This is a genomic window from Roseomonas aeriglobus (assembly GCA_016937575.1).
Classification (GTDB): domain Bacteria; phylum Pseudomonadota; class Alphaproteobacteria; order Sphingomonadales; family Sphingomonadaceae; genus Sphingomonas; species Sphingomonas aerigloba.
On the sequence record JAFHKN010000002.1, the window covers coordinates 3149702 to 3263942 of the forward strand.

Below are 114241 nucleotides of genomic sequence, written 5' to 3' on the forward strand. Positions count from 1 at the left end.
CGTTCGGCACGGCGCCCGTGATCGAGACGGCCGAATTCGGGTCGACTGCCTACACCGGCCGGATCGCGGCGCTGCATATCGACGGCAACCATGCCTATGACCTGGTGAAGGCCGACATCCTCGACTGGACGCCGCGCGTCCTGGCGGGCGGCTGGATCATCATCGACGATTATGTCTGGCCCTGGGGTGACGGGCCCAAACGCGCGGGTGACGAATTTTTGGCCGAGCATGGCACGAAGATCGACTGCTGTTTCGTGATGGGCACGGCCTTGTTCGTGCAGCTTGTCGAGGCGCTATAGGGCATTCTCGATCGCGGCGCAGACCCGCGCCACGTCCGATTCCGCCAGGTCGACCGAATAGGGCAGCCCCAGCGTCTCTTGCGCCAGCCGCTCGGTCACCGGCAGCGGCAGGCGTGGCAGGTCCTTGAAAGCGGTCTGCGTGTGGACGCCGCCGCCCCACCAGGCACGGGTGCCGATGCCCATGTCGTCCAGGCGGTCGGCGATCCGATCGCGGTCCATTCCAAAGAACCGCGCGACGCATACGCTGCCCCGCCAGTGCGTCCCGAAACCGGGCTGAAGGTCGATCCGCACGCGTCGCGGCAGCTGCTGCCGATACTGTGCCGCGACCGCGGCGAAGGCGGCGATATCGAGCGGATAGCGGTCCATCGCCGCCAACCCGACGGCGGCATGATATTCGCTCATCTTGGCATTGGTTGCGGTGCTTTGCGCATCGCGGTTTCCGTGGAAGCCGAAATTGCTTCGCCGCTTGATCGCGAAGATCGTCTCGACGCGGCGACAGGCGACATAGCCGCCCTCACCTGCGCCCAGAATCTTTGTGGCGTGAAGGCTCACGACGACCGGGGCGTCACCGACGCGTACGCCGTCATGGCCGGCGGCGGCGTCGATGACGACAGGGATCCCCGTTTCGGCGGTGAAGCGGTCCCATGCCGCGGTGTCGATCGGTGACCCGAACGGTGCGACCGGCATCACCGCGACGACCCGGCCGTCGATCCGCGCCAGAGCATCGCGCGCGATCTCCGGCGTCAGCGCCCAGGATGCGTCGTCGACATCGACCAGAAACGGCGTCAGTCCCGCGGCGCTGACGGCATGCGCGGTCGCCACGAACGTCCACGCCGGCATCAGGCAATAGCCCGCTGCCTCACTCACCACCGTCTGCAGTGCCAGCGTCAGGCCCAGCGTAGCGTTGGTTACCGTCACGACGGTGTCCGGTGCAACGTGCAGCCGCTGCGCCAACCGCGCCTCGAGTTCGGTGACGAGCGGGCCGAAATTGGAATAGGTCCGGCTGTCGTCAATCCGCTGCAGATAGGGCAGCACCGCGTCGGCGGTGGGCAGGCGGGGGCGTGCGACAGGGAGAAACATGGGTGCGACGCTTGTCGCCGATATCCCGCCTCACGCCAAGGGCGCAGTCCGGGCCGGCGATCGGGTCCTCACCTGCGCCCGAATCCGTCAGGGCAGCAGCTGCGTGTTGTGGTGAATCTCAGCCGCCACCGTGTCGGCGGGTTCGCCCAGCAGCCGCGACAGGATGGAGGCGGATGCGCCCCGATGGTCGGGCAGAAAGCGCAAGTCCATCCCGGCCTCCGCAAATCGCCGCGCATCATAGAGCGATCGCCCGCCCGGCGAATTGACATAGGTGCGCGCGCCGAGCGCTCGGGCAACCGCGATCACGCGATCCTCGCCGGTCAGATGCGGGGGCAGGTCCATTGCCGACAGTCGCTCGACCCGCCACGGCAGCCCCAGCGCAGTGGCGGCGCGGCGCAGGAGCTCCTCGATATAGAGGCTCGGCCGCTGTGTCGTGTCCAGCAGCGCATCGATCAGCCCGGCCGGATCGGACGATCGATCGCGCAACTGCGGAAAGGCTGCGAACTGCGCGATCAGGCGTTCGCGCGCATCGGGCAGGAACGCCAGCTGGTCGATCGGCGTGTGCAACCCGGCCTTCGCCAGGGGCATGCGGATCCAGCGAAGATCGCCGTTCGCATCGGGCAGCCGGTTGCGGTGGACATAGCCTTCGCGTGGAAACTGCACCGAATCATAGATGACGAACGTATCGGCTGCGGCCAGCAGCCGGAAATAGCCGGCATAGGGAATGAAATAGGGCTGCATGATCGCGACCACAGGCCCTGCCGCGGCGCTGCCGCCGCTCCGGTGCGCGATCCGATCCCGTTCCTCGATCGTCACGCGGCGCCGCGTCGCGGCGCGCGATAGGCGAAGGCGGACAGTTCATACAGGCCATAGTCGGAGCGGAAAGCGATGTGTCGCGTGACGTCCGCCGTCAGGAACGAGGCGACCTCGTCGAAGCTCCAGTGGAACAGGTCGTCACGTTCCCAATCGACGTGACGGCTCATGACGTTGAACACGACGCCGATGCGCGCGGCGGCGAAGGCGGCGCGAATAAGTTTCTTGGCGAAGTCGATCATCGCATCGCGCGATAACGTGGTCTTCAGCGTCAGGACGCCGTTGATGATGACGTAATCCACGCTGAGCGGGGGCAGCGGATCGGCGATGACGTCCCGCACGTCGAACCGCGCATCGGGCCAGCGGTTTCGGGCGGCATCGACCATATGCTCCGAAAGGTCGATACCGTGATAGTCGATGGTGGGACGACCGGGCGTGCGGGCGATATGGTCGAGGATCAGCCCCGGCCCGCAACCGAGATCGAGGACGCTCGGCACCGCCGGGCCGGACGGCGGCACGTCGATGATCGACAGCATGACGTCGAATCGGACGGCGAGGTCGGCTGCGTTGGGCCAATCCACCCCGCGATGATCGGCACCAAACCTCGCCAGACATTTTTCATAATGGGCGATTAGCGATGTCAGATCCGGCGTCATCTCCGCATCTATCCAGAAACGCCGCCCGTTTTCCAACCCTGTCGGTAGTTCTCTCGACGGAGCGCCGATCCCGCGACGGTTGCGCAGCGAACCGCCCGCACCGAGAGCCGCGTCAGCGGCGGGTGCCGGACCTTCCGTCTGTGGGAGATACCGCGTCGGGAAAATGGTGCCCCACAGGAGACAAAGCTGGGCACTCGAATCATTGGGAAATTTCTGTTGCGCGTGCCTGAAAATCAGCATGCCCTGACTCGCCGCTTTGGGTATTTTCTAGCGATGATCAACAAGTCTTAAGCCTAGAAGGCGGCGGGCAGTAGAAGTTTATGCCGCCTCGACGACGACGCCGCTCAATCTTGCGCACCATCCCGATCGCGTCGAAATCAGTGACAAAAGGTATCAGTTTAATTCAACAACGGTCGCTTCGTAATTGTGCTTCACGTGATCGGCTTCGACCGTCGGATCAGCCAGCCGTGCGCTGGCCCACGCCCGCAATCCGCTTCGCGCCCTCGCACTAGTCACCCGCTTCACGAACACGAAAGCACTGGGGCGCTCGTCGCACGGCGGCACGCCAGCGCCGCGGTTGCGGCAGCGGGTTCCGATCATGCCAGCACCAACGATGCCGCCATCGCGTGTGTGGACCATAGCAGCCTTGTCCTCGCAGTTATGCGGGCGACAGGTCGCGATGAAGCGGTCGCCACCGGGTAGTATTCGCTCCTCCTCGACACCGCCGCTGATCCCGAGCGCGAACTGCCGCGCCAGCGTGTCGTCGAAGTAGATCGGCTGGCGGCGCTCGCCGAAGAAAGCCCGGATGGCCTGTTCGGATGGCGGATGAGCCGACCGGGTCGTAGTGCGGGCCATCGGCGCCGTGGTCGCCAACATGCCGCCCGCACAGCACGCGATTAAAAGCCTCAACCCGACCTTCATCGTAAAGCCTCCATCGCGGCCTTTCGCTCGTCCCGCTCGATCCACCATTGCAATGCGAAACTGATAGTCATCGCAACGACGAACAACGCCACTGTCCAGCCTTCCCGCACCAGCGGTGACAGCACGAACCCCGTCTCGAAGACTTTGAAGACCAGCCGTCCGGCGCACACGATCGCAACGATCCGGCTCCAGGCGAAGAGGCCATCGAGCAGGGTCAATTTTATCCCGGACCGGGCCGGGCGGATGAGCGCCCAGACGAGCACGACGACCGGGGCTGCGGCCGTGGCGGTTGTCCCCGCCGACTGGGATATGTTCGCGGCCGCCAGACGGCCGGCGATCAGCGGAATGGCGATCCAGACGGCCATGACCATCACCAATCGGGAAAGCATCACCCTGCCCGCAGCGTTGCCGATGAAGAAGCCCACCAACAGGGGCATCACACTGCCTCCGCCGGTCAGAATGCCGAGCGTCGAGCAGGTGGCGCCTTCGCATCGACGACCGCCCTCACCGTCTGCCGCCGCTGCCGATCGACGCCTTCGCCATATCGCAGCCAAAGCGACTGCGTCGGATAGGACACGGACAGGTTCGGCAACGATGCAGACGACATGATCGTACACTCAACATCGCCAGCCGTGCACCACCGCGGCTCATGCCCCGCCGGCTGAAGAGTGGCCTTGCCATATTTAGCGACGACTTGGGCGCGAAACGCTTCGGCCGGCTGTCCTTCCTGCGGCACACTTAGATAGACTACCGCGGCCAGCGAACCCGCCGGCCATTGCGCGAAGTCGATCGTCAGATACTCGCGGCCCGGGCCATGAGCCACGATCTTCGACACGCCCCTGGGCTTGATTCGCAGGAGACCGGCGCCCTTCAGACGAACGTTGACCTCCGATGCCACCTCCTGCTCGAAATCCTGTGTCTCGTCGGTGCGTTCGATCACATATCCAGCACGAGCCAATGCCGACCGCGCCTCTGCAGCGGACATACCCAACTTCACCCCGGCGACGTCCATCGTCGCTGGGCCCGTCCGTGGCAGATCTGGTCGCTCCATAGCGGCCGACGCCTGCACCGGACTTGTCGCCGCCGCGGTCAGCGCCATCAAAACGTGCATCACCATCGGATCCAGCCTCCCCGTTCGCGGGCGCCGCACCGGCGGCGTCGCTTCGTTGATCGAGGCGACGCCGGCCTTGGTGACCGGATGTTCGAAACTCGCCGTGGACGAGCGCACGGACCTTTAGCCGGGAGGCCTGGACATGCGTCCGTGCCACCCGGTCTCAAGGAGACCGGCGGTCTTGCGACCGATCCATCGGCGAGGTTTCGACGCCTCGGCCCACCTGCTGGTGGGCATGACGACGGTAGGACGGGCTTTCCGTGAAGCCAAGCCAAATCAGGTCGTCGGCTGGCTACACGCGGCATCAGAACTTTAACTTTTGGTGAGGTAGCTTGGCGGGGTCCATCGTCCGGTGGACCGGGGCGTCGAAACCCCGCCGATGGTAAAGAACGGCGCGCCTGCTGGCACGCCGGTCGTCGTCCGGCGCCAAAGTGCTGGGGCCTTTACGTCTGCGGAAGATCGCCGTCCTGCAACGGGGGGGCAAAACGTGAAGACGACCATCAATCTCAGGACAGCGACCGCCATCGCCACCGCCACCATGCTTGCCGCGTGTGGTGGCGGTGGCGGCGTCGCGTCGAACGGTTCGACGGCTCCCCCGGTCGCAGCGCCCGCCCCCACGCCAAGTCCTTCTCCGGCACCAGCCACTGCGCCATCGCCCGGCTACACGCCGACCGCCGAATACACGGCTTCGAAGCCGCTCGTCGGCATGAAGGCGCAGGCGGCCTATGGTAAGGGCCTGACCGGCAAAGGCGTGACCATCGCCGTCATCGACAGCGGCATCGATCTGACCAACCCCGAGTTCGCGGGCCGCATCTCCGCCGATAGCAAGTCGTTCGACGCGACCTATGCCCGCTGTGCCACATGTGCGCCCGAGACGATCTCCTTCGGGCTGCAGGACGTTCAGGGCCATGGCACGGGAACGGCGTCGGTGGCCGCGGCCGCCGCAAACGGCTCTGGTATTCAGGGCGTCGCGCCAGGCGCCACCATCCTTGCGCTGAAAGTCGCGGGTCCGAACCTCGACGCAGTCACGCCGACATCGACACTCACCGAGGGCGGTTTGAACGGGAGCGCCATTCCAGCCGCCCTGAACCATGGTGTCGACAAGGATGCTTTCGTCGTCACCATGTCGATCAATGGCAGCCTGGCTCCTGGCGCTGCGACCGAAGCCCGAAACGCGATGGACCGAGTTAGGACCAGCAACATGCTGGTTGTCGAATCCGTCCGCAACTTCAGCGGCGACAGTCATTCGGGCCAGATCAGCGAAAGCCTCGTCGGCACAAATCTCGCCAACAAGGACTGGTTCCTTTTCGGGATCCGCGTCAGTTCGAACCTTCAGGCTCATCCCGACAACGGCAGCCCCGGCGCTCTCGCAGACCGCACCCTCGCCGTCGTCGCGGACGGCGTAGAAGTGACCAGGATCGGCGGTGGCACAGAAATGGTGACCGGCAACAGCCTCGCTGCGCCGGCAATAGCGGGCGCAGCCGCGCTCCTCAAGGAATACTGGCCGCAGCTAGGGTCAGGACCCATTGATGTGGGAGGCGCGATCTGATTCAGGCTCCGTGAGGAGAGAGTGGATGAGCGACCTGTACTGGCTGACGGATGAGCAGATGGCGCGTCTGCAACCGTTCTTTCCCAAGAGCCATGGCAAGCCTCGGGTCGATGATCGGCGGGTGCTCAGCGGCATCATTTTCGTCAATCGCAACGGGCTACGCTGGTGTGATGCACCGAAGGACTATGGGCCGCACAAGACGCTCTACAATCGCTGGAAGCGGTGGAGCGAGAGGGGTATTTTCCTGCGAATGATGGAAGGTCTCGCGGCAGCGGAGGCCGTGCCGAAGACCGTCATGATCGACGCGACCTACCTGAAGGCACACCGCACGGCATCGAGTCTGCGGGTAAAAAAGGGGATCTCGGCCGTCTGATCGGCCGCACGAAAGGCGGCATGAACACCAAACTGCACGCCGTCAGCGATGCGGACGGGCGGCCCTTGAGCTTCTTCATGACCGCCGGGCAGGTCAGCGACTACACCGGCGCGGCAGCCTTGCTCGACGATCTGCCGAAAGCACAGTGGCTGCTTGGCGACCGTGGTTATGATGCCGATTGGTTCAGAGACGCCCTGGAAGCCAAAGGCATCCAGCCCTGCATCCCGGGCCGCAGATCGCGCAACGAGCCGGTCAGATACGACAAGCGCCGCTACCGGCGCCGCAGCCGCATCGAGATCATGTTCGGCCGTCTGAAGGATTGGCGCCGCGTCGCAACTCGCTACGACCGCTGCCCAACCGTCTTCTTCTCTGCCGTCGCCCTCGCGGCCACCGTCATCTTCTGGCTATGACCAATGAGTCCTGACCCTAGGCGGCAAGGAGATCAGCCGCATCCTGCTCGATACCGCGAAGGATCTGGGCGCGCCCGGCGTCGATCAGATTTACGGCGTCGGCCTGCTCGATCTGGAAAACGCCTTGAAGCCCAAGACCGCCTCGGTCCCAGATGCCGCGTACGCCGCCGCCTCGACCGCTGCCCGATCCCTGATTTTCTCCGGTGCTTTCGGGTCCAGCGACGGCGCGGCGCGCTGGGCCGGGTTCGCGGGGCAGACTGTGGCGATCGACCAATACGGCCGCGACTTTGCCGTCGATATCGGCGCTGCGGGCCATGCTCGTCCGGCGCAAGCCTTCTCGCTCTATGGCAAGTTGGCCGCGCCAACAACGGCGTGGGCACCCGTCCCGCTTAATCAAGCAGGAGTAATGACATGGAGCGATCGCAACGTCGGTCCATACGCCGACGCCGTGACCGGGCCGCGAGCTTTCGGCTTCAGGGCATCGGAGCATGTGGTCGTCAGCGGTCAGGTCGGCGGCGCCATTGAGACGAGCGGACTGGTTACGGGATCGCTGCTCCGACCGCTCGGCATCGCTACGTACGGATCGACCTTCGCCATCCAATCAGGTCGTTGGACGCTGGCTACCTCCCACGCGGCACAACAACGCCGCGGTGCAATTTCTCGTACACAACGCGCGGTGCTCACGACTCCCATCGGCGTGGCGCTGGGCGTCACGATCGCCCGCGAAAACGGGTCGGCGCTTGGGTTTACCGGTATTGGGGACTACGCGATCCGTGGAGCGGACAGCACATTCGCGTCGGTGAGCTGGAACGGCAAGCTCGCCGGGTTCCGGCTGACCGCAGAAGCGATTGCCGGACGCACGATCGTCGATGCCCGCATTGCTCGGCTCGCATTTGAGCCTATCCTCTCGACCGGTTTCCGGTTGCAAGCCGATCACCGGCTGCTGGCTGGATTTACCTCGTTAGGCCTCACGGCGCCTTTGCGTGTCGATCGCGCTCCCGTGTCGTTCACCGCCCCAAGTGGCTTCGATCTGTCGACGCTCGCACTCACCGACGTAGTTCGCCAATTCGACCTCGCCCCGAACGCGCACGAGCTCGACCTGGAGCTGGGCTGGGCCAAAGACGTGCACCAAACACGGGTGGCGGTAGGCGCTGCCTACGGCGCGAACGCCGGCAACCAGCGCGGCACAACCAACGCAGCAGCGTGGATGCGGCTATCCATCGCATTCTGATGCATCCGCATATCAGCGGTGGCTGTAACGGCCTTCCGCTTCAGCATTAAGGAACGCATTTTCTTCTGAAAATCAGGTATCGATCGCGTCAAAGCGACAAGCAACTATTCAGCCGCGCACATCGAACTTGCTATGCGAAGGTCAACAATATCATTCATACTCGGCTTAAATTTTGACGATGAGCTAGGGCTGGTAGAACTTACCAATGTTTAATCAGACTTAGATTCAGTCGTTTAAACATTACGAAGCGGCACTCGAAACCTGCCGCTCGTTCAGCGTTACCGCCGGCCGCTTACCCGTCCCCTCCTTACCTTGGCGACGACCCAGTCTGCGTCGTCAGGTGCGACATATCCGCCCACCGACTTCAGACATCTATTAATGTTGCTTAGAGAGCAAATGGATGCCCTTCTATCTTATCTTGAAACGGCGGGGTCTATGGGGAGAGCTCGAGAAGATCGGTTGCTACTGGTGGCTTACTGGACGAACCAACTACCAGCGGCCGGCCTGCTTCACGGGGACGTCGATACAGCGAAGACACATCTGATCGAAGCGGCCGAATGACGTCCCGCCGAGATGATCCTCCCCCTAGGGTCAGGACTCATTGGTCATAGCCAGAAGATGACGGTGGCCGCGAGGGCGACGGCAGAGAAGAAGACGGTTGGGCAGCGGTCGTAGCGAGTTGCGACGCGGCGCCAATCCTTCAGACGGCCGAACATGATCTCGATGCGGCTGCGGCGCCGGTAGCGGCGCTTGTCGTATCTGACCGGCTCGTTGCGCGATCTGCGGCCCGGGATGCAGGGCTGGATGCCTTTGGCTTCCAGGGCGTCTCTGAACCAATCGGCATCATAACCACGGTCGCCAAGCAGCCACTGTGCTTTCGGCAGATCGTCGAGCAAGGCTGCCGCGCCGGTGTAGTCGCTGACCTGCCCGGCGGTCATGAAGAAGCTCAAGGGCCGCCCGTCCGCATCGCTGACGGCGTGCAGTTTGGTGTTCATGCCGCCTTTCGTGCGGCCGATCAGACGGCCGAGATCCCCTTTTTTACCCGCAGACTCGATGCCGTGCGGTGTGCCTTCAGGTAGGTCGCGTCGATCATGACGGTCTTCGGCACGGCCTCCGCTGCCGCGAGACCTTCCATCATTCGCAGGAAAATACCCCTCTCGCTCCACCGCTTCCAGCGATTGTAGAGCGTCTTGTGCGGCCCATAGTCCTTCGGTGCATCACACCAGCGTAGCCCGTTGCGATTGACGAAAATGATGCCGCTGAGCACCCGCCGATCATCGACCCGAGGCTTGCCATGGCTCTTGGGAAAGAACGGTTGCAGACGCGCCATCTGCTCATCCGTCAGCCAGTACAGGTCGCTCATCCACTCTCTCCTCACGGAGCCTGAATCAGATCGCGCCTCCCACATCAATGGGTCCTGACCCTAACCAGCGTGCTGTTGTCACATGCCGTGATATCCAGCGGGCCGAGCGATACAAGTCTCAACGACCAACCGCTATTGTCATCGATGATAATAGCGGCTATTGAGGCTGGGACTGACCCGATCTCATCGGAGCGACCGAATGTCCGAAGACAGCAGAAGCCACTCGTGCGCCTTCGAGGTTGTGGCATCCGACATCGATCACATGGGCCACGTCAACAATACGGTTTACCTGCGCTGGGTTCAGGAGGCGGTGATCGCGTTCTGGCAGCAGGTTGCGCCGGCGGACGTCGTGCGCGCCACGGCCTGGGTCGCCGTTAAGCACGAGATAACGTACCGCTGCCCCGCATTTCTCGATCAGCGCGTCGAAGTCGTGACGGAGCCAGAGTGTGTGGTCGGCGCGAAGGGTCATTTTGCGGCGACTATTCGACGCGGTGAAACGATACTGGCCGAAGTCCGAAGCGTGTGGTGCAGCATCGACGCGACCTCGTTACGACCTATCCGTCTCGCCAAGGAACTAAGGGAACGCCTCTTTCCATCGGCAGGCGTGGAGCGCCGGGTCATCGCTTCTACTTAGCGTGGACGACGCATTCGCCGGCGGGCGGCCAGCTATTTTCCCCGCACCGACTGCCGCCTGCGTCCGGACGGCACAAACTAATTCCTTAGGCTGCTTCTCTGTCTCCCGGTGAAAAGCTTTCCGGATTCTGGATTGAGCTCGGGCATTTGAGATTTTAGGTATGACTTTAGTAGATTTTGGGTCGAAGCGTCGACGTCGGCAGCCAGACGAACTGCGTAGCGAGGCTATAGGGGCGGCGCGAGAAATATTACTTAAGGATGGACCTGCATCTATTACGCTTCAAAGCGTAGCCGCCGCGCTTGGAATGGCGCACGGCAGTATCACGCATCACTTTGGAACGGCCGCGAACCTTCAGGCCGCAGTCGCCGACGAGCTAATTGGGCAACTGCTGGCAGGGGTAAGAAGTGGCGCGTGTGCTCTGAAGACGGGCACGATCGACGAGGCCGACCTGGTCGATCTTGTTTTCGACGTATTTGAGGAGACAGGCGTCGGGAGGTTGATTGGGTGGCTCGCCGCCTACGACAGCCCGCTGCTGCAGCCGATGTTCGAACGCTTCGGCCGGCTTTCCGCGGAGATAGCTGGAGATCAGGTGGAAGGCTCGGCTTTTATGGAAGCCGAACTTCCGGTCATCATCGAAAACGTCGTGACGGCCGCGCTCAGTTCTGCGTTGATCGGCGCTGACCTTCTCAAAGCGCTCGATCTCGGATCTAGCCACACGCGGGAGAGGGTCGCCGTCAATCTGGCAGCGCAGCGGTCAAAGCGCTTCTCGAAATCATCCCGCTGATTTCTTTATATCAGACAGAAACCCGAATTATCGAAATTATAAAAGGAGAGGGCTCCAATGGGCAGTCCACGATTACTCGATACGGTTGCTGCTGAAGCCTATTCCTATCCGCTTCTGATCCGGCGACTTCTTCCTCAGCCGGCGTCAACCGGACACGAGATCGTCAGCGATGGACGCCGGTTCTCTTACCCTGAGTTCATCGTCCGCGTGCATCGTCTTGCGTCAGGTCTGCACCAGATTGGCGTTCGCGCCGGCGACACGGTCGCGGTGATGGATTGGGATAGCCACCGCTATCTGGAATGCTATTTCGCGATACCTATGCTGGGGGCGATCCTGCAGACCGTAAACGTGCGATTGGCGCCTGATACGATCGCTTTCACGCTGCGACAGAGCGGGGCCACCACTCTCCTCAATCACCGCGATTTCCAGCCGTTGGTGGATTCGCTGCTTCAAGCGTTGAATATCCCACGCGTTGTGACCTTCGGTGACGCGGCGACGTCCGACGAGTTCGAAGCATTGATCGAAAGCAGCGATCCGGATTTCGCGTTCGAGGATTTCGACGAGAACGCTATCGCGACCACCTTCCACACGACCGGTACCACCGGCGATCCGAAGCAGGTCTTCTTCTCACACCGCCAACTCGTGCTGCACACGCTGGCTGCCGCCACGACGATCGCCAACCAGCCCCCTGGGCAGAATGTTGTTCGTAGCGACGTCTACATGCCGATCACGCCCATGTTTCACGTTCACGCGTGGGGTATGCCGTTTGTCGCGACAATGCTCGGGATGAAGCAGGTCTATCCCGGCCGATATGATCCTGGCGTACTCATCGCGTTGAAGAACGCCGAGAAGGTGACCTACTCGCATTGTGTTCCGACGATTCTGCGCATGCTGATCGACGCAGCGCGTGCCGCCGACGTTTATCTCGGCCCGTGGACCATGATGATCGGTGGTTCGGCTCTGCCCGAAGCGCTGGCGGAAGAGGCGGAGCAGGTCGGCATCATGGCACTTGCCGGATATGGCATGTCTGAAACCGGCCCCGTCGTGACGCTTGCGCGAAGTCTGCCTGAAGATCCGGTCGCCGTTCGCTGCCGAGCCGGTATACCGCTCCCATTGGTCGATGTTGCTGTCGATCGTGAGCGTGCAGGTGAATTGACGCTTCGAGCACCCTGGCTGACGCAAGGCTATTCAAGACAGGAGGCGTCCGACGCGCTTTGGGAGGGCGGACGGCTGCACACCGGGGACATCGCCGAGATCGATCCAGACGGCGGTGTTCGCATCGTCGATCGGTTGAAGGACGTTATCAAGACCGGCGGGGAGTGGGTTTCGTCGTTGGAGGTCGAATCGCTTCTCATGGACGCCGTGGGCGTTGCCGAGGCGGCAGTCGTCGGTGTTCCCGATGCACGCTGGGGCGAACGGCCGATCGCCTTTGTCGTCTGCGTGCCCGGCTCCGATATCACGTCAGACAGCTTGCGAGAGCACGTCACTGCCCATGCGCAAACCGGCGCAATCTCGCGCTATGCCGTCCCGGACGTTGTTCATTTCTGCCCGGCGTTGCCGAAGACGAGCGTCGGCAAAATCGACAAAAAGGCGCTTCGCCAGAGCATTACGGAGCAAGCATGATCCGTTCGCGACTTTCGCTGAGCCGGCACCTTGTCGCGGCCGTCGCCTGCGGCATCGTTTCCACTGCGGCAGTGGGCCAATCAGCGAACCCGGCCGATCCGGTAAACCTGGATTTTGCCCAAGCGCAAACGCAATTGCTCGACCGGTCGGACGCGATCGTGGCATCTGACGCAAATGTCCGGAGCAAGGCGGCGCAAGAAGGAGCGACACGCACGCTTCATCGGCCGGACGTCGATTTCGAGGCTCAACTTCTGGAATATCAGAAGACGCTTTACCTGCCGCTCGGCTCGCTCGCGCCGGTCGCGGAGCGGTTTGGCATCAGCGATCCCTTGCGATTTCAGGTTCAGCGCAGAAGCACGCGCCCGATCGCGTCCGCGACCCTGCCGATCTACACCGGCGGACAAATCCGCGGTACGGAGGATGGCGCACGCGCACAGATGGCGCAGGCGGAAGCTGACCGAAACATCACGGTGAACGATCAGCTCGTGCAGCTCGTTCGCTATTACTTCGGCCAACAGCTTGCCGAGCGCGCTCTCGCCGTGCGGCGCGATGTTCTAGATGGGCTCGAGCGTCACGTCGCGGATGCGATCAAGCTCGAGCAAGCGCGATTCATCAGCCGCGCACAGCGCCTGCAGGCCGAGGTTGCGCGAGATGAGGCACGCGCGGAATATGAAAAGGCAATAGCCGACCTTGAAACGGCGAACGCGGCACTTGCCGGATTACTGCGCGAGTCCTCAGGGGTGCGACCGATCACCCCGCTATTTGTGATTTCACGGCCCTTACCGGCGGTCGGGACTTTCCAGTCCGCTGCAATGGCGAATCATCCACAACTGGCCCGACTGAGCGCACTCGAGGCGCAAGCTCAGGCCGGTGTTACGCTGCAGCAGGCAAAGCAGCGTCCGACCGTCTACGGTTTTGGCCAATATAACTTCGATCGGCGCAACACGCTGCTCACTGACCCCGACTGGGCGATCGGTGTCGGCTTGCGGTACAAGCTCGCGGGCGGTCTCGGCCGTCGCCAGGCAGTTGAGGCCGCCCGCGCCACGCAGGAGCAGGCGCGCGCCGGTGTTCGGGAAGGGCGGACGCAAATCGAAATCGGCGTGATGAAAGCGTGGAACGACGTCGAGGCCGCGCGGAAGCGGTATCTTCTCCTCGATACCTCTCTCACTTCATCTGCTGAAAATTTGCGGTTGCAGACGCTCTCCTATCGCGAGCAACAGTCGACCTCTCTCGACGTGATCGACGCACAGCTGTCTCTTGGACGCGTGCGCGTCCAGCGCGCGCAAGCAGCGAACGAATATGTCCAAGCACTCGCACAGCTCCTGAACATCAGTGGACAGATCGGCGATATGCCGCGGTATGTCGCTCAAGCCGACAAGGTGATTCCATGACCAACGCTATTGTCGACGACGATCCGGCGGAGACCCCGCCCCGCACCCGCCGAAAGGTGATGCCGGGCCTGATACTTCTCGCAGTTGCCATCGCGATCGGTGCGGGACTGTGGCTCAGCTACCGTCCGGCACCCGGCTTGATCCAGGGGATGGTCGACGCGCGGGAGATACGAATTACCAGCAAGGTTACGGGTCGCGTCGCCGCCTTCAACGTCGAGGAGGGACAGGCCGTTCAGGCTGGTCAGCTTCTCTACACGATCTCCAGCCCCGAAGTCGCAGCCAAGCAGCAGCAGGTTGGCGGCGTCCTCGAGGCTGCACAGGCGACGCAGGACAAGGCGGACGCCGGTGCGCGCCCGGAAGACATCCGGGCAGCGGAAGCACAATGGCGGCGCGCGCAGGCCGCTGCAAATTTGGCGCAGGACACCAGCGCGCGAACGCAGCGACTTTACGCACAGGGCGTGGTCGCCGGTCAGAAAGCGGATGAAGCCAGGACCAATGCCGTCGCGTCGACCGAAGCCGCAAAGGCGGCGCGCGCGCAATATGATCAGGCGCTTGCCGGCGCGCGACCGCAGGACAGAGCCGCGGCGGGCGGCCAAGTACGGCAGGCCCGCGGTGCCGTCGCGGAAGTACAGGCGGCGGCCGCGGAAACGCGGATTGTCGCACCCGCCGCGGGCGAGATTGGGAAGCGCCTGGCGCAGCCCGGCGAACTCGTTCCGCAGGGTTTTCCCGTCTTCATGCTGACGGACGTCGCGAACGCGTGGGTGACGCTCAACGTCCGAGAGGATCAGTTGAACGGCCTGCGGCGGGGACGACAACTGGTTGGCATGGTGCCGGCACTTGGTGAACGGCGCGTGACGTTTCGGGTCACGTACATGGCACCCGCGGGCGAGTTCGCGACGTGGCGGGCAACCCGGCAGTCGAGCGGGTTCGACGTGAAGAGCTTTGAGGTGCGCGTGATGCCGACACAGCGCGTCGACGGGCTCCGTCCCGGAATGACGGTCCTGTTCGACTGGCCCCAATGATGGTGTCCGCGTTGCTCGATGGTCTACGTCGGGAACTAACATTCCTTCGCGGTAGCTTTTGGGATCTATCACTCATCACGTGGATCCCGCTGGTCCTTCTTGGCACGGTTGCCATACAGATGTCTGCGGGTGTCATGCGCGACCTTCCGATCATCGTAATTGATCGCGACGGTGGAATAATTGCTCGCGAACTCACCCGTCGGCTGGATGCTGCACCCGGCTTGTCGGTTGCCGAAGAGGCCCCGAGCATGACAATCGCAGAAGACGGCGTGCGGTCACGCAAAGCCTTCGCGATCGTTCTGATTGATCGCGACACGACCAAGACCGTTCTGCAAGGCGGAACTGCCCAGGTCGTCGCCCTGTATAACGCCAGCTATTCGACACCGGCGGGTTCTGTGCTTCGAGATGTTGGTAGCGTGGTCCAGAGCTATGGCGCCGTTCTCGGTTTGGAAGAAAGCGCCGCCATACTCGGCCCAGCACGCGTTCGAAGGCCTCCCCTGTCGATCCGCTCGACGATCCTATTCAATCCGCAAGGAAGCTACGAACTGCAGCTGGTCGCGCTGATTCAACCCGCGGTTCTGCATCTTATCTTCATGAACGCGATCACCGGCGCCTTAGGGCGCGAGCTTCGCGACGGGTCGATCGGGTCGTGGATTGGGGAGCGTCCCGCCGGGTTTGCAGCTTGGGCCGTTTTTGGGAAATTGCTGCCCTATTTTTGCGTCTTCATGGCGTGGGGCGTAGCCGCGACAGCGTACATCGCGGGATTGAGAGGCTGGCCAATTGCAGGAAGCCCGTTGCTTATCTTCGTCGGCTACGCCGCGATGTATCTCGCCTACATCGGCGTCGCTGTCCTGTTCGTAGGTCTGACGCTAACGATGGGCACCGCATTATCTGCGGCCGGTCTTTATGCCGGTGCGTCATTCGCGTTCGCGGGGGCGGTCTTCCCGGTCGAATCGGCGTCCGCTTTTGCCCGCGTCTGGAGCGCCCTGCTACCTTACACATCCTTTGCCAAATTACTGTCCGAACAATGGGTGATGGGTTCGGCCGCCGGACAGTCGATGCGTCAGGTGTTGATCATGCTGATCTTCTTGGTCGTCGGGATCGCGGTGGGGCTCCCACGTTACGTCGCCGCAGCTAAGCGGCCGGCCACATGGGGTCGGCGATGATTAGGGACGGGTTCGTCGGGGTGTTCCGCGCCATTGCTGCTGATCGCGCGGCCCTGCTGTTGCTGGTCGGCTCGGCGATTCTCTATTCGTTCTTTTACCCCGCAGCCTATTCGGGCGAGGTAGTCACGAGGTTGCCGATCGTCGTCGTTGATCTCGACCATACGGGGTCAAGCCGTTCGCTGCTCGGTAAGTTGCCATCGCTTCAACAAGCCGCGCTCGTCGGAGGTCTCGGCTCCCCGCAGGAAGCGTTTGAGTGGATCAAGGAGCGCCGCGCGGACGCGGCCATCGTCATCCCCGAAGGCTACGAACGCCATATCCTCCGCGGAGGGCAGGGAACGATCGCGCTCTACGGAAACGGGGCCTACCTCCTTCGCAGCAGCACATCGCTCGGTAGCATTGCTTCCGCGATCGCCGTCGTCGGGCGCGAAGCCGGGCTGGATCAGGCGGTGGCGGCGGGTGCACCGGCGCCGGCGCCCCTTGCGCTCGTCCAGCGACCACTTTTCAACACGCGTGAAGGCTATGGCAGCACGGTTGTCCCCGGGGTCACGTTCCTGATCATTCACCAGACGCTGCTGATGGGGCTAGCCTTGCTCGCGGGAACGATAAGGGAGCAGCACGGACGCCGACGATTCAACCCTGGTGAACTGCTCGGGATCGCACTTGCCTTCCTTGTCATCGGGCTATGCGATGTTGCCTATTACACGGGGTTCGTCTTCTGGTTTCAGGATTATCCCCGGGCCCAAGCCAGCCCGATTACCCTGACCATCGCCGCGATCACCTTCGTCTCAGCCACCATCGCTGGCGCGCTTGCACTCGCTAGTTTCTTCAAGACCCGCGAGCGTCCTGTTCAGCTCTGGATCGTGACGTCATTGCCGATCTTCTTTTTGTCCGGACTTTCCTGGCCTGCCGAGGCGACCCCGGCGTGGCTCGCCTATGTTGCGCGACTCCTGCCGACGACCGCGGGAATTCATTTGATGGTTGGCATCAACCAGATGGGCGCCTCCCTGCGCCAGATGCACCTTGAGATTGCGAACCTTCTCGTTCTGACGCTGATATACGGCGCGATTGCCTACGCCCGATTTGTATCAGCGCGACAATCGATCGAGTGAAATCTTCTCGATCACCGAGATCGCAGCCTGTCTACAGCTGATTTTTGACTGGTCCTGATGCAAGGCGCCCCAGACATTCTTTGATAGGCGCAAAAACAAGCCTCTTAGTTCGGTTGTAAAGTCTTTACAGCGCGACTCAAGGACGGCGCATTGTCGCCGACATCACGACCCTCTGACGGCACCGCCGCTGCTTTTAAAAAGCGATCGACCCCTGCACCTTGATGTCCACGCATCAACAATTGCTCGTGCAGGAGTATGGAATATGACAAACGAACCGCAGCGCAGCCGGGCCGTCTTCTCGACTGAAGACTTCAGTCTCATGAAAGAGGCGGTCGCCAACTACGTCCGTCAGATCGCCGACGATCCGCGTTCGTCGAAGTTCTCCAACCTCTATCATCGGCTTGGCCGGCTCGGCTGATCTCGGCACCTCGAAATTAGGGGTTACGGGGTGGAATCCCCGTGCCGCCCAAACCCGTCTTCGTCATTAAGGATCGTCGCCCGTGACCTACCACGACAATATCGCATCCACCGCTCAACTGATCGCCGGCCATAACGGCACCTGGGACGGCATCGACGCAGAGGCGGTCGCGCGCATGCGGCTGCAGAACCGCTTCAACACGGGTCTCGACATCGCCAAGTACACCGCCGGCGTCATGCGTCGCGACATGGCGGCCTATGATGCCGATCCGGCCGCCTACACGCAGTCGCTGGGCTGCTGGCACGGTTTTATCGGGCAGCAGAAGCTCATCAGCATCAAGAAGCACTTCGGCACGACCAAGGGGCGCTATCTTTATCTTTCCGGCTGGATGGTCGCAGCGCTGCGCTCCGACTTCGGCCCCCTTCCCGACCAGTCGATGCACGAGAAGACGAGCGTGCCCGCGTTGATCGAAGAGCTCTACACCTTCCTCAAGCAGGCTGACGCGCGGGAATTGGGAATGATGTTTCGCGAACTCGACCGGGCGCGCGAAAGCCGCAACGAGATCGAGGCGCATCGTCTGATTCACGCCATCGACACTTATGAGACGCATGTCGTGCCGATCATCGCCGATATCGATGCGGGCTTCGGCAATGCCGAGGCGACGTACCTGCTCGCGAAGAAGATGATCGAGGCCGGCGCCTGCGCGCTGCAGATCGAGAATCAGGTCAGCGACGAGAAACAGTGCGGGCATCAGGATGGCAAGGTCACCGTGCCGCATGAGGACTTCCTCGCAAAGGTCCACGCCTGCCGCTACGCCTTTCTCGAACTGGGCGTCGACGACGGCATCATAGTGACGCGCACTGACTCGCTCGGCGCTGGCCTCACGAAGCAAATCGCCTTCTCGAGGGAGCCGGGCGACATCGGTGACCAGTACAACGCCTTCCTCGATTGCGAGGAAGTGACCGACCTAGCGAACCTGCGCGGCGACGTGGTAATCGAGCGCGACGGAAAGCTCGTCCGTCCGAAGCGGCTGCCGAGCAACCTGTTCCAGTTCCGCGAGGGCACGGGCGCGGACCGCTGCGTTCTCGACTGCATCACCAGCCTGCAGAGCGGCGCGGACCTGCTGTGGATCGAAACCGAGAAGCCGCACATCGAGCAGATCGCTGGAATGGTCGACCGGATCCGCGAGGTGGTTCCGAACGCGAAGCTCGTCTACAATAACTCGCCCAGTTTCAACTGGACGCTCAACTTTCGTCAGCAGGTCTACGACCGCTGGGTCGAAGAGGGGCGCGATGTCGGCGATTACGATCGTGCGCGACTGATGAGCGTCGACTATGACGAAACCGCGCTGGCGCTGGAGGCCGACGAGCGCATCCGGACCTTCCAGAAGGACGCCGCGGCGCGCGCCGGCATCTTCCACCATCTCATCACGCTGCCGACCTACCACACCGCCGCACTGTCGACCGACAATCTGGCAAAGGAGTATTTCGGCGAGGCGGGGATGCTCGGTTACGTCAAGGGCGTGCAGCGCGAGGAAATTCGCCAGGGCATAGCATGCGTCAAACATCAGAACATGTCCGGCTCGGACATCGGCGACGATCACAAGGAATATTTCGCCGGCGAGGCTGCGCTGAAGGCAGGCGGCGCCCACAATACGATGAATCAGTTCGCTGCCTGATCGAAAGTTCGGCGCCTTGCGGTCGGCTTCATGCTTGTCGCAGGGCGCCGAATCGCTGCTCCGATCACGGCGTATGTTTACAGAAACGACCCGTTCGCTCGCATAGGAACGATGAGCGGGTAGCCGATAGATTGCCGAGCTAGCAGTCCCGTCGCCGGCTGACGTTAGTCTTACGCGACATATCCAAGCCCAAAGTGGTCGCCTCCGGCGTCACGTGGAAAGACCGACTTTAAGTAACGAGTCGATCTCCGCATCCGGATGTAGCATGCCGCAGATCAATCCCAGAGTAATGTAAAGCACTTTATGCAAAGCCGAACGATTATTCCTGCCCAACGCCGAAGCTAGGAAATGGATGCGGATATCATCCAAGGGCGCGCACGAAAGCAAGTCTATTTGCACGGGCACCTGTCTGCAGTATCTTCGTCTTCATCCAGTTCGCTAACCGTCCGCGCAGCGGACCAATCGACGTTAGGCAGATGCACCGGATATCGACTTGATCTCCATGAAGTCGGCTAGGCCGAACTTGCCGCCTTCGCGACCATTGCCGCTCTGCTTGTAGCCGCCAAACGGCCCGCCGATGCCGCCCGACCAACTGTTGATTGTCACCATACCCGCCCGTAGCTGCCGCGCGACCCGGGCGCCCTCCACCGGATCGCCCGAGATGGTGGCAGAAAGGCCGAACCGCGTGTCATTGGCAAGTCTCACTGCTTCGGCCTCGTCTTCGTAGGCAGTGATCGTCGCTACGGGGCCAAACGTCTCTTCACGCCAGATCCGCATTTCGGGTGTAACGTCGGCGAAAACCGTTGGTCGGACATAATAGCCCGTGTGCCGTTCATTAGGGCGCCCCAGGCCACCGGTTAGCAGCGTGGCACCCTCGTCGATCGCGGATTGGATCAGATCCTGAATCCTGTCATATTGCGCCTTATTGACTACCGGGCCGATGTGGTGCCCCATCTCAGCGGGGTCCCCCTCTTCGACGGCCTCCATGATCTTAGTCACGAGGCTGGTCGCCTCGGCAAGCTGGCTCGTGTGAACAAGAAGGCGAGTGGGCGCGATGCAGCTTTGGCCGGTGTTGGCGACCACGCCCTGTAATGTCGGGGGAAGTACCTGCGCTAGGGTCAGGACCCATTGATGTGGGAGGCGCGATCTGATTCAGGCTCCGTGAGGAGAGAGTGGATGAGCGACCTGTACTGGCTGACGGATGAGCAGATGGCGCGTCTGCAACCGTTCTTTCCCAAGAGCCATGGCAAGCCTCGGGTCGATGATCGGCGGGTGCTCAGCGGCATCATTTTCGTCAATCGCAACGGGCTACGCTGGTGTGATGCACCGAAGGACTATGGGCCGCACAAGACGCTCTACAATCGCTGGAAGCGGTGGAGCGAGAGGGGTATTTTCCTGCGAATGATGGAAGGTCTCGCGGCAGCGGAGGCCGTGCCGAAGACCGTCATGATCGACGCGACCTACCTGAAGGCACACCGCACGGCATCGAGTCTGCGGGTAAAAAAGGGGATCTCGGCCGTCTGATCGGCCGCACGAAAGGCGGCATGAACACCAAACTGCACGCCGTCAGCGATGCGGACGGGCGGCCCTTGAGCTTCTTCATGACCGCCGGGCAGGTCAGCGACTACACCGGCGCGGCAGCCTTGCTCGACGATCTGCCGAAAGCACAGTGGCTGCTTGGCGACCGTGGTTATGATGCCGATTGGTTCAGAGACGCCCTGGAAGCCAAAGGCATCCAGCCCTGCATCCCGGGCCGCAGATCGCGCAACGAGCCGGTCAGATACGACAAGCGCCGCTACCGGCGCCGCAGCCGCATCGAGATCATGTTCGGCCGTCTGAAGGATTGGCGCCGCGTCGCAACTCGCTACGACCGCTGCCCAACCGTCTTCTTCTCTGCCGTCGCCCTCGCGGCCACCGTCATCTTCTGGCTATGACCAATGAGTCCTGACCCTAGCGGGCCCGGCTCGATCCAAGCGGTACCAAACTGATTTTTGGATTAGCGCTTCTTAAATTTATCTCGAAAACTCTTTGACTGATTGAGCTGGCTTTGCTGCAGCTTCTGCTGATGGCTGTGCGCAAAGCGGTCGATTGTCCCCATCCGTCGCTGAAGCTCAAACAGCATGGGTGGGTGCGTACCTCGCTTCGTCATGATAATCTCCTTATTGATTTGCTATGCTCCAACGGTGTTCGGCGGATCATCGAGACTGGTTGCTCCACGAAGGAGATCAACCATGCCCGATACAATACAGCAGAATGAAGATGACCGGCCCGAGGCCATCCGCGACTTGAGCGATGCTATGCCGGCCGCTGTCGACGCAGCGGAGCGAAAGAAGGCTATCCGCAAGTTGCGGCTTAGGTTCGGTCAGAAAATGTTGTGAAGACTGGATAGCAAGCGCCGGTCAAATGGCGCTTGCTATCCTCCAATCCCCGCTAGCCCTCTGCTTACTGCGGTGATCCTCAACCCGGAGGATCACATGAACGACGTTTCCCGCAGCCGCTTTACCGAAGCGCAGATCATTCAGATCGACCCGGCGCAGTGCGCACCGCACCCCGCAAACCGCCGCGATCTCGTAAACGCCGCCGAACACATCGACAAGCTTAAGGCTTCCATCGTCCAATCCGGCCAGCTCGTACCGGCCACGGTTTTGGCGGTCCGTGACGAGATGTACACGGTCTTCGGTGCCTGCCGCGCCGAAGCGATCCGCCAGCTGCGCGCCGAGGGACACGACATCCACCTGTCAGTGATTACCATCGACGGCGATCTGGACCTTGGCGCGCTGATGATTGCAGCCGAACAGACGAGTACCCGCGACTGGAGCCAGTGGGAACGTGCCGAGCTGTTCGATCGTCTTGCGGCCGACATGTCCAATGGCGAGATTGCCCGCCAGCTCGACCTCGCAAAAAGCACGGTTGGTCGGACCCGTAACGTCACCGCCCTGCCCGAACCGTTCCTCCTCCTCGTTGCGAACAAGCATGAAATTGAGGCGGAATCGGCTCGCCGCTTCAACGTCGCCTGGGCGACGCCGGAGCAAAAGCTGATCCTCGCGCGCCACCTCGCCGAGTTGCTGATTGTCGGCGAGAGGATCGATGCACACGTCCTGTTCGCGAGCTGCAGCGAAGCGCTCGCCCTCGCAGTGGAAGACGCGTCAGACAACGGCGAGGTCGTCGCCAGCGACACCGCGGAAGCTGTAAACGCTTCGCTTGCGCATCTGCACTCGGTGGTCCGCGAACAGCGAGCTGAAGCCGGAGATGACGGCGATAATGCCGACGTCGTTCACGACGATTTCGACACGTCGTCGGCCGAGGATCGCAACGACGCCAATCGTGCCGCGCGGGTGGAGCGCGCACTCGAAGGAGGCGTTCGCGTCGTCGAGATCGTTCTCGAAGACGAAGATCAGGTCATCGGCGAGGCCAAGCGGACCAGGTCGGGCGCGCTCATCGTAACGGTCGATGCCGTCGATCAGTATCCGGTCGACCAGGTCGGCGCGGCAATCACCACGGCGCTGGTGCGCCTCTTCGTCAACTGACGCGCCGCCCAGGGGGTTGCGGGCGCAACCCCCTGCCGTGCCGCTGCGGCACGAAACATCCGAAACCAGAAAGAGGAAGCGGGAGGAGTGGGTTTAAGTGTGGGCCGCGCGATAACGTATTTGTGATGCTGCGTTGCCGATCTCAAATGCTTGGGGCCCACACTTTCCAGCTTCGCCAGCAACAGGAAGCTGCGACATGGCCAATACGCGCTGGTACATTCAGAACCGAAGAGCGTCATCCGCCGACATCTCCTTCGCACTGGATGAGAAGCGCGCGGAGAAGAAAAAGCGCGCCAAAGTCTTGCGCGAACAGATGCAGGCACGCCTCAAGGCCGACGCCGACCATCGCGCGCTAGGCGTCGCGATCCGGCGCGCGGTTCGCGAACAGGAACGTCAGTATCGCAAGACGGTCCGCGCAATCGTGGAACCTCGTCCGCATCGCGAAGTCACGAAGCGTGACCGCCAGTTCGAAGCGATGCTGGCGCTGACCTTCACGCGCGCATCGGTAAAGCGTGGCGACGGATTCAGCAGCTTCCACTTCAAGGTCCGTTCGCGCGGATTCGGCGAACGTCGCCAGAACCGCGCCCATTTCTTCCGCAGCGGCGAAACCGTGAGTTGCCTGCGGTACATCATTCGCGCCGACGCTCGCGAAATCTCAGGCGGCGGGATCGTCAGCAACATCAGCGACGATCCGGAAATCCTGGCAGGGTTCTTCCAGTCGCTCGAGGATTTCGAGCGCAACGATCGCGCGAACGCGATGGTCTATATGTCGGCGGTCATCAGCCTGCCACATGAACTGACGTCGGCCGAGCGAGAACAGGTGCTGCGCGAGATCTGCGCCATCCTCGGCCATCACGACCTCCCTTATGTCGGCGTGCTTCACGCGCCCGACGCACAGGGTGACCAGCGCAACTTCCACGCACACCTGCTCTTCTCGATGCGACCAGTCGAGACGCTCGGCATGAACGTGTTCGCGTTTTCGGCCGAGAAACACAGCGACCTGAACGATGACAGTTTCATCACCGAGATGCGCGGGCAGATCGCACACATCTTCAATCGGGCCATGGAGCGGGCCGGGCACGCGCGGCGCTTTACGCCCCTGAGCAACGCGCAGCGCGGGTTACCGGCTATGTCGAAGTCGGACGGCAAGTCCTCGCCGGGCAAGAAGGCCATCGAGCGCAAGGAGCGTGATCTGGCGTCGATGAAGGCCGAGCAGGGTTTCAACGACAGGGTTCAGCCCATCCTTCAAAAATTGCTTGAGCTCTCGAAGCAGGTCGCCGCCTGGCCGGTTCGCGATTTTGCGGCCGAAGCCCGTCAGCGCATCGCGCAGCACCGATCTGCTGGGAAGACGTCAGTTCGCGCGGTAGCGAGTATCGCCAAGGGTCCTCGCCCCGCCCCAAAAGGCGCCCCGTCCCGAACCGCAACGCCCGTACCCGACTATCGACACGATCCTGCACGTGTCCGCATGATCGCCGACCTGGTGAGACACCTCGATGAACAGCGTCATCTGCCCCTGATCAAGGCGTCTGCTGCCGATGGCCAGTCACGTCCCTACTACCGGCTGGAATCCGTCGATCACTACGATCGACGCGAGCCTTTGTTCGCCGCCGTCGCACCGTTCGAAGATGACGACCAGATCCAGGCGGCTTTCGACCGCTCGCGCCAAAGGTCGATCCACGCCGCAGAGGCTGAGATTACGACACTACGTCCAAAACCGTTCGATCCTGGTCGGAATCTGACCCTGAAGGATTTCGGGGCCCAGGATGAGCATCTGCAACGCGCTGTGCTCCTGATGCGCGAAGATGCCGACTTTGCCGCCATGCTCGAACGCGCGCGCAAATACTGGATCGAGCGACGTGCCCGCGAACGTCGCGACGCCGAGATGGTAGCATCTGCGGCTATCCCGAGGTCTGCGCCAGAAGGAATTGACCCGGACGACCAGGGGTTGCGCCCGCAACCCCTGCAATTGCCCGAAACCGGTCGGGGCGGCCCCGACCGCTGAACGGTACCGGCACGCGGCGCGCGCCACGATCGATGATCGAGAGAAGTTGGGATCACGCCTGCGGCTGTGCCGAAAAGGTGAAATCCCCCTGCCCTCGTCGCGTCTGCAGCCGACAGCGACCGGGCCAGCAAGAAGACCAGATTGATGAATGAGAATTACGCCCGCCGCGTATCAGAAGCCGAAGTGATCGGCGCGAGCCTAACGCTCGTGAAGCACGCCGGCTGGGCCATCCACGAGAACGCCCAGGTGTCGTTGTCGCCCGACTTCTGGAACTACCTCTATCTGCCGGTTCCTGAACTGCTCCTCGTACCCAGCATCGATGTCAGCGAAGGCGCGCGTTTTCCGGTCACCCGCGCGGTGCGCGAAGCGCGCAGCGATGCGCTCATGATCTCGATCCGCAAGGGCCGTGCAGGCGAACGCCAGACCACCGCCAATCTGGCGGTATGGTCGTCGCGCGGCGTGGTCTGGTTCGGGCCGTTCTTGCCGTGGCTCAGTGACAAGGGCGTTTTGTGGCTCGTCCCTGAAGTCAGCTCGGCCAAGCACGCGCCGTCGTTTCTGCTCGGCGCGGGTCGCCTCGAGGCGGTGGCAGTGCCTTACGCCGACAATGATGCGCGCGTCCGCGGCCTTGCCGACGCACGCGCGCTCGTCGATCAGGCGCTGGAGGGCTGAGCATGGCGAAATGGATCAGCCCCGGCGCAGCGATGGACATGGTGTTCGACAATCCTGCGCACACCAGTTCTGACAGTGACTTCGGTTTCGCCATCTTGTGGGCGACCGACGGTGCGGGCGGCAAGCACTGCGCTGCGGATCTGGCATGCGCAAAGCTCCAACCGTGCAAGCCGACAGCAGCGTCGCCGGTGCCGGTTACCGCCGGCTGGGCGACGACTGCCCATGATCACCGCGTGGTGCTCGCACGGGGCGTACCGGACATGAGCGCTCGCGACCTGGTCATGAGCTATGACGCAGCCGATGCCGGGCAGAACCTGCTCGCGGTCGTGCAGACGCTGCGCTTCAATGCCGACCTGCCGCGTCACACCATGATGCACATGGCGTACATGTACACCGCTATGTGCCTCCAGCCGAAACGCCTGAGCAGCATCATCGTCCAGCACATGCCGGGGGATGCGCGGTCGATCCGGACACCGCATCTGCATGTCCTGACCCTCTGCCGGACGCACCGCCTGTCCGGGTTCGGTGAAGTGCATGCCGTGTTCGAGGACACGCCGGCCGACATGCACCGCGCGTTCGAAGCCGACTGGCACAGATTGCGCGACGCACTCGAAAAGATCGGTGCATGACACCGAGGGGCTGGCTGGGGATCACAGCCGGCCCCGACTTCGAAAGGGTGGCGGGAATAGTTGGGTGTCCACGGGACTGGAGAGAAAACCAGGATCGGATGGACGGACCCCAGCTCGGAACTCATCCCATGACCATCTTCGCCAACGAGACTACCGAATCCGTCAACGACGCGCTGCACCGCGTGGTGCCCATGGCCGCCAGTCAGCGGCCTGGAGTGGTCGCTGCGTTCGACCGGGGGGAGGCAGTCCATCACAGCATGGTACTGGTCTCGGTCGGCGATACCTTCGTCACGGCCTCGCCCGATCTCACGCCGGTCGATCTGGCCATGATCAAGAAGTACACGGCAGGGACGAACGTCACCGGCTGGATCATCGCCGAAGTCGGACCGGACCTATCCGTGCCCATGACCTTCGGAATCGCCACACGCCGTAATCGCCGGCTCGTGCTCAACTACGGCTATGTGCTTGCGGTGCTTCCCGGGCAGGACGGCGTGTTCATGGCCAGCGACGAGCGCCTGCCCTGCTACCGCTTGGTCGGTGGAAAGCTGACCGAGGTTAAGCGCCCCAGCCTGCCTTGCCCGAACTAGGCCAGCGCAAATCACGAGTGTCGCGGTAACCTCATCCTAACAAGCGGTCGGCAAAAGAAATTCCGACAGGCGTGTCGGAATTTTCTTCGGCGGCCGCTGTATGGATTGGAAGCTGCGTGCTCGAACGCCCCAAAGCCGCTGACATCCATGTCGAGCCGCTGGCCGCAGACGAGGTCGCGGCTCTCATTCGGCATTTTGAAGCTTCCGAATGGCAGCGATTAAAGCTGGCAGCTCGCCGGATGGGTCAGCGGGCCAACATGGATCCGGAAGACCTGTTGCAAGAGGCCTGCTACCGTGTGCTGCGCGGATCGCGAAAGATCGATCGCGGTCGCGATGCCATCTGGACGATGATCGGCGCAATGAAGAGCATCGCCTCCAACGAGATCGAGAAGCGCGAAGGCGTCCTGCGGCCACTTATCGTGCCGCCGGAGTTCCTAGCGTTGTTCGCCAGCGACGATCTCGGACCTGAATCGATTACGATATCTACCGTCGACAATGGCCGATTGCTTGCACAGGTACGCGCCGCCCTTGCCGGCGACCGCGCGCTTCTGGACCTCGTGGAGGCCCTTTGCGACGGACTGATTGGTCAGCGCCTGGAACAGGCGCTCGAAATCGATCATCGCGCGCTCGCCGCGCTGCGCACGCGACTGAAGCGCCGGCTTCGCGAATTGGCCGGACAATTCCGCGCGTCGGAGGGAAATGGATACGGATAGCGGCAGCAGGTCGCGCATCCCGAACCCGGCGATACGCGCGATATTAGGCAGGCATATCGACAGCTACCGCCGACGGATCGACGATGACGGTGCAATCGACCAGCACGGAAAAGACGACTTCGGCGATGATGCGTGCATTGTGCCGCGCCAGGTCGACGCTCTTGCCCGTCGGCTAGGCGGTGGCGGCATGTTTGCTGATCGCTGCGAAGGCGAGGCCGCGCTGTTCGACCGCCGCAGGACGAAACGCCGGTGGCGCCGCGCGGCGTTGCCGTTGCCACGCCGCACCCTCGACCCCGGCGATGCCCGTACCCATGAGCGTCGAAACAATCGACGCATGAACACGTCCCGAAAGAAGCGTCCGGCGCGGTCGTTTAGGACGTCGCTGACCGGCCCCGGATGGGCGGCGATCAATGGCGCGCCTGGGCCGGGAAGCTGTAGCGCCGGCTCGTGCAGAATCGCATTCGGGATCACGCTAGCGATGTCCGAAACGCCATGCCGCGCCATCGCCACAGCCCTGGCCGGTCGCGCCGAAAGGTTTGATGCGGAAGCGCTTGCGCCATGCGCGAACTCTAGGGTTACACAGCAGGACCGCGATAGGTGGTTTCTCAAAATTAAGCGCTATCGTTAGCTGCGTCGCCGTCCTTGCTTGCGACTTCGGCGGCTCAGCGCCCCATCTCCGCCATTCTGGTTCCGCTCGATCGATCCCGAAAGTTGCCGTTCGTTCAAGCCAGTTTGTCCGGGCAAGACTGCGAGTACGCTTTCGGGTGGCGATCGCTGCCGTTCGTCCTGCGTCCGTCGCTTGAACCGGACAAGTCGGGTTGGCAGAGGACAGAGCATAGGTATGACGGCAAGGATCCGCCGTGAAGTCTGATCCACCTAACGACTACCGATCCAACTTGCGGACAAAGTCCGTGACCTTGATATCGCGCCATCGTCGTCGAACGGGTTGTTCCGGCAGTTCGGAGTAATCGTCAACGAATCCCATGCCATCAAACTACGTGAGGACCCCTGCAATTCCATGCCCGCGGACCCGACCCCGGGACGTCAGCATCGCCCGTGCCTTGAAACGTTAGAGGCTACTCATATGAGCAGGTTGGCGATCCGGTTCAGGTCCCGACGTACCGCAACCCTAACTTACCATCTGCTTGCGTCCAGCATACCAGCGCAGGCCGATCTGCTCTGTCCCAGCGTACGGCAATTTGCTGGCCCACCTCGAACGCGTGCGTGCAATGCGCGCGTGCGCCAGTGTCGCTGACGTCCAGCAGATGCGCGCGATATTCGTTGCCGTTCGAAGTGATGATCGACACCTCAAACACTTTGGTTCGGACAGCGTCGCGGCGCTCAGTGGCGGAGGTCGGCATCAGAACACCTTCAGCAAGCGGAGGTTTAGGCGGGGGTCGTGACTATCGGTCTCGTAGCGTGGGCCGGACAGCGGCACCGCGACTTCGACATTGGCATCGATCGATGAACTGACGTCGGCCCTGACACCACCGCCGCCGGACACGAGTCCGCCACCACCGAACCCCCCGGCAAGGTTCGTCACCCGCCCGCCATCAACGAAACTGTAAAGTTGCGCCTTGCGGCCCAGGCCCAGGGGGTTGCGCCAGTCGTAGCGCAGCTCGGCGAGGCCCATATAGCCCTGGTCACCAGACCGTTCGCTATAGTCGTAGCCACGCAGGAAGGCGCTGCCGCCGATGCCGATCTCCTCGGCGACGAGTAGGGGGGCGCTCGAGATCTGTGCCTGGGTGGCGAGACGCAGGCTGACCCCGCCGCCCAGCGGCCGGGTCCAGTCCGCCCAGCCGAGTAGCGTCGTGAACGTGCCGTCGGCATCATCACGCGACGCCATCAGATCCCCGGCCCGCGTGGCGCCCAGGCCGTCCAACCCGCGCGAAAGCGTGAGCGTCCCGCGAAGAACACCGCGGGCGGCCTGCATGTTACCGTTCACACTAACCCGGACCGCGACGATGCGGTCACGCCGGCGCCGCTCGCCCGCGCGGAACTGTTCGACGTCGCGCACGCTCAGGCTGCCACCAAACCATAGGCTGGCGTTGCGACGACGGTGAAGAGGGTGAAGTAGGGAAAGGGTCGCCGACACGCTGTCGCCGGCAATGTCGAACGCATCGAGATAGGCGCCCGGGCGCGTCGACGACGCAGCGACAGCAACCGCGACTTCGGTACCGTCGCGGCTGACGCGCTTGCTGTATCCGGTACGCACATATTGCAGCTCGTCGGGTTCGAACGGTGTAGTCACATACGTGACCGTGAATGCGTCGTCGGATGCGAAGACGCCGTTGATGTCGGCATCGAGACGCAGCTGTTCGGGACCGATCGGCGCCGTACTGTCGTTCTCCAGCACGGCACGGATGCGCGATTGGGTCGCGTGGGTCTTTACGACCAGCGTCCCGCGCCCGTCCTCGCGGACGAAGGCGCTGCGCAGGATGGTGACGCCGTCGATATCGCCGGCGACCAGCAGGCGACGCTCGACCTCGTTCATGCGCGCCGGTTTCCCGATCAACGGCGCGAGCGCTGCGCGGACGGCGGAGTTGTCATCGCCGTCGATGCGCACCGCCTCCAGCACGCCCGGATCATAGCGAATTTTGAGAACACCGGCGGCAAGGCGTTGTGGCACGATCGACGCGGAAGCAAAGACATAGCCGCGACCGCGCGCGCGGCTGCCGATCTCCTCTGTCAGCCGGATCAGGTCGTCGGCGCCGAGCGACCGCCCGATGTAGCGCGCGACGATGTCGGAAAAGTCGCGTTCCGTCAGGCCCTGCAAGCCATCGAACGTAATGGCGCCGACATCGATCGCGCCACTTGCCGGCACTGCCGTCGCAGGTCCGGTCGCCTCGACGACGGGTGTCGGTTCGCGAACCTTTGCGGGCTTGGGAAGATTGTCGCGCTCGATCCGCGCCGGATCGACCCGATCGATTGCTGTCTGGGCAAGCGCGGGCGGCGCCATCGCGATGGCGCAAGCACTTGTCCAGACTCTGATGTGCATCAATTTTACGGCCTGCAGTATTCACGAAGTCCAAGCAGTAGCAGCCAAAGTGTTACAAAATGCTCAAATTTACGGAATTTAACCAAGAGTCAGAAGAGCGTGGAAATCTCTGGGTCCTATTGGCCACGATGAGTCAAAAGGGGATCCATTGATGTCCACGATCTTTCGCGCCGGCGTTGCAGTGCTATGCCTGCTGTCGAGCACATCGGCGCTGGCGCAGGCGCGGGTCTGGCAGCTGAGCGAAGCGAGCGGTCGGGTAACGGTAACCGACGCTCGCGGAACGCGGCCGGCCGAGCGTGGCATGACGATCGCGCCGGGGGCCACGGTCCAGACAGCTCCCGGCAGTCGTGCGGTAATGGTGCGCGGACCCGAGTTCGTGACCGTCTCGGCTAACAGCCGCATTCGCGTGCCAGAGGCGGCACAGCAGACCGGCCTGATCCAGATCCTACAGGAGTGGGGAACGGCGCTGTTCCGAATCGACAAGCAGCCGAACCCGCATTTCGGTGTGAAGACGCCGTATCTGGCCGCAGTCGTGAAGGGCACGACTTTTTCGGTTACCGTTTCCCGCGAAGGGGCGTCGATGCAGGTCGTCGAGGGCGCGGTCGAAGTTTCGACCGACGATGGCGGCGCACGTGAACTCATCCGACCGGGTTCGCTGGCGATGGTCACGGCGGCGGATCGATACCGATTGACGGTCCAAGGGGACAACGCGCACAGCGTCGATTCCCCCGCGCGATCGGCACCGCCGGCGGCGCAGCCCGCGGTGGATACCCCGCCGACACCCACGCCGCCGTCGGATACGCCGCCGCCTGGCACCAGCAATGGATCACCCGCACCGGCACCATCGACCGACGTTCCGGCGAACGACGTCGTCTCGACCGTGATCGTCGAGAAGCCGGTGGATTTGGGCAAGGTGACCAACGGCATGATCACCGGTCCCGCTCCCGTCCAGCTTGCGTCGATCGCGGTCTCGCCGGCGACGACCACGGTTGATGTGCGTCCCTTGCCCGCCGCTGATGCCGAAGCGAGGGCGCGTGCCGAACGCGAGGCGTCGGAGGCGGCTACCCGTGACGCGCAGGCGCGTGCCGCAGAAGCGCAACGACAGGCTGACGTCGCCGCGGAAGCTGCAGCACAAGCCGCACGGGAGAAGGTCGAGGCGGAGCAGCGTGCTGCCGAAGCAGCGGACCGTGCCGCTCGCGCCGAGGCTGCGGAACAGGCACGTGTTGCAGAAGCTCGTGCGCGTGACGAAGCAAAGGCTGTAGACGATGCCCGGCAGGCCGCCGAAGCGGCACAAAGGGCCGCCGAACAAAGTGCCAGGAACGACGCCAAGACGGCCGACGACAAGGCGAAGCACGACGCAAGCGCGGCGGACGATGCAAAGAAGGCTGCCGATGACGCAGCCAAGAATGCGGCCGAGGCCGACAAGAAGGCCGCCGACGAAGCCAAGAAGGCAGCCGACGAGGCCAGAAAGGCGCAGGACGCGCTCGACAAGGCAGCGGCCGACGCTGCAAAAAAGGCCGCGGACGACGCCAAGAAAGCCGCCGATGATGCGCACAAGGCGGCCGATGACGCGGCCAAGAATGCGGCCGAGGCGGACAAGAAGGCCGCCGACGAGGCCAAGAAGGCAGCCGACGAGGCCAGAAAGGCGCAAGACGCGCTCGACAAGGCGGCGGCCGATGCTGCAAAAAAGGCTGCGGACGACGCCAAGAAAGCCGCTGATGACGCGCGCAAGGCCGCCGATGACGCGGCCAAGAATGCGGCCGAGGCGGACAAGAAGGCCGCCGACGAGGCCAAGAAGGCAGCCGACGAGGTCAGAAAGGCGCAGGACGCGCTCGACAAGGCGGCGGCCGATGCTGCAAAAAAGGCCGCGGACGACGCCAAGAAAGCCGCTGATGACGCGCGCAAGGCCGCCGATGACGCGGCCAAGAATGCGACCGAGGCCGACAAGAAGGCCGCCGACGAGGCCAAGAAGGCAGCCGACGAGGTCAGAAAGGCGCAGGACGCGCTCGACAAGGCGGCGGCCGATGCTGCAAAAAAGGCCGCGGACGACGCCAAGAAAGCCGCTGATGACGCGCGCAAGGCCGCCGATGACGCGGCCAAGAATGCGACCGAGGCCGACAAGAAGGCCGCCGACGAAGCCAAGAAGGCAGCCGACGAGGCGAGGAAGGCGCAGGATGCTGTCGACAAGGCCGCTGCCGATGCCGCGAAAAAGGCTGCCGAGGACGCGAAGAAGGCACAGGATGCGCTAGACAAGGCAGCGGCCGACGCTGCAAAAAAGGCCGCGGACGACGCCAAGAAAGCCGCCGACGAGGCGCGCAAGGCCGCTGAGGATGCGGCGAAAAAATCGGTCGAGGCTGATAAGAAGGCTGCTGACGAGGCCAAGAAGGCGGCTGAGGAAGCGAAAAAGGCGCAGGACGCGCTGGACAAGTCGGCCGCCGACGCTGCAAAAAAGGCGGCCGAGGACGCGAAAAAGGCGGCTGATGACGCAGCGAAGGACGCGGCGGACACTGCGAAGAAGGCGGCGGACGCGGAAAAGAAGGCTGCCGAAGAGGCCAAGAAGGCCGCAGACGAAACTGCCAAGCTCGACGCAAAGGCGGCGGAGGATGCGAAGAAGGCTGCCGAGGAGCAGGCCAAACTCGACGCAAAGGCCGCAGAAGACGCGAAGAAAGCTGCCGAGGACGCCAAAAAGGCTGCAGACGACGCGGCCAAGAAAGCTGCGGAGGATGCCAAAAAGGCGGCGGACGAGGCGACCAAGGCTGCCGAGGATGTCGCCAAGAAGGCTGCAGAGGATGCGAAGAAGGCCGCCGACGAGGCCAAGAAGGCGGCGGACGATGCCGCCAAGAAGGCTGCCGACGAGGCCAAAAAGGCCGTCGAGGATCTTAAGAAGGGCGTGGGCATCTAACCTCGCCCCGCAATGCGGAGGGCCCTGCAATATCGTTCAAGCCGGGTGCTATCCTTGAGAAAACATTAGTCATTCTCCGGCAGGATGCCGCGATGGACCTTCGCTTCTCTGCCGCCGGAATTCGCAATCGCCTGTCCACGCGTCATGTGATGGTCGGCATCGTATCGGTGTCTTTGGCGCTCGCCGTGCTGTGCGGGGTGACCGGTAGTGGCATCGGTATAGAGCGAATGCTCTCGGCTTGGAGCGCCGCGCTACGCAGCCATCCGGCAAGCGGCGATCTGCACATCGTCGAAGTCGATGCGGCCAGTATCGCCGCGATCGATGATTGGCCATGGTCGCACGCGGAACATGCGAAGGTCGTCGATCGGCTGCGTGCAGCGGGCGCGAGCGTGATCGCCTTCGACATCGACTTTTCCTCACGCTCCAGCCGCACGGGCGACGCCGCCCTGGCCGCGGCGATCGATCGTGCGGCCGGGCGCGTCATCCTTCCGACGTTTCGGCAGCGGTCGAACAGCCGCGACGCAGCCGAGATCGATGCGCTCCCTGCTCCGGCGTTGCGGCAGAACGCCGCCCTGGCCGCCGTCAGTGTTCTGCCCGATCGCGATGGCGCCATCCGGGAGGCGCCGATCGGAACCGTCACGGATGGAATGCCGCGGCCGTCGCTGTCGGCGATGCTGGCGGGGCGGGCCGGTGCCGCCGGGGCATCCTTTCCGATCGATTATGCCATCGATCCGACGACGATCCCCCGGCACAGCTTCATCGACATCCGCGACGGGCGGTTCGACCCTGCCGCGGTTCGGGGCCGGCAATTCCTGGTCGGCGCGACCGCGATCGAACTGGGGGATCGCTATCCTATCCCAAATTACGGCGTCGTTCCCGGCGTCATCGTGCAAGCGCTTGCCGCGGAAACGCTCGCGCGCGGCGTACCGTACCGGATCGGTTGGCCCGTCGCTGTCGTCATCGCGCTGCTGCTCTCGGTGGGGATCGTCCGGGCGCGGCGCAGTTTCGACCTTGCCGTCGTTGGCGTGGCCTGCCCCATCATTCTCTTCCTGCTGGCGGTTGGTGTGCAGGCGGCGTTTGGCGCTGTCGTAGCACTGGTCCCCGCGCTGCTGCTGCTCGGCTGTACCCTCGTCGCGACCATCGCGTCGCGCTTGATCTTTGCCTGGCACGCCCGACGCTTGCACGACCCGGTGACCGGGCTGCCCAATCGCCAGGCGCTGGCCGCGCTCCTGCGGGGCACCGCGACGGGTGGCGTCGTCGTCGCGCGCATCGCCGATTTCGAGAAGTTGGCAAGCGGCCTGTCGACCGACGCCACCGGACAGGTCATGCTTCGTCTCGCCGACCGCATCCGACTGGTCAGCCAGGACGCGCAGATCTATCGCATCAACGACCGCATGTTGGCGTGGCCGGCGACGATCGCCATCGATCAGGCCGCAGACCGTTACGCGACCCTCCGCACCCTGATGCTGTCACCGATCGAGATCGGCGGACGCCGGATCGATGTCAGCCTGTCCATCGGTATCGCCGATAGCTGCGCCAAAGATTCCGAGCAGACGATCGCCAATGCCGCTCTTGCCGCCGAGCAGGCGCATGAGGCGCAGAGCGGATGGCACCTTCATACGGACGCGGAGGGTGAGGCTGTCGACCGCGACCTCTCGCTGCTGGGGGAACTGACCGAAGCTGTCGAGCGGGGTGAACTGACGGTTCACTATCAGCCTAAGCTCGATATCGCTTCCGGCCGCATTGCCAGCGTTGAGGCGCTGGTACGCTGGGACCATCCGACGCGAGGCTTCCTGCGCCCCGACCTGTTCATCCCGCTTGCCGAGCGCAACGACCGCATCGAGGGGCTGACGCTGGCCGTGATCGAGCAGACCATTGCCGATCTGAACGGTTGGGCGGCGCATGGGAACGCGCTGACCGCCGCGGTCAACCTGTCGGCGAAGCTGCTTAGCTCCGACAGCTTCAACGCCGATCTTATCGCGCTCTTGCATCGCACCGGCGTCGCGCCCGAACGACTGATCTTCGAGGTGACCGAATCCGCCGCGATGGTGGAGCCGGAAGCCGCCCAGGCGGCGCTCACGCGTTTCCGGGAAATGGGCGTCGCGGTCTCGATGGATGACTATGGCACGGGCCAGTCAACGCTGTCATATTTGAAGCGCTTGCCGCTCACCGAAGTGAAGATCGACCGGAGCTTCGTCCAATATGCCCATCAGAATCGTGGCGATGCAATCCTGGTCCGCTCGACCGTCGACCTCGCCCACGAATTGGGGCTGAAGGTCGTCGCGGAGGGCGTTGAAGACGAAGCCTGCCTCGCTTTTCTCTCCTCTATCAACTGCGACATGGCGCAAGGATATCTCATCAGTCGTCCTGTCGATGCGAACGAGATTACCGCAATGCTATCCAGCAAGGCAGCAAAAGTCGCGTGACGATAGTCGAATCCTAGGCAGACGATATGCCCAAACGATCGATCAAAGAAATCCTGTCTATACTGCTCCTCGGCGTGCTTTATCTCACGCTAGCTGCTGCCGCGATTAAGCTGACCCGCTTCGAAGGCGGGGTTGCCTTTATCTCTGTGGCAAACGCCGCGCTCCTTGCCCGATTGCTGACGCTGCGGCCTCCGCGCTGGATGCCGCATTTGGCGAGCTGCGCACTCGCTGGGATGGTCGCAACCGCCTGGGTCGGCCTCGGGGTTGTCGCGGCCATCCCGATGGCATGCGTGAACCTTTTTGAGGTAGTAGCGGCGGCGTTAATCCTTCGGCGCGTTAGCCCGAGCCCCAGCAAGACGGGGTCTCGGGCAAGCCTCCCTTGGTTTTTGTTCGCCGCAGGCGGGGCGGCTCCTGCGCTGAGTGCGTTCGGCGGCGCAGCAGTGGCGACGGTGCTTGGCGGTGACAGCTACTGGGGCAATTGGGCGCACTGGTACGCGGGCCATGCTTTGGGTGCGGTGACCTGCACCCCGATCGCCGTTTATTTCCTGCGCGGCGATGCCAAGGCTTGGGCTATGATGGCGAAGCCGGCGGCAGTAATTGAAGCGGCTGCGTTAATTCTGCTTGTCCCCCTTACCAGTGTGTTCGTGTTTGCGCAGGACGGATTTCCGCTATTGTTCCTGCCCATGCTTCCCATAATTTTGGCTACCTTTCGACTGGGTCGATTAGGCGCGGCCGCGTCTATCGTCTTGCTAACTGTGATCAGCGGATGGCTTACAATTGCTGGGCACGGACCCCTTGGTCTGTTGACCGGGCCAGTCGGCGAGCGAGTACAATTCTTTCAATTCTACTTAGCGTGCATAGTCCTCACGATACTTCCAATCAGCGCGGAACTCGCGCGCCGTAACGCACTCTATCGACGCTTGCACGAAAGCGAGGCGCGCTATCGGCTCCTCACCGAGAATTCGACCGACATCATCGTCAATCTCGATCTGAGCGGCCGCATACGGTTCGCTTCATCATCGATCCAACAGATTAACGGGTACACACCCAAAGGCGTGATCGGCCGTCGCGCTTCGCAGATGGTCCACCGGGAAGACCTGGGCGAGGTAATTAGAGCGCATGCAAGAGCTATCTCAGACCCAAATTGCACAGTCATCGCCGAATTCCGCGCTCGGGATTCGATTGGTAAGACGCGATGGTTCGAGACCCAGACCCGTGCAGTCATCGATGAGGCGGGCAGGGTAAACGGATTGGTGAGCGCGATCCGTGACGTCGACCACCGCAAATCAGTCGAGAGACGACTTCTTGCGGCGGCGATGACCGACCAGCTAACCGGCATTGCGAATCGGGGCGCGTTTGACGCGCAGCTCAATCTCGCAATTGAGCGCGCGGGACCAGATGGCTTTGGATGTGTCGCGTTGTTTGACCTCGATCATTTTAAGGCGGTGAACGATTGCTATGGTCATGCTGCGGGCGACGCGGTTCTTCGCGTCTTCGCGGATCTTGTGCGTGATCGGATGTGCGACAGGGACTTCGTCGCGCGCTTCGGCGGCGAGGAGTTCGCGGTCATTCTACCTGGTGCGACAGCCGAACAGGCCGAGTTGATCTGCGATCGGTTGCGCGTGGCTGTTGCCTCGGCCTCGATTTCGGTCGCGGGAGTCAGCATCCATGTTACCGTCAGCGGCGGTGTGGCTCGGTATGACAGAGCCGTCACAGCCGCAGGGGTTCTGGCCGCCGCCGACCGGGCGCTTTACGAGGCCAAGAAAGCGGGTCGGGATCGCTTGAGGCTAGCTGCCTAACAGGTTCAACCTACAACGGAGGTTCGAAGAAACTCGTCCCTCTGTAAACGTTGCGGATTCGCTCGGATTTTCCTTCGGATAACTCTCACGGATAAGCCCGTCCGCTTTCTAAAGTTTCAGCCATCCGACGGCATTGCAGAAATCGCGCTCTCGCCAAGAAACGGATGAACGTAAGCGGTTGTGTAGCTTGCAATTGAATTTTGTCGTTAACCCCCCGTTTACTCCATCCTGTAATAATTCGAGCACTTAAAGGACCGGGTTTATGCCAGGATGGTTTAGCGCAAGTCGTGTCTTTCGTGATGATCATCGTGCGGCAGTGTTGCCCATGATGGCGATAGGGCTTATCCCTGTCATCATTGCTCTCGGGTCAGCAATCGACATGGGGCGGATTTACGTTGCAAAATCGGCGCTACAGGCCGGGGTTGATGCTGCGGCCTTGGCAGGCGCTCGAGCCTACAACGTATCCGGCAGTCTGCCGACATCCCGCGAAAGTCAGGTCAACGCGTATTTCTTTGGGAACTTCCCGAACGGCACGATGGGTGCTCAAAACCTATCGCTGACACCGCGGTTTGAATCTGTAGCTAATCGCAATCAAACGACGGTCAAGGCGACAATAGATTTGCCAATGACGTTCATGCGCGCGTTTGGGTTCTCGCAGCAATCGATAGAGGCGATAGCGACCGCTGAAATACAGCCGCACCCGCTTGAGGTCATGATGGTGCTTGATAACACTGGCTCGCTCAGGGCGAACCTGCCTGCCGATGCAACCGGGGTGATCAAGACGCGCATTTCGGCCCTCAAGGACGCCTCGCGCAGCTTTCTCGACATCCTTTATCAGGGCGCCGAGTCGCGCGCCGACCTGGCGCTCGGTTTCGTGATGTACGATATCACCGTCAACGTCGGAAAGTTGCTGCCGTCGGGAATGGTGAAGCAAAAGGCAGCCTACAATGATCAGTATATGAACTCGTATGGCGGCATATGGCCCACACAGCCGCTGGCTTGGAAGGGATGTGTCTTCGGCGACACGACCGTGCGCGACCTGACCTCTACTGTAAGTTATGCCGACCCCGGCGCTTGGGACATCGTCCGCACGCTACCAGGTGAGAATGGACATCCGTCTATTGAGCCATATTTTATCCCGCCGTTCTACGTTCCTCGGATTGCTGCGAGCGCCGCCGATGCGGCAGCAAAATCTAACTCGACCGGTGATTTCTACAAATACTCGTCAGTAGAGCCTGGGTTCAACCTTTATCGGCTGCATGCGAGCTACGCCGACGCTATGCTGAATATGGACCTTTCTGGTGACAACTTTGCGTCGAATCCCTATCGGCGCTGGTTTTATCAATATTACCTCGGGCTCAATAACGGTGCTACGACGGCGGCTGACGACGTAATCACGACAACGAGTGGGGCCTACTACGATCCATCCACCATGACGTGGGATTTCAAAACGAACACCGGAACGCCATTTAAAGTAAATTACGATCGCATTCCGCGTTTAAGCGCGGATTGGCGCGACCCAACTGCTTACCGCATCAATCCCGACGGTGGATCCACGGACAACTCCAGTCAGAACAAGACTGAAACACCCTCCCCCAATTGGCAGTGTCCGGAAGAGGCCGAGCCGATCACCTACGGTCGATCGAAGAACTATTGGCTGAACGTAGTAAGTCAGAAAAACGCCGCGATCTATCCCGCCAACGGCACACTGCACCACGCAGGTTTGTTGTGGGGATATCGATTGCTGGTCCGCGATGACATTTTCAAGCGGGTCAACCCTGTCAACGAACGGGCAAAACGTGCCTTAGTGTTCATGACAGATGGCGAGACGGCCCTGGGTACGACGCAGAACGGATATACCGACCGCACCTGGACTTTTTACGGAAATTATGCGGATGCGCCGATTAGCGCAAACGCTGGTAACTTAATCAGTCAGTCGGAGCGGCGCTTTGCTAAAACCTGTGCGTCGTTGCAGGCTGAGGCTAACCCGCCGAAAGTTTATATCGTCGCGCTGACCACTACGGACGCCGGCACGCTATCGATGTTCGAGAAATGCGCGCCTAGCCACGTTTATCGGACGTCCGACGCGGCAACCTTAAAAGCAGCGTTTGACGACATCGCGTCCGAGCTCGTCGACCTGCACCTGGTCAAATAATCATGGCCACACTGTCTCAGTGCGAGCGTGGCGTGACAATCGTCGAGTTCGCCTTTCTGTCACCGATAATGTTATTTTTGATCTGTGGGGCGGTAGAGATCGGCCACCAGATATTTGCACGCCAAGTGCTTGAAGGGTCTGTGATGGAGGCCGCGCGCGCGGCGACGGCAACTCTTGAATCAAGTGAGGCTGAACGCATTGCGGTAGGGTCAGGACTCATTGGTCATAGCCAGAAGATGACGGTGGCCGCGAGGGCGACGGCAGAGAAGAAGACGGTTGGGCAGCGGTCGTAGCGAGTTGCGACGCGGCGCCAATCCTTCAGACGGCCGAACATGATCTCGATGCGGCTGCGGCGCCGGTAGCGGCGCTTGTCGTATCTGACCGGCTCGTTGCGCGATCTGCGGCCCGGGATGCAGGGCTGGATGCCTTTGGCTTCCAGGGCGTCTCTGAACCAATCGGCATCATAACCACGGTCGCCAAGCAGCCACTGTGCTTTCGGCAGATCGTCGAGCAAGGCTGCCGCGCCGGTGTAGTCGCTGACCTGCCCGGCGGTCATGAAGAAGCTCAAGGGCCGCCCGTCCGCATCGCTGACGGCGTGCAGTTTGGTGTTCATGCCGCCTTTCGTGCGGCCGATCAGACGGCCGAGATCCCCTTTTTTACCCGCAGACTCGATGCCGTGCGGTGTGCCTTCAGGTAGGTCGCGTCGATCATGACGGTCTTCGGCACGGCCTCCGCTGCCGCGAGACCTTCCATCATTCGCAGGAAAATACCCCTCTCGCTCCACCGCTTCCAGCGATTGTAGAGCGTCTTGTGCGGCCCATAGTCCTTCGGTGCATCACACCAGCGTAGCCCGTTGCGATTGACGAAAATGATGCCGCTGAGCACCCGCCGATCATCGACCCGAGGCTTGCCATGGCTCTTGGGAAAGAACGGTTGCAGACGCGCCATCTGCTCATCCGTCAGCCAGTACAGGTCGCTCATCCACTCTCTCCTCACGGAGCCTGAATCAGATCGCGCCTCCCACATCAATGGGTCCTGACCCTAATGAACGCACGGATCAAGCTCGACATGAAGCAGTTTCCCGCGCCGGCTGGGCGCGAGATTTCCATAGTGACGAAGGTCTATGCCGATTTTGCTTCAGTGACGCCGGAACTGTACACCGATAGCAACAAGAATGGCACATATGACTTGGGGGAGCCCTATGTTGACCGTAATAAGAACGGGCGCTGGGACGCCAGCGTGCCAAAGTCAGGAACGCTAGGCGGGCCGGGAGACGTTGTTAGCTACACTGTCACTTATCCCAAGCGTGTATTATTCGGTTTCGTCGGGGTGGTCACCGGCATGACAGACGGCGTCGTCCCACTGTCAGCGACTACTGTCGTGCGTAACGAGACGCTGAGGCGTAACTCATGATTATGAAACGACTACGCGACGACCGCCGTGGCGTCTCGTTCCTGGAATTTGGGCTTATCCTGCCGATCTTTTTAGGCTTCACGCTGACCGCGATCGAATTTGGAAACTTCGTCATGGCTACCAACCGGGTTCAACGCTTGGCCGCAATGTCGAGTGACCTGGTGGCGCAAAGCGGCAGTGGCGAGATCGGGGTCACCGAGGCGCAAATCTATGATTTGTTCAACGCGTTCGATCTTAGTGCAAAGCCCTATGATCTACGCAATTTCGGGCGCATCGTAATTACAGGGGTACAGGGAACTGATAACGACAACAACTCAATAGTCGAGAATCGGATTCTATGGCAGCGCTTCGACGGCGGCTATGCGACGATTGCGCCCCTTGTTGGCTGCAATCAGGCAAATGCACTTGCAACCTTGCCGAATGGGCGGACACTCAACCTAGACGAGGTAATGTTCCATGTCCAAATAAGCTACGAATACCAACCACTGTTTTCGATGCTACCATTTCGCATGGCGAGTCTTGACCCGGCAATCACTCGGGTTTCTATGTTCCGCGCGAGGTCTAAGGACTTCACGTCTCCGGTTCCCGACAACCGTTTCCCACCAAAGAAAAATTGCAGCAGCCCAACGGGGCTTTAGTAACCCGTTTATTGGCCTCTGCTGATGCCAGCAGTCTGTTCACGGGGTTGTTATCAACTTTCAAGCAGAGTGAGTGGCATTGCCCTTTGGAAGTTCCCTTTTTGGCGTCATGGGCTGAGGGCGAATTGGACAGCCCTTCGCATCCTTCCCGCGTATGCACCGCCAGAACAGGTAGCGCGAGCGCGACAACCTTCGCGCGGCCGACGCCAAACGATGGTCCCGTGCGTCGGCGCGATCTGGCGTACCGGCAAGTACCCCGCCGGTTGCGATAAAAAGCCTTAGGACTTCGCCGGAATAGCGTGTGCGGACATTTTAAGGCTGAGGCGGCTTTGCCGTTCGTGCCAACGCGGAGGCGATTTCGATCGGCACAACAAATTGTAGCCCGATCAGACCGTCCTTTGCCCAGCGGACTTGCGCACCCACTTCCGAGAGCGTGCCAATCCCGATAACGAGCGTCTCACCGACGCGGAACGTATCGCAGGCGTCGATGCATGCGCCCGCCGTGGAAAGATTGCGGACCCTGTGCATCGTCGTCGCGGCCCGCCCAAAGCGTTCCGCCGTGGCAGATAGGAACACGCTTTGACGGGGCATTCTAACTTGATGCACAGCTGTCGACATGCTGACCGTTTTTGCACGGAAAGGGTAAAGAAGCGGTGATAGCGGCGGACAGCGCTGCTGCGCGCCCGCACGACATCGCTCGACACGCAAGTTTCAAAGGTAGGCTAGCGCGTCGATGCGATCTGGCGGACGGTAAGGGTGCCGACCGAAGGGTCAAGCAAGAGAGATTTTTCTATTGCCTATTAAGGGCAGAACGATAGATTTAAATAACGCGATCGCTGATCGTTTCGGCTAACAACCCTTCCCGCTCCTTGCCCAAGCTGGGGTCAGGGGCCCGTTGTCTCGCCTGCGGATCGCAGTTCCGCATACTTTCGTGTGATCGTCGGGATGCTGTCGAGAACGAGCTGTGCCTTCCGTTGCTCTTCGTTGAGCGACTGTTGGAGGGCGCTCTGCCGCCGGCCAAAGTCACCAACTCAACGATCGCTAGCAGCGAAGTGTATACGGCGATCTCAGAATTCTCGAATGCGTAATTGGCAAGCGAGTTCTTGATGATCTCGTCAGGGGCAGGGATTTGGGCGAGAGCGGCGACGTTGCCTGTGAAACTCAAAACGGCGCCCTTCACCGTCGAAGGCGAGGTTTCGAAGTCGGCAATGTCAGCTTTTGAACACGTGCCGATTGGAAGCCGCTATTCCGGATACGGCCCATTTTCAGCCGTAGCCGCTTTACTATCCTCCAATCGCGATTTCCTCCCGGCGCATACGCTGCTGAATGGACCCGGAGACATCTGCGAGACACAGGTCAGGCGGCCTTGAAACGGCGGCGGCGCGGCTCGCACGCCGTCTTCAAGCCAGCGTTACGGCTCGAGAGGCACGTCAGGCGCATCTCGACGATCTGATCCGTGACGCGGAGACCTGGCTACACCGCCGCGCCGCGTGGAACGATCGGGATAAGGCGCTCTATCGGACCGGGGCGGCATTGGAGCCTTATGGCGGACACCGTCTCGACGACATCAAGCTGGGCGGTCTCGACGCGCTCGGCAGCCAGGGTGTGTTGCTTCTTGCGCAGACCGCCCTGCAGTATCCTGACCAGCCGCTCAGCCAGCTGATCGCGATCCTGTTCGAGTCCTCGCATGGCCCGTCGATCGCCGAGTGGGGCCGCTGGTCGCGCCTACACTGGCTCGCCGCCCTCCACGCAGAGGAAACCGCGGCGTTCCTGGAGACCGGAGCCGGCCGCGATCCCAAGGCTGCATGGCGGCGCAGAACGCCAACGCGGCGGCAGGTATTCCTCGCCGATGAAATGGCGCGGGCGCTTGGCATCGATCTGCCGGCGTTCGCTACCCGCGGCGAGGCGTTCGACTGGATCCACCGTGGAGGTGGCAATCCCCGCTATTGGGCGCTGCCGGCGCTGCCGGAGGTGCCGTCGTGACCGCCCGGATCGAGCCTGGCCCAGACGAGAAGGCCCTCGATGACATCGCGGCGCTGGCTGATCGTCTGAATGGCGCGATTCGAAAGCACGAAGCTCTAGTCGCAAAGTTCGATGACCTTGCCAGCGGCAGGCGCCCAAACGCGCCTGCTCTCAAAAAGATCGCCGCCGCAATCGCCGACGTCGACCGGCAGATTCACACCCTGTTCTCAGCGATCGACGACATCGCTGATGCCATCGCCCCGTCCGACCCACGTTCCTGACCAAAGGAGAAGACCGATGACGAAGAAGATCGACGAAAAGCAACGGAAAAACAAAGGAAAGAACAAACTTAGGCCGTCGCAATCGGCCGGAGCGGTGCTGGCGCCCAGCGGCATTAGGGTCAATCCGCTCGACACGTTCATGAAGCACGTCGAAGCCGCGATCGACGAGCACAACGGTCCCAACATCTGCTGGTACTGGCTGGAGACTCTGGCGCGCGACTTCGACACCATCATCCATGATGTTGGCGATGGCCAGCTGCGCTTTGACGGCATCCTGCGGGACACCGCGCATACCGACTGGTCGGAGGATGGATTGGCACGCCTGTGTGATATGGTCGCGATCCCTGCGATCGGGCTCGACGCCAGCGCTGCGCACGGTCCGGATGCGAATGAGATGGCCGCGTCATGGGCAATCATCCGTAAAGAGCATCCCCGTGCTGCCGAAGCACTGATGAGCGGCCGTCTGGGGACCGGCATCCGCATGGTGCTGGCCGAGGATTCTCAAGCAACCGCCGATCTGGCGAACGTCGTCGCGTTTCACGCCCTCGACAGCGCGCACCTCGCAGCGTTGGATGCCAGGGATCGCCTGCGCGATCCGCTGCAACTCGAAGTCGGGGACCTTTCGTCGAACAAAGTTCCTCGCAACGGCGCGCTTGCCAAACAGCTCGAGCAGGCATGGGACGATGCCACCTATGCCCGCCGGATCTTCCAGCTGTCGGGCAAGCGGGCCGACGCGACCGATACGGCGTGGGTCGAGGCCTTGGGGCTGCATGGCCGCGCTTTCGAGCTGCGGCTGGGACTCGACGCAAGCGATGAGGATCTTCTCGGCCTGCTCGCCATCCTCCTTGAAGAAGGCGAAGCGGCGACCGCTCATTTGCCCCAGCTGCTCGAACGCCATCGCACCAAGCAGTGGAGCCTGCAGGAGGTTCACCGCTGGCTGAAGACCCCGGCCATCCCGCTGCTGTGGAACAGCGTGGTGCGCGCGGCGCACGTTCACTCGGCGGTCCGCCACCAGGATATCGGGGATAGCACCTCGGGCGGGAGCAAGCGCGACGACGTGGTCTCCTATTTCAGCTGGGCCGAACAGATCGTCGTGGACACCAATCGGGGCTTTCCCCCGGCGGATCTGCTCCCGAGGAGCTTCACGCTGCCCGCCGAGCTGCCGCGCTTGCTGTGTCACCGACTGCGGATCGACGTGGTGCAGGACGAGGACGCGATCCCGCGCAAGTATGTGGCTGCGGCGGCCCGTGAGCGCGCACGCGGCAATACCGATCCGTGCTGGCAGGAGCCGTACACTTTCGGGAAGGTCATCGAGGGCCTGGTCCATGAGGACAAAAACCACGGCTCGCGGTTCCTGGTGGAAGCGTCGAAGGAGGGGAATGCAATCTTCGAAAAGGCGGCGAAGAATGCCAGCTGCCAGAAGAACCGCCGAATCCTCATAGAAGCGCAGGGTCGGCTGTGGTTCCGGCTGAGGCTGTGATTTCCTATCCTCCAATGCCGCCGATCCGGTTCGCCATTGTCACGTCATGGCGACCGGACGCGACATTCCCGAAGCAAAACGAGCGCCGGCCCGGCGAGTTCTTGCCTTGACGAACGCGCCCGACGTCTTCCCCGTGCTACCCGACGAGGCGGCCCTGATCCTGCTGCACCTCGGCCCGGACCTGACGTTGATCCTGAAGGGCAATCGATAGGCGCTGGTCAGGTTGACGGCGATCGACGATCGTCGCCATGGCAGAAAGGAAAACAGCCCATGAAACCCGCGCTCCGCGCCTATGGCTACGTCCGTGTCAGCGTCGATGAAGAGGGCGGCCAGAATGCCAGTATCGCCGCCCAAAGTGCCGCGATCCGCGCGCACGCCGAGCGTGAAGGCATCGAACTTGTCGCGATCTTCGAGGAACTGAACGTCTCGGGCCGCAAGCTCCAGCGCAAGCAGTTCGACCGGATGATCGCGCAGGCGACGGCGCCAGATCGACCCGTACAGATGGTGATCGTCTATGCGCTCAGCCGCTTTGCCAGGCGGCTGCTGACCCAGGTCGTGTCCGAGCACAAGCTGGCCGAGGCCGGTGTCAGTCTCCTCAGTCTGACCGAGAACTTTGGCAACGATTCGAACGGCAAGATGGTGCGATCGATGTTCGCCGTCATGAACGAGAAATACGCGCACGATGCGTCGGTCTTCACCACGCGGGATCGCCGCGGCAACGCGATCAGCGGCTATTGGAACGGCGGACCGGTTCCCTACGGATATGAATCGCGTGCGGTCGGCACGTTCGATCGCAAGGAGCGCAAGAAGCTCTTCATCCGCGAAAATGAAGCTCGCGTTGTCCGACTGATCTTCGATCTCGCCCATCAGGGTCTACATGGGCAGCCGATGGGTACGCGCGCGATTGCCGCCCATCTGAACGAGAACGGCTACACCATGCGTGGCCGGCCTTTCCACAACAGCAACATCGATGGAATCCTGAAGCGCGCTCATTATACCGGCGCCTATCTCCATCGCCCGGCCAATGCCCAGGCTTTGCCTACCGGCGACAGCGACCCTGTGCTGGTATCGTGCCCGCAGATCATCGAGCCGGACCTAATGGCGCAGGTCGCGGCCATTCGCGCCAAGTCGGCACCGCGTGTCCGTGCGCCGCGCACGACCAACTCGCCAGTCCTGTTGGGCGGTGTCGCGACCTGCGGTCATCCCGGCTGCGGTGCGGGTCTCGTCATTCGCAGCGGTAAGGCCGGTGCGTATCGCTATTACACCTGCAATGCCAAGGCGACCGCTGGCGCCAAAAGGTGTGCCAGCAAGCCCATCCGCGAGGAGGCGCTCGACCAGATCGTCCTCGATGGGCTGCTAAAGCGCGTGCTGGCGCCCGCGCGCCTTCGCGTTCTGCTGGCCGACGTGCTCGACCGGTCGAATGAAGCCGAAGAACGGCGCCGCGCGGATCACGATCGGGTGCGGCGTGAGCGTATCGCGGCAGAGGCTCGACTCAGCCGCTTGCTCGACCTCGTCGCCGAGGAGATCATGAGCCCGCGCGAGCCTGTGTTCGCTGCCAAGCTGGCCGAGGCTCGAGCATCGATCGCCGCGCTGTCCGAAACAGAGCGTAGCCTCGCGAAGCAGATCGGTCACAAAGCAGGGCGGATCGACGACGCCGCAATCAAGAAATTCGGTGAGCGCCTTCGCGCCGAAATCACCGGCGCCAATACCGAACTGCGGCGCGCTTACCTCAAGATCTTCGTGTCGGGAGTCGTCGTCAATGATAACGAGATCATCGTAGCCGGGTCCAGGGCTGCGCTCGAAGCCGGTGCCCATAAGGGCCAAACCGGCTCGCTCACGTCGGTGCCCAGTTTTGACCGGGAATGGTGCCCCGTGCACCACCCTATAGGGCACTCGGATTGCTGGGAGATTTTAGTTCAATTATGACGCACTCTATCTCCGACTTGACGTGCTCCCCTGAAACTCCGCCAGTCTTGACGTGCTCCCCGTTTTCAGGCCGCTGATAGGTTAGCTTCGGTGTCCTCGTGCCCGTGGCGCGGGCGGTTGGTAAACTCGGCGGGTGCCATGCCGCCGAGGCTGCTGTGCGGACGCACGGTGTTGTAGTCCGTCCGCCATGCCTCGATGATCCGTCTCGCCGCAGCCAGCGAGGGGAACAGGTGCTCGTTCAGGCATTCGTCGCGCAAGCGACCATTGAACGATTCCACAAAGCCGTTCTGCTGCGGCTTGCCCGGGGCGATGTAATGCCACTCGACGCCCGTGTCCTGGCACCAGGCCAAAACGGCATGACTGGTCAGTTCGGTTCCGTAGCACATTGGGAAGCGCTGGTTCGGGAGCCGCTATGGCCCTGATGAAGACAAGGCCGCGTAGCGGCCGCAGACTTCATCAGGGCAAGCCATGGCCGGTCAGCAGGTATCTAAAGTGAGGTTGTCGAGACAACACTTTGGAGGCCGACCGACCATGACCAAGCTCACCTCTACGCCTGCCGGCGCCGTGCTGGTAGCCATCGACATGTCCAAGAGCCGACAGGAGGTTCTCATCGAGCGACCGGAAGGCGGCCGGCGCCGGCGGATGACCGTCATGGCGACCAGGCAGGACTATGACGGCTTTGCCGAGCAACTCGCTGCTATCGGGCGCCCTATCATCGTCGGGTTCGAGGCGACGGGTAATTACCATCGTACGCTGGCGCACCGGCTGCTGACGGCAGGGTTCGAGCTGCGCCTCATCTCGTCGGTCGCGCTCGCCAGAACGCGCGAGGCGCTGCACAACGGCTGGGACAAGAACGACTCCAAGGACGCGCAGGTCATCCTGCACATGCTGCGGATCGGTGCGACGCAGCGCTACGTCGACCCGCTGGTGGCCGGAATCAACGACCTGCAGGAGCTCTCGAAGACTCACGAGACGATCTCAAGGATGAAGACGCAGACCTGGCATCGGATCCTGACCCACTACCTGCCGCTGTACTTCCCCGAGATCGCCCGCTTCGCAGGCAACAGCCGGTCCGACTGGTTCCTGGCGCTCATCGAGCGGTTTCCGACGCCGGCCACCATCACGGCGCTGGACCGCGAGGCGTTCTCGGCCGCGGCATGGCCGCTCATCGGCCGCAAGGTCTCCAAGGCACGCCTCATCAACGACATCTACGAGACGGCGTCCGCCTCGACGGCACTGCCGGTGCCGGAGAACTCAGCCGCCATCACCATGTTCCGCATGGTCATCGCGCAGGGCCGCAGCCTCATCCACCAGCGAGACGAGATCGAGCGGCTGGCCCATGCGCGGCTCGCCGATGACGTCGACTACCAGCTGCTGCGCAACATTCCGGGCATCGGTCCGATCAACGCGCTGACCATCCTGGCCGAGGCCGGTGATCTGCGGCGCTTCAACCATCATCGTCAGTTCCTGAAGTTCTGCGGTCTCGATCTCGCAACGTGTCAGTCAGGCACGTTCCGTGGCCGCACGAAGCTGTCCAAGTACGGCAATGCGCGCCTGCGCCGGACCTTCTGGATGGCTGCCCAGGTCGCCGCGCGTCAGCGCGACAACAGCTTCCGCGACAAGCTCGGACGATATGTCGCCGGGCACGCGGACGATGCCGACCGTCGCCGCAAGGCGATGACGGCGCTCACCGCCAAGATGGCGCGCGTGGCTCACGCCGTCATCAAGACGGGGACAGAGTACCGGCCGTTCCTCGAACGGTCGGATGCCAGGTGGAAGGACCCCTCTCTGCAAGTGCCGTGAGGGCGCTCGTCGAGCGACCCTGTAGATAATGTTCGGGCCTTCCACCTGGGTGCGTATCTCGTTTTAAGGATGGTGAGGACCACGGCCGCCTCGGCGCTGCTGGATCCTGTGTTTGCTATGGCAGGGAGCGATCCCGTTGACGGTGGGAGCCATCTGGCTCAGATTGCATGCCGCGCCGACGGTTGTCGGCGCATGGATATCTGCTGGCCAAAACCCGCCGCTGCTTCCCGACATAGGACGTTGTCGCTGACCACCATGCACGGCAGCCCGCGTCGCTCGGCAATGGCGGCGAGCTCGCGGACGACACGCCGACCTGACAACGAGGTGTCGACGATACACGCGAGGCACTCCCGGCTGTAATCGTCGATGACGTTGAGCATGCGGAACCGCCGGCCGCAGGCCAGTGCATCCGACACGAAGTCGAGAGACCAGCGCTGGTTGGGACCCTGCGGGATCGCCATCGGCGCCCGCGTGCCCAGCGCCCGTTTCCGGCCGCCACGCTTGCGCACCGTCAGCCGCTCCTCGCGATACAGCCGGTACACCTTCTTCAGGTTCATGCCCTTGCCTTCGCGCCTGAGCAGGACTGCCAACCGGCGATAGCCGAACCGGCGACGCTCGTTGGCAAGCTCGCGCATCCGCTCGCGGACAGCATCATCCTTTCCGCGAAGCGGCTCATATTGTCACGCCGACCGGTTGACCCCGACCAGCCTGCAGGCGCGACGCTCGGAGAAGCCGTGGTCGGTCATCAGCTTCTCCACCGCAGCGTAGCGATCCACAGACCGGGTCAGTTTTTTCCCAGCAGATCCTTCAGCGCCGACACGTCCAGCATCGACTCCGCCAGCAGCTTCTTCAGCCGCCGGTTCTCATCCTCCAGAGTGCGCAACCGCGCCGCTTCCGACACGGTCATACCACCGTATTTCGCCTTCCAGTTGTAGAAGGTCACATCGCTGATGCCATGCTTTCGGCACAGCTCGGCGGTCTTCACGCCAGCCTCGTGCTCACGCAGCACGCCTATGATCTGATCCTCGGTAAAACGGCCTCGCCGCATCGCTCGTCTCCATCTGACGAGCTAACTTATCGATGGCATGATTTCCGGGGAGCACGTCACCCCGACCTCAATCCCATCGAGCAGGTCTTCGCCAAACTCAAAACGCTGCTCCGCAAGGCCGACACCAGATCGGTCGAGGCAACACGGAGGCAGATTGGTTCACTACTCGAGGCCTTCCCACCTCACCAATGCACCAACTACCTCCGCAACAGCGGATACGATTCAGCTTAGACGAATCAAACTCTAGGAGAGGAGCGATATCCGCAGAACTTTGGTCCCGTGGGGTTACGCCGGAACCTCTATGTCACTCGCCAAGCCATCTGCCGATGACAGCGCGATCCAAAAGCGGAAGGTGCCGGGTTCGAACATGGGCGACCCGTCAGGGCCGATGATCGCCAGCTGCGCGCGATCGATCACGAAGTGGACCCGATCGGCCGCCCCCCCCCTCATCGTCAGCCGGCGATAGGCGACCAGTTTGCGGCGCGGTTGGGTGCGGGACGCGACCAGGTCGTGGACGTAAAGCTGAACCGTCGTCTCGCCGGTGCGGTTCGAGCGATTGTGTACCTCCGCACTGACGGCGATGGTCGCGCCGTCGATCGTCGCCCGCGTCGGCCCGGTCGCAAAGGTCGCGTAGCCGAGGCCGTGGCCGAACGGATAAAGGACGGTGTCCCGGGCGTCGCGCCAACCTGCGCGGCCATCCTGGGGTGCGGGCGGCGGCAGGAGCGGGCGGCCGACGCTCGGCCGGTCGTAGGACCAGGGCTGTTGCCCGGTCGCCCGCGGAAAGCTGACCGGCAGGCGACCGGTCGGTTCATGGATGCCGAACAGGATATCGGCGATCGCATGGCCGGCTTCGCTGCCGAGGAACCAGGTCGCGAGGATCGCCGGCGCGGCGGCGACGGCTCCGTCGAGCGCCAGGGCGCGTCCGTGCGTCAGCACGACGACGATCGGCTTGCCTGTCGCGGCGACGGCAGCGGCCAGCTCGCGCTGCGGCGCTGGGATCGTGATGTCGACGCGGCTGTTGCCTTCGCCCGACATGCTGGCTCCCTCGCCGATCGCCAGCACGACGATATCGGCGGCGCGGGCTGCGGCAACGGCTGCAGCGACGCCGTCGGCGACGGGCGCCTCGATGCCCGAACCCGCGACGACCTCGATCCGCGCATCGACGCCCATGCGCGTGCGGATGCCGGTCGCCAGGTCGATCGCGTTCGTGCCGGTCGAGGCGAACGACCATGGGCCGTTCACCTGGCTGCGGTCCGCGCCGAAGGGACCGATCAGCGCGATCCGCTGGCCGGTACGCGCCAGCGGAAGCAGCCCGCCGTCGTTCTTCAGCAGGACGATCGAGCGCCGCGCCGCCATGCGTGCCGCCGATCGGATCGCGGCGCTGCCGACCGTTCGGCGTTCGACACCGGCGTTAAGCGAGCGCATCGGATCGTCGAACAGGCCGAGCCGTTCCTTCAGTGTCAGGACCCGCGCGACCGCGTCGTCGACACGGGCCAGCGGGACGTCGCCCTTAGTGACCAGGTCCGGGAGCCAGCGTTCGTACAGGCCGCTCTGCATCGAGATATCGACTCCGGCCAAGATCGCGATCCGCGCCGCATCGCGGTCGTCGCGGGCATAGCCATGGGCGACGAGTTCGCGGTCGGCATCGTAATCGGACACGACCGGTCCGGCGAAGCCGAGCGTGTCGCGCAGCAACCCGGTCAGGACCCGGCGATCTCCGCTCAGCGGGACGCCGTTCAGCGTGCCGAACGCCGACATCGTACTAGCAGCACCAGCGGCAAAGGCAGCCGCGAACGGCGGCAGCTGAGTTTCGCGCAAGGTGGCGTCGGACAGCTCGATCGCGCCATATTCCATGCCGCCGGTGACCGCGCCGTAGCCGACGAAATGCTTGGGCGTGGCGGCGATCGTTTCGGGTCGCCGCAGGTCGCTGCCCTGGAACCCGCGCACGCGCGCCGCCGCATAATGGCAGGCAAGCAGCACGTCCTCCCCCGCCCCTTCGGCGACCCGCCCCCACCGCTGGTCGCGGGCCAGATCGACCATCGGCGCGAACGTCCAGTGCAGCCCGCTCGCCGCCGCTTCGCGCGCGATCATCCGCGCGCTTGCCTCGGCCAGCACGGGGTCGAACGCGCTCGCCTCGGCCAATGGAATCGGAAAGATCGTCGTATGGCCGTGCAGCACATCGGCAGCGAACGCCAGCGGGATGCGCAACCGGCTGTCGAGCGCCGCCGCCTGCGCGCGCCGCGCGCCGGCGACGCCCAGGCCGTTGAAGATCATGCCGACCTGCCCCGCCCGGATCGCCGCGAGTTGCGCGGCGGCGTCCTGCGGATTGACCACGGGATTGAACACCGCGCCGACGGGTCGGATCGCGTCACTGTAGCAGCTGAGCTGTCCCGCCTTCTCCGCCAGCGTCATCCGCGCGATCAGGCCGGCAACCCGCGTGGATGGCGCGGCACGCCCCACCGACACGAGCAGCGACACACCCAATGCCGCCGCGCCGCCGGCGATCAGTTGGCGGCGATCAACGCGCACCGGCAGGCGGGTTCACCGCGAGATAGACGGTGCTCCACAATTGTGCCGCGTTCGATTCGTCGGCGTCGCCGCTCGACGCCCCAAACGGCGCGACGCTGTAGCGACCGTTCCTGTAGTCCCACGACCACAGTTCCGACGTGCGAATCGCACCACCGCCACCGATCGCCCGCCACAACTCGCCTTGCGCGCGCTGCAACACAGTACGCGTGGCCGCCGGCAGATCGCGCCGCTCCAGCTGTCGTGCCAGACCGGCGGCGAGCACCGCCTGCTGCCACGACCAGACCACCGTGCCATGATAGGCGGTACGCCCGAACCGAGCCTGGGTCGACGCGTCGGCATAGGCCGGATTGGCGACCAGCAGACCGATTGGCGTCAGCAGCCCCGCCGGAAACGGGCGCAGCATGGCACCGACCGACCGGTCGAGCTCGCCTGCGCTCGGCAGGCCGAACAGCAGCGCGAATCCATCGTCGGAATGGAGCACCGGCACCGTCCGACCGTCTGCTGTGAGCGACAGCGCGTTGAACGCGAGCGGGCCGGTCGGCAGGGTCGCGAGTGCAGCGGCCGCATCGACGCCCGCGGTGCGGGCATAGGCGGCGACGCTGCGCCGTGCGGCATCGGCAGGGATCGTCGCAGTGAACAGCGGCGGCGCTTTCGCCATCCACACGCCAGCCTGGGCATCGGCCGCGGCCAGGCGCGCACGCTGTGCGGAATCGAGATAGCGATCGAGCAGACCGCTGCGCGCGAACCGCGCGATCGCCGTCAGCGAGGCGGGCACGAACACCGCATTCACGTCATAGGCATATTTGCCGCGCCCGAGCCCTTCCTCGCTGTCGCGCCATTGGCCGGTCAGCCGATCGCCCTTCAGACCGACCAGATTGGCGACACGCGGGTCGCGGGCGAAGGCGGCGGTGCGCTCGACGACCCAGGCGAAGTTGCGTGCCAGCGCGGCGCCATTGGTCGTCCCGCCGGCATTGCGCCGGGCGAGGAACGCCGCCGCCCGCGCCTGTCCGCCCGGTCGATCGAGTAGCCAGGCCCCCGCGACCGGCGGCAGCATGAAATCGTCGTCGACCATCGCATAGTCGTAGATCGGCGTATCGACCCGCCCGCGGCCTTCCTTGGCGTTGCGCAACACTGCGAACTCGCCGATGTCCTCCTCGTGCGCGACCTCGCCGTTGGGCGCCAGACGCGCGAGGACGGAGGCGATGCCATCCTCGACCGCGACCGGCTGGAGCACCGGCATCAGCAGCCGCAGCGACATCAGCGTGTCGCGCCCGAAATAAGTGTCGAACCGCCACGACCCGGCGAGGAACTTCTCTTCGTAGCTGAGGAAGGCGAGCGCGTTGCGCGTCTTCGCGTCGGGTGCGGCGGCGGCGGTCAGCAGGGTCGCGCCCTGCAGCGGCGTCAACGGTCGCTCTCCGGTCAGGCCGACGACCTTGAGCGTGATCCGCCCGTTCCTTCCGCTGCGCAGTTCGCGCGTATCGACTCGTGTGCCAGCCACCCCGGTCAGCGCGAGCCGGTAGCCCGCCGCACCGTCGAGCCGGTCGCGTGCCCAGACCAGCGTGTCGCCGTTCATCCGCGGCGACGTCAGCACTTCCGCCGGCGCGGTCTTCAGCAATTCGTAATCGCGCAGCACGCGGATCGACGACAGCACCGCCTGGCGGATACGCAGCGCCTTCGCACCGGTCGATACGGTCGTCTCGAACCCGTGTAGCGCACGCCCCCTGGCATCGCGCAGCGTCACCGGTCGTGGTGCGGTGACGATCGTCCAGGTGACGGGCGCGCTATCCTCGAACCACAGGCCGACACCGCTGTTTCCGGCGGGGAAGCCGGCGAGGATGCGGGGGTGCGCCCCCGATCGCAGCAACAGATGTGCGGCCGCCGGCCCCTGCCGGACGAAGGCGTTGATGTTGCGCCCCTCGTCGATGCGGAATTCAAGCATCGGCGCCGCCTGCGGCGCGGCCGCCGCCAGGGTCAGGGGGGCGAGCGTCGCGATCAGGGGCAGACGCATATCAGGCGTTCCCGAAACAAGACGGGCGGACACGGCCGAAACCATGCCCGCCCAGTGGGAGGAGTCTAGAAGTCGATACGAACGCTGGCCACCGCATTCCGCCCGAAGATCGGTCGGGCGAAATAAAAGTTGGAACCGGTGTTCTCGGTGAAGCCACCGCGCGGATTGCCTTCGGTCAGGCCGATCGCGTTGGTGATGTTCTCGACACTGATGTTCAGCTGGACGTTGGGCGCCACGTTGAACAGGACGCCGGCCGAGAACAGGTCGTACCCCGGCAGAACCAGCGAGTTGGAGATGTCGGCATAGATCTTCCCGATCCGCTTCCAGCTGCCATAGACTTCGCCCATGCCGTTCGGCAGGACAAACGACGGCGTGACGGTGACGTTGGTCGCCGGGGTGCGTTCGGGGCGATTGCCGTTGAACGTGTCGATGTTCTGGATGTCGCGCGCCGGCGGTGCCGATTCACGACCGTCGTCCAGATAGGCGCGATTGACCGACAGACGCGAGCGCTGGAGCACGCCGGTCGCCTGGATGCGGAACCAGTCGACCGGCCGCACGGTGATGTCGAATTCGCCGCCGTACACCTCGATATCCGAATCGGTCACGACGTTGCGACCGGTGACGACCAGGCTGGCACGGCTGAACGGATAATTCTTGAACCGGGTGTAGAAGCCCGCAAGCGTCGCCTGCAACCACGGCGCGCCGTAGCGAACGCCGGCCTCGGCGAACTCAAGCTCGGTCGGGTCGTTCTGCTCCTGCCCCTGGAAGCCTGTCGCGTAGCGGCCGTACACCGCGAAGCGATCGGTCACCAGGAAGTTGGCGCCCAGCGTGTAGGCCACCTTGTCCCAGGTCTTGGTCTGGGTGCCGAAAGTGCCGTCGAAGCCGCCCGAAATGTAATTGTTGGCGATAATGTTGTCGGCATCGACCAGCAGGTTGCCGTTCGCATCATAGGTACCCGACCCAGCGATCGGCGTACGCACCGTGTTGCCGAAACGGCGGTCGACGTTGAAATGCTCGTAGCGGATGCCGCCGTCGATGCGCAGACGGTCGTCGAACAGTTTCAGTTCGTCCTGGGCATAGGCCGAGATCGATTCGAACTTCAGATTGTTCGAACCCTCGCCCCAGGTGCCGTAGTTCAGCACACCGCGATCGGTCTGGTATCCGACGATCTGCCCCGCGGCATTCAGGGCAACGACGTCCAGCCGGCGCGCGTTGTCGCGGACATCTGTCAGGACGGTCGCCGTGCCGATCGAATCGTTGTAGCGGCTCGACTTGGTAAACAGCGCGCCGACCGTCAGCGAGTTCTTGTCGGTTTGCCAGCGCACGCCGGTATCGCTGTTGAACTCCTTCACGCTGGCGCGATTGTTGGCCGCGACATTCTCAGACACCAGGCCGTTGCCGTTCAGCGCATTTTGCGCGGCGGTCCCGTCGATGATCTGACCGGTGTCGACATAGCGGTAGGCAAGCCGGGTGGCGCCGGACGCGCGGAATCGTGCCAGCGCTGCGCGGGTCCCGTTGGCTCTGTCCGACGTGTCGGTTGCCGCAGGGTTCAACCGCTGACTACCCAGCTGCAGGGCATCGTTGTCATAGCTGAAGAATGCGTTGAAGTTCGTGCCGAACGACGTGTAGCGCCCCTTGGCGAAGAACGAGAATTGGTCGGACAGGTCCTTCGTCAGGTCATAGCCGAGAGTGTACGCCTTGGTCGCGACCCCGTCGCGCAGGTCGACGTCCTTTGTGCTCGATCCCGTCCGCGGCGACGTGAAATTGCGGAAGAACGACACGTCACGACCCGCCATCGTGCCGTCAAGCGCGCTGATGCCGGGGATCGACCGCGGCCTGCCCACACCCGTAACCGGCACCGGCAGGTAGAAGGTCGAGTGATCGTCGATGACCTTCGCCGACAGGATCAACTCGCCGCCGCTGGCGAACCGCTGGGCGATCGCACCGCGCCACTGAAAGCCGTGGTCGGCGGGGTAGCCCGTGTTTCTGAGTCCTTCGGAATAGCGATAGAACCCGCCGATCGAGATCGCGGTGTTCTCCGCGATCGGCTGGGTCATGAACGTCTCGAAGCGCGCCGTGCCATAGCTCGACGTACCGAGCTGGACCGACCCGGCGGCACGGTCGTAGTTCGGCTTCTTATTGATGAAGTTGATCGTCGCACCGGCACCGTTGACCGTCAGGATGCCCGACGAGCCGGACCGCACCGCCTCCAGCCGGTCGATGTAGACACCCTGCTTCAGCACCGTGTCGCTCAGCGCGTTGATGTAGAAGACGGGCAGACCGTCTTCCTGCAACTGCACGAACTGCTGCCCGCCGCCGGCGAGACCGCGGACCGAGAAATTGTTCGACGCCTCACCGCCCGACCCTTCGACGAAGATGCCGGGGATGAGCTCCAGCGCCTGCGCGGTCGAACGCGGCGCCTTGCGGTCGAGGTCCAGGCGATCGGCGACTGTGATCGCCGATGACGAGGTCAGCACGGTCGCGCCGCGCGTGCGGGTGCCGGTCACGACGATTTCGTTCAGCGGATCGGCCGCATCGGGCGTCGGGTTCACGCCGCGCTGGTTGCTGGCGTCGTCGGTCTGGGTGGTGCCGGTAGTGGCGGGCGCCGTCTGCGCGGCGGCCACGCTGGCCCACGCCAGAGCGCCGAGCGACGTGGCCAGACCGAGAGTGAAGGTGCGGGACATATCTGATCCTCTCCCCTGAGTGCTGATACTGCTGACGCCTTCGCTGGTCGGGCGCCTTGACGGTCACTGCTATGCGATCATGAAATGCATTTCAAGGTTGTTTGAGTCGAACCGCGTCCAGCCGTTGCACCGCTCTCACCAACCGCCTAGGCTGCTAGCGATGGCAGGGAAAGCGGGCACGACACGCGGCCGGTCGATGACGGTCAACATGGACGATATCGCGCGGTTGGCAGAGGTGTCGAAGCCGACGGTTAGTCGCGTGCTGAACGGCAGCCCGCTGGTGAGCGAGGCAACGCGTGAGCGGGTGCTGCAGGTCGCCCGCGCGCACGGCTATGCCGTCAACCGCAACGCACAGAAGCTGCGCCAGGCGCGAACCGAGACGATCGCAGTGATGCTCGATTTCGGGTCGCACCGCCACGGCCGCATCGCCGATCCGTTCGTGTTCGAACTGCTGGCGGGCGTGTCGGAGGCGCTGTCGGTCCGCAACCAGGACCTGCTGCTGTCGCCCCCCGGGCTGAGCGACGCGCAGGCGTGCATCGACCTAATCGCCGGGCGGGCGGCGGACGGTTTCATCTTCCTGGGCCAAGGCGGACGCGAACCGATGCTGCGCGACCTCTCCCGCAGCGCGACGCCGTTTGTCGTGTGGGGCGCGGTGAACCCGGAGAACAGCTATTGCGCCGTCGGCAGCGACAATCGCCTGGGCGGACGGCTGGCGGGCGACCTGTTCGTCACGCGCGGCGCGCGGCGCTGGCTGTTCGTCGGCAATGTCGAGCATGAGGAAATCCGCCTGCGCCACGAAGGGTTGCGGCAGGCGGGCGATGCCGCCGACGCCAGCATCGACCTGCTACTGGTCGAGCATATGGCCTATTCCGCGGTCTATGCCGGGGCCGCCGCCTGGCTGACGCGCCACCCCGCCCCAGATGCCGTCTTCGCCTTTTCGGACACCGCGGCGATGGCGGTCATCGCGGCGTTCCGCGACGCTGGGCTTAGCGCCCCCGACGATTATGCGCTGGTCGGATACAACAACATTCCCCCCGCCGCCGACTTCACACCGGCGATCACGACGATTGAGCAGGAGACGCATTTGGCGGGCGCGATCCTGGTCGAAAAGCTGATGCAGCAGATCGAAGGCAGCCGCGCGAAATCGACGATGCTGCCGACCCGGCTGATAGTCCGGGATACCTGAGGATCAGCCGAACGCGCGGTCGATGTCGATGGCGTCAGTCGTCGGATAGACCTGATCGGCGCCCGGCAAGTCGGTCGCCGCGCCAATGCCGATCGCGCGCATGCGCGCCGCCTTGATCGCGACGACCCCGGCTCCGGCATCCTCGAACCCGACGCATGCCTGCGGATCGATACCCAGGAAGCGTGCGCCATCGAGAAACAGGTCGGGCGCGGGTTTCGGCGCCAGCCGCGCGGGGTCGGCGACATGCGCGAAGACGTCTGCGATCCCCAGCCGTTCGAGCACGCGCGGCGCATTGCGACTGGCGGACGCCAACGTCGCAGGCATCCCGCGGGCGCGGACCGCGTCGAGCAGCCGCCGCGCGCCCGGCAACAGGTCCTGCGGCCCCATCGTCTCGACCGCGTCGAGATAGGCGACGTTCTTTCGCGTCGCCAACCGCTCCATCTCGTCCGGCGGCAGGTTCACGCCCCCGATCGCCAGGATCGCACGGAGCGAGCCCATGCGGTCGACGCCCTTCAGCGCCTCGTTCGCGCGTTCGCCGAATGGGATGCCAAGCTCGTCGGCGATCGCCTTCCAGGCGACGAAATGGAGCCTCGCGCTGTCGGCGAGGACGCCGTCCAGGTCGAAGACCGCGAGCTGGAATGGGCCATTCACATCGCGCGCTCGATCGTTTCGCCACATGCGATCGTTAGCGCCTCGTCACTGTGACGGAAGGCGACCGGCCCGCCGCTGTCGAGCGTGTATCGCACCCGCGTGTCCGACACCGTCACCTTCAGCGCGCTGCCGTGCCAGAGGATACCGAACGCGTAGCCGCCCAAGGCGGGCATTGCGATCGGCGCGAAGCCGAGGCCGTCGAGCACCGTCATCCCGGCGAACCCATAGACGAGTGCGCTCCACGCCCCGGCCAGTGCGGCCATGTGCAGCCCGTGCCCGCTGTTCGCGAACAGGTTGGACAGGTCGGTCATCACCGACCGGCGCCAATAGGCCAGCGCGCGATCGGCATCTCCGACCGACGCCGCCAGCATCGCGAACGGTGCGGCCGACAGGGTCGAATCGTGGACGGTGACCGCTTCATAGACGTCGAGCATCCGCGTCCGCGTGTCGCGATCGAACCGCCTCGGCAGGATCGCGGCCGCCAGCACCGCATCGGCCTGTTTGGCGACGCGGTGGCGGTAGATCGTCAGCGGGTGGTAATGGATCAGCAGCGGGTATTTGTCGGGCAGCGTCGCGGCAAACGGCCAGGGTTCGAGTGCGAAGAACCGGTCGTCCTGCGCGGGGATGTTGCGCTCCGCATCGAACGGTACCGCCATCGCATCGGCCGCTCGCCGCATCGCCGCCACTTCGTCCGCGGACAGATGTGCGCCGGCGACTGTCGCGGCGAAGCGCAGATGCTCGGCCGCCATCAGGTTGGTATAGAGGTTGTTGTCGACGATCGCCGAATATTCGTCCGGCCCGGTCACCCGGTTGATGACGAAGGCGTCGCCGCGGGCCGGATCGTGCCAGCCGATCTGCAGCCAGATGCGCGCGGTCTCCGCCAGCATCTCCGCCCCGCCCTCGTCGAAGATCGCGGTATCGCCGGTCGTCGCGACATAGAGGCGCAGCGCGTGCGCGATGTCGGCGTTGATGTGATATTGCGCCGATCCCGCCGGGAAGAAGGACGAACATTCGCGTCCGCCGATCGTGCGCCACGGGTACAGCGCGCCGCGCGTCTGCCCCATCGCCCGTGCATTGGCGCGCGCGTCGTCGAGGCCTGCGATCCGCCAACGCAGCATCGCCCGCGCAATGTCGGGCGCGACCAAGGCCAGGACGGGCAGCGCATAGCTGTCGGCATCCCAGAACACATGGCCTTCATAGCCTTCGCCCGTCTGCCCCTTCGCGGCGAGCGACGTGCGCCCGTCCCGTCCGGCCGCCTGTATGAGCTGGAACAGCGCATGTCGCATCGCGCGGGTGCCGCCGACCGTGTCGGGCAGGTCGATCCCCACGACGCGCCAGATCGCGTCGAACCACGCGCATTGTGCGGTACAGGCCGTATCGAAATCGATCGCGGTCACCGCGCGCGCGGTCGCGATCAGCGTGTCGGGCGACGCATCGCGGGCCGCGGCAATGCCTGCGACGACATCGATCTGCGCGATGCCGGCCGCCCCGATATCGATCGCGCCGCCGCCGGAGACGCAGACCGCGACCTGCCATCCGCTCACGGGCAGGCGATCGACGCGGTGGTGGTCGGCGGTCAGTAGCGCCTGCCACGGCGATCGGGCGAGTGCGGGACCGACGCGGGGGTCATACGGTGCGTCGGCGTCGGGCGCTTCGGGACCGGGCGGCGGCAGGATGTGCGGCACGACCGACAGCGGCGTTCCGACCGGCCCCTCCGCGCGGATCCGGGTAAACACCGCATCGCGGTCCATCGCCACCAGTCGGTCGAGCGTGACCCGCACCGCGCCCAGCGACGCCGACAGTCGGAGGCGTCCCGCAGCCATGTCTAGCTCGGCCTCGTCCCACGCCCGCAGCGGACGGCCGTCGACCAGGATTCTCAAACGCGTCGGATCGGCGGTCGCCAACCGCGTGTCGCTCGACCGGGCATAGCCGTGCGCTGCCTCGTGATAGGGGATCGGCTGTTCTTCGTAGACGCCGTTCAAATAGAGCGTCGGCTCGTCCCGCCCGCCAGGCCCCCGCAGGCCGATGAAGCCGTTGCCAAGCGACAGCAGCGGAGGCGTCTGCTCGAACGCGAGGGCCGCCGCATCCGCCGTCAGCCGCCAGCTGTCGCCACCATAGGGCGAGGCGTCCGGGTCCGGTACCGGCAGCGGCCGTGCCTCCATCATTACCCCTCCCTCGCGCGACGTTGCTTTGAAATCCGTTTCATAATAGCTGATGCGAGAGGCGCAACCCGGCAAACGCGATGTGCCGAGCTTGGGAGGGGAGTGTCTGGTGACGCACGCACGGCTGAAGCTCGCACTGTTCCTGACCTACGCGGTGTTCGCGATCCTGCTGAACAGCGTCGGCACGGTCATACTGCAATCGATCGCGCATTTCGGCGTCGACAAGGTCGCGGCCAGCACGCTGGAGGCGTTCAAGGACCTGCCGATCGCGGTGGTCAGCTTCCTGGTCGCATCGTTCCTGCCGTGCATCGGCCTGCGCCGCGGAATGATCGCCGGGCTCGCATTGGTGTCGGTAGCCTGTCTGGCGATGCCGATGCTCGACAGCTTCGCGGCGACCCGGCTGCTGTTCCTGGCGACCGGCGTGTCGTTCGCGCTGGTCAAGGTCGCGACATACTCGTTCGTCGGCCTGCTGACCGATACCCCACACGCGCATGCCGCCCTGCTCAACGCGATCGAAGGCGTGTTCATGCTCGGCGTGCTGGCGGGCTACTGGCTGTTCGCGCTGTTCATCGACCCCGCCGACCCCGCCGGGGCGGGCTGGCTTCGCGTCTATTGGTGGCTGGCCGGCATCGCGGGTGCGGCGATCCTGCTGCTGCTGACCGTCCGCTTCGACGAGCGCGCCGCGTTCGCCGCCGATGACGCCGACGCCCGACCCGCGACACCGTCCGGCGAGTTCGTCGCCATGCTCCGGCTCGTCGCGACGCCGCTGATCCTGGTCTTCGTCGCCAGCGCCTTCCTCTACGTCCTGGTCGAACAGGGCGTCGGCACGTGGTTGCCAACGATCAACCGCGAAGTGCTCGGCCTGTCCGCGCCGATGAGTGTGCAGGCGGCGTCGATCTTCGCCGCGGGCCTGGCGGCGGGACGCCTGGGTGCGGGCGTCGTTGTCCGTCGGACGGGCTGGCAGGCGCTGCTGATCGGATGCCTCGTCGCGATGGCGATGCTGCTGGTCCTGGTCCTCCCGCTGGCGGAGGCAGAAGGGGGCCGGACCGTGACGAGCTGGGCCGATGCGCCGCCGGTCGCGTATTTGCTACCGCTGATCGGGCTGTGCATGGCGCCGATCTATCCCACACTCAATTCGGCAATCCTGTCGGCGATGCCGAAGCGAACGCAGGCGTCGGTCGTGGGGCTGATCGTCGTCTTCTCCGCGCTCGGCGGCACGACCGGGTCGTTCATCGTCGGGCGGGTCTTCGCCGCGGTCGGCGGCATCCAGGCGATCTACGCCATGCTGGTGCCGATCGCGGCGTTGCTGGTTCTCGTCGGCCTGCTGGGCCGGCTGCGCACACGCGATCAGGACACCGACAGCCGCTCCAGCCACGCCGTGTGATCGGGTAGCGATGCCGCCAGCGCCGCCGCCTCGCGCGCGGCGCGGGTCATCGCCGCTGACACTTCGGCATCGCTCGCGGCATTGGCGATCGGATGCCAGCCGCGGGGCGCGATCCCCTGCCCGTGCAGCACCTGCGTCCAGGCGACCGGGCTGAACAGTTCCTCGTCGAACCGGATCACGCGGCCGCCCGATCGATACAGGTCCAGGCGGGCGGCGAGCGTATCCGGCAGCGTCATCGACCGGCACGCCTCCCACAGCGGCCCTTCGCGCCGGGTGGCGTGGTAGTGCAGCATCACGAAATCGCGGACGCTTTCGAATTCGAACCGCATCCGGCGGTTGAACTGCGCACGCTCGGCCGCCCAGTCGCGCGTCGCCGGCATCAGCCGCAGCAATTCGGCGATGCCTTGCTGGATCAGGTGGATGCTGGTCGATTCGAGCGGTTCGACGAACCCCGCCGCCAGCCCCAGCGCGACGCAATTGCGCGACCACTGTGTCCGCCGCATGCCCGTCGTGAAGCGGATCGGCCGCGGATCGCCGATCGCCGGCGTGTCGAGCCCGGCCATCAGCGTGTCGGCCGCAGCCTCGTCGGACAGATGGGCGCTCGCATAGACCAGCCCGTTGCCGGTGCGATGCTGCAGCGGGATGCGCCACTGCCACCCGGCCACCTTCGCCGTCGATCGGGTTAGCGGGATGATCTGCGCGGCGCGTTCACTCGGCACCGCCAGCGCGCGGTCGCAAGGCAGCCAGTGCGTCCAATCCTCGTATCCGCTGGCGAGCGAACGTTCGATCAGCAACCCGACGAAGCCCGAGCAGTCGACGAACAGGTCGCCGGCGACCGTATCCCCGCCGTCCAGCCGGACCGCCGTGATGTCGCCGCCCTCGCCGTCCCGCAGGACTTCGACGATCCGCCCCTCGCGGCGCACTACGCCCTGTCCTTCGGCCCGCCGACGCAGATAGGCGGCGTAGAGTGAGGCATCGAAATGATAGGCCCAGGCCAACGGCGTCGCGCCCTGCGGTGGGGCAAACCGCCCGGCGCGAGCCGCCAGTGCCGCGGCCGAGAAGTCCCACAGGTCGAGCGCCCCGCCCGCCGCCCGCCAGCGCTGCCAATAGGGGACGAAGCCGATGAGGCCGAGCGACGGGCCGATCTCGCCGAACGCATGGACATAGCGCTCGCCCGGCACGCCCCAGTCGACGAATTCGATCCCCAATTTGTAGCTGCCGCCGGTCGCGCGCAGGAAATCGGCTTCGTCGATCCCGAGCCCGGCGTTGAACGTTCGGATGCCGGGGATCGTCGCCTCGCCGACCCCGACCGTGCCGATCGCGTCTGATTCGACGAGCGTGATCGTCATCCGTGGCCCCAGAAACCGTGCAAACGCCGCCGCCGCCATCCACCCCGCCGTTCCGCCACCGACGATGACGATCCGGCGAAGTGCATCTGCTGTGGAGTCGGGTCCGGTCGGGCGAGGTTCGGTTGTCATGGCAGGCGATTGTGTCGCAGCGCGCAGGCTGGATCAATCATTCGTAAGCGGGGAAAAACCCGACGTCTTCCATGGCTGCTCCAACGGGCCGTTGGACCTGAAGTTTATTCATGGCTAGTGAGACGAATGCGGCCTTTCTCGTGAAAGCTTCACCCCGCCTGTTCGCCTGACGGCTGCATGATATGAAATATTATATTACCCGGTTGCTTGTATCTTACGCTCAGAACTCTTTGATCACATGCAGAAGATGACGGCGGCAGCGAGGGCGACGGCAGCGCAGAAGTCCGTGGGGTAGCGATCGAAGCGGGTGGCAACGCACCGCCAGCTTCGAGACGGCCAAATGTGATGTCGATGCGGCTGCGACGCCGGTGGCTGCGATCGTCGTATCGAAGAAGTTCGTTGCGCGATCGCCAGCACGGGATGCAGGTCTTGATGCGCGTGGCTCAGAAGACGTTCCTGAAATGATCGGCATTGTTGCCCGGGTCACCGAGAAGCTTGACGTGACCCCCGTTTCTTCATCCAGGTGGAACTAGGCCGGATCGACATTTATCGTAGCCAGATCATGGCGGCGGCGAGGTGTACGAAGCCAGTAAAATGGGTGGTTCGGCGGTCATAGCGGGTGGCAAAGCGGCGGAAATGCTTGAGGCGACTGAAGCATCTCTCGATCTGGTTGCGATGCTTGTAGATGCCCGCATCGTGCGGGATGGCGATCTTTCGGTTGCGCTTGGACGGGATTACCGCCTCGGCGTGCATCGCAGCGATCTGGCTGCTTAAGTCATCGGCGTCATATGCTATGTCGGCGAGCACCGCTCCGCCGCGCTGGCCTTCGAGCAGACCGGATGCCGAAGCGATGTCGCTGGCTTGCCCGGGCGTGATTTGGAACCGCAAGGGTCGGCCGAACGTGTCGGCGAGCATATGGACCTTGGTCGTCAGTCCGCCTCGGGAACGCCCCAGCGCCTGATCCTTGCCCCCCTTTTCCGCTCGCCGCCTGCTGGTGGGCGCGAACGATGGTGCTGTCGATCATCAGATACTGATTATCCCGGTCGGCGGTCAGCGCGTCGAACACGCGCTCCCAGACGCCGGCATGGCACCAGCGGCTGAAACGCCGGTGCACCGTCTTCCACTTGCCGTAGCGCTCCGGAAGGTCGCACCAATGCGCACCGGAGCGCAGCACCCACAGGCATCCGTTCACGAACAAGCGGTTATCGGTACCCGTTCGACCGGGATCATCCACCTTGTCAGGGACCAGCGACGCAATCCGCGACCATTGCACCTCGCTCAACTCGTACCGCTTGATCCTCATCATTTGCTCCGCGTCTCGACACGGATGCCTGTGAATCAGCCTTCAGCCCATTTTGGGAATCCTGAATGTCGATCCGGCCTAGAGACTGTCCGCTTGAAGGGACGGACGGAATGAAGCGGAAGCAGTTTTCGGAAGAGCAGATCATCGGCATACTGAAGGAGGCCGAGCCGGGTGCGGTGGTGACGGAGCTGTGCCGCAAGCACGGCATGTCGAGCGCGACCTACTACGCATGGGAGGCGAAGTTCGGCGGCCTGGAGGTGTCCGACGCAAAGCGTCTGAGGTCGCTCGAAGAGGAGAATGCCCGGCTCAAGCTGCTGCTGGCGGACACGATGCTTGAGAATGCGGGATTGAAAGACCTGCTGTCAAAAAATGTATGGTCCGCCCCCGTCTGGCAAGCGCTGATCGTTCCGCTGCGCAGTCTGCGTAAATGTATCCGGCCTCCTTGCGGGACATCTCGATCCCGGGCCATGATGGGATCCGCGCACGGTCGTCCTTTCAAGCTGGTCCAGCCGATGACGGCTGCATTTTTGCTCAGGCTATGACCGTGTCACCATCGACTGCTTGCCATCACTCCTTGTGCTTGCAGACTTGCTTGTCGGCGCTCGTTTTCGGTCAGGCAGCGACCGGCAGGGGCGGCCGGTACGTCTCCCCTCGGGCGAGCACCGCCCAACTGATGCGTACGATCTTGTTGGCGAGCGCCACCACCGCGACGTTGCGGTGCACGCGGGTCTCGAGTTGATCCAGCCACGGCCCCAGCCCCTGTTCGCGCTTCATGTGCAGGCATGCGGATCGAGCGCCGTGGATGAACAGTCGCCTCAGGTTGCTGTTGCCGCGGTACGAGGCCGAGCCAGGCGGCAAGATCGCGTCCGCGCTTGAACCCGGTCCCGTCCGCGACCGCTGCAACGAGCGCAGTCGCGACCAGCGACCCGACGCCGGGGATAGCTAGGGTCAGGACTCGTTGATCCCAGCCAGAAGATGACGGTGGCAGCGAGGGCAACGGCGGAGAAGAAGGCCGTGGGGCAGCGATCGTAGCGGGTGGCGACGCGCCGCCAGTCCTTGAGGCGGCCGAACATGATCTCGATGCGGCTGCGACGCCGGTAGCGGCGCTTATCGTATCTGACCGGCTCGTTGCGCGATCTGCGACCCGGTATGCAGGGTTGGATGCCCTTGGCCTGGAGAGCGTCCCTGAACCAGTCTGCGTCATAGCCGCGGTCGCCGAGCAGCCACTGCGCTTTTGGCAGGTCGTCCAGGAGCGCTGCCGCGCCGGTGTAGTCGCTGACCTGGCCCGCGGTCATGAAGAAGCTCAACGGGCGCCCGTTCGCATCGGCGACGGCATGGAGCTTCGTGTTCATGCCGCCCTTCGTTCCGCCGATCAGGCGGCCGAGATCCCCTTTTTAACCCGCAGGCTCGATGCCGTGCGGTGCGCCTTCAGGTAGGTCGCGTCGATCATGACGGTCTTCGGCTCGGCATCGCCCGCAGCCAGCCCCTCCATCATGCGCGTAAAAACGCCGCGCTCGCCCCAGCGCTTCCACCGGTTGTACAGCGTTTTGTGGGGCCCGTAGGCACTCGGCGCATCACGCCAGCGCAGCCCGTTGCGGTTGACGAACACGATGCCGCTCAGCACCCGGCGGTCGTCCACCCTCGGCTTGCCGTGGCTCCTGGGAAAAAACGGTCGCAGCCGTTCCATCTGCTCATCCGTCAGCCAAAACAGGTCACTCATCTCGGGTTCCTTGCGGAGCCTGAATCAGATCGCGACGCTCACATCAATGGGTCCTGACCCTAGGGTCAGGACTCGTTGATCACAGCCAGAAGATGACGGTTGCTGCCAAGGCGATGGCAGAGAAGAAGGCGGTTGGGCAGCGATCGTAGCGGGTAGCGACGCGTCGCCAGTCTTTGAGGCGGCCGAACATGATCTCGATGCGGCTGCGACGGCGATAGCGGCGCTTGTCGTACCTGGCGGGCTCATTGCGCGATTTGCGGCCCGGGATGCAGGGCTGGATGCCCTTGGCCTGCAGGGCGTCCCTGAACCAGTCGGCGTCGTAGCCGCGGTCGCCAAGCAGCCACTGTGCCTTGGGCAGGTCATCCAGCAGTGCTGCCGCGCCCGTGTAGTCGCTGACCTGGCCCGCGGTCATGAAGAAGCTCAGCGGGCGTCCGTTCGCATCGGCGAGGGCATGGAGCTTGGTATTCATGCCGCCCTTCGTGCGCCCGATCAGGCGGCCGAGATCCCCTTTTTAACCCGCAGGCTCGATGCCGTGCGGTGCGCCTTCAAATAGGTAGCGTCGATCATGACCGTTGCTGGCTCCGCGCCCGCGGTCGCCAACCCCTCCATCATGCGCGTGAACACGCCTGCCGCCCCCCAGCGCTTCCACCGATTGTAGAGCGTCTTGGGCGGACCGTAAGCGCTCGGCGCATCACGCCAGCGCAGCCCATTCTTGTTGACGAACACGATGCCGCTCAGCACCCGCCGGTCGTCCACCCGAGGCTAGCCATGGCTCTTGGGAAAGAACGGACGCAGCCGCTCCATTTGCTCGTCCGTCAGCCAAAGCAGGTCGCTCATTGCAGTCTCCTCACGGAGTCTGAATCAGATCGCGGCACTCACATCAATGGGTCCTGACCCTAGCTCGACACCGGCGCGTAGCGCGGCGATTTCATCGGATCGCCGCTCAGCACGTTCACCCATCTTCCAGGTGCCTTGACCCATTGAAGGAACCACTTCCCCGCCGAGCAATGTCACGTGTTTCATGTGCTTTCGTCCAATGAGATGAGTTCGACTGTTCGGTCGCGGGAGGCGGATTGGCAGATGACCACCATGTAACGATCATATCGCGGCCGGCCATCGATCGAGTGCCATTTTGGCGATGGAGAGCAGTTCGTTGATCGTAGCGCCGTCGCGCGCCTGAACGGACATGCCTTCCATGACCGTATTGATGAATTTGCCTAGCACGGCCGGATCGGTGTTGGCCGCAAGCTCGCCCTGCGCGGCGCCGCGTTGCAGACGCTCGATCAGGAGGGCCTCCGCCGCGATACGCTTGTCGCGCAGCAGGCATTCGATGGCGGCGGACGCCGGCGAAACGGCTGCCGCTGCCGAATACATGAAGCAGCCGGCCGGCGTTCCAGGTTCCGAGAATGATGACGCCGCTCGTTCCAGCAGGCCTTTGACGGCCTCGTAGGTGGACAACGCCGGATCGTTGATGGGTGCATAGAGGTGGACGCTGAATGTCGCGGCGTAGCGCTCGATCACCGCCGCAAACAGCCCCGCCTTGTTGTCAAACGCTGCATAGAGACTGGCAGCGGCGACGCCAGTCTCCGCCACCAGATCGGCCATCGATGTCGCCTCGTAGCCGCGCTGCCAGAACAGCCGCACCGCCTTGTCGAGCGCAGCGTCAGTGTCGAACACACGAGGGCGGCCTGCGCGGCGACGGGCTTTCGTCTCTGTCATCTCTGGTGCACGATATGGAACGATCGATAAATAATATCTTGAAACGGGTGGTCTTCTCCCTTACAGAACGATCATTCAATAATCAAGGAATCTCCAATGAGCCGCATCGTCCGTATCCACGAATATGGCGACGCCAGCGTCCTCAGGATTGAAGATGTGGCCGTCCCCGCGCCCGCGGCCGACGAAGTGCAGATCGCGGTGAAGGCGATAGGCATAAACCGCGCCGAGGTGATGTTCCGCAACCATGCCTACCTTCAGGAAGCCGAGTTCCCGAGCCGCCTTGGCTATGAGGCTGCCGGCACTGTCGTTACGGTCGGCGCGGACGTGACCGGGTTTGCGGAAGGCGAAGCCGTCAGCGTCATCCCCCCGCTCGATATCGCGCGCTGGGGCACGTATGGCGAGGTCGCCAACGTGCCCGCCCGCCTCGTCGTCAAGCATCCGGCGGCGCTGTCGTTTGAGGAAGCGGCGGCCGTGTGGATGCAGTATGTCACCGCCTGGGGTGCGCTGGTGGAGCAGGCGAAACTCGGGGAGGGCGATTTCGTCATCGTCACTGCTGCCTCCAGCAGCGTCGGCCTTGCTGCCTCCCAGATTGCGCGGATGGTCGGCGCGACGGTAATCGCGACGACGCGTACCGGCGCCAAGCGCCAGGCCCTGATCGATGCCGGTGCACATCATGTCGTCGCGACCGGGGAAGAGGATCTGGTAGCGAGGGTGATGGAGATAACCGATGGTCAGGGTGCGCGCGTGGTGCTCGATCCGGTCGGAGGCCCGTCGTTCGAGCCGCTGACCGAGAGCATGGCACGCGGCGGCATCCTGCTCGAATATGGCGCGCTCAGCGGCGAACCGACGCCGTTCCCGTTGTTCTCCGTGCTGGGCAAGAGCCTCACGCTCAAGGGGTATCTCTACAGCGAGATTGTCTCGGACGATGCCGCCCTCGATCGCGCCAAGGCGTTCATCGTGGCGGGTCTGGAATCGGGCGCGCTCAAGCCGCGGATCGCGCGCACTTTCCCGCTCGACGCCATCCAGGACGCTCACCGCTTCCTCGAATCGAACGACCAGATCGGCAAGGTCGTCGTTACGGTCTGACCGGCATACCGGGGGAGTGAGCGAACGCTCCCCCACGAATTTGCGCTGACGCGACGGCCTCGCACCAGCAATCGGTTTAACTCAACGAAGGTATCCCAACATGAAATCTCGCGCCGCTGTAGCCTTCGAGGCGGGCAAGCCACTCGAGATCGTCGAGATCGATGTCGCCCCACCCCGGAAAGGCGAAGTCCTCATACGGGTGACGCACACCGGTGTGTGCCACACCGACGCGTACACGCTGGCGGGGAGTGATCCGGAGGGTGTTTTCCCGGTGGTTCTGGGCCACGAGGGCGCTGGCATCGTTGTCGAGGTCGGTGAAGGCGTCACCAGCGTCGGACCGGGCGATCACGTGATCCCGCTCTACACCGCCGAATGCGGCAAGTGCGACTTCTGCCTGTCGGGCAAGACCAACCTGTGCGTCGCTGTCCGCGAAACGCAGGGCAAGGGCTTGATGCCCGATGGGACCACCCGCTTTTCGTACAATGGTCAGCCCCTCTATCATTACATGGGCTGTTCAACCTTCAGTGAATATACTGTCGTCGCCGAAGTCTCGCTCGCCAAGATCAATCCCGAGGCAAACCCCGAACATGTCTGCCTGCTCGGCTGCGGCGTCACGACCGGCATCGGCGCAGTCCACAATACCGCCAAGGTCCAGCCCGGAGACTCGGTCGCCGTGTTCGGCCTCGGCGGCATCGGCCTCGCGGCGATTCAGGGTGCGCGCCAGGCGAAGGCGGGTCGCATCATCGCCATCGACACCAATCCATCCAAGTTCGAGCTGGCACGCCAGTTCGGTGCGACCGAGTGCATCAACCCCAAGGACCATGACAAGCCTATCCAGCAAGTGCTGATCGAGATGACGGGCTGGGGCATCGATCATACCTTCGAGTGCATCGGCAACGTCCACGTCATGCGCGCCGCGCTTGAATCAGCGCACCGTGGCTGGGGTCAGTCGATCGTGATTGGCGTTGCCGGCGCGGGCGAGGAAATCTCTACCCGCCCATTCCAGCTCGTCACGGGCCGCGTATGGAAGGGGTCCGCTTTCGGTGGCGTCAAGGGACGGACACAGCTCCCCGGCATGGTCGAGGATGCGATGAGAGGCGATATCGATCTGGCCCCATTCGTAACCCACACGATGGGTCTGGAGGAGATCAACGAGGCCTTCGAACTGATGCACGAAGGCAAGTCGATCCGCACGGTCATCCACTATTGACCCGCCGATCCGAAGCGGCGCGGGTTCGGATCGACAAGCCAGCCTTCATCATGGCCCGGCCCCGACCATGATTAAGCGCGCCCTGCGAACAGGGTTATGCGCGGCGATGCGGTAACAACCGTTGGATGTATTGCGTCGAAAATGCATTCATCTGTTACCCCGACCGTAATGAACACGGGCCGCACGGGCGGATATGGCAGGAAGACTGAATTGAAGAGCAAGGATATTCACGCGACGACGCCGGCCACCGATCATGGGCATACGGGGCCGCCCGCTTGCGTGCAGGTTCGCGGCGCGCGCCAGAATAACCTCAAGAATGTTGACGTCGATGTACCGCGCGACGCCTTCGTAGTGTTCACCGGCATATCGGGCTCGGGCAAGTCATCGCTCGCGTTCGGCACCCTTTATGCCGAAGCCCAGCGGCGTTATCTGGAATCGGTTGCGCCCTATGCCCGTCGCCTGATCGACCAGGCCGGCGTGCCGGAGGTCGATGCGATCGACGGTTTGCCGCCTGCGGTCGCGTTACAGCAGCAGCGCGGCTCGGCCAATGCGCGATCCTCGGTCGGCAGCGTGGCGACTCTCTCCAGCCTGGTGCGGATGCTCTATTCGCGCGTCGGCGAATATCCGCGCCGTCAGCCCATGCTCTATGCGGAGGATTTCTCGCCCAACACGGTCGCCGGCGCCTGCCCGACCTGTCACGGCATCGGGCGCGTCTATGACGCGACCGAAGAAACGATGGTGCCCGATGACACGCTGACGATCCGGGAACGCGCAGTCGCCGCTTGGCCGGCGGCATGGCATGGCCAGAATCTGCGCGATATCCTCGTGTCGCTCGGCTATGACGTCGACACGCCGTGGCGCGATCTGCCGAAGAAGGATCGCGACTGGATTCTCTTTACCGACGAGGCGCCGACGGTGCCGGTCTATGCGGGCCTGACGCCCGAACAGACCCGGACGGCGCTCAAGCGCGGCATGGAGCCGAGCTACCAGGGCACCTTCACCGGCGCGCGTCGCTATGTGCTGGAAACCTTCGCCAACACTAAAAGCGCGCTGATGAAGAAGCGCGTCTCGCAATATATCATCGGCCGGGATTGCCCGACCTGCGACGGCAAGCGCCTGAAGCGCGAAGCCCTGTCGGTCAAATTCGCCGGCCTCGACATTGCCGAGTTCGGTGACCTGACGGTGCTCAAGCTGAAGGACTTGCTGATGCCCGTCGCGCAGGGCGGGTATGGGGCGGTCTCCGCCCCATCAAAGGGCCATGTTCTGGACAAAGCGGCCCGCGATGCAGCGGTCGAACAACGGGTTGCGGCGGGCGGCTCTGCGCACAAGAGCGCGCCCGACGTACGCCGCACCCCCAATCTCTCCGACGAAAAGCGGATCGCCGCCCAACGCCTTGCCTGCGAATTGATCGAGCGGCTGGAGCCGCTGATCGATCTTGGCCTTGGCTACATTTCGCTCGACCGCAGCACGCCGACGCTCTCCTCCGGAGAACTGCAGCGCTTGCGGCTTGCCACGCAATTGTCGTCACAGCTTTTCGGCGTGGTCTATGTGCTTGACGAGCCTTCGGCAGGGTTGCACCCGGCAGATGGCGAAGCTTTGCTCACCATCCTCGAGCGTCTCAAGGCGGCGGGCAACTCCCTGTTCGTCGTCGAACATGATCTCGACGTGATCCGCCGCGCGGAATGGCTCGTCGATGTCGGACCAGGAGCCGGGGAAAAGGGCGGTGAAGTCCTCTACAGCGGGCCGATCGAGGGGCTTGCCGACGTCGAGACTTCGATCACCCGCCGCTACCTGTTCGCAGAACCGCTCCGCAGTGAGCGCACACCGCGCGATCCCAAGGGATGGCTACGTCTGGAAGGGATCAGCCGGAACAATCTCCATGGTCTCGACGTCGAGTTTCCCATCGGCTGCTTCACCGCTGTCACCGGCGTTTCGGGATCGGGCAAGTCCAGTCTTGTCAGTCAGGCGCTGCCCGAGCTCGTCACGGAACACCTCGGCGGGTCCCCCGTGGCCGAGGAGGAGGATATCGATCCGCTGCTCGATGTTGCGCAGAACGACACTGAAGGACGCATTGTCGCAGGCATGGAGCATGTTCACAGGCTGGTGCGGGTCGATCAGAAACCGATCGGCCGCACGCCGCGCTCGAACCTGTCCACCTACAGCGGCATGTTCGACCATGTGCGACGGATCTTCGCTGATACGCCGCTCGCCCGCCGGCGGCACTACAACCCGGGAAGGTTCTCGTTCAACGTCGCGCAAGGCCGCTGCCCTGTGTGCGAGGGCGAGGGGTACGTCATGGTGGAGCTGCTGTTCCTGCCGAGCGTTTTTGCCCCGTGCTCGACCTGTCATGGCTCTCGCTACAACCCGCAAACGCTCGAAGTCGAATGGAACGGGCGCAATATCGCCCAGGTGCTCGAACTGACGGTCGACGATGCGTGCGATTTCTTCGCTGGCGAGGCATCTGTGATGCGCTCCCTCGACATATTGCGGGAGATCGGTCTTGGCTATCTGAGGCTCGGTCAACCGGCGACCGAGCTGTCTGGCGGGGAGGCGCAGCGCATCAAGCTGGCGACTGAACTGCAACGCGCTCAACGCGGCAACACGATCTACATCCTCGACGAGCCAACTTCGGGGCTTCACCCCTCCGATGGCGACCGGCTGATGCGACACCTGCAGGGCCTCGTGGACGCCGGCAATACCGTCGTAGTCGTCGAACATGACATGCGCGCCATCATACAGGCGGACTGGGTCATCGACCTGGGACCGGGGGCCGGGGAAGATGGGGGTCGTATCGTTGCCAGCGGCGTCCCCGGCGTCGTTGCGGAAGCGGAAGGCAGTCTCACCGCCCGCTATCTCAAGGCAGCGCTGTAGGTCGTAAATCTGGCCGAACGCACGTTCGACCAGGCGCATCTCGACCACACGTTGGATTGGGTCGAATCTGGAAGCGGGAGCCGGCGATGTGTCACCGCGGCTGACGCGGCTTAGGGTTTGAGTGCCCGTCAGGTGCGCGGTGTTCGTGTGATACGCGGCGTGGCGGACGGCCAATCGCTGGCCATCCGCCACGCTTGCTTTGTGCGGACCTTCTCCACGGAGAGGGCCCTCACATGGTTTCGTCGAAATGCCCCGCCTTAATTCCCTGCTGCGGGCGCTGCGCCGACACCTTCTGCGATTTCCTCAACGAGTTTGGCACAGAAGGCGGGCAAATCATTGGGATCGCGGCTGGTAACAAGACCGTTGTCGACCACGACTTCCTCATTGGTCCATGCGCCGCCGGCGTTCTCGATATCGACCTTCAGCGTCGGGTACGACGTCAAGGTGCGACCCTCAAGCACGCCCGCCTCGATCAATGTCCAGGGTGCATGGCATATAGCCGCAACAGGTTTTTTCTGATCGAAGAAAGCCCGGATGAAACCAATTGCCTCGACGCTGCCGCGCAGCTTGTCGGCACCGACAGTCCCTCCGGGCACAACAAGTCCGTCGAAATCGTCGGCTTTCACCTCGGAAAACGTCTTGTCGATAGTAAAGCTGGCGCCTTCGTCAAGATCGCTATTGACTGTGCGAGCCTTGCCCGGTTCAAAACTGACCACGGTCACTTTGCCACCAGCGTCCTCGACAGCTTGCTTGGGCTTCGAGAATTCTGGTTCTTCCGTCCCGCGGGGTGAGATCAGGATGGCAACCGATTTGCCTTCCAAAGTCATAATTTACTTCCTATTCCGTCGAAGACTAAGGTCAGGTGCCCGGCTTGAGCACGACCTTCGTCCAGCCAGCATCGCGCTCGTCGAAATGCTTGTAGGCGTCTGGTGCCTGATCAAGCGGCAGTCGGTGCGAGATGATTTGGGCAGGATTGGCCCGGCCTTGTTCGATAAGCTTCATCAGTCGCCGGTTGTAGTGCTTTACATTGCACTGGCCGGTGCCGATCTTCTGGCCCTTGAACCAGAAGTTACCGAAGTCGAACGCCATCTTGCCTTCCTTCTGGAGATCATCGGGCGCGTTCGGGTCTTCCGGAATGAACACGCCGACGACACCGATGCCGCCGGTGGCCTTCGTGCTTTTGACGAGGCAGTTCATCGTGTAATTGCTGCGCTCCTTGCCGTGGCGATCGCAACACTGATACCCGACCGCCTCGACCCCCCGGTCGGTCCCGAGGCCGCCGGTCGCGTCAAGGATCTGCTGGGCGGGATCGCCCTTGCGCATGTCGATCGGAATAGCGCCCATCGCCTCGGCCAGTTTCAGGCGGTCATCGTGAGAATCGACCACGAAGATCTGAGAGGCACCACGAATTTCGGCTGAATGCGCGGCCATCAAACCGACCGGACCAGCGCCGTAGATCGCGATGCTTTCTCCAGGCACGAAACCTGACAGTTCGACGCCATGCCAACCCGTCGGGAAAATGTCGGAGAGCATGACATAGTCATCCTCCTTCTCCTCAGCGTCCTCAGGCAGCTTCAAACAATTGAAGTCCGCATAAGGAACGCGCATCAACTCGGCCTGACCACCTTGCCACGGACCCATCTCGGCAAAGCCATACGCTGCGCCGGCGGTTCCAGGATTGGTCGTGAGGCAAAAACCCGTCAGACCGCGTTCGCAATTCTCGCAGAAACCGCAACCGACGTTGAACGGCAAGCACACGCGATCGCCCTTCTTGATACGATCTACGGCAGAGCCGACTTCGACGACTTCGCCAAGGTTTTCGTGACCGAAGACCCTGCCCTTCTCGAAGCTGGTACGCCCCTCATACATGTGAAGGTCCGACCCGCAGATATTGGTCGTGGTCAGCCGGATGATAACATCGGTCTGCTTTTCGATCTTGGGATCATCGATGGTATTGACGGAAACATCTTTGGGCCCGTTGTACACGACAGCTTTCACGGATCTTTTCCTTTCGCAATTCTTCGCAACGCGTCATCAAATCGAGAGCTTGCTGATGATCCGGGCCATCGCAACGGCGGAGGACATCGCACCCTTCCAAATGATCTCAGTTTTTGAACCTTCTGCTATCTGAGAGGCTCCTTCCCGGAGGGGCATCTTGGGATCGTTTCACGGCGCTTTTCTGAATGACTGGGCCAGAACGGCCGAAAAACGCTCTAAACGGAGGCGACCCGCGCCGCGCGGGAGGCGCGCCCGCCGCCATCGACTAAGCGGGTACCGCCGCGCCCGGCACCGCGCTCCAAGGCTCAGCCGAGCGCGAACGCCTGCCCCGCCGCTTCGGCCACGCCATGGTCCTGCTTGCCGGTGCCGCCCGACACGCCCACCGCGCCGATCACCGTCTCGCCCTCCTTGATCGGCACGCCCCCGGCGAAGATCATCACCTTGCCGTCGTTGGAGGCATGGATGCCGTAGAAGTCGGCGCCCGGCTGAGCGAGCTTCGCCAGCGCCTTGGTCTCGACGTCGAACGCGCGCGCCGTCCACGCCTTGGTGATCGCGATGTCGACGCTGCCGCGCCACGCATCGTCCATCCGCGCGAACGCTAGGAGGCAGCCGCCCGCGTCCACCACCGCGATGTTCGACGGGCTGCCGATCCGCTCGGCCTCCGCGATCCCCGCATCGATGATCGTCCGCGCGTCGTTCAGGTCGAGTGTCTGGATGGTGTGCATGGCGTGTCTCCGTGGCCAGTTCGGGGAAAACCGCTCAACACCGCCGCGCCCGCCCCCCCCCACGCGGGCGATGAGAGCGAAGCGCTAGGCTGCTGACCGCTCCGCTATTTCGCGGCCAGCAGGGTGAACTTGTGAATCTGCGGCGGTTCAGAGAACAGTTCTTCTGCCTTGTCCATCAGTGCGGCGGCAACCTTGCCGTCGAGATGGGCCTGCCGATCCTCCTCTGTGTCGAACGTATCGAAGATCGCGTACGCACCGGGACCTTCCTCGATCGCATACCAGGTCAGAGTGCCCGGCTCAGCTTGAACGAGCGGCAATGCCGAGGTCAGGAAATCGGCGACATCGCGCTCCTTTCCGGGCTTGGCCTTCAGTGGTACATACAGGGCAAGCTTGGGCATAAATGACTCCTCAAGTGAAACGGACAAATACCATTCGGCAAAGTAACGGACGAGCCGGCCGGTACGTTCCCCATGAGGCGGAGCACACGCGGCCCCGCCTCCTCGTCGAGATCAGAACTCCTGTGCGGTCGGCCGGATGACGATCGCGTTGATGTCGACGTCATCAGGTTGTTCGACAGCGAACGCGATAGCACGCGCCACCGATGCCGCCGGGATGGCCTGCTTGTAGAAGTCCAGCACCGTCTCAGCAGCCGTACCCGACGTCGTGAACTTCAGGTCGCTCTCGACGGCTCCGGGCTCGATCGACGTGACGCGGACCTTCTCGCCCACCTCTTGGCGAAGACCTTCGCTGATCGCGCTGACGGCGAACTTGGTGCCGGAATAGACCGTGCCGCCCGGGGCGAAGACCTTGATGCCGGCGACCGAACTCAGGTTGATGATGTGGCCGCTGCCCTGCTCCAGGAAGCCGGGAAGAGCCGCGGCGATGCCGTAGAGCGTGCCCTTCAAATTGACGTCGATCATCTGGTCCCACTCGTCGGTGTTGACCTCGGCCATCGGACGGATCGGCATCAGACCGGCGTTGTTGATCAGTACGTCGAGACGGCCGAAGTCGGCGACGATCGCGGCGACGACGGACTGGACCGCCGACTTGTCAGTGACGTCAAGCGCATAGGCGCGTGCCGTTCCGCCGTTCTCGGCGATCTGCGCGACGACCTCGTCGAGCTTGTCCTTGCGCCGTGCGGCGATGGCCACCTTGGCGCCGCGTTCAGCGAGAAGCCGCGCGGTTTCCGCGCCGATACCGGTGCTGCCGCCGGTGATGAGAACAACCTTGCCTTCGATGCCTTTGGTCATGACTGTGTGTCCTTGATTTCAGATGTTGATTTTCCGCTGGATCGCGGCCCCGCGCCAGCGGTAGCCGCCGCGTGGATAAACGAGGCCAATAAGGCCCAGGCGAAGCGCAGGTGCCAACAGGCCGATCATCCGCAGCTCCTCTACGTAGAACGGTTGTGCCAGCAGCGCCGACCCCACCCATTCTTTAAGCTTGCCCATGGCAGCACCCTCAGGTCGCGGAGACGGGGTTGAGGACGAACGCGCCGCGCTCGGCCAGATCGCCGATCTCAGAGAGGTAGTTCTGGAAGTGGGGCGTCGCGCGGTGGGCGGCAACTGCATCCGCGTCCGCGTACAGCTCGTCGAGGACGAAGCGGTTCGGATCGCTCTGGTCCTGCCAGAGATCGTAGCGCAAATTGCCCGGCTCCGCACGGCTCGGCTTTAACATGGCGTCGAGCAGAGCGTGCAGGCGGTCGACGGTATCCGCACGGGCGGTGAGCACGGCGACGATCTTCACGTTGGCTGTCATGGCACCGTTCCTCGTCATGGTTATATGCGAAGCGGGGCGCATCCTGAGCGCCCCGCCCGTCATCCTGGTACTCACGCCGCGGCGCGATCGAGGGCTTCGATCAAAGCGTCGGCCATGGCCTGGTCCGACGCCGGATTCTGACCCGTGATCAGCTCCCGGTCCACGACGACATTCGAAGCGAAGTTCTTGTCAGTGACCGAGACGTCGCCACCGGCCGAGAGCAGCGCCTTTTCCATGTCGAAGAAGAGCTCGCCCTTCAGCACTTGCTCCTCGGCGATCTTCTCCTCGCTCGCCGAGAAGACGGTCATGCGGTAGCCCGAGTAGATCCAGTCTCGCGCCAGGTCGGCCGCCCCGGCGTCATCGCCTTCCTCCAGCGCCTTGCGGAAGGCCGGAGCATCGTCGAGCGTAGCGACAACGGCTACCGGTCCGTGGCAGAGGAGCGCGGTCGGCTTGGCCGCCGTGTGGAAGTGACGGAGGATCGTGCCCGCGTCGTGGTCCTGCATCAGGTCGACGACGGGAGCGTGGCCGCCCGGCACGAACACTCCGACGAAGCCGTCCAGGCCGCCCTCGACGACAGAGCGCAAGCTGCGGACGTCGTTCATCGCCGGGTGGCTGGCAAAAAAGTCCTTGGCGCGCTGGAATGCCGTCTCATCGCCGCCAAAATGATCAACCGAAACGGAGACGGCGTCGATGTGTGGCTTGGCCCCATTGGGCGTGGCGAGAACAATATCATAGCCGGCGTCGAGCAGAGCCAGCGCGGGGACCGCCGTCTCGTTGAGATACTGACCGATCGTCGCGGTACCACCGCCACGCAGACCGATCTGCGTCGCGTTCGATCCAAGAACGAGAACCTGTCCCTTGCTCATCTGAACCTCCATGTTCGCGGCGTCCGTCGCCGATGGATGAGAAATGGGCCTTGTTGACATATTCTAGAAGTTTATCTTCTTGATTTCAGATATAAGTATGACAGTATAACTGCGTGCGCTATGATCTGAACCTGCTGCCGATCTTTGTCGCGTTGATGGAGGAGCGCAGCGTCACGCGGGCCGCCGAGCGCATGGGCATGACACAGCCCGCCCTGTCTAACGCCCTATCGCGTCTACGACTAATGCTTCAGGACCAGCTGTTCGTCCGCGAGCGCTACGGCATCCAGCCGACCCCAATCGCGCTAGAACTCGCGCCGCTGATCGCCGAAGCGCTCGCACAGCTCGACGACGCGGTCCTCGGTCAGCAGGCCTTCGACCCCGCACAGGCCGAACGCCTCTTCACCATCGCGCCGAACGGCTATGTCGAATTCGTCCTCGTCCCCGCGGTCGTGGCGCGACTGCAGAAAGTCGCACCCGGCATTAAGCTCCGCCTGACCCCCTACGGCAACGATCTCGTTGAGACGGGCGTCGTGTCGGGCACGACGGCGCTCGTGCTGGGCCGCATCGTTGACCCGCCCGACAACCTCGTCGTCCAGCACCTGATGGACGAGGGGCTCGCCTGCGCCGTCCGCGCCGACCATCCGGACGTCGGCGATGCCATGACCCGCGAGCAGTTCGAGACGATGAAGCACGTCAACATCGTGCCGCCCGGACGGATGCGCGCCGGGCTCTTCCAGGCGCTGGCGCAGCAGCAGCTAAAGCGCGACGTCGCGATCTCCGTGACCAACTTCTTCGCGGTCGCGGAGATGGTGGCGGTGACCGACTATTGCGCCACCTTGCCCTCGCTCATCTGCAGGCGGCTGATGCACGACCCCCGGCTGAAGATCCTGCCGGCCCCGGTCGACCTCGGCAGCTTCCCCGTCGAGATGGCCTGGCACGTCCGCTACCGGCACGATCCCGCACACCGCTGGCTGCGGACGCTGATCGGCGAGGTCATCACCGATCTCAAGGGAAAGACGGCAGCGGCAGCCACGCCGTCGCCAGCCTGAGGGACGCTGTCGGACCGGCAACGGCGGTTGTGCATATCCCCCGACTCACCAAGTATCGCTATATAGCCTCTGAAACGACAGGACTTATCATGCGCGCAGTAGCTTATCAGCAGCACGGCACGATCGATCGTGCGGAATCGCTCGTCGACATCGAGCTTCCCGATCCCGTAGTCACTGGGCGCGATCTCCTCGTCGAGGTGAAGGCCGTCTCGGTAAACCCGGTTGATACGAAGGTCCGCAGCGGCTCGGGTCCGATCCGCGGCGACTGGCGTGTGCTGGGTTGGGATGCCGCTGGTGTCGTTCGTTCCGTCGGCCCGGACGTGAACGACTTCAAAGCCGGGGACGAGGTGTTCTACGCGGGCAGCATCGGCCGCGATGGGACTAACGCCGAGTTGCACCTGGTCGATGAGCGCATTGTCGGGAAGAAGCCGGCCAGCCTCGATTGGGCAGAGGCAGCGGCGTTGCCGCTGACGGCGATCACCGCGTGGGAGGCCCTCTTCGAGCGATTGTCCGTGCGTACTCCTGTAGCCGGTGCAGCACATGCGCTGTTGATTGTCGGGGGTGCTGGCGGGGTAGGCTCGATGGCAATTCAGCTTGCTCGCCAAGTACCCGAGCTGATCGTCATTGCGACGGCCTCGCGCCCTGAAACGCAGGCCTGGGTGGGTGAGCTCGGTGCGCACCATGTCATCGATCATCGCCAGCCGCTGGCTCGGCAAGTGGCGAATTTGGGCATCGGCGCGCCGGCTTTCGTCTTCTCGACCACGCACACCGACGAGCATATCGAGCAGATCGCCGAGCTGATCGCCCCGCAGGGACGTTTTGCGCTCATCGACGACCCCAAGACGCTCGATGTCGTACCGTTCAAACGCAAGTCGGTGTCGACCCACTGGGAGTTTATGTTCACCCGGTCCATGTTCGAGACCGCTGATATGGAAACGCAGGGTCAGATCCTGTCGGCCATCGCCAGCCTCGTGGACGCCGGCGAGGTGCGCACCACCCTCACCGAACGGTTCTCCCCCATCAACGCCGCGAACCTCAAGCGTGCGCACCAGGCGCTTGAGAGCACTTCCGCACGCGGCAAGATCGTCATCGAGGGTTGGCAGTGATGCGGTTCACGCTCACCCGCAACGTCCGCCGTGCCCGCAGCCCCCGCTGCACCAACTGAAAGGGACCAAGCCTCGGCGTTATCGATGCCAGCCATGTGCGGTTGTGGGCGTCGCTTTCGCTGGGTCACTGATATCTACAATCATAAAAGACCGTGATGTTTTGAGATAGCAGACGCGGTGCTCGGGTGAAAACTCGGGACGTCTGCTAGCTCGGCCTCTCACCAATCGGTGCCAAGAGCGGGGAGTGCTTCGGCTAAGAAGTCAATCCACGCCCGCGTCTTGGCGGCGGGGCGCCGCGTCGGGTGTGTGATGGCATATGCCGCTCCCAGCATCATAGGCGGCTCGTCCAGCTCAAGCTCGCTCAATTGGCCGGCGCGAAGCGCCTCTGCCGCAATAAAGCGTGGCCCATAGACCAGCCCTTGGCCCGCGATGGCAGCGCGAACCAAGGCCTCGCCATTGTCGGAACACATCGATCCTGAGATCGGCACCTTGATCGTCCCGTCTTTGCCGAACGCCCACGATGTCGTTCCTGCAAGCGACGCGTTGGTGTGGCCCAGACAATCGTGATCGCCGAGATCGGCCAGGCGGGTTGGCGTTCCCCGCCTCGCCAAATAAGAGGGGGCGGCACACAACACGACGCGCATCGCCACGAGCTTGCGGGCAACAAGCGCACTGTTGGCGAGGCGCCCGATCCGTACGGCGACATCCCAACGTTCTTCCAGCAGGTCGACGTAACGATCGTTGAAGCTCAGTTCGATCGTCACCTCGGGATGACGTGCGGAGAAAGCAGGGATGAGTGAGGCAAGGTGCAGAACGCCGAAGGTGGCGGGCGCACTGACGCGCAGCAGCCCCTGCGCGGTGATCGACCGCGACGATGCCTCCGCCTCGGCTTCGCCGATCTCCATCAGAATACGTTCGGCTTTCTCGAAATAGTCAGCGCCCGCCTCGGTGAGCGAAAGTCGACGGGTCGACCGCTGCACCAGCGTGGTGCCAAGCCGCGCTTCAAGAGCATCTAGGTGCTTGGCCGCCATCGCAGGCGACATGTGCAGATCGCGTGCGGCAGCAGAGATGCCACCGAGCCTGATCGCCCGCACGAACACGTCCATACCCGTCAACCGATCCGCCATGATTTCCTACCCGTGGTTGAAGCTGATCCTTCTACGCGAGCGATTATCATTGCGCGATATCGGGCACATATTTCGGTCGACAGATCGAACGATGATCCAGGCCGCCTCCGTGGCGCCTGCACCGGAGTGTATGACCATGAGCGTCCAGCCCACCTACTTCATCCCGCATGGCGGCGGCCCCTGCTTCTTCATGGAGGATCCGCGCGGTGTGTGGACCGGTATGGAAGCGTTCCTGCGCAACCTGCCGAACACGCTCGCCGAGAAGCCCAAGGCTATCCTCGTCGTCTCGGGACATTGGGAGACGGACGGCTTTGCCTTCACCGGCGCCGAGCGGCCTGAGCTGATCTACGACTATTACAACTTCCCGCCCCATACCTATCAGCTGCGCTACGACGTACCAGGCTCGCCCGCGCTCGCCGCCCGTGCCGCGGCGCTGCTCAAGGATGCGGGCATCCCCTCGTCTGTCGACGCGACACGGGGCCTGGATCACGGGGTGTTCGTGCCCCTCAAGGTGGCCTTTCCGGATGCCGACATTCCGCTGATCGAGATGTCCGTCGAGCGCGGGCTGGACCCGGCCCTCCATGTCGCTGCGGGCCGCGCCCTCGCGCCGCTGCGTGAGGAAGGTGTGCTGATCCTGGGTTCGGGCATGAGCTTCCACAACATGCGCGCCTATGGCGACCCGCGCTCGACGCCCGGCTCGCAGGCGTTCGACCAGTGGCTGGCCGAGAGCATGGAACTGGATGGTGCGCAGCGAGCCGAGCGTCTGGCGCATTGGGCCGATGCGCCATCGGCGCGGTTCGCCCATCCGCCCGCCAAGGAGGAGCATCTGCTGCCCCTGATGGTCGCGGCCGGCGCGGCCGAAGGCGAAGGCGCCCGGGTCTATGCCGAGGAAGTGCTGTCGACCGCCATCTCGGGTTTCCGTTTCAACTGATCTCACCGCGTCACTGAAGGAGAATTGTCATGACCATCGGCGTCACCGGCGCGACTGGCCAGCTTGGCCGCCTCGTCATCGAAAGCTTGAAGCGCAAGTCGACCGGCGAGCCGATCGTGGCGCTGGTGCGCTCGCCCGAAAAGGCCAGCGACCTGGGTGTCGAGGCACGCGCGTTCGATTACGCGCAGCCTGAGACACTCACTCCGGCACTGGCCGGGATCGACACGTTGCTTTTGATCTCGTCGAGCGAGGTCGGGCAGCGCGAGGCACAGCACCGCAACGTCATCGAGGCCGCCAAGACGGCGGGCATCAAGCGTATCGTCTACACCAGCCTGCTGCACGCCGACCGGTCGCCGATCAGCCTGGGCGAGGAGCACCGTGCGACCGAAGCGCTGCTGGCGTCCTCCGGTATTCCGACGACCCTCCTGCGCAATGGCTGGTACACCGAGAACTACACCGGCTCGATTCCCGCAGCCCTGGAGAATGGCGCGCTTGTCGGCAGCGCTGGCGAGGGACGTCTGTCGCTCGCGACCCGCGCCGATTATGCCCAAGCCGCAGCCATCGTGCTGACCAGCGATGGCCATGAGGGCAAGACCTATGAGCTGGCCGGTGACGACGCGGTGACGCTCGCCGACCTTGCCGCCGAGATCTCGCGCCAGACGGGTCGCGACATCCCGTACCGTGATCTGCCGCAGGCAGATTACGCCGCGATCCTGAAGCAGGTCGGCCTGCCCGACGGCTTCGCCGAAGGGCTTGCCGCGTGGGACGTCGATGCCTCGAAGGGCGCGTTGTTCGATGACGGCCATCAGCTCTCGAAGCTGATCGGGCGCCCGACGACATCGCTGGCCGATGCGGTGCAGGCGCAACTCGCCGCGCGGGGCTGACGTTACGCAATCCCGAGCCCGCCATACACCTTCTTCCAGCGATAGAACGTCTGCTCCGGCAAGCCCATCCAGCGGATGACCTCTGCCACAGGCGTGCCCGTCTCCGCCTGCTTCACCGCAAACGCGATCTGCTCTTCCGTGTACTTCGACTTCTTCATGTCCCAGCTCCTTGCCCGTAGGCTTCAAAGGGCCGGAAAACCGCCACTCAACATGGATGAAAAAAAACAGGGAGGACGTCAGAGCGGACGAGCCGATCGCTAGAGCAGCACGGCTGCGGATGCCCGTGGAACGCGCGGTGGCGTTGATCCATGCGGCCGGGGTCGGCGCGGTGACGACATTGCTCGCAATCCCCGAGGAGGAACGCGACCCTCAGCTATCCTCCGGGGCTGTTGAAAAATGCCGCACTGGTGGCCGGGTATGGTTGGGAGCGAAATGACACCCCAAGGCAGCACAATCCTGTCCTATTGGGATGGTATTCTGGGAAAACACCTGCCGCCGCTACTGCAAACCTTGCCTTGTTGCCGGCATCCGGTCCAAGCGCTCGCTGTTCGCGACCGAAGGAATGGTCTATATTACGGCCGCAGGGGCACTTCCCCCAAACTGGGGAACCATGTCCGCTTCGACTGCCTTGCTGAACCGACTGCGCGATCTCACCGTCGCCCGCCCTCGCCCGAGGACGGTCTGCTACGGGCTGACCGTTATCACGGTGGCTGTGATCGCGTTCGCACAGGCGGCGATGTTCGGGTCATCGGCCCCCTGGTTCTTCTACACGCCGGCGGTGGTGCTGCTGGCCCTGTTCCTAGGCCGGGGGCCGGGGAACGTCGCGACGATCCTGTCGGCGATCGGCGCTGGTGCCGTGGTGACGCCCGGGTGACGATCGCTAGGCTAGCAAGGATCGTAGCGCGAATACGTGAAAAAGGGGTGTGCCACGTGGCACACCCCTTCTGTCTCCGATAGATTGAGCCGAGCGCGGGTCGATCCCGCACCCTCAAAACCGGAATGCAGCCTTGAGCCAGAAGCTGTTGCCTTGGGTGCGGTTCGAGGCCGAGAGCTCGTGCTGCCACTGGGCGACGATCGGCACCTTGCCGAGCTGATAGCGCACGAGCGGTCCGAGGGCGAACACCTCACCACGATACCCGTCGGTGCCGACCTTCACGCCATTGACCTTGTCGTCGGTCGTCTGCTTGAAATAGTAACCGGTGACACCGACTGTGATCGGATTGAAATTGTAGGACGCCGCGAAGTCGACGTGCGCTGCCTGCCCGGAGCGGTACTGGGTTGCCGTGTTCTTGGTGTTGAAGTCGTACATGAATTTCGCCGACACCTCGGGACCGCTGCCAGCGGGATTGAAGTGCGACACCGCGAACACAGGCTCGAACGTCCAATAATTGTTGCCGATGTTGGCGAGATCGGTGCGCTTGTAGCGTCCCGTGGGCACGAACGTGTCCATCGTCAGCACGAAGAACGTGTTCTTGCGGTTCCAGCCGAGAATGAATGGATTGACGATCAGATCGCCGATCCCGAACTTGTTCTGCCTCCTGCCTCCGGCGCGGACATTGACGTTCACCACGGGCACGAACACCTGCATCGCGAGCGTTGCGCCGAGGATCTTGGTATTGGTGACGTGGACGAAGCGTGGGATGTTGGCGACGGCATCCACTGACAAATCTGGCGGCCCGACGCTGTTGCCGTCGCGATCGTTAAGCCGATCGGCGGTGTAATAATATTGGTAGTCGAGGAGGTAGGTTCCGGGGGGCGGCAACGCCGCGATCGTCAGGGCCTCCGCGCCGTTGGGATAGGCGCTCTTTCCCCCCTCCGACGCGACCGCTGACGTCGCAAGGGACGCAGCCATTCCCGCAAGTCCCCAGGCAAGCATCTTCATGACGTAATCCTCCCCTTGTCATTTGGACGCAGCGATCCGTCGGCGAGGTCGTCGCCGGCCTGCGTTCCGGTTGGTGATCTGTTCAGAGCTTCTTGAAGAACGGCGATCGGACAGACTTCTCCGCGTCCGCTGCGGTGGCAAATTTTTCGACGAAGATGTCTTTCTCGAACAGCCGGCCCTTCATGAGCGACCCGATCCCTGCCTCGATCATCGGGGGCGGACCGCAAAGATAGGCTTGGTGACCGGCGAAACGGCCGCCGAAGTGGCGGTCGGCCGCCTCATGGACGTAGCCGGTTTCTCCACCCCATTCGTCCTGCGCCTCCGCCTGGGAAACGACGGGTATGTAGCGAAACAGCGGGTTCTCATCGGCGATCCGCCGAAACAGGTCGGCGAAATGCAGGTCGTGCGGTCGCCGGACACCGTGAAACAGCGTGATCTGCTGGTCATACCCCTGTTCGATAAGCTCGAGCACCATGCTCTTGGGGCTGGATAGTCCCGAGCCACCGGCAAGGAAGATCAGCGGCTTGTTCGCCGAGCGCCTCACGAAGAAGTGTCCGAACGGACCGGCGAAGCGCATCTCGTCCCCGACCTTCAGCTCCTCGTGCAGGTGCTTTGTCGCCTTGCCGCCTGGCACAAGCCGGATATGAAGCTCGACGACGCCGGTTTCCGCGGGGCTGTTCGCGATCGAGAAGGCGCGTGTCCCCTCGATCCCGTCAATCGTCAGGTTGACGTATTGACCGGCCTGGAACGCGACCCCGGTCGGAACCGAGAGCCACACGCCGAGGATGTCGGGTGTCAGCATCTCGCGCCGGGTTACCGTCCCGACGTAATCGGCCACCGCGATCCGCTGCGCGTCCGGATCATCGTCGACGTCCGCCTCGATCGTGACGTCGCCCTCGATCGTGGCGACGCAGGCCAGGGTCGCCCCCTCGTCCCGCTCGAAGTCCATGAGTGCGAAGGAACTCGCGCCGCCGTGATCGACTTCGCCTTCGAGCACGGTAACCTTGCAGGTGCCACACAGGCCATGCCCGCAGGCGTGGGGCAGGTAAATCCCCGCCCGGAGGCACGCGTCGAGGAGGTTCTGGCCTTCAGCCACCTCTACGGTGTCGCCGGTCGGTTCGATCGTGAGCGTCGGCATGATGTCAGGCGCGGCCGGACGGTTGCGTCCAGAAGCGAATGAGCGACTTGTGGCCGACGCCCTGTTCGCCGATGCCCTTGGCCGCTTCAGGCTGCCAATCTTCGCCGTCCAGCATCCAGCGCGCGGTCGAGAGATCGACCTCCGCCCAGTCGGGATCAACCGAGTAGAGCGAGGGTAGGATTTCCGCGGTGAGCGCCCCGAAAGGCGTCTCAGGCGGCAGCGGCAGCGTGATCGCCGAGCAGAAGTTGTTGTGGCCCTCCCAGTGGACATAGACGAGTTGGGCGCCGCCGAAGTTCTCCACCCGGTCGCGGACCGGGCCGGAGTAACCGGGGTTGAGGCTTGCTGTAGGCATCGATGGTCGTCCTTATTCCGCGGCCACGGCCATGGGAGCGGCAGGGCGTCGGCCTTCCATCCACTTCTCCCACTGCGCCTCCTCGGGCGAGCCGGCATAATCCATGTTATCGGCACCCTGGTTTATGTGATACCAGTCGAGGACCTCCGGAACGGTCGCGCCGCCACAATTGCCCTGGAAGATCTGGTGGACCGGAAGCCACGCCTGTGAATACTTTTCCGGCTCATGGTCGAAGATGTCCTTACAGCCGTCGGAGCAGGTATGGTACTTGTCCCCGCCGAACTCCGAGACGCGGAAGCTGATCGTGGTGGGATCGTCGACCTCCGTGAACGCCATCGGAACCTGACATACCTGGCAAAGCTGCGGCAGCCCGTTGTTGTAGAAGCGCTTGCCCTGATCGGCCTGGTCGCGCCAATTGAGATAGCGCTGCTCGTAGTGCTGTGCGAACGTGTCCGGATACTTCTCGCGCAGCCAGGCGAGGTGCTGATCATCGACATCCCACGTGTGGACGGCCGCGGCGTGGGTATAGTTGTAAAAGATCGTCCACGCCTGGTGGGTGATGTGACCCTTCTCGGCCTTGGCGACGTCGGCGTACTTGGGCTCGCGGATGCCGTAGCGGGCAAGGTCCGCGAACAGCGCACCGCCTGCTTGCTCGTAGTAGGTCTCCCACGCCTCGGCCCAGGACATCACCTTCTTCGGCAGCATGTAGTCCATCATCATGGCGACGAGGGTGAGGAGCCGGTATCCCCGCCAAAACCACTTGTCGATCCAGCCCTGCACGATCGGCACGTTGGCCTCGTCCTGCTCCAGCAGGAAGCGGACGGCCTCGAGGCCGAGCGTCATGTGCCGGCTCTCGTCCGACTGGGCGGAAAAGCCGAACGTCACGGTCGCCATGTCGCCGTTGTAGGCGGCGCCCGACATGAACGGCACGAACAGCAGGTTGGTGAGGACGTACTCGAAGGCGAAGCTGATCGCGGTGAGGAACTCGAACGGCCCCGCCGTCGTCGCGTCATCGAAGAACGACTTCGGCACTGACAGATACCACACCCGGTCATGCATGTGGGTGAAGTCGTGGATGCCGTCGAAGAACTTGTTATAGTGGCTGATCGTGTGAATCTGCGTCTGGCAGTGCCGCAGCTCGTCGATCGACTGCATCTGCGCCGCCACCCGCAGGCCTGCTCCAGGCAGATGGCGTGCGAGGTGCGCGAAGTGGCGGTGCGCCTGATATTCCAGCGGCGTCACGCCCTGGATGAAGAGCTTTACTGCGTTCAGGTAACGCGCGTCGGTGATGCCGAGCTGCCCGTTGTTCTGCGCCATCGAATCGATGACCGCGTAAAGCTTGCGCTCTTTCTCTGCCTGAAACTTCCAATAGGCGTCCATGGTCAGCTTGAAGGGGTCTTCCCACGCATCCCAGTCATGGACCTTGATCCCCTCGTATTTGGCGAACGGGAAGATGTCGTCCTTGGACTGATAGCTCGGCTCCCAGTCGAGGCCGCGGGTGAAGTGGCCGTACTTCTGCTTCAGGTTCAGCTTACGGGCTGCCATGATTACCTCCAATAAACCGCGAAATAGTCATCGTCCTCGTCGACCGAACCGGACAGCGAGATGACGCTCAGGTGGATTTCCTGCGGGTCCCAGTCGCGCCCCAGTCGCTCAGATACGCTGGCTGCCTTGATCTCGAGCCGTCCCGGCCGGTCGATCTTCGTCATCGCCGGCATCGTGCGGCGTTCGGCGCCCGGATTGTCGGCCATGATCGCCTCGGCGATCGCGAAGCCGTCCTGGGAGTTCTGCAACGTGATGGAGACGGGCTGGGTCATGCCGCCTTCTCCCGTTCGGCGATCGCGCCGAGACCGGCCACCCGGTCCTGAAGCTGCGCACCGATCTCGGCGACCGCGGCTGCGCCCCGATCGCCGAGCACCATGTCCGCGACCGGCTGAATCGCGGCGCGAGCGCGCTCGTCCCAGCGGTCGAACCAATCCCTGAGAGTCTGGCGATTGGCCTCGGATTCTCCTGCTGCCGCCTTGAGCACTGCGTCGGTCCAGCGGCTGTTGTCGGCGAACCAGTCGCCGAGGAAGCCGGTCATCATCGACAGCGGCGAGCCGTTATGGGCGGCACCGGCGCGATCGAATGCCTGCGTGACCAGCGGGTAGACGTAGCCGTCGAGCACGACGAGCTGCGCCACGAAGAGCTCGAACCAGTCGCGCACCACGAGGAGATCCTCGACCAGACGACGCATCGGCTGCCATTCGGGCGCATCGAGCCACTGTGTCTTGGCGGCGAGGAGCTGCTCGTCGGAACCTTCGCCGAGGACCAGGCCGATGCGCGAGATGATCTGGGCGATTCCCAGCCGATCGGTGCCGCAGAAGGCGGCTGCCGACGTGATCTGCGTTCCATAGCCCCAGTCGGCGATGAGCTGGCAATTCATGTTCGCCGCCCATTCGACGTGACGCAGCGGCAGCAAGTAGGCCGCGAACATCGCCCGCCAGTCCGCATCGACGCTGCCGACGAGACCGCGCTTGTCGACGAAGTTGACCGCATCGTCGAATGACTGCTGCATCGCCGAGCGGCTGATGTTGTAGGTCGCATAGTAGAACTGGCGCGGATCACGGAACGCGTACCAGTCGGCCATCTCGATGGCGGTGCGACGCGGGTCGAACAGCTCGCGCTCCGGATCCCAGGTCGGGCGGTAGTGGAAATTGGTGACCGGCTGCACGTCGTAGGTCGCCTCCTCGTAGCGCGAGGCCGCCTTGTCGGTCCCGAACCGGCGCGCAATGTGCGAGAAGGTCTGCCGCCGGGGCGTGATCGCCTCAGCCTGAATATCGATGTTCATCAGTGCGCTCCGACGGAAAAGAAGTTGGGCGCCGATCCGCTGACCATTCGCAGCACGGTGGCGCTTTCGGCGGGATCGGCGGCGGTGACCAGGCACCGGTTTTCAGTGCAGAAATCACGAAAGGCGGGGATCGGCAGGACGAGTTCGACCGTGAGATCGGGGTCACCGTAAACGAAGTCGAATTGCACGACCTGCTTTTCCGTGACGCCCGTCACAACGGCCTGGAGCTTGGGTCGCCGTGCCGGATCGCCTCCGGCTGTCCTTGTTTCAAGCATGACACCTCTTCCTTCGAGGCCGTCTTCGCGGCTTCTAGATGGAGAGAGTGTCTGACGCCACCATGTCGATCAAATACAATGTGGGCACATGTTAATGCCGAAACGGTATTGCCTCTTCGCTCGCCACGCGCTGTGATAGGGAATGGCCCGTCAGACATCCCCTTCCGATCCGCCAACGGCCGCATCACCTGGCATTGATGTTCGCCGGCTGCGGTATTTCCTCGCTGTTGCGGAGGAACTCCACTTCGGCCGCGCCGCCGAGCGCCTCCACATCGCCCAGCCGGCGCTGAGTCGACAGATCGCGAATCTCGAAGCCGGGATCGGGGCGCTGTTGTTCGACCGGACTCGGAGCACGATCGGGCTGACCGCGGCGGGCGAGGCGCTGCTTCCCCGCGCGCGGGACATTATCGTCCGGGTCGCCGACGCGGCGCGGGTGGCAAAGCGCGCATCGGAGGGAACTATCGGGGTGATCCAGGTCGGTTTCGTCGGCTCGGCCACGTTCTCGATCCTGCCCGGCGTCTTTAATCGCTATCGGGCTGCTCACCCGGACGTCGAACTCGTCCTGCACGCGATGAACACCGCAGAATTGCGCGTCGCGCTCATCGAGCGCTCGATCGACGTCGCGTTCGCACGGCCCGGCATCCAGGATCCTGAAATCGTCAGCGAGGTAGTTCAGCGCGAGCCGCTGGTCGTTGCCCTACCTGAGGTGGATGATCTAGCGCAGCAGGACCACGTGGCACTCGCCGACCTCGCCCTGCGCCCCTTCGTCCTCTATCCACGCCAACCCCGGCCGAGCTTCGCCGATCATGTCCTTGGGCTATGCCGGCGGGAAGGGTTCGTGCCGACGATCGTGCAGGAGACGCTGGAAATTCAAACCGCGCTTTCGCTGGTATCCGTCGGTGCCGGCGTCGCCATAGTGCCCGAGTCAGCGTCCGAGGCGCAACTTACCGGTGTCGCCTATCGTCCGTTTCTCGGCGACGTTCCGCAGACGCAATTGAGCCTGGCCTACCGGCGCGATAATCGCTCACCGGTCGTAAGCGGATTCTGCGCCCTCGCGCGCGACCGGCGGGCGCGATGAAGATCGCGCGAGGAAGTCGAGTACGAGCGACGCGAAGCGGTTCGGCTGCTCGATGTTCGATAGGTGGGCGGCATCGAGCATCTCGAGCGTGGCGCCGGGTATCGCGCTCGCAAGCGCCTGGGCATGATCGGGCGGCGTCGCCGGATCGGCGCTGCCGCCGATGACCAGCGTCGGCACGCCGATCAGCGTCGCGGCGCGTCGCATATCCATATCGCGGATCGCCGCGCAACAGCCGGCATAACCGGTCGGGTCAGTCGAGCGCAGCATCTTCACGATCGGCTCGATCGCATCCGGATGGCGCATCGCGAAGCCCGGCGTGAACCATCGTGCGATCGAAGCCTCCGCCAGCGGGGCCATACCCTCGGCGAGCACTGCAGCGATCCGGGCATCCCATGCCGATGGCGGCCCCATATAGCCCGAGGTATTAGCGAGCACGAGCCGATCGAGCCGGTCGCTTTCACGTATCCCGAGCCATTGGCCGACCATGCCGCCCAGAGAGAGTCCACAGAAATGGAACCGGTCGATCCCGAGCGACGCGGTTAGTTCGACAACGTCACGGCCCAGGCGGTCGATACCATATGCACCGGCAGAAGCCTGCGATCGTCCATGACCGCGGGTATCGTAGCGCAGCACACGATAGGTTTGGGCAAAGGCGTCGATCTGCGGTGCCCACATGCCGAGGTCTGTGCCGAGCGAGTTTCCGAGCACGAGTACCGGAGCATGTGCGGCCCCGTCGAAGCGATACGCGATGGTGCAGCCATCTCCAAGGGTCACCGTGTCCGTCATGCCCGCTCCAGCACGAGGCCGATGCCCTGTCCCACGCCGATGCACATGAACACGAGCGCGTAGCGCCCATCGATTCGATGCAGTTCTTCGACCGCCGTCATCGCGATACGGGCACCCGACATGCCGAGCGGATGGCCAAGCGCGATGGCGCCCCCGTTCGGGTTGACGCGAGGATCATCCATGGCGACGTCCAAGTCGCGCAGAACCGCGATTGCTTGCGCGGCGAACGCCTCGTTAAGCTCGATCACGTCCATGTCAGCCATTGAGAGGCCGGTGCGGGCGAGGAGCTTACGAGCCGCCTCGATCGGACCCGCGCCCATGATCCGTGGAGCGATGCCGGACGATGCCATGGCAACGATGCGGGCTCGGGGTATGAGTCCATGGCGCTGCGCCGCATCGGCAGAGCCGACGACCAGCGCCGCAGCGCCGTCGTTGAGACCGGATGCGTTCCCGGCCGTCACGGTCCCATTCACGGTTACCACCGGCTTCAGCGCCGCAAGTCCTTCGGCGGTCGTGTCCCGTGGATGCTCGTCGACGGCGAACACTACCGCATCGCCACCTCGCCGTGGCAGCGTCACGGGTACGATCTCGACACTGAAACGGCCGTTATTACGCGCAGTGGCTGCCTTCATCTGACTCGACAGGGCAAAGCGGTCCTGTTGCTCACGGGTGACGTTCCACTGCTCCGCGACCGCCTCGGCGGTCTGCGGCATGGTGTCCACACCCCATGCCGAGCGCATCGCCGGATTGACGAAGCGCCAGCCCATCGTCGTATCCTCAATCGCCTGTCCGCGATCGAAAGGCTTGGCGGCCTTGCCCAAGACATAGGGCGCACGGGTCATGCTCTCGACGCCTCCCGCGATAAGGAGGTCGGCATCACCCGAGCGTATCGCCTGCGCCGCCTGACCAACGGCGTTCAGGCCCGAGCCGCACAGGCGATTGATCGTCGCTCCCGGCACGGTTTCGGGCAGTCCCGCCAGGAGCACGGCCATGCGGGCGACGTTGCGATTGTCCTCGCCGGCCTGATTCGCACAGCCGAGGATAACGTCGTCGACCTCCGACCAGTCGACCGATGGATTGCGTTCCACCAGCGCCCGTAGCGGGATCGCGGCGAGATCGTCGGCGCGAACCCCCGCGAGGCTACCGTTCAGCCGGCCGATCGGGGTGCGAATGGCATCGCAGATGAAGGCGTCCGACATCGTCAGGCAGCCTCAGCCACGGCGTTCTCGATGCGCGCACCTGTGCTCGCGCGCAACTCATCGGCCGTCACACCGGGCGCGGTCTCGAGAAGGCGCAAGCCCGGCTTGTCGCACGCCAGTACGCCCAGGTTGGTAATGATGAGGTCGACGCACGCCTTCCCGGTCAGCGGGAGTGAGCAATCGGAAAGGATCTTGAATTCGCCGTCCTTGCTCGTGTGCTCCATGACCACGACGACGCGCTTGACGCCGGCGACCAGGTCCATCGCGCCGCCCATTCCCTTCACCATCTTCCCCGGAACGGTCCAGTTAGCGATGTCGCCGGAGGCGCTCACCTCCATGGCGCCGAGGACCGTGAGATCGATGTGCCCACCGCGGATCATCGCGAAGCTGTCCGCTGAAGAGAAGAAGGAGGAGGTCGGCAGCTCCGTGATCGTCTGCTTGCCCGCGTTGATGAGATCGGGATCCGCCTCTCCTTCGTAAGGGAACGGCCCCATGCCGAGCATGCCGTTCTCAGACTGGAGCACGACGTCCATGCCGTTCGGAATGTGATTCGCCACGAGCGTGGGGATGCCGATGCCGAGGTTAACGTAGTAGCCATCGCGCAGCTCCTGCGCCGCGCGCCGGGCCATCTCGTCGCGGGTCCAGCCCCGCCTGTGATCGACAATCATTCGTGCTCCCTCGCGCGCGTCGTCAGCTTTTCGATGCGCTTTTCATTGATCGTGCTGCGTACGATCCGGTCGACGTAGATGCCTGGCGTGTGGATGCAGTCGGCGTCGAAATCGCCAGGCGCGACGATCTCCTCAACCTCGGCGACGGTTACTTTCCCGGCGGTCGCCATCACCGGATTGAAGTTGCGGGCCGTCTTGCGAAACATGAGATTGCCTGATGGGTCCGCACGCCATGCCTTCACGATCGCGAGATCGGCCCGCAGCCAGGTCTCGCGGATATATTCCTCGCCGTCGAAGACCTCGACCGGCTTGTCCTTCGCGACCACCGTTCCCGCGCCGGTCTTAGTGTAAAAGGCAGGTATACCGGCACCACCGGCGCGGATGCGCTCGGCGAGCGTCCCTTGTGGCGTCAATTCAAGCTGCAGTTCGCCAGAGAGGTATTGTTGTTCGAATAGCTTGTTGTCCCCGACGTAGCTGGAGACCATCTTCGCGATCTGCCGGCTTTCGAGCAGCATCCAGAGTCCGAAACCATCGGCACCGGCATTGTTCGAGACGACAGTCAGGTCACGGACGCCGCTTTCGCGAATCTCGGGAATCAGGCTCTCGGGATTACCCGAGAGCCCGAACCCGCCCGACATGATGGTCATTCCGTCGAACAGCAATCCGTCCAGCGCCGTCGCGGGCGTGTCGTACACCTTGTTCACCCACAGCGCTCCGGATCAGGCGGCAGCGCGCGAGCGGGCCGAGAAGACCTCGTCATCGCTCGACGCCGACCGCTGCAACTCGAAGTCGAAAGCGACATAGGCGCTGTCGCCCTGACGCTGGGGAACCGGGAGCAGGCCCTCGCGCGTCGCGAACGCGAAGTCGTCGTTCGCGAAGGGATCGTCGCCGAAGTTGATCTGCGTGGTGAGCGCGCGATAGCCCGGCGCCTCAACGAAGAAGTGGACGTGCGCCGGTCGATTGCCGTGGCGGCCGATCGCCTTCAGCAACGTCTCGGTGGAGCCGCCAGGCGGGACTGAATAGCCGTTGGGCATCTTCGAGTGGAACGAGTAGCGGCCGTCGCTACCGATCTTGATGCGGCGACGATTATTGAACGGCGTCTGCGCGCCCGTCGGATCGAAGTGCGAGTAAAATCCCTTCGAATTGGCGTGCCACACGTGCAGGATCGCGCCGTCCGGATTCTCGCCCTCTGGACCCTTGATTTCACCGGTCATGTAGAGCGTGTCGGTCTCGTCGGGATCGTCGCTGAGGTCGGCGTCGCCCTCAACCAGCGGCGCGCCCTCAACATAGAGCGGTCCCTCGATCGTTCGCGGCGTACCGCCGCTCTGACCGGCCTCCTTGTCCTTGGCATCCATGTAAAGGTCCATGAAATGCTCTAGGCCGAGGCCGGGCACGATCAGGCCGAATTCACCTGCGCCGTTCTGGAAGAACTTGATCGCCGACCAGAACTCGCTTTCGGTGATGTCGTATTTGACGATCGTCGCCATCAAGCTTTCCACTAGGTCGCGCGTGATCGCCTTCAGCCGATCATCGCCACCCTCGACAGTCTTCCCGCTGGCGCGGTCCAGCAGCGCCTGCACCTCCGACGTCCTCACAAAATCCTGAATCATCGTCCTCTCCTTGTCGTTCGTTTGGTTAGGTTTGTTGTCCGCGGCTCAGCGGTCGTCGTCGTGGATCGAGGAGGGGTGTCGGCACAGCGCCGTGACGCGCACCTCCATGTAAGGGAATAGCGGCAACGTGCTCAGCAGGTCGTGCAGTTCACCGTTCGACGCGACGTCGAAGATGCTGACGTTGCTGTAGCGCCCGGCGACCCGCCACAGGTGCCGCCACACGCCCGCGTGCTGCAACTCCTGGGCGCGTGCTTTCTCCTTCGCCTTTAGCGCGTCGATGGCGGTGGGATCGGCGTCGTTGGGGATGTTCACATCCATGGTGACGTGGAAGAGCATCGCTCAGCCCACCGCCTGGAGAGCAACGGGCACCGTCGTCCGCGTAGGCCGATCGCGACGCAGCGCCGCCACCGCGCGTTCGCTCGGTTCCACCCCGAGACCCGGCCCAGTGGGCAGCACCAGGTAACCACCCTCATACCGCAGCGGCTCTTTCAGGAGTTCCTCGGTCAGGAGCAGCGGACCGAAGAGTTCGGTCCCGAAATCGAGGCCGGGGAAGCCGGCGAAGAGCTGCGCCGAGGCGATCGTGCCGATGCCACCCTCCAGCATCGTCCCACCGTAAAGGGAGATGCCCGCCGCCTCGGCGATCCCGGCCAGCTTCCTTGCCGCGAACAGGCCGCCGGCCTGCGCGATCTTGATCGCGAAGACGTCCGCCGAACGGTTGGAGGCCATGGCGTAGCCGCTCTCGGGTCCGCACAGCGCCTCGTCGGCCATCACGGCGACGAGGCCGCGCGCGGTTAACCTTGCCATGCCGGCACTCTGCGCCGCCGGGATCGGCTGCTCGACGAGATCCACACCCGCGTCGGCGAGCATCGGGAGCGCCCGCATCGCAGTCGTCTCGCTCCAGGCTTGGTTGACGTCCACCCTGACGCTTGCCCGATCGCCAAGCGCACGCTTAATCGCGGCGACGTGCGCTACATCCTCTTCGAGAGGCCGCTTGCCGATCTTGAGCTTGAACGCATGATGCCGATCCCGCGCGAGCATGTCCTCGGCCTCGGCGATATCGCGTTCCGTGTTGCCGCTCGCCAGGGTCCAGAGCACCGGTAGCCGATCGTGCAGTCGACCGCCGAGCAGCTCGCTCACCGGAACTTCGAGCCGCTTACCCTGCGCGTCGAGCAGTGCCGTCTCGACGGCATTCTTCGCGAAGTGGTTCGCGACAATGAGGCGGCGCAGCATCTCCATTGCCGCGGCCGGTCGCGCATCGCTTCCGGTCAGGACGGGCGCGATGTAGCGGTCAATCGTGAGCTTGATACTCTCGGGACTTTCGGCGCCGTAGCTGAGCCCACCGATCGTGGTGCCTTCGCCATAGCCGATCACCCCGTCCGAGCACACCAGGCGGACCAGAACTATCGTCTGAGACTGCATGGTGGCGACCGACAGGACGTGTGGTCTGATCGTCGGGACATCGAGAATGATCGTCTCGATGGCATCGATGATTGCGCCTGGCATCAGATAGTCCCTCTCCTCGTTGAGCAGAGGCTAGATGCTCACGATCATCAAGAAAAATGCCGTTTCGCTCCCCCACAATACCTTTTTGGCATTATACAAAAGCCGCGTTATTGATTTTGTTGGAATGCCTCCGCGCCTGATGTTCTGTCGGGCTGAGCGGCTGCCTTATGACGTGCCGCATCGCAAAACCTCACCGGAGCCGCGCGAGCGAGACGCCTTTTGCGGGTGCGACGATCCTCTTCGGAGGCTCGGCCGTACCGGGGGAACACCAAGGGCGCCTGCCCTTTCGTTCCCGAACGACAATCGACCGCCCGTGTAATCCGCCAAGCGTGGCCGACGCCCTGCAGGGCGTCGGCCACGCTAGGGCGGCTCGCCCGCGCCAGCGGAAGATTCTCGCCCTCCCTCCCCATCCCGTTCCTCGCCGGAAAGGCAGAGCCGGTTGCTGTTGCGACCGGCTTTCAGCCTCGAAGGAAAGGAAAAATCAAGGGACGGATCACCGACAACCGGGCCGACATCTATCAGGAAATCACCGATCAGATGATCGCCATGATCGAGGCGGGCACCCGGCCTTGGTCGAAATCGTGGAACGGTGTCCCTACGCCCAATATCCCGCTGCGCTCGACGGGCGTTCCCTATCGCGGCATCAACGTCCTGACCCTTTGGGTTGCCGCCATGACGAAGGGCTATGCCTCCCCGCATTGGCTGACCTTCAAGCAGGCGCTCGCGCTCGGCGGCTGTGTCCGCAAGGGCGAGAAGGGCTCGACCGTCGTCTATGCCAACAAGATCGAGGTGGACGCCGACAAGGGCGGAGAGCGTGCCGAGGACGGCAAGCGTCAGGTGGCGTTCCTCAAGCGCTACACCGTCTTCAATGCCGAGCAGATCGACGGCATCGAGGCGAAATATCCGGCTCCCGCCCCGATCATCACAGCGACCAATCCCGACGAGCGGGACGCCGAACTGGACGCGCTCTTTGCCCGCGTGCCGGTCACCCTCAAGCATTTCGGTTCGCAGCCCTATTATCAGCCGAGCGGCGATCATGTCGTCATGCCGCAGTTTGCCGACTTCCACACCAGCGACGACTATTACTCGACCCTGGCGCACGAGCTTTGCCACGCGACAGGACACGTCGACCGACTTGCCCGTCTCTCCCTCATTTCCACGAAGCGCGAGGACTACGCCCGCGAGGAACTGGTTGCCGAGCTAGGGGCCGCGTTCGTCAGCGCCACCATCGGCATCAAGCTTCACGACCGCGAGGATCATGCCGCCTATCTGGCGAACTGGCTCCAAGCCCTCCGCAACGACAAGAAGTGCATCTTCACCGCTGCGCGGCTCGCGCAGGACGCGTCCGACTGGCTGCTAAGCCGGATGGCCGTCGAGAAGGCCGCGGATATGGACGAAGCGGCGTAAGGCGCCTCGCCCCCGGCTCCGTAAGGGCCGGGGGGCGCGTCGGTACGGTCACGGTGCCGGAAAATCGCGCGCCGCCCGCCCGCCCGCCCGCTACGCGAGCAGGCGGCGCCGGCAATGTGCTTGCGACTTGGTAATTGAAAATCAGGGCGAATCGATTAAATGGGTTTTCGGAGGCTTTGTCGGCGGAAACGCTAGCATTGCCTTCTTTCGTTTCAGGGCCTCGGCTTCGGCCGCAGATCGTCGATCAGCTTGAAGCCGTAGATCCGATCGCCCCCTTCCGTCTCGCGCGCGAATTGCAACCGGTGAACCAGGTCGACCAGCGGGCGCAGCTCCTCGCGCGCCGGCGCCGTCATGCGCCTCAGACGGAGTCCCCAACTGATGACATAGGCGACGATAACGGCGGTCTGGACCAGCGTCGTCAGATCGCTGTGGACGAAGAACGGTTCCGGGATGATGAGCCGCGACCGGCTCCGCCCGTTGCGCGTGTTCACGAAGTAGTTCGACACTTGGCCGAGCAGGATGTGCGCCGCACTCCGGTCCAGCTCGTCGAACACGAGATAGCCCATCGGATCGCCGGGTAGTCCGTTGAGGAAATAGTAGCAGCGCTCGAACAGGAAGGCATAGTCTTTGCGGAGCGCTTCGCTCCGTTCGGGGCGCGGTGCCTCCTGCGGCACGATCGTCGCGAACACCTTGGCACCGTGGCGACGCGCCAGGTCGAGGCTGAAGCGGCAATACTCGACCTTGGCCTGTCCGAGCGCGGTCAACCGCGCCTTGGTGACGGCGGTTCCGTCGATCAGCAATTCCCGGGCGAGTTGTGCGCGCTCGACATGCTCGATCGGCTCGAGCTGCGCCGCGTGCTTGAACGTCTTCCGATCGAGGAGCTTCTGTGCCTTCGCCTCACGGCCATTAGGCCTCGAACAATCGCATCCCGAAGATATGCTGCTGGGCATCGGACAGATCACGGATCAGCGGCCAGACCTTGCGATCCTCGACAGCGATGCCGGCCAGGACCTCGTAGGGAGAGTGACGCTGATCCTGCCCCGATTCATCGATGAAAAAGCTCCAGCTCATGGTCGTGTGCGCATCCCCTTTTCGCACCAACGGTCACACTGCACGACCGCGCCCGCGCGCTGGAGGGTGATGCTAGAACGTCGGATGGAGAGTGGGCAACATCCTGAGCGGGAAAACCGATCGGGCGCGACCCTGCCGGGCACGGCTCTAGCGGCACGCGTGCCGCGCACCGCCCGAGCCAGCGTGCCGGCGTCTCGGCTCTGAGCGGGTGACGATCCTCGCGTGAGGTGTGCCACGTGGCACACCTGTGGCCGCGCCAACCGGCGCGAACACCGCTTTGCAGGGCGCCGCAGCCCTCCCCCGGAGGCCCGCCGTCGCGGGGAACACCAGGGCTGCTGCCCTTTCGTTCCCGAAGGAAAATAGACGGCCCCGTGTGGTCCGCCGAGCGCGGCACCCGACGCCCTTGGGGGCGTCGGCCGCGCTAGGGCGGCCTGCCCGCGCCAAGCCATCGATTTTCCTCCTCCCTCCCCGTCCCGCTCCTCGCCGGAGGGGCAGATCGGTTGCAGCGGCAACCGGCTGCGCCTCGAAAGAAGGAGAAAGGACAATGGCTTACACCCGATACAACGGCGACCCGTACTGGAAGCGTGCCAAGGTGGCCGGAACCAGCCCCGACGGCATCCCCTACGCCAAGGGCGACCGGGTTTTCTTCTATCCGCGCACCGGCGCGACCTACGCGGGCGACGCCGCGACCCGCGCATCCGCCGAGTTCGACGAACTGGCGAGCCTCGAAGGCTGACCCTCCCCCAGACACACCAAATTACGGAGCATCATCATGGCTCTCACCACCGTAAAGCTGTCGCAGCTTCGCCTCTTCCCGCTCAATCAACGCCGGGTGAAGCCCTCCGCCATCGAGAGCATGGCGGACGACATCGCCGCGCACGGCCTGTTGCAGAACCTTGCGCCTACGAGGAAGACGGCCTGTTCCATGTGTTCGCCGGAGGGCGGCGCTACCGGGGCCTCAAGGAACTGGCGAAGCGCAAGGCGATCAAGAACGGCGATGCGTTCCCCGTCGAAATCCGCACCAAGGAAGAAGCCATCGAATTGTCTTTGGCGGAGAACTTCCAGCGCGAGGACATGCACCCGGCAGACAGCATCCGCGCTTTCGCGGCGCTGCGTGACACCGGCATGGACGCCGAGGAAATCGCGGCCCGGTTCGGTCAGGCAGTCAGCTTCGTCTACAAGATGCTTCGCCTTTCCGCACTGGCACCGGCGCTGATCGACCTGATCGCCAAGGATCAGTTGTCGCTTGAGGCGGCGCGCGCGCTCACCCTCACCGACGACCACGACCAGCAGGTGAAGGTCTGCAAGGCGGCGAACGGCCACGCACACACCATCCGGCGGATGCTCACCACCGAGAAGGTGGACACCACCAGCGGCGCGTTCATCTTCGTCGGACGCGACACCTACGAGGCGAAGGGCGGGACGATCACGGTGGACCTGTTCAGCCAAGGGGCCGAAGGCTTTGCCGACCAACCCGAGCTTGTGCAGGAACTGGCAGAAGACAAGCTGCACACCATCGCCGACGAATATCGCGCGATCGGTTAGCATGAGGTCCGCGCCACGCTGGACCGGCCCTAGGGTCAGGACTCGTTGATCACAGCCAAAAGATGACGGTGGCAGCGAGGGCGATGGCGGAGAAGAAGGCGGTGGGGCAGCGGTCGTAGCGCGTGGCGACCCGGCGCCAGTCCTTGAGGCGGCCGAACATGATCTCGATGCGGCTGCGGCGCCGGTACCGGCGCTTGTCGTACCGGACCGGCTCGTTACGCGACCTGCGGCCTGGGATGCAGGGCTGGATGCCTTTGGCCTGAAGGGCGTCCCTGAACCAGTCGGCGTCGTAGCCGCGGTCGCCGAGCAGCCACTGCGCCTTCGGCATGTCATCGAGCAGCGCTGCCGCGCCGGTGTAGTCGCTGACCGGTCCCGCGGTCATGAAGAAGCTCAAGGGGCGCCCGTTTGCATCGGCGACGGCATGCAGCTTGGTGTTCATACCGCCTTTGGTGCGGCCGATCAGGCGGCCGAGATCCCCTTTTTAATCCGCAGGCTTGATGCCGTGCGGTGCGCCTTCAGGTAGGTTGCGTCGATCATGACCGTCTGCGGCTCGGCGCCAGCTGCAGCCAGACCTTCCATCATTCGCGTGAACACACCGGCCTCGCCCCAACGTTTCCATCGATTGTACAGTGTCTTGTGCGGGCCGTAGTCGCTGGGTGCATCTCGCCAGCGCAGCCCATTGCGGTTTACGAAGACGATGCCGCTCAGCACCCGCCGGTGGTCCACCCTCGGCTTGCCGTGGCTCTTTGGAAAGAATGGCCGCAGCCGCTCGATCTGCTCATTCGTCAGCCAAAACAGGTCGCTCATCCCGGTCTCCTTGTGGAGCCTGAATCAGATCGCGACGATCACATCAATGGGTCCTGACCCTAGCCAAGTTCGATACGAACTCTCACCATCCGCAAGGGGCAGGTAAGAATCAATTTAATGACGAGCTTTGAGTTGGAAGCCAACCGGATTTCGCACGTTCACAGTGACCAAAAACGGTCATTCCGGACGCAATTCTTCGTCCGTCAGCCGCTCGGCGACTAGCCCCGTAACGACCGTCTGGAGAATGTGTACTGCCCAGCGTTCGCTCGCCTTGCGCGCGCCCGCCGCTGTTTCGCCTTCGGTGATTCCGAGTATGGGCGCGATCCCGCCGATGTTCACCGCGTAAAGCGCAGTACCATAGGCCGCTGCGAGCAGCGGTACCGGCACGTCGGGAGCCAGACGCCGCAGTTGCGGCCACGCCGCCGCGAACGCCGCCGACGCACCGAGATGGTTGACGAACTCAACCGCCGTCGTACCTGCCTCGCCGATCACTGCCCGGCTGCCGGTCGTGTCGTCGATCCAGTCGACCGCATCGCGGTCCAGCGTCCTGCCGAGCACGCCACTCTTGCGCCCCGCCGTCATGACCAACGTAGTGACCACCCCGGCCACCAGTCCGCCTACGATCGCTGCCTTGTACGGTTTCATGCTTCTTCTCCGTTCCGGTCAGTGGCAAGCTCGGGCAGCAACCGGTTGATGACCGAGTAGTTGATCGCGCTCCACCATTCCGATCCCTCGCTGGCCAGCACGTTCTCGGACGCCTCGATCGCGGCATGGTCGGCGCTGACGAGATAGTCCTCGACGTCGTTCATCGATGCGAAGGCGAGGATCGAGACGGCATCGATCTTCGATCCCTCCGGATCTTCCTGTGTGGACCCGATATTGTGGAGCTGTGCATAGCGGCGCACGAATTCATGGGTCGCCGGAGCCTTCATCACCACTTCGGCATGCTCGTTCAGTAGACGGCGCTGGAGCACCTCCCGCGAGAGTTCGGGGCGGCGCATATGGATCTTGACCAGGCTGATCGGATCGCGGTGGCGCGCGGACGGAATAAGGATGAACTCACGCGTTATCTCGCGGGTTACCATGCGGAACGCGGTCTGCTCGTCGGCGATGATGCGCTCGGCGAACTTCTCTTGGCCCAGCACCCGCTCGATATCGGCTTCCTCGGCGTAGGTGATATAGGCGAGACCGTCCCAGCGCGGGCGGCGAAAGACGGGGACGCGGCGTTCGGGATCTTCCGGCAACCGACCGCTCTCGTCCACCATCGCGCGATAGGGCGGGCTAAAGAAGCAGGATGGCCCCGATGCGAGACGGTGCACCTGATCATAGCGTAGCACCCGTTCGGAGGAACTACCCGGCTCGTCCCACGCGAATTTTGGGCCATGGACCTTGCGCCAATATTCGTCCCAGTGCTCGAAGGCCAAGTTGGGATCAAGTTCGATTGCCAGTTCGTGCGGGTGGCGATCGGGGCTCGTCACCTCATCGCCCTGCCGGTCCTTCGACGACCCTTCGTCCTGCGGGCGTACGCCGCGCGACGTACCGTCAACCCGACTGACGAAGGTAGGCGTGACGATCAGCGGCTTCGTAGTCGCAGTGAACTCGCGACGGACGGGCGCACGGTGCGCATTGTCAGCGCGGGTGAAATCGGTGGACATGTGTCCCTTTCCGGTCAGCGGCTTGGCGCGCTAACGCACCAGCTGTGGTAGAGGGTGCAATGCACCGGCCCATCGGTAACGTGACCTGTAGCCGCTCGTATGTTCGTGCTTTTAACGACACCGCAATCCGTTGCACAGTAGACCCAATCCCGGACATTCAGGTGTCATCTTCGGAGCTCCAACTTCGGACCCCCATTAATGTCCGAAGCGGGGACTGCGTCATAGGCGCTCTCCCCGCCGAACCGCACGGCATCTTGCCGAGGAAAAATTTAGAGAAGCAGCGCCAATGGCAGCACTGTCGGCGCGGCGGCTGGACTTGCGATCGCCCCTGCGCCGACGGTGGCCACAACCCCGACCTCGCTCACCGACACCCGGAGGCCTCATCGCGATTAACCTGCGGTATGAGCTCGATCCTACGGCTGGCTCTGATGTGGGGCTGGCTCAGCCGCGATCCGGATTTCCGCGCATCGTCGGCCAGTCGGAATAGCCGACCGACCCGCCGCCATACCAATATTCTTTTGGCGCCTCTGCAAGCGGCGCACCTGTGCGCAGGCGATCAACGAGATCGGGGTTGGCAATGAAGGGCCGCCCCATGCTGAATAAATCGGCATCGCCACGCTCAAGAACCTCCTCGGCCAGCTTGAGCGTGTACTGGTTGTTCGCGATATAAGCCCCTTTGAAGCGCTTGCGCAGCGCACCAAAGTCGACGCCATCTGCGTCACGTGTCTGCTGCGTCACGCCCTCGATGTCGTGGACATAGAGCAGGCCGCGCTGAGACAGCGCATCAACATAGGTGCCGAAGGTTTCCATCACGGTGCTGTCGAGCGGCGTCTCGCCGGGCATTGTCGTTGCTGGCGACAACCGAATGCCGACACGCCCTGCGCCCCAAACGTCGACGACCGCGTCAACGACCTCGAGGGGGAAGCGCAGACGGTTTTCAATCGACCCGCCATAGCGGTCGGTTCGCCGGTTGGTGCTGTCGCGGACGAACTGCTCGAGCAGATAGTTGTTCGCCGAATGGACTTCGACCCCATCGAACCCTGCCGCCTTGGCGTTGGTGGCGGCGCGGCGATAATCCTCGACGATGCCAGGAATCTCGTCGGTTTCGAGTGCACGTGGCGTGACGTGGTCCTTCATCCCTTCCTTGGTGAACGCCTGTCCGACCGGCTTGATCGCAGATGGCGCGACCGGCGGCTTTCCGCCCTGTAGGTCCGGATGCGAGATGCGCCCAGTATGCCACAACTGAAGAAACATGACGCCGCCACGATCATGGACGGCCTGCACGATCGGGCGCCACGCCTCGATTTGCTGGTCGTTCCAGATGCCCGGTGTCAACGCATAGCCGACCGCCTGGGGAGATACGTTGGTTGCTTCGCTTATGATGATCCCGGCGTCAGCGCGCTGTGCGTAATAGTCTGCGGCGAAAGCGGGCGGGATCCCGTCTTCGTTCGAACGGCTGCGCGTCAATGGCGCCATGACGATGCGGTTGCGCAGCGACAGGTCACCGATCTGGACGGGCTGCAATATGGGCGATGTGGAATGGTCGGGCATGGTCGGCGATATCCATCAAGCAGTGCAAGATTAGGAACGCTGAACGGACAAGCTGCCGTTACGGTCCGGCGTTCGGCCAGATTCATCGGGACGAGCCGTGCTACGCTTCGCTGTTAACAGTCGCGGGCGCGATAACGACCTTCCCGCAATGACGCGCCGTCACGCGCTTCCCTGGCTCTTCAATCAAGTCGTCCGCGTCCGTGAGTTCGTCAATCACCTGGTCCTCGCCGCGATCGGCTTAACTGGGCAGTACCAGAGCTGGCTGCATCATTGCGCGGACCTCCGCTTTCCTGCCTGTTGCCGGGTTGATGGCGCCGCGAGTTGAACCATCGGTCTACTCGAGCGGCCTCAGGTCCAAAGCCAGTGCGCTCAGTTCGGCGATCTTAGTGTCGCTGCCTCTCGCCAGATGATTGACCAGATCCTCCTGGTTCGGCTGGCCGAGCGCGAGGCGATAAAGCAAACGCTGACGCTGGAGGTAGTCGAACCGTGCGATGTCACGGCTCCTCGACAATGCGAGCACGTGGCGATCGATGTCGGCATGCTTGAACGTCCACCAAGCGGGTTGTGCTCAGCTTGGGTGGCCGCAGGAGCTCAAGAAAGGCCTGGCCGGGGAAGTCCTTCGGCGCCCTTCTCATGCGCCGACGAGGTCCTGCAGCAGCATCTGCACCCGGTCTCAGCGGTAATGAAGCGGCGCACCCAGCGGATGGTGATCATTGTCCCAGTCCGCACGCTGATCGACGCCGAACTGGCTGCGTGAGAGCCGCGCTCGTCGCCCCTTTCGCGCCTCTTCGGCGTCACGGTACACGCGCTCCAACCGCATCGGATCGGTGTGTCCGGCGCGTATCCATGCGAGCGTGTCCTGAAGCGCAACAGAGACGACGGGAGCTAACTCGGTCCGGTCCGTCATATCGTCGAGAAAAGCTGGCCAGTCCAGGCGAGCAGCCTGGGCCTTCCAGCGCTGGACGATGCCGGTCAGTGCCGCGCGTTGCGTATCGGAGCGCTTGCTACGGTCCAGCTCCTCGCACAGCGTCTCCACTTGGGCGGCGTAAACGCCGCGGCCGATCGCGGCGAGAGCAGCGGCGTGGCCGGCCCGCTCAAGCGCTGGCCGTTCGGTTTCCGCAAGGTCCCGGACTTGTGGACCCCAAGCAGTACGGCTCGACGACACGTCGTGCCCGACCAACAGCGAGAAGATCGATCTCGCCCCGGGATTTCTGGGCGACGTCAGGCTTCGCAGTCGTTTGGCGAGGAACTTCCGCTCGCTACGAGTGAGATCGAAGCTCAGCGTTCCTTTGCCCTCGCTGTACCAATCGTCGGCCGGCTCCGGAACGACGAACGGCCAGGGTCCTCCTCCGAGCGACGTTCCTTCGTCGTCCTTCAGCAGCGCCCCCGGCTTGCCCGCGATCATCCGTTCGACCTGATAGCGGCTAAGCGGACCGCTGCCTTCCTGCTCGCGCACCAGGCCCCAGCGTTGCAGCGCACCCCAATAGACCTGGCTGGGACGCTGCTCGACCGGAGAGGGATAATTGCGGCTGCCGATCACGCCGCCCGGTTCGTTGATTAGGCGCCCGGTGAGCAGGTACTCGCGCCGCTTGACGCTTTCCTGTGCGCGCTGCCCCTTGGCTGGCTTGAGATGCTCATCGCGGTAGAGCCAGGGCACGAAGAGTACATAGCGCAAGCGGGTATGCAGGACCGACGTGCCGGGAAAGAACCGATCGGCGTAACGCTGGTGGACGATCAGGAACCCGATCTCGTCCCGAACCCCTTTCTGGTCCGAGTTCATGAATTTGCGCGCCTCGCGCATCGCGTCGGGCGACAGATAGGTCATTCCAAAAGACGCCAAACGCCACCCCCAAACTCTATAGCCGCCCACAAGGAGAGCCGCTGACAGACCGACGCGGTTAGGCTGTTTCCAGCACCCGCACTGCGCCGATCCCCTCATGTCGCGGCCGGACTCGAATCTTGACATCGTGGCCGAGTTTCCGGAGGCCATCGGCGATGTAAGCTTCGCTGATGCCGTCGAAACGGCCGCGGAGGATCTTGGAAAGCTTGGGCTGTGGCATGCCCATGCGAGCAGAGGCAGCGGTCTGCGTCAGCCCCAGTTCGCCAATCCTTCGCTGAAGAGCGGCGGCGAGCTTGGACTTCACCAAACGACCTTCCGGATCCGAAAGGCCGAGATCCGCAAAGACGTTGCCACTGGAGGTCACATGCTCGATTGCCATGTCGGGGTCCTTTATAAGGCTTGTTTGCGTTGCGCTCTCTTCTCGGCAGCCAATCTTTGAGCCGCTTTCAGTCGAGCTTCGATCGTTTCCTTCTGGTGCTTCGGAACGGCGATGCCGCTCGTCGATTTTTTCTGGAAGGCGTGGAGAACGTAGATATCGTCGTCGATCTTGACGTTGTAGACGCAGCGATAGGTGTCCCCGTCGTACCGTTCGATCAGTTCGATACTCGAGCCGTACGGCTTGGCGTTGACGTGTCTCATTCCAAGCTGGGCTAGGTAGAGGCCGTGTCCGAACTCGCTTCGGACATCCGGCGGGCGCTGCCTTGCAGTGGTCGGGTGGCGGATCGAGGATGTCCTTACAGCCGCACGTAAAGACGTCCGTACCGACTATGGCGCAGATGACGATAATGGCGGGGCCGGAGTGTCGGCGTCGGTGGAGCGATGAGCAGCGCGAGCGCATCCTGGTGGAGGCGTTTCGGTCCGGTGCGAGGGTTTGGGATGTGGCGCGGCGCCACGACGTTGCCCGCGGCCTGATCTACCATTGGCGTCGTGCGGCGCTCCGCCGGGCAGAGCCGGTGCTCGTGCCGGTGGTTGTGAACGAGCCGGCCGGGCAAGCGTCTGACCCTGGCGTACGGCCGATGACCTGTTGACCGCGTCGCTACGCATGCGCCCCGACCGTATCATCCTGGGCGAACTGCGGGGCTCTGAAGCCTTCAGCTTTCTCCGCGCGGTCAACACCGGCCACCCGGGATCGATGACGACGATCCATGCCGACAGCCCGTCAGGCACTGTTGAGCAACTCGCGCTTTTGGTCCTGCAATCTGGGGCGCGCCTGACTCATGGCGACGTCGTCCGCTACGTTCGCAACACCATCGATGTGTTCGTCCAGCTTGGTCGGACAGCCGGACGTCGTTTCGTGTCCGACGTCGTGCTGAAACAATCGGCCGGCTGAGAAATCAGCGGTTCCGCGGCACCGAGGCACCCGCATAGGGATCCGACAATGCCGGAACCGGTGGCGGTGGTTGCGTAGCGACAGGTGCCGCGACCGTGGCCGGCGGGGCGATTACCGCTGTCGCCGGCATCTCGTCTTGTGCCACCGATCGCAAGGCGGACGCGATGGTCGAGGCACCGAAAAGGATAAAACACCCAACGACGACGCTCGCCCCGCGGCGCAAGTCAATTCGCCCGGTCAGCATCAGAAATCCGATGGCCGCGACTGCCAGGATCGCGACAGCAGTTGCAAAGCTGCCAAGTAGAGCGCCCTCAAACCAACGCGCCGATGAGACAATCGCAGCGTCTTGTCCTGTGAGTTGCCCTCCGCTCAACATTCGTCGATCGTAAGCCATCTGGTCGCCGAAGTCACGGCGATCTAGCTTCGACAACTGCCTGCGGAGGGCTTTAACCCGCAGGCAGTTGTCGAATAAACGTCCTACACGGCGGGCAGCGTTGCCAGCGCCTGACGCACACGTTGCCAGTCTGCCGAGAAGGCTCGGTGCATCTCAGCAGGCGTGTCTGCGAACATTGAATGGACAGTACTGTAGCCGGACAAGTGATGGGTCAAAACAGGAGTCACCACGTGAAGGTGCGGCGCGCGATTCGATCGAATGTCCGAAGGCATGTGCTGCACGATCAGGCTGCTGAGCGCCTTCGGCTGCAGGCATAGCGCTACGTACATGTAGGCGGCGTGCATCATAGCATGACGGGGCAACGACGGCGGAAAGCGCAACGTCTGCATCACGGCCAATAGGTTCTGACCAGGCAATACCGCTGCGTCATAGCTTTCGAAGAACACCCGAGCGCCGCCAACATCAGCCACTCCATCGGCCAGAAGCAGCCGATGGTCAGCGGCGGTGACCGCCCACTCTGGTCCCGCAGCCTTGATTTCAGCTGCGGAGGGCTTCCGGGGCTGTAACTTTGCGCGGGCGAGGTCGGCAGTGCGATGACTGCCGCCCTTGCCATCACCCGACCAAAGCAGCGCGAAGCCAAAATCGGGGTCCGGGCCGATCCGTGCCGGGTCGTCGAATACCATGCTCATCGCGTTCGCTGGGCTGATCCAATCCATCGCTCAGCCCTCCAGAGCCTGATCGATCAGATCGCGCGCAGCGATCAGGCCACGACGGTGATCAATCTGATTGGTGAAAGGCGCTGAGCGCAGATCAAGCGCGTCGTCGCCGAGGCGAAACGAAGGCTGAGCATCAACGGGTGCGCGGTGATCGGGCACCACCCACACGGCGCCGTCAGCTGCCAGCCACGGCAAATGCGGCCCATGCCAATGGGTGCCGAGCATCGACCATTGGCAGATCGACACTGACATCTGCCGAATACCGTCGACGCCTTGGCCGAGCGACACGACCAGCGCGTCGCTACGCGCCGCGCAGACGCCGGCAGCGACCGATCCGCGCATCGTCCGTGGGTCTTCGATGGCCGGCACGAGCAGCAACGAAGCCTCCGGCACGTACAGATAATTCCAGAAGTCGAGAGGTAGCGCGGTCGTGGCATCTTTCTCTACCGTCCATCCGGCGGCTCTGACGAGCGCGAGGATCGCGCCGATGGCGTGCGCTTCTGCGACGCGGCGCGTGCGATTGTCGTTGGTCACTTGAGGGTCTTCTCGTTCGGCGCTGCCGCCGGCTGCGAGCGTGCGAGGCGCACAGGGAAATTTCACCTTACGGTACAGCCGCAGGCTCCTTTACGATCCTCCCCACGCCACCGATTGATCGATGGCGCCTTACCTTTGTGAGTGCCCGCGGCCCTGGTCGATTGATGCTGGCGTGGCGGCAGCCACGCCTGTCTGATCGATCACCGCCCACGCCTTCCCGGTCTGCGGTTCGGCCGGCATGGATTTCGCAGCATTGACCAGAAGCCAGTAACCGCAATCGGACACCGCCAAGACGCGAAGCCGATCGATAATCTCGTCATGCCGGCCTGCCGCCAGCAGCTTGCCGTTCTCGATCCTGAGCGAACTATGCCCGTCCACCAGATCGGTCATTGGGCCGACGAGCGCGGCTTCGAAGACTTCGCGCTCTGCCTTCGGAAGGCGCTGATAGAGTGTATGCTCTCTGAAGTCGCGGACAACTTGTCGGGCAAGCTCTAGCCGTTCGGCCTTGTGATCTGGAACGGACGGCGACGTGGTGGTCGGTGACGAAATCGTGGCGGCAGAGGACATCGGCGCACGCTGTCTTGCAAGACGGCGGGCTTGCTCCATCAGCGTCGGTCGAGAAGAAACTTCGTCGCTTTCTGGCGATAATTGCGGACGACTTCTCGGCGACGTCGTTGCCGTCGTACGCTTGGGAGCGATTTCAGCGGCGGCAGGAGCGCCGAGAGCTCTTCGCTCGGTAGCAACAGGGTTGTCCAGCGTTGCTGCCGCTGCGACAGGTTTGTGTTCCTTGTCCGCGGCGTCGGAAGGCGAGGAGAGCGGCGTCGGCACGGCTTCGCTCGTTAACGATGCCATCTGTGCTTGACGCTCACCGGGCATCTTCAGTGACGGCCGAGCAATCGTTTCAGCCCCGTCGCTTTGGGCTGTCTGCGGGCCAGCTGGCGATTGAGAACTGGCCTTGGTCGGCAATGACGAGGCATCTTCACGGCTCGGTTCAGCTTCGTCATCGCTCGCTTCCGGCAGCAGCGCATCCCGACCGGCCGGAAGGGGCATCGAGCCCCCTCCTCGATCCGGCTTGTCACCGCTTATGTCAGCATCGGCGGGTATCTGCGGTGGGATGTGCGCCGCCGACTGAATGGTAGTATTCATCGCGGCCTGCGATGCCGACGCGACGCAGCCATCCCGGGCATTTGCCTCGCTGAGATTTCGGGACGTCTTCGTCGAAACAACGGCCTTGATCACCACCGTGGTCACGGTAGCGGACAACTCAATCGGCCTCTCTTCCAAGACCGAGTCCGCAACAGCGGCAGGTTCAGCGGACAGCACGGCGGCGGGCTGCCCCGCCGCGGGTGGCGCATTTACCAAGGACCGCTGCGAAGCATCGAATCTGGCCTGTGCGCCAGGCAGCAGATCGCCGAACCTTGGGTGATGTCGGTATAGCCTATAGTGCCGGCGAACGGTCCGATGTGGCGCGCCGGAGTCCGAGCCGAGCAGCGACGCCTCACCGTGCGCCGCGATGTAGTCGATGACGCGCCCGATCTCCTTGTCCTGCAGCTTGCCGGCCTCTTGCAGCACGGCATCGAACCGCCGCTTGTAGGGCTGTTGCGCAACCAGCGTACGGTCAGCCGGACGTAGTCCAATAGCGGCATATTGTTTGCTGTCGCTATCCGATCGAACGATGAACACGAAGCGGTTTGCCGGGGTCGACCACTCGGCCGACCGCTGCCGCGTCAGATGCTCTAAAAGCGCATCGAAATGCGCTTCGCCATCAAGCGGCATTGGATAACGATCCGGCATCAGCACGGTGTCATCGGCCCACCGCCGAGTGGTCCGATCACGACTCTCGCAAACGCTCTGCCGCTCGATTGCCGCATCGATCTTCCGATCGAGCTGGGCGAGGTTTTGGCGGAGGTTCGCGACCTCGCGTCGCGCCGCGCGCACCGTATCGCCATGCGGCTCAATTGCTTCGTTCACGGCGTCTAGATGTGCACACGCGATATCGCTGCGGGCACGATAGGTCGCGACCGCCCGCGCCTCCGCTGCACTGGCCGAACCGTCCGCAATCGCAGCCAGGACGTCGGAGGTTTTCGCCGCTAAGCGTTCGGCTGCGGACCGGGCCATCTCGGTCGAAAGATCCCAATCTGCTACGGCGCGTAGGGTCTTGGCCAGACGGTCGCGAGCGTCCTCATAGGCCAGGCGCAGTCTGGCCAGTTCGTCCTCGTCGCCGGCCGGTGCGGCAGCATCAAGCTTGTGCAGAACGACGTCGTGCTGATCGAGCTCGGCGGCGATCTCCCGCTCTGCCTGCCGCTGTCGTGCAGACCAGGCTTTGACCGCATTCCGACGGTCGATCTCGACCGCAAAGCCGGCGTCGACCAACGCCGCTGCGGCGCTGCCCAGGTGCTCTCCGGGCGCCTGATCAATCCCCATTTCTACATAGGTCCGCGGATCGTAGCGACGACGGACACCGCAGGCGATCAGCCGGTCATTGACGATCTTTGCAAAGGCATGTCGAAGCGCCGCGACGTCGGCAGCGGATCGCTGCTTGAAACTCAAACGGAGGAGCTCTTCCCGGGTCGCCTCGCCCAATCGGGCGGCGAGATCGCCAGGCTGCAATTTGCCGCCGCGAAACTCCCACTGACCATCATACCCCTGTCGGCATGCGCCGGGATAGATCAGGATGTGCGGATGACGATTTCGTGGGTCGTTGCGGTGCGTCGACTCATGTGCAGCTATCGTGTACTTCAGTCCCAACTTATCGAGTAACGATCCGAAGGCATCGGCGATGGCACGATTGTCGTGGTCGCCGAGTTCATCCGGGAACTCGGCCTCGATTTGCCATTGCAGGACCCCGCCGCGCGGATGGACGAAGTGGATCAACCGCTCATCGCGCCGCGATCCATACCGGCTGATGTCCAGCGCCTCTGCCCAAGGAAGAGCGTGGTTGTCGAGTTCGATACGATGGACACGACGACACGTCGTTTTGTTCCCAGCGTTCGACGCATCGACGACTTCCCGTAGCGCTTCTCTAACAGACCGTGGCGTGGCCGCGTCT

General features: G+C 63.5%; 111 protein-coding genes and 5 pseudogenes (2 of these 116 cut by a window edge). 51 read left to right on the forward strand and 65 right to left on the reverse strand.

Annotated features, from left to right (window positions below):
• Positions 1-299, forward strand: partial view of a class I SAM-dependent methyltransferase gene (locus JW805_15375; GenBank protein ID MBN2973389.1) — the final stretch only. 775 nt of this gene lie to the left of the window's left edge; 299 of the gene's 1074 nt are visible here — the last part of the coding sequence; its start codon lies off the left edge, out of view; the stop codon is at positions 297-299.
• On the opposite strand, the gene JW805_15380 is transcribed toward JW805_15375, so the two are convergent.
• From JW805_15380 to JW805_15405, 6 genes are all read right to left on the reverse strand, one after another.
• On the reverse strand, positions 294-1379 hold the full coding sequence (locus tag JW805_15380) for a DegT/DnrJ/EryC1/StrS family aminotransferase (protein MBN2973390.1): 1086 nt from the start codon (positions 1377-1379) through the stop codon (positions 294-296). The genes JW805_15375 and JW805_15380 overlap by 6 nt on opposite strands.
• Before the next feature lie 87 nt (positions 1380-1466).
• A complete protein-coding gene (locus JW805_15385) occupies positions 1467-2195 on the reverse strand; it encodes a WbqC family protein (GenBank protein MBN2973391.1) in 729 nt (242 codons plus the stop codon).
• Positions 2192-2848: a class I SAM-dependent methyltransferase gene (locus JW805_15390; protein ID MBN2973392.1), complete on the reverse strand. Its 657-nt coding sequence runs from the start codon at positions 2846-2848 to the stop codon at positions 2192-2194. The genes JW805_15385 and JW805_15390 overlap by 4 nt, the downstream gene beginning before the upstream one ends.
• A 393-nt stretch (positions 2849-3241) precedes the next feature.
• On the reverse strand, positions 3242-3703 hold the full coding sequence (locus JW805_15395; GenBank protein MBN2973393.1) for a hypothetical protein: 462 nt from the start codon (positions 3701-3703) through the stop codon (positions 3242-3244).
• Between the two features lie 62 nt (positions 3704-3765).
• Complete coding sequence (locus JW805_15400; GenBank protein ID MBN2973394.1) at positions 3766-4197, reverse strand: hypothetical protein; 432 nt, start codon at positions 4195-4197, stop codon at positions 3766-3768.
• 26 nt (positions 4198-4223) lie between these two features.
• Positions 4224-4997, reverse strand: coding sequence for a hypothetical protein (locus JW805_15405; protein MBN2973395.1), 774 nt, complete (start codon positions 4995-4997; stop codon positions 4224-4226).
• Positions 4998-5367: 370 nt separating this feature from the next.
• Between JW805_15405 and JW805_15410 the strand changes: the two genes are divergently transcribed.
• From JW805_15410 to JW805_15420, 3 genes are all read left to right on the forward strand, one after another.
• The gene (locus JW805_15410) at positions 5368-6429 is read left to right on the forward strand and encodes a S8 family serine peptidase (GenBank protein ID MBN2973396.1); all 1062 of its coding nucleotides are present in this window, start codon (positions 5368-5370) and stop codon (positions 6427-6429) included.
• A gap of 25 nt (positions 6430-6454) precedes the next feature.
• Positions 6455-7212 (forward strand): IS5 family transposase gene (locus JW805_15415; GenBank protein MBN2973397.1). Its coding sequence is split into 2 segments (ribosomal slippage): positions 6455-6776 and positions 6776-7212, totalling 759 coding nucleotides; the frame shifts between segments, so codons are not numbered across the junction.
• A 124-nt stretch (positions 7213-7336) separates the two neighbouring features.
• Positions 7337-8443 carry a hypothetical protein gene (locus JW805_15420; protein ID MBN2973398.1) on the forward strand — a complete coding sequence of 369 codons (1107 nt, stop codon included), beginning with the start codon at positions 7337-7339 and terminating at the stop codon, positions 8441-8443.
• A gap of 605 nt (positions 8444-9048) precedes the next feature.
• On the opposite strand, the gene JW805_15425 is transcribed toward JW805_15420, so the two are convergent.
• Positions 9049-9806, reverse strand: a protein-coding gene (locus JW805_15425) for an IS5 family transposase (GenBank protein MBN2973399.1) whose coding sequence is annotated in 2 segments (ribosomal slippage) — positions 9049-9485 and positions 9485-9806 — 759 coding nt in all. Because the reading frame shifts where the segments join, the coding sequence is not laid out codon by codon here.
• A 199-nt stretch (positions 9807-10005) separates the two neighbouring features.
• On the opposite strand from JW805_15425, the gene JW805_15430 reads away from it, so the two are divergent.
• From JW805_15430 to JW805_15470, 9 genes are all read left to right on the forward strand, one after another.
• A complete protein-coding gene (locus JW805_15430; GenBank protein MBN2973400.1) occupies positions 10006-10440 on the forward strand; it encodes an acyl-CoA thioesterase in 435 nt (144 codons plus the stop codon).
• A gap of 160 nt (positions 10441-10600) precedes the next feature.
• On the forward strand, positions 10601-11224 hold the full coding sequence (locus JW805_15435; protein ID MBN2973401.1) for a TetR/AcrR family transcriptional regulator: 624 nt from the start codon (positions 10601-10603) through the stop codon (positions 11222-11224).
• A 57-nt stretch (positions 11225-11281) separates the two neighbouring features.
• Positions 11282-12847: a long-chain-fatty-acid--CoA ligase gene (locus JW805_15440; protein ID MBN2973402.1), complete on the forward strand. Its 1566-nt coding sequence runs from the start codon at positions 11282-11284 to the stop codon at positions 12845-12847.
• Positions 12844-14238 carry a TolC family protein gene (locus JW805_15445; protein ID MBN2973403.1) on the forward strand — a complete coding sequence of 465 codons (1395 nt, stop codon included), beginning with the start codon at positions 12844-12846 and terminating at the stop codon, positions 14236-14238. The genes JW805_15440 and JW805_15445 overlap by 4 nt, the downstream gene beginning before the upstream one ends.
• Entirely contained in the window at positions 14235-15260 is a 1026-nt protein-coding gene (locus JW805_15450) for an efflux RND transporter periplasmic adaptor subunit (protein ID MBN2973404.1), read from the forward strand. The genes JW805_15445 and JW805_15450 overlap by 4 nt, the downstream gene beginning before the upstream one ends.
• Positions 15257-16426 carry an ABC transporter permease gene (locus JW805_15455; protein ID MBN2973405.1) on the forward strand — a complete coding sequence of 390 codons (1170 nt, stop codon included), beginning with the start codon at positions 15257-15259 and terminating at the stop codon, positions 16424-16426. The genes JW805_15450 and JW805_15455 overlap by 4 nt, the downstream gene beginning before the upstream one ends.
• Positions 16411-17535: an ABC transporter permease gene (locus JW805_15460; protein ID MBN2973406.1), complete on the forward strand. Its 1125-nt coding sequence runs from the start codon at positions 16411-16413 to the stop codon at positions 17533-17535. Before JW805_15455 ends, JW805_15460 begins: the two co-directional genes overlap by 16 nt.
• A 262-nt stretch (positions 17536-17797) precedes the next feature.
• Positions 17798-17953, forward strand: a complete 156-nt coding sequence (locus JW805_15465) for a hypothetical protein (GenBank protein MBN2973407.1) — start codon at positions 17798-17800, stop codon at positions 17951-17953.
• Positions 17954-18035: 82 nt separating this feature from the next.
• Positions 18036-19631 carry an isocitrate lyase gene (locus JW805_15470; protein ID MBN2973408.1) on the forward strand — a complete coding sequence of 532 codons (1596 nt, stop codon included), beginning with the start codon at positions 18036-18038 and terminating at the stop codon, positions 19629-19631.
• A 468-nt stretch (positions 19632-20099) separates the two neighbouring features.
• Here JW805_15470 and JW805_15475 read toward each other — a convergent pair whose 3' ends face one another.
• A complete protein-coding gene (locus JW805_15475) occupies positions 20100-20714 on the reverse strand; it encodes an aldehyde dehydrogenase family protein (protein MBN2973409.1) in 615 nt (204 codons plus the stop codon).
• Between the two features lie 93 nt (positions 20715-20807).
• Between JW805_15475 and JW805_15480 the strand changes: the two genes are divergently transcribed.
• The 8 genes from JW805_15480 to JW805_15515 all read left to right on the forward strand — a co-directional run bounded on the left by JW805_15480 (position 20808) and on the right by JW805_15515 (position 28386).
• Positions 20808-21565, forward strand: a protein-coding gene (locus tag JW805_15480) for an IS5 family transposase (GenBank protein ID MBN2973410.1) whose coding sequence is annotated in 2 segments (ribosomal slippage) — positions 20808-21129 and positions 21129-21565 — 759 coding nt in all. Because the reading frame shifts where the segments join, the coding sequence is not laid out codon by codon here.
• Positions 21566-22105: 540 nt separating this feature from the next.
• Positions 22106-23158 carry a ParB N-terminal domain-containing protein gene (locus JW805_15485; protein MBN2973411.1) on the forward strand — a complete coding sequence of 351 codons (1053 nt, stop codon included), beginning with the start codon at positions 22106-22108 and terminating at the stop codon, positions 23156-23158.
• A 196-nt stretch (positions 23159-23354) separates the two neighbouring features.
• A complete protein-coding gene (locus JW805_15490) occupies positions 23355-25160 on the forward strand; it encodes a MobA/MobL family protein (protein ID MBN2973412.1) in 1806 nt (601 codons plus the stop codon).
• Between the two features lie 183 nt (positions 25161-25343).
• Entirely contained in the window at positions 25344-25829 is a 486-nt protein-coding gene (locus JW805_15495) for a hypothetical protein (GenBank protein ID MBN2973413.1), read from the forward strand.
• A gap of 2 nt (positions 25830-25831) precedes the next feature.
• A complete protein-coding gene (locus tag JW805_15500) occupies positions 25832-26458 on the forward strand; it encodes a hypothetical protein (GenBank protein MBN2973414.1) in 627 nt (208 codons plus the stop codon).
• 128 nt (positions 26459-26586) lie between these two features.
• Positions 26587-27045, forward strand: coding sequence for a hypothetical protein (locus JW805_15505; protein MBN2973415.1), 459 nt, complete (start codon positions 26587-26589; stop codon positions 27043-27045).
• A 116-nt stretch (positions 27046-27161) separates the two neighbouring features.
• Positions 27162-27758, forward strand: a complete 597-nt coding sequence (locus JW805_15510; protein MBN2973416.1) for a hypothetical protein — start codon at positions 27162-27164, stop codon at positions 27756-27758.
• Positions 27745-28386, forward strand: a complete 642-nt coding sequence (locus JW805_15515; protein ID MBN2973417.1) for a hypothetical protein — start codon at positions 27745-27747, stop codon at positions 28384-28386. Before JW805_15510 ends, JW805_15515 begins: the two co-directional genes overlap by 14 nt.
• Before the next feature lie 478 nt (positions 28387-28864).
• Here JW805_15515 and JW805_15520 read toward each other — a convergent pair whose 3' ends face one another.
• Together JW805_15520 and JW805_15525 are read right to left on the reverse strand one after the other, a co-directional pair.
• Complete coding sequence (locus tag JW805_15520) at positions 28865-29119, reverse strand: PilZ domain-containing protein (GenBank protein MBN2973418.1); 255 nt, start codon at positions 29117-29119, stop codon at positions 28865-28867.
• Positions 29119-30717: a ShlB/FhaC/HecB family hemolysin secretion/activation protein gene (locus JW805_15525; protein ID MBN2973419.1), complete on the reverse strand. Its 1599-nt coding sequence runs from the start codon at positions 30715-30717 to the stop codon at positions 29119-29121. Before JW805_15525 ends, JW805_15520 begins: the two co-directional genes overlap by 1 nt.
• Positions 30718-30907: 190 nt before the next feature.
• Here JW805_15525 and JW805_15530 point away from each other — a divergent pair, with 190 nt between their 5' ends.
• The 5 genes from JW805_15530 (at position 30908) to JW805_15550 (ending at position 40331) form a co-directional block, all read left to right on the forward strand.
• Positions 30908-33658, forward strand: coding sequence for a FecR domain-containing protein (locus tag JW805_15530; protein MBN2973420.1), 2751 nt, complete (start codon positions 30908-30910; stop codon positions 33656-33658).
• Positions 33659-33750: 92 nt separating this feature from the next.
• The gene (locus JW805_15535; protein ID MBN2973421.1) at positions 33751-36084 is read left to right on the forward strand and encodes an EAL domain-containing protein; all 2334 of its coding nucleotides are present in this window, start codon (positions 33751-33753) and stop codon (positions 36082-36084) included.
• Between the two features lie 26 nt (positions 36085-36110).
• Positions 36111-37883, forward strand: coding sequence for a diguanylate cyclase (locus JW805_15540; protein ID MBN2973422.1), 1773 nt, complete (start codon positions 36111-36113; stop codon positions 37881-37883).
• 262 nt (positions 37884-38145) lie between these two features.
• Complete coding sequence (locus JW805_15545) at positions 38146-40038, forward strand: Tad domain-containing protein (GenBank protein ID MBN2973423.1); 1893 nt, start codon at positions 38146-38148, stop codon at positions 40036-40038.
• A 32-nt stretch (positions 40039-40070) separates the two neighbouring features.
• Positions 40071-40331: a pilus assembly protein gene (locus tag JW805_15550; GenBank protein MBN2973424.1), complete on the forward strand. Its 261-nt coding sequence runs from the start codon at positions 40071-40073 to the stop codon at positions 40329-40331.
• Here JW805_15550 and JW805_15555 read toward each other — a convergent pair.
• Positions 40262-41019 (reverse strand): IS5 family transposase gene (locus JW805_15555; protein MBN2973425.1). Its coding sequence is split into 2 segments (ribosomal slippage): positions 40262-40698 and positions 40698-41019, totalling 759 coding nucleotides; the frame shifts between segments, so codons are not numbered across the junction. The genes JW805_15550 and JW805_15555 overlap by 70 nt on opposite strands.
• A gap of 63 nt (positions 41020-41082) precedes the next feature.
• Between JW805_15555 and JW805_15560 the strand changes: the two genes are divergently transcribed.
• A complete protein-coding gene (locus JW805_15560; GenBank protein MBN2973426.1) occupies positions 41083-41451 on the forward strand; it encodes a hypothetical protein in 369 nt (122 codons plus the stop codon).
• Positions 41448-42089: a pilus assembly protein gene (locus JW805_15565; GenBank protein ID MBN2973427.1), complete on the forward strand. Its 642-nt coding sequence runs from the start codon at positions 41448-41450 to the stop codon at positions 42087-42089. Before JW805_15560 ends, JW805_15565 begins: the two co-directional genes overlap by 4 nt.
• 312 nt (positions 42090-42401) lie before the next feature.
• Here the strand turns inward: JW805_15565 and JW805_15570 are convergent, their stop codons facing one another.
• Entirely contained in the window at positions 42402-42665 is a 264-nt protein-coding gene (locus JW805_15570; protein ID MBN2973428.1) for a PilZ domain-containing protein, read from the reverse strand.
• Positions 42666-42909: 244 nt separating this feature from the next.
• Positions 42910-43254, reverse strand: a complete 345-nt coding sequence (locus JW805_15575) for a hypothetical protein (protein MBN2973429.1) — start codon at positions 43252-43254, stop codon at positions 42910-42912.
• 161 nt (positions 43255-43415) lie between these two features.
• Between JW805_15575 and JW805_15580 the strand changes: the two genes are divergently transcribed.
• The 4 genes from JW805_15580 (at position 43416) to JW805_15595 (ending at position 47738) form a co-directional block, all read left to right on the forward strand.
• Positions 43416-44072: a hypothetical protein gene (locus tag JW805_15580; protein MBN2973430.1), complete on the forward strand. Its 657-nt coding sequence runs from the start codon at positions 43416-43418 to the stop codon at positions 44070-44072.
• Positions 44069-44332 (forward strand): hypothetical protein, encoded by a 264-nt coding sequence (locus tag JW805_15585; protein ID MBN2973431.1) that lies wholly within the window; start codon positions 44069-44071, stop codon positions 44330-44332. Before JW805_15580 ends, JW805_15585 begins: the two co-directional genes overlap by 4 nt.
• A gap of 16 nt (positions 44333-44348) precedes the next feature.
• Positions 44349-45812, forward strand: a complete 1464-nt coding sequence (locus tag JW805_15590) for a hypothetical protein (protein MBN2973432.1) — start codon at positions 44349-44351, stop codon at positions 45810-45812.
• A gap of 270 nt (positions 45813-46082) precedes the next feature.
• Positions 46083-47738 carry a recombinase family protein gene (locus tag JW805_15595; protein ID MBN2973433.1) on the forward strand — a complete coding sequence of 552 codons (1656 nt, stop codon included), beginning with the start codon at positions 46083-46085 and terminating at the stop codon, positions 47736-47738.
• A 65-nt stretch (positions 47739-47803) separates the two neighbouring features.
• On the opposite strand, the pseudogene JW805_15600 reads toward JW805_15595, so the two are convergent.
• Positions 47804-48115 (reverse strand): annotated as a pseudogene (locus JW805_15600) (transposase).
• A 154-nt stretch (positions 48116-48269) separates the two neighbouring features.
• On the opposite strand from JW805_15600, the gene JW805_15605 reads away from it, so the two are divergent.
• Positions 48270-49541 carry an IS110 family transposase gene (locus JW805_15605; protein MBN2973434.1) on the forward strand — a complete coding sequence of 424 codons (1272 nt, stop codon included), beginning with the start codon at positions 48270-48272 and terminating at the stop codon, positions 49539-49541.
• Between the two features lie 158 nt (positions 49542-49699).
• On the opposite strand, the gene JW805_15610 is transcribed toward JW805_15605, so the two are convergent.
• The 5 genes from JW805_15610 to JW805_15630 all read right to left on the reverse strand — a co-directional run bounded on the left by JW805_15610 (position 49700) and on the right by JW805_15630 (position 57810).
• Positions 49700-50176, reverse strand: coding sequence for a transposase (locus JW805_15610; protein MBN2973435.1), 477 nt, complete (start codon positions 50174-50176; stop codon positions 49700-49702).
• Between the two features lie 149 nt (positions 50177-50325).
• The gene (locus tag JW805_15615; protein ID MBN2973436.1) at positions 50326-50589 is read right to left on the reverse strand and encodes a transposase; all 264 of its coding nucleotides are present in this window, start codon (positions 50587-50589) and stop codon (positions 50326-50328) included.
• Positions 50590-50874: 285 nt separating this feature from the next.
• Positions 50875-53118: a glycoside hydrolase family 3 C-terminal domain-containing protein gene (locus tag JW805_15620; protein MBN2973437.1), complete on the reverse strand. Its 2244-nt coding sequence runs from the start codon at positions 53116-53118 to the stop codon at positions 50875-50877.
• Positions 53108-55126, reverse strand: a complete 2019-nt coding sequence (locus JW805_15625) for a hypothetical protein (GenBank protein MBN2973438.1) — start codon at positions 55124-55126, stop codon at positions 53108-53110. Before JW805_15625 ends, JW805_15620 begins: the two co-directional genes overlap by 11 nt.
• 65 nt (positions 55127-55191) lie before the next feature.
• Positions 55192-57810 carry a TonB-dependent receptor gene (locus JW805_15630; GenBank protein MBN2973439.1) on the reverse strand — a complete coding sequence of 873 codons (2619 nt, stop codon included), beginning with the start codon at positions 57808-57810 and terminating at the stop codon, positions 55192-55194.
• 160 nt (positions 57811-57970) lie between these two features.
• Between JW805_15630 and JW805_15635 the strand changes: the two genes are divergently transcribed.
• Positions 57971-58996: a LacI family DNA-binding transcriptional regulator gene (locus tag JW805_15635; GenBank protein ID MBN2973440.1), complete on the forward strand. Its 1026-nt coding sequence runs from the start codon at positions 57971-57973 to the stop codon at positions 58994-58996.
• 3 nt (positions 58997-58999) lie between these two features.
• Here the strand turns inward: JW805_15635 and pgmB are convergent, their stop codons facing one another.
• Positions 59000-59674, reverse strand: a complete 675-nt coding sequence (pgmB, locus tag JW805_15640) for a beta-phosphoglucomutase (protein MBN2973441.1) — start codon at positions 59672-59674, stop codon at positions 59000-59002.
• Positions 59644-61812, reverse strand: a complete 2169-nt coding sequence (locus JW805_15645) for a glycoside hydrolase family 65 protein (GenBank protein MBN2973442.1) — start codon at positions 61810-61812, stop codon at positions 59644-59646. The genes pgmB and JW805_15645 overlap by 31 nt, the downstream gene beginning before the upstream one ends.
• Before the next feature lie 106 nt (positions 61813-61918).
• Between JW805_15645 and JW805_15650 the strand changes: the two genes are divergently transcribed.
• Entirely contained in the window at positions 61919-63193 is a 1275-nt protein-coding gene (locus JW805_15650) for an MFS transporter (protein MBN2973443.1), read from the forward strand.
• On the opposite strand, the gene JW805_15655 is transcribed toward JW805_15650, so the two are convergent.
• Entirely contained in the window at positions 63157-64671 is a 1515-nt protein-coding gene (locus JW805_15655; GenBank protein MBN2973444.1) for a tryptophan 7-halogenase, read from the reverse strand. The two genes, JW805_15650 and JW805_15655, sit on opposite strands and share 37 nt — an antisense overlap.
• A gap of 546 nt (positions 64672-65217) precedes the next feature.
• Positions 65218-65968 (reverse strand): IS5 family transposase gene (locus JW805_15660; GenBank protein ID MBN2973445.1). Its coding sequence is split into 2 segments (ribosomal slippage): positions 65218-65653 and positions 65652-65968, totalling 753 coding nucleotides; the frame shifts between segments, so codons are not numbered across the junction.
• A gap of 116 nt (positions 65969-66084) precedes the next feature.
• Between JW805_15660 and JW805_15665 the strand changes: the two are divergent.
• Positions 66085-66342: pseudogene (locus JW805_15665) on the forward strand (transposase).
• Positions 66343-66586: 244 nt separating this feature from the next.
• On the opposite strand, the gene JW805_15670 reads toward JW805_15665, so the two are convergent.
• The 4 genes and pseudogenes from JW805_15670 to JW805_15685 form a co-directional block, all read right to left on the reverse strand.
• Complete coding sequence (locus JW805_15670) at positions 66587-66748, reverse strand: hypothetical protein (protein MBN2973446.1); 162 nt, start codon at positions 66746-66748, stop codon at positions 66587-66589.
• A gap of 191 nt (positions 66749-66939) precedes the next feature.
• Positions 66940-67694: pseudogene (locus tag JW805_15675) on the reverse strand (IS5 family transposase).
• A gap of 79 nt (positions 67695-67773) precedes the next feature.
• Positions 67774-68531, reverse strand: a pseudogene (locus JW805_15680) (IS5 family transposase).
• 261 nt (positions 68532-68792) lie between these two features.
• Positions 68793-69371: a TetR/AcrR family transcriptional regulator gene (locus JW805_15685; protein MBN2973447.1), complete on the reverse strand. Its 579-nt coding sequence runs from the start codon at positions 69369-69371 to the stop codon at positions 68793-68795.
• 138 nt (positions 69372-69509) lie between these two features.
• Here JW805_15685 and JW805_15690 point away from each other — a divergent pair, with 138 nt between their 5' ends.
• From JW805_15690 to JW805_15700, 3 genes are all read left to right on the forward strand, one after another.
• Positions 69510-70499 (forward strand): zinc-dependent alcohol dehydrogenase family protein, encoded by a 990-nt coding sequence (locus JW805_15690; GenBank protein MBN2973448.1) that lies wholly within the window; start codon positions 69510-69512, stop codon positions 70497-70499.
• Positions 70500-70599: 100 nt separating this feature from the next.
• A complete protein-coding gene (locus tag JW805_15695; protein MBN2973449.1) occupies positions 70600-71709 on the forward strand; it encodes an S-(hydroxymethyl)glutathione dehydrogenase/class III alcohol dehydrogenase in 1110 nt (369 codons plus the stop codon).
• A gap of 225 nt (positions 71710-71934) precedes the next feature.
• A complete protein-coding gene (locus JW805_15700; protein MBN2973450.1) occupies positions 71935-74580 on the forward strand; it encodes an excinuclease ABC subunit UvrA in 2646 nt (881 codons plus the stop codon).
• A gap of 257 nt (positions 74581-74837) precedes the next feature.
• Here JW805_15700 and JW805_15705 read toward each other — a convergent pair whose 3' ends face one another.
• From JW805_15705 to JW805_15740, 8 genes are all read right to left on the reverse strand, one after another.
• Complete coding sequence (locus JW805_15705) at positions 74838-75407, reverse strand: type 1 glutamine amidotransferase (protein MBN2973451.1); 570 nt, start codon at positions 75405-75407, stop codon at positions 74838-74840.
• Between the two features lie 31 nt (positions 75408-75438).
• On the reverse strand, positions 75439-76578 hold the full coding sequence (locus JW805_15710) for a glutathione-independent formaldehyde dehydrogenase (GenBank protein ID MBN2973452.1): 1140 nt from the start codon (positions 76576-76578) through the stop codon (positions 75439-75441).
• A gap of 305 nt (positions 76579-76883) precedes the next feature.
• Entirely contained in the window at positions 76884-77303 is a 420-nt protein-coding gene (locus tag JW805_15715; GenBank protein ID MBN2973453.1) for a heme-binding protein, read from the reverse strand.
• A 104-nt stretch (positions 77304-77407) separates the two neighbouring features.
• Complete coding sequence (locus tag JW805_15720) at positions 77408-77701, reverse strand: antibiotic biosynthesis monooxygenase (GenBank protein MBN2973454.1); 294 nt, start codon at positions 77699-77701, stop codon at positions 77408-77410.
• Positions 77702-77812: 111 nt separating this feature from the next.
• Positions 77813-78553 (reverse strand): SDR family oxidoreductase, encoded by a 741-nt coding sequence (locus JW805_15725; protein ID MBN2973455.1) that lies wholly within the window; start codon positions 78551-78553, stop codon positions 77813-77815.
• Positions 78554-78571: 18 nt separating this feature from the next.
• Positions 78572-78751 carry a hypothetical protein gene (locus tag JW805_15730; GenBank protein MBN2973456.1) on the reverse strand — a complete coding sequence of 60 codons (180 nt, stop codon included), beginning with the start codon at positions 78749-78751 and terminating at the stop codon, positions 78572-78574.
• Between the two features lie 10 nt (positions 78752-78761).
• A complete protein-coding gene (locus tag JW805_15735) occupies positions 78762-79058 on the reverse strand; it encodes an antibiotic biosynthesis monooxygenase (GenBank protein ID MBN2973457.1) in 297 nt (98 codons plus the stop codon).
• 71 nt (positions 79059-79129) lie between these two features.
• Entirely contained in the window at positions 79130-79924 is a 795-nt protein-coding gene (locus JW805_15740; GenBank protein ID MBN2973458.1) for a type 1 glutamine amidotransferase domain-containing protein, read from the reverse strand.
• 113 nt (positions 79925-80037) lie between these two features.
• On the opposite strand from JW805_15740, the gene JW805_15745 reads away from it, so the two are divergent.
• Together JW805_15745 and JW805_15750 are read left to right on the forward strand one after the other, a co-directional pair.
• Complete coding sequence (locus JW805_15745; GenBank protein ID MBN2973459.1) at positions 80038-80973, forward strand: LysR family transcriptional regulator; 936 nt, start codon at positions 80038-80040, stop codon at positions 80971-80973.
• Positions 80974-81062: 89 nt separating this feature from the next.
• Entirely contained in the window at positions 81063-82079 is a 1017-nt protein-coding gene (locus tag JW805_15750) for a zinc-binding alcohol dehydrogenase family protein (GenBank protein MBN2973460.1), read from the forward strand.
• Positions 82080-82297: 218 nt separating this feature from the next.
• Here JW805_15750 and JW805_15755 read toward each other — a convergent pair whose 3' ends face one another.
• On the reverse strand, positions 82298-83206 hold the full coding sequence (locus JW805_15755) for a LysR family transcriptional regulator (protein ID MBN2973461.1): 909 nt from the start codon (positions 83204-83206) through the stop codon (positions 82298-82300).
• A 130-nt stretch (positions 83207-83336) separates the two neighbouring features.
• Here JW805_15755 and JW805_15760 point away from each other — a divergent pair, with 130 nt between their 5' ends.
• Together JW805_15760 and JW805_15765 are read left to right on the forward strand one after the other, a co-directional pair.
• The gene (locus JW805_15760) at positions 83337-84137 is read left to right on the forward strand and encodes a dioxygenase (protein ID MBN2973462.1); all 801 of its coding nucleotides are present in this window, start codon (positions 83337-83339) and stop codon (positions 84135-84137) included.
• A 29-nt stretch (positions 84138-84166) separates the two neighbouring features.
• Positions 84167-85021, forward strand: coding sequence for an SDR family oxidoreductase (locus tag JW805_15765; GenBank protein ID MBN2973463.1), 855 nt, complete (start codon positions 84167-84169; stop codon positions 85019-85021).
• Positions 85022-85032: 11 nt separating this feature from the next.
• On the opposite strand, the pseudogene JW805_15770 reads toward JW805_15765, so the two are convergent.
• Positions 85033-85179: pseudogene (locus JW805_15770) on the reverse strand (transposase).
• Between the two features lie 452 nt (positions 85180-85631).
• On the opposite strand from JW805_15770, the gene JW805_15775 reads away from it, so the two are divergent.
• Complete coding sequence (locus tag JW805_15775; protein ID MBN2973464.1) at positions 85632-85895, forward strand: hypothetical protein; 264 nt, start codon at positions 85632-85634, stop codon at positions 85893-85895.
• A gap of 114 nt (positions 85896-86009) precedes the next feature.
• Here the strand turns inward: JW805_15775 and JW805_15780 are convergent, their stop codons facing one another.
• From JW805_15780 to JW805_15810, 7 genes are all read right to left on the reverse strand, one after another.
• Positions 86010-86903 carry a transporter gene (locus tag JW805_15780; protein ID MBN2973465.1) on the reverse strand — a complete coding sequence of 298 codons (894 nt, stop codon included), beginning with the start codon at positions 86901-86903 and terminating at the stop codon, positions 86010-86012.
• An 82-nt stretch (positions 86904-86985) separates the two neighbouring features.
• The gene (locus JW805_15785) at positions 86986-88041 is read right to left on the reverse strand and encodes a 2Fe-2S iron-sulfur cluster binding domain-containing protein (protein MBN2973466.1); all 1056 of its coding nucleotides are present in this window, start codon (positions 88039-88041) and stop codon (positions 86986-86988) included.
• A gap of 4 nt (positions 88042-88045) precedes the next feature.
• Positions 88046-88393, reverse strand: coding sequence for a hypothetical protein (locus JW805_15790; protein MBN2973467.1), 348 nt, complete (start codon positions 88391-88393; stop codon positions 88046-88048).
• A 12-nt stretch (positions 88394-88405) separates the two neighbouring features.
• Positions 88406-89938 carry an aromatic/alkene/methane monooxygenase hydroxylase/oxygenase subunit alpha gene (locus JW805_15795; protein ID MBN2973468.1) on the reverse strand — a complete coding sequence of 511 codons (1533 nt, stop codon included), beginning with the start codon at positions 89936-89938 and terminating at the stop codon, positions 88406-88408.
• 2 nt (positions 89939-89940) lie between these two features.
• On the reverse strand, positions 89941-90210 hold the full coding sequence (locus tag JW805_15800; protein ID MBN2973469.1) for an MmoB/DmpM family protein: 270 nt from the start codon (positions 90208-90210) through the stop codon (positions 89941-89943).
• Positions 90207-91223, reverse strand: coding sequence for an aromatic/alkene monooxygenase hydroxylase subunit beta (locus tag JW805_15805; protein MBN2973470.1), 1017 nt, complete (start codon positions 91221-91223; stop codon positions 90207-90209). The genes JW805_15800 and JW805_15805 overlap by 4 nt, the downstream gene beginning before the upstream one ends.
• Positions 91223-91498, reverse strand: coding sequence for a hypothetical protein (locus JW805_15810; GenBank protein MBN2973471.1), 276 nt, complete (start codon positions 91496-91498; stop codon positions 91223-91225). Before JW805_15810 ends, JW805_15805 begins: the two co-directional genes overlap by 1 nt.
• A gap of 142 nt (positions 91499-91640) precedes the next feature.
• Between JW805_15810 and JW805_15815 the strand changes: the two genes are divergently transcribed.
• Entirely contained in the window at positions 91641-92576 is a 936-nt protein-coding gene (locus JW805_15815) for a LysR family transcriptional regulator (protein MBN2973472.1), read from the forward strand.
• Here JW805_15815 and pcaD read toward each other — a convergent pair.
• Genes pcaD through JW805_15850 form a run of 7 tightly spaced genes read right to left on the reverse strand, consistent with a single transcriptional unit; the run spans position 92523 to position 98342 of the window.
• The gene (gene pcaD, locus JW805_15820) at positions 92523-93362 is read right to left on the reverse strand and encodes a 3-oxoadipate enol-lactonase (GenBank protein ID MBN2973473.1); all 840 of its coding nucleotides are present in this window, start codon (positions 93360-93362) and stop codon (positions 92523-92525) included. The two genes, JW805_15815 and pcaD, sit on opposite strands and share 54 nt — an antisense overlap.
• On the reverse strand, positions 93359-94561 hold the full coding sequence (pcaF, locus tag JW805_15825) for a 3-oxoadipyl-CoA thiolase (GenBank protein ID MBN2973474.1): 1203 nt from the start codon (positions 94559-94561) through the stop codon (positions 93359-93361). Before pcaF ends, pcaD begins: the two co-directional genes overlap by 4 nt.
• A gap of 2 nt (positions 94562-94563) precedes the next feature.
• On the reverse strand, positions 94564-95229 hold the full coding sequence (locus JW805_15830) for a 3-oxoacid CoA-transferase subunit B (protein ID MBN2973475.1): 666 nt from the start codon (positions 95227-95229) through the stop codon (positions 94564-94566).
• Positions 95226-95933 carry a CoA transferase subunit A gene (locus JW805_15835; GenBank protein ID MBN2973476.1) on the reverse strand — a complete coding sequence of 236 codons (708 nt, stop codon included), beginning with the start codon at positions 95931-95933 and terminating at the stop codon, positions 95226-95228. The genes JW805_15830 and JW805_15835 overlap by 4 nt, the downstream gene beginning before the upstream one ends.
• Positions 95934-95948: 15 nt before the next feature.
• Positions 95949-96839, reverse strand: coding sequence for a catechol 1,2-dioxygenase (locus JW805_15840; GenBank protein MBN2973477.1), 891 nt, complete (start codon positions 96837-96839; stop codon positions 95949-95951).
• A 45-nt stretch (positions 96840-96884) separates the two neighbouring features.
• Positions 96885-97175: a muconolactone Delta-isomerase gene (gene catC, locus JW805_15845; protein ID MBN2973478.1), complete on the reverse strand. Its 291-nt coding sequence runs from the start codon at positions 97173-97175 to the stop codon at positions 96885-96887.
• A gap of 3 nt (positions 97176-97178) precedes the next feature.
• Positions 97179-98342: a muconate cycloisomerase gene (locus JW805_15850; protein ID MBN2973479.1), complete on the reverse strand. Its 1164-nt coding sequence runs from the start codon at positions 98340-98342 to the stop codon at positions 97179-97181.
• Between the two features lie 34 nt (positions 98343-98376).
• On the opposite strand from JW805_15850, the gene JW805_15855 reads away from it, so the two are divergent.
• Both JW805_15855 and JW805_15860 read left to right on the forward strand, forming a co-directional pair.
• Complete coding sequence (locus JW805_15855; protein MBN2973480.1) at positions 98377-98661, forward strand: hypothetical protein; 285 nt, start codon at positions 98377-98379, stop codon at positions 98659-98661.
• Between the two features lie 218 nt (positions 98662-98879).
• Complete coding sequence (locus JW805_15860; GenBank protein MBN2973481.1) at positions 98880-99749, forward strand: DUF1738 domain-containing protein; 870 nt, start codon at positions 98880-98882, stop codon at positions 99747-99749.
• Between the two features lie 212 nt (positions 99750-99961).
• Here JW805_15860 and JW805_15865 read toward each other — a convergent pair whose 3' ends face one another.
• Entirely contained in the window at positions 99962-100699 is a 738-nt protein-coding gene (locus JW805_15865; GenBank protein MBN2973482.1) for a DUF3800 domain-containing protein, read from the reverse strand.
• Positions 100656-100820, reverse strand: a complete 165-nt coding sequence (locus JW805_15870; GenBank protein MBN2973483.1) for a DUF3800 domain-containing protein — start codon at positions 100818-100820, stop codon at positions 100656-100658. The genes JW805_15865 and JW805_15870 overlap by 44 nt, the downstream gene beginning before the upstream one ends.
• A gap of 544 nt (positions 100821-101364) precedes the next feature.
• On the opposite strand from JW805_15870, the gene JW805_15875 reads away from it, so the two are divergent.
• Positions 101365-101556: a hypothetical protein gene (locus JW805_15875; GenBank protein ID MBN2973484.1), complete on the forward strand. Its 192-nt coding sequence runs from the start codon at positions 101365-101367 to the stop codon at positions 101554-101556.
• 191 nt (positions 101557-101747) lie between these two features.
• Positions 101748-102365: a hypothetical protein gene (locus tag JW805_15880; protein MBN2973485.1), complete on the forward strand. Its 618-nt coding sequence runs from the start codon at positions 101748-101750 to the stop codon at positions 102363-102365.
• Positions 102366-102414: 49 nt separating this feature from the next.
• On the opposite strand, the gene JW805_15885 is transcribed toward JW805_15880, so the two are convergent.
• The 8 genes from JW805_15885 to JW805_15920 form a co-directional block, all read right to left on the reverse strand.
• Positions 102415-103172 (reverse strand): IS5 family transposase gene (locus tag JW805_15885; protein ID MBN2973486.1). Its coding sequence is split into 2 segments (ribosomal slippage): positions 102415-102839 and positions 102839-103172, totalling 759 coding nucleotides; the frame shifts between segments, so codons are not numbered across the junction.
• A 177-nt stretch (positions 103173-103349) separates the two neighbouring features.
• A complete protein-coding gene (locus JW805_15890; GenBank protein ID MBN2973487.1) occupies positions 103350-103817 on the reverse strand; it encodes a hypothetical protein in 468 nt (155 codons plus the stop codon).
• The gene (locus JW805_15895; GenBank protein ID MBN2973488.1) at positions 103814-104827 is read right to left on the reverse strand and encodes a hypothetical protein; all 1014 of its coding nucleotides are present in this window, start codon (positions 104825-104827) and stop codon (positions 103814-103816) included. The genes JW805_15890 and JW805_15895 overlap by 4 nt, the downstream gene beginning before the upstream one ends.
• Before the next feature lie 441 nt (positions 104828-105268).
• Positions 105269-106378 (reverse strand): alkene reductase, encoded by a 1110-nt coding sequence (locus tag JW805_15900; GenBank protein ID MBN2973489.1) that lies wholly within the window; start codon positions 106376-106378, stop codon positions 105269-105271.
• Positions 106379-106712: 334 nt separating this feature from the next.
• A complete protein-coding gene (locus JW805_15905; protein ID MBN2973490.1) occupies positions 106713-106898 on the reverse strand; it encodes a hypothetical protein in 186 nt (61 codons plus the stop codon).
• Positions 106899-107051: 153 nt separating this feature from the next.
• Positions 107052-108179 (reverse strand): hypothetical protein, encoded by a 1128-nt coding sequence (locus JW805_15910; protein MBN2973491.1) that lies wholly within the window; start codon positions 108177-108179, stop codon positions 107052-107054.
• A 97-nt stretch (positions 108180-108276) separates the two neighbouring features.
• On the reverse strand, positions 108277-108597 hold the full coding sequence (locus JW805_15915) for an XRE family transcriptional regulator (protein MBN2973492.1): 321 nt from the start codon (positions 108595-108597) through the stop codon (positions 108277-108279).
• A gap of 11 nt (positions 108598-108608) precedes the next feature.
• Positions 108609-108941, reverse strand: a complete 333-nt coding sequence (locus JW805_15920; GenBank protein MBN2973493.1) for a type II toxin-antitoxin system RelE/ParE family toxin — start codon at positions 108939-108941, stop codon at positions 108609-108611.
• 44 nt (positions 108942-108985) lie between these two features.
• Here JW805_15920 and JW805_15925 point away from each other — a divergent pair, with 44 nt between their 5' ends.
• Positions 108986-109246, forward strand: a complete 261-nt coding sequence (locus JW805_15925; protein MBN2973494.1) for a transposase — start codon at positions 108986-108988, stop codon at positions 109244-109246.
• 14 nt (positions 109247-109260) lie between these two features.
• Positions 109261-109548, forward strand: a complete 288-nt coding sequence (gene tadA / locus JW805_15930; GenBank protein ID MBN2973495.1) for a Flp pilus assembly complex ATPase component TadA — start codon at positions 109261-109263, stop codon at positions 109546-109548.
• Positions 109549-109552: 4 nt separating this feature from the next.
• On the opposite strand, the gene JW805_15935 is transcribed toward tadA, so the two are convergent.
• From JW805_15935 to JW805_15950, 4 genes are all read right to left on the reverse strand, one after another.
• On the reverse strand, positions 109553-109978 hold the full coding sequence (locus JW805_15935; GenBank protein MBN2973496.1) for a TrbC/VirB2 family protein: 426 nt from the start codon (positions 109976-109978) through the stop codon (positions 109553-109555).
• 47 nt (positions 109979-110025) lie between these two features.
• Positions 110026-110658, reverse strand: coding sequence for a hypothetical protein (locus JW805_15940; protein ID MBN2973497.1), 633 nt, complete (start codon positions 110656-110658; stop codon positions 110026-110028).
• A gap of 3 nt (positions 110659-110661) precedes the next feature.
• A complete protein-coding gene (locus tag JW805_15945) occupies positions 110662-111192 on the reverse strand; it encodes a hypothetical protein (GenBank protein ID MBN2973498.1) in 531 nt (176 codons plus the stop codon).
• 129 nt (positions 111193-111321) lie between these two features.
• On the reverse strand, positions 111322-114241 hold the 3' portion of the coding sequence (locus tag JW805_15950) for a MobA/MobL family protein (GenBank protein MBN2973499.1). 542 nt of this gene lie beyond the right edge of the window; 2920 of the gene's 3462 nt are visible here — the last part of the coding sequence; its start codon lies off the right edge, out of view; the stop codon is at positions 111322-111324.

Bases quoted from the DNA above. Each gene is read 5' to 3' on its own strand.
- JW805_15500 (MBN2973414.1), top strand. From the start codon at position 25,832: ATGGCGAAATGGATCAGCCCCGGCGCAGCGATGGACATGGTGTTCGAC.
- JW805_15465 (MBN2973407.1), top strand. From the start codon at position 17,798: ATGACAAACGAACCGCAGCGCAGCCGGGCCGTCTTCTCGACTGAAGAC.
- JW805_15815 (MBN2973472.1), top strand. From the start codon at position 91,641: ATGGCCCGTCAGACATCCCCTTCCGATCCGCCAACGGCCGCATCACCT.
- JW805_15615 (MBN2973436.1), bottom strand. From the start codon at position 50,589: ATGCGGCGAGGCCGTTTTACCGAGGATCAGATCATAGGCGTGCTGCGT.
- JW805_15670 (MBN2973446.1), bottom strand. From the start codon at position 66,748: ATGAAGCGCGAACAGGGGCTGGGGCCGTGGCTGGATCAACTCGAGACC.
- JW805_15900 (MBN2973489.1), bottom strand. From the start codon at position 106,378: ATGCCCGACCATTCCACATCGCCCATATTGCAGCCCGTCCAGATCGGT.
- JW805_15595 (MBN2973433.1), top strand. From the start codon at position 46,083: ATGAAACCCGCGCTCCGCGCCTATGGCTACGTCCGTGTCAGCGTCGAT.
- JW805_15915 (MBN2973492.1), bottom strand. From the start codon at position 108,597: ATGGCAATCGAGCATGTGACCTCCAGTGGCAACGTCTTTGCGGATCTC.
- JW805_15560 (MBN2973426.1), top strand. From the start codon at position 41,083: ATGAACGCACGGATCAAGCTCGACATGAAGCAGTTTCCCGCGCCGGCT.
- JW805_15760 (MBN2973462.1), top strand. From the start codon at position 83,337: ATGACCATGAGCGTCCAGCCCACCTACTTCATCCCGCATGGCGGCGGC.
- JW805_15380 (MBN2973390.1), bottom strand. From the start codon at position 1,379: ATGTTTCTCCCTGTCGCACGCCCCCGCCTGCCCACCGCCGACGCGGTG.
- JW805_15755 (MBN2973461.1), bottom strand. From the start codon at position 83,206: ATGGCGGATCGGTTGACGGGTATGGACGTGTTCGTGCGGGCGATCAGG.
- JW805_15530 (MBN2973420.1), top strand. From the start codon at position 30,908: ATGTCCACGATCTTTCGCGCCGGCGTTGCAGTGCTATGCCTGCTGTCG.
- JW805_15590 (MBN2973432.1), top strand. From the start codon at position 44,349: ATGACGAAGAAGATCGACGAAAAGCAACGGAAAAACAAAGGAAAGAAC.
- JW805_15430 (MBN2973400.1), top strand. From the start codon at position 10,006: ATGTCCGAAGACAGCAGAAGCCACTCGTGCGCCTTCGAGGTTGTGGCA.
- JW805_15720 (MBN2973454.1), bottom strand. From the start codon at position 77,701: ATGCCCAAGCTTGCCCTGTATGTACCACTGAAGGCCAAGCCCGGAAAG.
- JW805_15460 (MBN2973406.1), top strand. From the start codon at position 16,411: ATGGGGTCGGCGATGATTAGGGACGGGTTCGTCGGGGTGTTCCGCGCC.
- JW805_15610 (MBN2973435.1), bottom strand. From the start codon at position 50,176: ATGCGCGAGCTTGCCAACGAGCGTCGCCGGTTCGGCTATCGCCGGTTG.
- JW805_15740 (MBN2973458.1), bottom strand. From the start codon at position 79,924: ATGAGCAAGGGACAGGTTCTCGTTCTTGGATCGAACGCGACGCAGATC.
- JW805_15855 (MBN2973480.1), top strand. From the start codon at position 98,377: ATGCTCACGATCATCAAGAAAAATGCCGTTTCGCTCCCCCACAATACC.
- JW805_15625 (MBN2973438.1), bottom strand. From the start codon at position 55,126: ATGCGTCTGCCCCTGATCGCGACGCTCGCCCCCCTGACCCTGGCGGCG.
- tadA (MBN2973495.1), top strand. From the start codon at position 109,261: ATGCGCCCCGACCGTATCATCCTGGGCGAACTGCGGGGCTCTGAAGCC.
- JW805_15735 (MBN2973457.1), bottom strand. From the start codon at position 79,058: ATGACAGCCAACGTGAAGATCGTCGCCGTGCTCACCGCCCGTGCGGAT.
- JW805_15535 (MBN2973421.1), top strand. From the start codon at position 33,751: ATGGACCTTCGCTTCTCTGCCGCCGGAATTCGCAATCGCCTGTCCACG.
- JW805_15435 (MBN2973401.1), top strand. From the start codon at position 10,601: ATGACTTTAGTAGATTTTGGGTCGAAGCGTCGACGTCGGCAGCCAGAC.
- JW805_15520 (MBN2973418.1), bottom strand. From the start codon at position 29,119: ATGCCGACCTCCGCCACTGAGCGCCGCGACGCTGTCCGAACCAAAGTG.
- pcaF (MBN2973474.1), bottom strand. From the start codon at position 94,561: ATGTCGGACGCCTTCATCTGCGATGCCATTCGCACCCCGATCGGCCGG.
- JW805_15395 (MBN2973393.1), bottom strand. From the start codon at position 3,703: ATGGCCCGCACTACGACCCGGTCGGCTCATCCGCCATCCGAACAGGCC.
- JW805_15440 (MBN2973402.1), top strand. From the start codon at position 11,282: ATGGGCAGTCCACGATTACTCGATACGGTTGCTGCTGAAGCCTATTCC.
- catC (MBN2973478.1), bottom strand. From the start codon at position 97,175: ATGCTCTTCCACGTCACCATGGATGTGAACATCCCCAACGACGCCGAT.
- JW805_15850 (MBN2973479.1), bottom strand. From the start codon at position 98,342: ATGCCAGGCGCAATCATCGATGCCATCGAGACGATCATTCTCGATGTC.
- JW805_15860 (MBN2973481.1), top strand. From the start codon at position 98,880: ATGATCGCCATGATCGAGGCGGGCACCCGGCCTTGGTCGAAATCGTGG.
- JW805_15490 (MBN2973412.1), top strand. From the start codon at position 23,355: ATGGCCAATACGCGCTGGTACATTCAGAACCGAAGAGCGTCATCCGCC.
- JW805_15895 (MBN2973488.1), bottom strand. From the start codon at position 104,827: ATGTCCACCGATTTCACCCGCGCTGACAATGCGCACCGTGCGCCCGTC.
- JW805_15725 (MBN2973455.1), bottom strand. From the start codon at position 78,553: ATGACCAAAGGCATCGAAGGCAAGGTTGTTCTCATCACCGGCGGCAGC.
- JW805_15910 (MBN2973491.1), bottom strand. From the start codon at position 108,179: ATGCGCGAGGCGCGCAAATTCATGAACTCGGACCAGAAAGGGGTTCGG.
- JW805_15875 (MBN2973484.1), top strand. From the start codon at position 101,365: ATGGCTTACACCCGATACAACGGCGACCCGTACTGGAAGCGTGCCAAG.
- JW805_15705 (MBN2973451.1), bottom strand. From the start codon at position 75,407: ATGACTTTGGAAGGCAAATCGGTTGCCATCCTGATCTCACCCCGCGGG.
- pcaD (MBN2973473.1), bottom strand. From the start codon at position 93,362: ATGACGGACACGGTGACCCTTGGAGATGGCTGCACCATCGCGTATCGC.
- JW805_15505 (MBN2973415.1), top strand. From the start codon at position 26,587: ATGACCATCTTCGCCAACGAGACTACCGAATCCGTCAACGACGCGCTG.
- JW805_15545 (MBN2973423.1), top strand. From the start codon at position 38,146: ATGCCAGGATGGTTTAGCGCAAGTCGTGTCTTTCGTGATGATCATCGT.
- JW805_15525 (MBN2973419.1), bottom strand. From the start codon at position 30,717: ATGGCGCCGCCCGCGCTTGCCCAGACAGCAATCGATCGGGTCGATCCG.
- JW805_15795 (MBN2973468.1), bottom strand. From the start codon at position 89,938: ATGGCAGCCCGTAAGCTGAACCTGAAGCAGAAGTACGGCCACTTCACC.
- JW805_15485 (MBN2973411.1), top strand. From the start codon at position 22,106: ATGAACGACGTTTCCCGCAGCCGCTTTACCGAAGCGCAGATCATTCAG.
- JW805_15695 (MBN2973449.1), top strand. From the start codon at position 70,600: ATGAAATCTCGCGCCGCTGTAGCCTTCGAGGCGGGCAAGCCACTCGAG.
- JW805_15730 (MBN2973456.1), bottom strand. From the start codon at position 78,751: ATGGGCAAGCTTAAAGAATGGGTGGGGTCGGCGCTGCTGGCACAACCG.
- JW805_15830 (MBN2973475.1), bottom strand. From the start codon at position 95,229: ATGATTGTCGATCACAGGCGGGGCTGGACCCGCGACGAGATGGCCCGG.
- JW805_15785 (MBN2973466.1), bottom strand. From the start codon at position 88,041: ATGCCGACGCTCACGATCGAACCGACCGGCGACACCGTAGAGGTGGCT.
- JW805_15635 (MBN2973440.1), top strand. From the start codon at position 57,971: ATGGCAGGGAAAGCGGGCACGACACGCGGCCGGTCGATGACGGTCAAC.
- JW805_15450 (MBN2973404.1), top strand. From the start codon at position 14,235: ATGACCAACGCTATTGTCGACGACGATCCGGCGGAGACCCCGCCCCGC.
- JW805_15580 (MBN2973430.1), top strand. From the start codon at position 43,416: ATGGACCCGGAGACATCTGCGAGACACAGGTCAGGCGGCCTTGAAACG.
- JW805_15925 (MBN2973494.1), top strand. From the start codon at position 108,986: ATGGCGCAGATGACGATAATGGCGGGGCCGGAGTGTCGGCGTCGGTGG.
- JW805_15515 (MBN2973417.1), top strand. From the start codon at position 27,745: ATGGATACGGATAGCGGCAGCAGGTCGCGCATCCCGAACCCGGCGATA.
- JW805_15870 (MBN2973483.1), bottom strand. From the start codon at position 100,820: ATGAGCTGGAGCTTTTTCATCGATGAATCGGGGCAGGATCAGCGTCAC.
- JW805_15765 (MBN2973463.1), top strand. From the start codon at position 84,167: ATGACCATCGGCGTCACCGGCGCGACTGGCCAGCTTGGCCGCCTCGTC.
- JW805_15800 (MBN2973469.1), bottom strand. From the start codon at position 90,210: ATGACCCAGCCCGTCTCCATCACGTTGCAGAACTCCCAGGACGGCTTC.
- JW805_15690 (MBN2973448.1), top strand. From the start codon at position 69,510: ATGAGCCGCATCGTCCGTATCCACGAATATGGCGACGCCAGCGTCCTC.
- JW805_15645 (MBN2973442.1), bottom strand. From the start codon at position 61,812: ATGATGGAGGCACGGCCGCTGCCGGTACCGGACCCGGACGCCTCGCCC.
- JW805_15540 (MBN2973422.1), top strand. From the start codon at position 36,111: ATGCCCAAACGATCGATCAAAGAAATCCTGTCTATACTGCTCCTCGGC.
- JW805_15940 (MBN2973497.1), bottom strand. From the start codon at position 110,658: ATGGATTGGATCAGCCCAGCGAACGCGATGAGCATGGTATTCGACGAC.
- JW805_15390 (MBN2973392.1), bottom strand. From the start codon at position 2,848: ATGACGCCGGATCTGACATCGCTAATCGCCCATTATGAAAAATGTCTG.
- JW805_15840 (MBN2973477.1), bottom strand. From the start codon at position 96,839: ATGATTCAGGATTTTGTGAGGACGTCGGAGGTGCAGGCGCTGCTGGAC.
- pgmB (MBN2973441.1), bottom strand. From the start codon at position 59,674: ATGTGGCGAAACGATCGAGCGCGCGATGTGAATGGCCCATTCCAGCTC.
- JW805_15780 (MBN2973465.1), bottom strand. From the start codon at position 86,903: ATGAAGATGCTTGCCTGGGGACTTGCGGGAATGGCTGCGTCCCTTGCG.
- JW805_15810 (MBN2973471.1), bottom strand. From the start codon at position 91,498: ATGCTTGAAACAAGGACAGCCGGAGGCGATCCGGCACGGCGACCCAAG.
- JW805_15790 (MBN2973467.1), bottom strand. From the start codon at position 88,393: ATGCCTACAGCAAGCCTCAACCCCGGTTACTCCGGCCCGGTCCGCGAC.
- JW805_15805 (MBN2973470.1), bottom strand. From the start codon at position 91,223: ATGAACATCGATATTCAGGCTGAGGCGATCACGCCCCGGCGGCAGACC.
- JW805_15715 (MBN2973453.1), bottom strand. From the start codon at position 77,303: ATGCACACCATCCAGACACTCGACCTGAACGACGCGCGGACGATCATC.
- JW805_15775 (MBN2973464.1), top strand. From the start codon at position 85,632: ATGTCCGCTTCGACTGCCTTGCTGAACCGACTGCGCGATCTCACCGTC.
- JW805_15750 (MBN2973460.1), top strand. From the start codon at position 81,063: ATGCGCGCAGTAGCTTATCAGCAGCACGGCACGATCGATCGTGCGGAA.
- JW805_15605 (MBN2973434.1), top strand. From the start codon at position 48,270: ATGACCAAGCTCACCTCTACGCCTGCCGGCGCCGTGCTGGTAGCCATC.
- JW805_15890 (MBN2973487.1), bottom strand. From the start codon at position 103,817: ATGAAACCGTACAAGGCAGCGATCGTAGGCGGACTGGTGGCCGGGGTG.
- JW805_15655 (MBN2973444.1), bottom strand. From the start codon at position 64,671: ATGACAACCGAACCTCGCCCGACCGGACCCGACTCCACAGCAGATGCA.
- JW805_15630 (MBN2973439.1), bottom strand. From the start codon at position 57,810: ATGTCCCGCACCTTCACTCTCGGTCTGGCCACGTCGCTCGGCGCTCTG.
- JW805_15865 (MBN2973482.1), bottom strand. From the start codon at position 100,699: ATGCCCAGCAGCATATCTTCGGGATGCGATTGTTCGAGGCCTAATGGC.
- JW805_15565 (MBN2973427.1), top strand. From the start codon at position 41,448: ATGATTATGAAACGACTACGCGACGACCGCCGTGGCGTCTCGTTCCTG.
- JW805_15455 (MBN2973405.1), top strand. From the start codon at position 15,257: ATGATGGTGTCCGCGTTGCTCGATGGTCTACGTCGGGAACTAACATTC.
- JW805_15445 (MBN2973403.1), top strand. From the start codon at position 12,844: ATGATCCGTTCGCGACTTTCGCTGAGCCGGCACCTTGTCGCGGCCGTC.